Source organism: Burkholderia sp. RF4-BP95 (assembly GCF_001521985.1).
Taxonomy (GTDB): domain Bacteria; phylum Pseudomonadota; class Gammaproteobacteria; order Burkholderiales; family Burkholderiaceae; genus Burkholderia; species Burkholderia diffusa.
Genome location: NZ_LOSX01000080.1, coordinates 114656 through 209593 on the forward strand (window position 1 = coordinate 114656; position 94938 = coordinate 209593).

Below are 94938 nucleotides of genomic sequence, written 5' to 3' on the forward strand. Positions count from 1 at the left end.
TCGCCCGCGCCGAGCTCGGCCATCTTGCGCGCCCATTCGATCGCGTCGATGCCCGTGCCCTTGCGGCCGCCGTGCGTGAAGACTTCCCAGCGCGGCGCCTCGCCGTCGGCCGACACGCGCTTCGCGTCGATCGCGACGACGATGCACTGGGAGCCGTACTTGTCGGCCGCGTCGCGCACGAGCTGCGGGTTCGCGACCGCCGACGAATTCATGCTGACCTTGTCCGCGCCGGCGTTCAACAGGCGCCGAACGTCCTCGACGGCGCGCACGCCGCCGCCGACGGTCAGCGGAATGAAGACCTGCGACGCGACTGCCTCGATGATCGGCAGGATCAGGTCGCGCTGGTCGGAGGTCGCGGTGATGTCGAGGAACGTCAGTTCGTCGGCGCCCTGGTCGTCGTAGCGGCGGGCGATTTCGACGGGATCGCCGGCATCGCGCAGTTCGACGAAGTTGACGCCTTTGACGACACGCCCGGCGGTCACGTCCAGGCAGGGGATGATGCGTTTAGCTAGAGCCATGATGTTGCGCCAAATGCCGCGATGGGACGGCCGGTTACGGACGCCTCGCGCGAGGCGTCCGGTCGGGGCCGCCTGCTGGCGACCCCGGCGAACGGAACGACCGCGCTCAGGCGTCGTCGAGTTCGCCGTTCAGTTCGTCCGCGCGTTTTTGCGCGGCCGCGAAATCGAGATCGCCGGAGTAGATCGCACGTCCGCAGATCACGCCTTCGACGCCGTGTTCCTCCACTTCGCAGAGGTTCTCGATGTCGGTGAGGTTCGACAGGCCGCCGCTTGCGATCACCGGAATGCCGACCGCCTGGGCGAGCTTCACGGTTGCTTCGATGTTGATGCCCTGCAGCATCCCGTCGCGGCCGATGTCCGTGTAGACGATCGATTCGACGCCGTAGTCCTCGAACTTGCGCGCGAGATCGATCACCTCGTGGCCCGTCAGCTTGCTCCAGCCGTCGGTCGCGACCTTGCCGTCCTTCGCGTCCAGCCCGACGATGATGTTGCCCGCGAACGCGGTGCACGCGTCCTGCAGGAAGCCCGGGTCCTTCACGGCCGCGGTGCCGATGATCACGTAGGAGAGGCCGGCGTCGAGATACTTCTCGATCGTCTCGAGGCTGCGGATGCCGCCGCCGAGCTGCACGGGGATTTCGTCGCCGACTTCGTCGAGGATCGCTTCGATCGCTTCGAGATTCTTCGGCTTGCCGGCGAACGCGCCGTTCAGGTCGACCAGATGCAGCCGCCGGGCGCCGAGATCGACCCACTTGCGGGCCATCGCCGCCGGGTCCTCGGAGAAAATCGTGGCCTGGTCCATATCGCCCTGTTTGAGGCGCACACACTGACCGTCTTTGAGATCGATGGCCGGAATCAGCAACATAGCAATCGGGTGTCGTCGTGGAAAATGAAAAGAATCCGGCGCGTACCGGCCAAACCGGTGCCGCGCCGTCTCGCTAGTTTAGTACAACTCTTTCGGCGCATAGGGCCTGTTCCCGCCAATAGCGGGCTTGCGAACGGGCCTTTCCGGCCCGCCGACTGTGGCACGCACACGACGTTCACGGTTTCCAGTGTACGAAGTTGCGATACAGACGCAACCCGACCTCCGCGCTTTTCTCGGGGTGGAATTGGGTCGCGAAGAGGTTGTCCCGCGCGACCGCGGACGTAAACGGCGCGCCGTATGCCGTTTCGCCGACCGTGTGCGCCGGGTTGTCCGGGCGCACGTAATAGCTGTGCACGAAGTAGAAATACGCGTCGTCGGGCACGCCGTCCCACAGCGGGTGCGGCTGCGACTGGTGCACGCGGTTCCAGCCCATCTGCGGCACCTTGAAGCGCGAGCCGTCGTCCTGCAGCCGGCCGTCGAGCTCGAAGCGCACGACCTTGCCGGGCAACAGGCCCAGACCCTTCGTGTCGCCTTCCGCGCTCCAGTCGAACAGCATCTGCTCGCCGACGCACACGCCCAGCAGCGGCTTCGTGCGCGACGCCTCGATCACCGCTTCCTGCAGCCCCGATTCGCCGAGGCAGCGCATGCAGTCGGGCATCGCGCCCTGGCCGGGCAGCACGACGCGGTCGGCCGCGCGAATCGCGGCCGGCGTATCGACGATCGCCACGTCGGCGGCCGGTTCGGCCTTCTTGAGCGCCTGCGCGACCGAGCGCAGGTTGCCCATCCCATAATCCACAATCGCAATCGAAGTTTTCATCTCAGTGCAGGCAGTAGCGCCCTCAGTCCATTGACGATGAATTCCACCGCCAGCGCCGACAGCATCAAACCCATCAGCCGCGTGGCGATGTTGATGCCGGTGCGGCCGATCCAGTTCGCGATCGGCTCGGCAAGCCGCATCGCGAAGAAACACAGCAGAGCCAGGACCGCGCCGATCGCGACGAGCCCGGCTCGCTCATACCAGTGATGCGAGTTCGCCGCATAGATGATCACCGTGCTGATCGAGCCGGGGCCCGTGAGCAGCGGAATCGCCAGCGGCACGACCGCGATGTTGTCCTTCAGCTCGGCCTCGTGGCGCTCCTCCGGCGTCGATCGCGTGTTGCCGATCTGCGCGTTCAGCATGTTGATCGCCATCAGCAACATGATGATGCCGCCGCCCACTTCAAGGGAGCCGACCGAAATGCCGAAGAAATCGATGATCTGCTGCCCGAGCAGCGTCGTCACCGTCATCACGCAGAACACCGACACCGACGCGATCCGGATCGTGCGGCGCCGCTCGATGTCCGACTGCTGCGCCGTCAGGCTCAGGAAGAACGGCACCGCGCCGATCGGGTTGATCAGCGCCAGCAGCGAAATGAACGATTTGAGCAGATCCATCGCAAGCCGGCGCGCCGCGCCGAAGCCGTGAGGTTGTCGTTGGCGTCCTGTCGTTCGGAAGTTAGAGGCTGCCCTTCGTCGACGGAATCTGTCCCGCCGCGCGCTCGTCGAGCTCCACCGCCGCACGCAGCGCCCGGCCGAAGGCCTTGAACACCGTTTCGAGCTGGTGATGCGCGTTGATGCCGCGCAGGTTGTCGATGTGCAGCGTGACGCCCGCGTGGTTCACGAACCCGCGGAAGAATTCGATGGAGAGATCGACGTCGAACGTGCCGATCCGCGCACGCGTGAACGGCACGTGGAATTCAAGACCGGGCCGGCCCGAGAAGTCGATCACGACGCGCGACAGCGCCTCGTCGAGCGGCACGTACGAATGGCCGTAGCGGCGGATGCCCTTCTTGTCGCCGATCGCCTTCGCGACGGCCTGACCGAGCGTGATGCCGACATCCTCGACCGTGTGGTGGTCGTCGATATGGGTATCGCCATGCGCTTCGACCTCGAGATCGATCAGACCATGTCGCGCGATCTGGTCGAGCATATGGTCGAGAAACGGCACGCCGGTGGCCAGCTTCTGCCGGCCCGTCCCGTCGAGATCGAGCTTCACACGGATCTGCGTTTCGCTGGTATTGCGAACGACTTCCGCCACACGCATGGCAATTCCTTGATTGAGTCTGATGTAAATGGGGATTGATCGTCACGCGCCGCCGCGCCGTGGGCTCAACCGGGCAGTGCGAGTTTCAAAGCAGCCAGCAGGCGCGCGTTTTCGTCGGGAGAACCGACGGTCAGCCGCACGCATTCGGACAGCAACGGATGCATTTTACTCACGTTTTTGACCAGCACCCGCTCCGTGAGCAGCGCATCGAACACGGCGGCTGCGTCCGGCACGCGCACCAGCAGGAAATTGCCGGCGCTCGGGAACACCGTCGTGCCCGGCAGCGCGGCCACGGCCTGCGCGAGGCGCGTGCGTTCCGCACGCAGTTCGGCCGCCTGCGCGTCGAGCACGTCGAGGTGGTCGAGCAGGAAATCGGCGGTTGCCTGGGTCAGCACGTTGATGTTGTACGGCGGGCGCACCTTGTCGAACTCGGTCAGCCACGCCGGCAGCCCGGCGAGATAACCAAGGCGGATCCCCGCGAGGCCGAGCTTCGACACCGTGCGCATCACGACGACGTTGTCGAACTCGGCGGCGCGCGGCAGCCACGAGCGCTCCGCGAACGGCTGGTACGCCTCGTCGATCACGATCAGGCTGTGCGGCGCGGCCGCGATGATCCGCTCGACGTCGGCCTCGTCGTACAGCGTGCCGGTCGGGTTGTTCGGGTAAGCGAGATAGACGAGCGCGGGCCGGTGCTCGGCGATCGCCGCGATCATCGCGTCGGCGTCGAGCGTCAGGTCGGCCTTGAGCGGCACGCCGACGAATTCGAGCTGCGCGAACTTCGCCGACAACTCGTACATCACGAAACCCGGCACCGGTGCGAGCACCTTCGCGCCCGGTTTCGCACACGCCACCGACATCATGCTGATGATTTCGTCCGAGCCGTTGCCGAGCAGCACGTCGCATGCGGCCGGCACGCCCATCGCGCGGCGCAGCTTGTCGAGCAGCGCGCCCGGGCGCGGCGCCGGGTAGCGGTTCAGCGCGACCTGCGCGAGGCGTTCGCCGAGCGCCGTCGCGAGCGGTGCCGGCAGCGAATACGGGTTCTCCATCGCGTCGAGCTTCACGAAGCCGCTCGCGTCGGGCACCGGGTAGCTCGTCATCGCGAGCACGTCGCGGCGGATGATGTCTTGTGGCGTCGTCATGGTCTCAAGCCGGCGTGCGTCGCGTCGGCGTCAAATGGTCGGCAAGGCGGCGGCTGCCGCCCTGCGCCGGGCCTCCTCGTCGACCGGAACCGCTGCGTCGGCAGCGGCTCCGGCGCGCGTCATCCCTTCATCCGGAGCTCGGCGCTGCGCGCGTGCGCCTGCAGCCCTTCGCCGTATGCAAGCTCCGAGGCGATCTCGCCCAGCGTCTGCGCACCTTCGGCGCTGACTTCGATCAGGCTCGAACGCTTGATGAAGTCGTACACGCCGAGCGGCGACGAGAAGCGCGCGGTGCGCGACGTCGGCAGCACGTGATTCGGGCCCGCGCAGTAGTCGCCGAGGCTTTCGCTCGTGTAGCGGCCGAGGAAGATCGCGCCGGCGTGGCGGATTTGCTGGCCCCATTGCTGCGGCTCCAGCGCGGAAATCTCGAGGTGCTCCGGCGCGATGTCGTTCGCGATCCGGCACGCTTCGGCCATGTCGCGCACCTTGATCAGCGCGCCGCGGCCTTCCAGCGACGCGCGGATCACGTCCTGGCGCGGCATCGTCGGCAGCAGCTCGTCGATCGCCTTCTCGACGCGCTCGAGGAACGCGGCGTCCGGGCACAGCAGGATCGACTGCGCGAGCTCGTCGTGTTCGGCCTGCGAGAACAGGTCCATCGCGACCCAGCTCGGATCGGTCGTGCCGTCGCACAGCACGAGGATTTCCGACGGGCCGGCGATCATGTCGATGCCGACCGTGCCGAACACGCGGCGCTTCGCCGACGCGACGTATGCATTGCCCGGCCCGCAGATCTTGTCGACCGGCGGCACCGTCGCCGTACCGTATGCGAGCGCGCCGACCGCCTGCGCGCCGCCGATCGTGAACACGCGATCGACGCCGCCGAGCAGCGCCGCGGCGAGCACGAGGTCGTTCTTCACGCCGTCCGGGGTCGGCACGACCATCACGATCTCGCCGACGCCCGCGACGCGCGCGGGAATCGCGTTCATCAGCACCGACGACGGATACGCGGCCTTGCCGCCCGGCACATACAGGCCGACGCGGTCGAGCGGCGTGATCTTCTGGCCGAGCACCGTGCCGTCGCTTTCCGTGTACTGCCAGCTATGGGTGCCGCACTCGATCTTCTGTTTCTCGTGGTACGCACGCACGCGCGCGGCAGCGGCTTCCAGCGCCGCGCGCGCCTTCGGCGCGAGGCCGTCGAGCGCCGTCTGCAGCGCGTCCTGCGGCAGTTCGAGCGCGGCGACGCTGCTGGCGTCCAGCCGGTCGAAGCGGTTCGTGTACTCGAGCACCGCGGCGTCGCCGCGCGACTTCACATCGGCGAGAATTTTCGCGACCGACTGCTCGATCGCTTCGTCCTCGCTCGCCTCGAACGCGAGCACCGCACGCAGCGCGGCGTCGAAGCCGTCGCTCGTCGAATCGAGTTTGCGGATGGTGATGGCCATGGGAATTCCGTTACGGTGATGCGCTCAATTGCCATTCTGCGACGCGCGTTCGAACGCGTCGAGAATCGGCTTGAGCGCCGCGCGCTTCAACTTCAGCGCAGCCTGGTTCACGACGAGGCGCGACGAGATCGCCATGATCTCCTCGACCTCGACCAGATTGTTCGCCTTCAGCGTGCCGCCCGAGCTGACGAGGTCGACGATCGCGTCGGCCAGCCCGACCAGCGGCGCCAGTTCCATCGAGCCGTACAGCTTGATCAGGTCGACGTGCACGCCTTTCGCGGCGAAATGCTCGCGTGCCGTTTCGACGTATTTGGTCGCGACCCGCAGGCGCGCGCCCTGGCGCACCGCGTTCGCATAGTCGAAACCGGCCGGCACCGCCACCGACATCCGGCAGCGCGCAATGTTCAGGTCAATCGGCTGGTACAGGCCCGAGCCGCCGTGCTCGACCAGCACGTCCTTGCCGGCCACGCCGAAATCGGCCGCGCCGTATTCGACGTAGGTCGGCACGTCGCTCGCGCGCACGATGATCACGCGCAGGTTCGGATCGGTCGTCGGCAGGATCAGCTTGCGCGACGTTTCCGGATCCTCGGCCACCTGCACGCCGGCGGCCGCCAGCAGCGGCAGGGTTTCCTCGAAAATCCGGCCCTTCGACAGGGCGAGGGTCAGCGGCGCGGTCATGCTTGGCTCCCGGAGAGGCGGCGCACGTTCGCGCCGACGGCGGTCAGTTTGGTTTCCATGCGGTCGTAGCCGCGGTCCAGGTGATAGATGCGGTCGACGAGCGTTTCGCCTTCGGCGCGCAGCCCGGCGATCACGAGGCTCGCCGACGCGCGCAGGTCGGTCGCCATCACGTTCGCGCCGGACAGCTTGTCGACGCCGGTCACGAGCGCCGTGTTGCCGTCGATCGTGATGTTCGCGCCGAGCCGGTTCAGCTCCTGCACGTGCATGAAACGGTTCTCGAAAATGGTCTCGACGACCTGCGCGGTGCCCGTCGCGACCGAATTGAGGGCCATGAACTGCGCCTGCATGTCGGTCGGAAACGCCGGGTATTCCGACGTGCGGATCGTCACCGCCGACGGGCGGCGGTCCATCTTCACGCGCAGCCAGCTGTCGCCTTCCTCGATCGACACACCGGCCTCGCGCAGCTTGTCGATCACCGCGTCGAGGATGTGCGGGCGCACGCCCGTCAGCATCACGTCGCCGCCCGCCGCCGCGACCGCGCACAGGAACGTGCCGGCCTCGATGCGGTCGGGAATCACCGAATGGCGTGCGCCATGCAGCCGCTCGACGCCCTGGATCACGAGGCGGTCGGTGCCGATGCCGTCGATTTTCGCGCCCATCGCGACCAGCAGGTGCGCGAGATCGCTCACTTCCGGCTCGCGCGCCGCGTTCTCGATCACCGTCTCGCCATCGGCCAGCGTCGCGGCCATCAGCAGGTTTTCCGTGCCCGTCACCGTGATCATGTCGGTCACGATGCGCGCGCCCTTCAGGCGCTTCGCGCGCGCCTCGATGAAGCCGTGCTCGATGCTGATCTCGGCGCCCATCGCCTGCAGGCCCTTGATGTGCTGGTCGACCGGCCGCGCGCCGATCGCGCAGCCGCCCGGCAGCGACACCTTCGCCTCGCCGAAGCGCGCGAGCAGCGGCCCGAGCACGAGGATCGACGCGCGCATCGTCTTGACGAGCTCGTACGGCGCGACGAGGTTGTCGACGCGCGACGCGTCGAGCTGCACGCGGCAGCCGTCCGTCTCGCTCTTCACGCCCATCTGGTTCAGCACCTTCAGCGTGGTGCGCACGTCCTTCAGGTTCGGCACGTTGTCGAGTTCGACCGGCTCGGCGCTGAGCAGCCCCGCGCACAGGATCGGCAGCGCGGCGTTCTTCGCGCCCGACACGACGATCTCGCCCGACAACCGGCGACCGCCTTCGATCACCAGCTTGTCCATCCCAAGTCCCTGCGATTCCCCGTTGGCGGCCGGGTGTGCCGTGGCGACGCTCTGGACGGCGTCGCGCTCGTTGACGGTGACTTGCACTCAGTGGTTCCGGTTATGCGTTCTGCCATTCGGCGGGCGTCAGCGTCTTCATGCTGAGCGCGTGAATTTCCTGCTTCATGCGATCGCCGAGCGCCGCATAAACGAGCTGGTGCCGCTGGATCGGCCGCTTGCCTTCGAAGGCCGCCGACACGATCGTCGCGAAGAAATGCTGGCCGTCGCCTTCGACTTCCAGATGAGTGCAGGCGAGACCGCCGGCGATGTATTGCTTGACCTGTTCGGGAGTCGGCAACATGAGGGGCTCCTGTCGGCGCGCGCCGCCCGTGGCGGCCGCCGCCGTCGATATCAATGACGCAGTTTGTAGCCGGTCGCGAGCAGCCGCATCGCGAACATCGCGAGCAGCACGAAGAAACCGGTGACGATCGCGAGGCTCGTGAGCGGGTTGATGTCGGACGCGCCGAAGAACCCGTAACGGAAGCCGTCGATCATGTAGAAAAACGGGTTGAGACGCGAGATCTCGCGCCACACGGGCGGCAGCGAATGCGTCGAATAGAACACGCCGGACAGGAACGTCAGCGGCATGATCAGGAAGTTCTGGAACGCGGCGAGCTGGTCGAACTTCTCGGCCCAGATGCCGGCGATCAGCCCGAGCGTGCCGAGGATCGCCGAGCCGAGCAGCGCGAACGCGATGATGAACAACGGCGCCGCGAAATGCATCGGGATAAACCAGATCGTCACGACGAACACGCCCGTGCCGACCGCGAGCCCGCGCACGACGGACGCAAGGACGTACGCGCCGAAGATGTCCCTGTAAGACAACGGCGGCAGCAGCACGAACACGAGGTTGCCGGTGATCTTCGACTGGATCAGCGACGACGAGCTGTTCGCGAACGCGTTCTGCAGCACGCTCATCATCACGAGGCCCGGCACGAGAAAACTCACGTACTCGACGCCCGGATACACCTCGACGCGGCCCGACAGCGCATGGCCGAAGATCGTCAGGTACAGCAGCGCCGTCACGATCGGCGCGCACACCGTCTGGAACGACACTTTCCAGAAGCGCAGGAGTTCCTTGTAGAACAGCGTTTGAAAACCGCTCATGCCAGACCCTCGATGACCTCGGCCCCGTTCATCACCTGGACGAACACATCCTCGAGGTCGGCCTTGCGGACCTCGATCTCGTCGAACGTGCAGCCGGCCGCGCGACACTGCGCGAGGATGCGCTCGACATCGTCGTAGCTCGTGAGACGCAGCAGATGCTCGCCCGGCGCGCGCGCGGCCGGATCGGTCTCCAGCCCGCGCAGCTCGGCGGGCAGCGCGCCGGTCGAGAACCGCAGGTACAGCTGCAGGCCCGCGAAGCGGCGCAGCAGCGCGTCGGTGCGATCGAGCGCGACGACTTCACCGCGACGCAGCATCGCGATGCGGTCGCACAGCGACTCGGCTTCTTCCAGGTAATGGGTGGTCAGGACGATCGTGTGGCCCTCGCGGTTCAGCCGCGAGATGAACTGCCACAGCGTCTGGCGCAGTTCGACGTCGACGCCGGCGGTCGGCTCGTCGAGCACGATCACGGGCGGCCGGTGCACGAGCGCCTGCGCGACCAGCACGCGGCGCTTCATCCCGCCCGACAGCGCGCGCATGTTCGCGTCGGCCTTCTCGGTGAGGTCGAGATTGGCCATCACTTCGTCGATCCAGTCGTCGTTGTGGCGCAGCCCGAAATAGCCGGACTGGATCCGCAGCGTTTCGCGGACGGTGAAGAACGGGTCGAACACGAGTTCCTGCGGCACGACGCCGAGCGCGCGGCGCGCATCGCGGAAGTCCTTGACGACGTCGTGGCCGCGCACCGAGATACTGCCTTCATCGGCCCGGGCAAGCCCGGCGAGGATACTGATGAGCGTGGTCTTGCCTGCGCCGTTCGGGCCGAGCAGACCGAAAAACTCGCCTTCCTCGACCGACAGGCTGACGCCCTTGAGCGCCTGAAGCGATTTGTAGCGCTTCTTGACGTGACGGATTTCTATGGCTGACATGACTGTGCGCGGCGCAAGGGCCGCGACGCCTATTCTGTGCTTGCTGCGAAAGAAAATGGGGGCGGACGCCGATTGGCTGCCCCGCAAAACGCTTGATTATAGGGCAAACCGACTGGTGGGGCCGGCGCAGGCGGCGCGCGGACTGAAGCGTGCGCGCGCCGGCTGGCGCGGCAGGCTTCGGTCGGACAGGGTCAATGTCGCCCGGTGCCGTCGATGAGCGCGTCGACGCCGTAGGCGCGCGCGAGGCTGGCGAGCTTCTGCGGGAGATTGAGGAGGTCGAGGGTCGCGCCGCGCGCTTTGGCGGCACGTTGCCATGCGAGCAGCACGGCGAGCGCGGACGAGTCGAACTGCGTCAGCGCCGCGCAATCGACGGCGGTCGCGCCGGCGCCGATGCGCGCAAGACCGTCCGCGAGCGCGGACTTCGCGCTCGCAACGGTCAGCGATGAGCCTGCTTTGAAGGCGCTCACGACGCCTGCTTGCCGGCGGCAAGTTGCTGGTTGCGCTGCGTCAGGAACTGGATCAGGCCGTCCACGCCGCTTTGCTGGATCTTCTCGTTGAACTGCTGCTGGTACGTCTGGATCAGCCACGCGCCGAGCACGTTCAGGTCATACACCTTCCAGCCATTCGCCGACTTGTACAGGCGATAGTCGATCTGTACCGGCTGACCGTTGTTCATCGCGACCGTCTTCACGACCACGTCGGTGTCGGCCGGATCGGCGCGGAACGGCGGGTACTGGATCTGCTGGTCCGGCTTCAACTGCGCGAGCGCGCCCGAATACGTGCGGATCAGCAGCAGCTTGAACTGCTCCTGAACCTGTTGCTGCTGCTCGGCCGACGCCGTGCGCCAGTTGCGACCCATCGCGAGCTGCGTGGTGCGGCGGAAATCGGTGTACGGCAGGATGTCCTTGTTGACGATCGTAATGATGCGGTTGGTATCGCCCTGCTTGATCGTCTGCTGCTTGACCTCGTCGAGGACCTGCTGCGTCGCCGTCTTGATCAGCGCCTGCGGGTTCGACTGGTCGACTTGCGCGTGAGCTGCGCTGCCGAACGAGAACAGCGCCGCGAAAACGGGGATCAGGAACAGTTTTTTCATCATAGTGACCTGCATGAAGAGTCGATGCGTAGGTTGGAGCCGGTAGCTTACGCGCAAGTTCGCGTGCGCCACCGACTCAATCGTTTCCGGCTGTAACGAATGTAAATGGGTCAGTGCAGCTTGATGCTCGGGAAACGGATCCCGCCCGGAGCGGGCGGCGTCATCTGCATTGCCGGCACGTTCGTCGCGCTGGCCGGGTTCGGTGCTTCGGCACTGCCCGACGCCGGTGCGGCGACGGCCGCGCCCGATGCGCCGGCCGGCGCCGTCGCGCCGCCGACCGCGGCCGCACCCGCCGTTCCCGCCGCGCCGGCTGCCGCCGGTGCCGCGCCGTCGTCCGGCAGGTCGTACTTCGGCAGCGCGTCGTTGCTCGACGCCGTCGAGGCCTCGCCGCGCGCGTTGTCGATCAGCATCTGGCGGCGCTGCAGGTACGCGTTGCGCACGAACGAATACTTGTCGAGCGCCGCGGCATCCAGCACGTCGCCCGCGCCGAGCAGGTTCGCACGCGTGTTGACGAGGTTCACGCCGAACAGGCCCCAGCTCAGGCTGTCCGGCTTCACGTAGGTGAGCGGATTGCCCACGTAGTCGACGCCGAGGCCTGCCGTGTCGCGCAGCGTGCTCGGACCGAGCAGCGGCAGCACGAGATACGGGCCCGACGGCATGCCGTAGCGGCCCATCGTGATCCCGAAGTCGGCCGTGTGCTTCGGCAGTTTCGCGATCGTCGCGACGTCGAACAGGCCGCCGACGCCGAACACCGTGTTGATCACGACGCGCATGATGTCGCCGACGCCGTCCGCGATTCGCAGCTGCACGATGTTGTTCGCGGCGATGTAGACATCGCCGATGTTCGAGAAGAAGTTCGTCACGCTGTCGCGCACCGGCTGCGGCACCACGTACTGGTAGCCCTTCGCGACCGGTTTCAGCGCGTACGTGTCGACCGTGTCGTTGAACTTGTACATCGACCGGTTGAAGCCTTCGAGCGGATCGCCCTTGGTCGGCGTCTGCACGGTCGCGCAACCGCTCAACGCGGCGACTGCCGCCACCGCGAGCGCGGCGTGCCTGATGCGGATCGTCTGCATGGTCATTACCCTCTTGTCTTTCTCTCGTGTGGTTATTGGGCGGTCGAACCGGACACCGCGGAGGCCGGCACCGCGACCGGCGCGGGTGCGGCCGGCGCGGCCGCAGCCCCCGATGCCGGCTTCGCGCCACCCGCGTCGGCTGCCTTGCTGTACAGGAACTGGCCGATCAGGTTCTCGAGCACGATCGCCGACTGCGTCATCGTGATCGTATCGCCCGCCTTCAGCATTTCGGTGTCGCCGCCCGGATCGAGGCCGATGTACTGCTCGCCGAGCAGGCCCGACGTCAGGATCTTCGCCGACGAATCCTTCGGGAACGGATACTGGCCGTCGATATCGATCGTCACCAGCGCCTGGTAGGTGTTGGTGTCGAAGGCGATCGACTTCACGCGGCCGACCACGACGCCCGAGCTCTTCACGGCGGCGCGCGGCTTCAGCCCGCCGATGTTGTCGAATTTCATCCTCACCGAGTAGGTCGGCTGAAACGACAGCGAGCTCATGTTGCCGACCTTGAGCGCCAGGAACAGCACCGCAAGGAAGCCCACCACCACGAACAGGCCGACCCAGAAGTCGAGAGCAGTCTTTTTCATCGTCATCCCAAAATTTGGCTTGGCTGAGGCTTAGCTGAACATCAGCGCGGTCAGCAGGAAATCGAGGCCGAGTACGGCGAGCGACGCGAACACGACCGTCTTGGTCGTCGCGCGCGACACGCCCTCGGGCGTGGGCTTCGCTTCATACCCCTGAAACAGTGCAATGAAGGTCACGGCGAACCCGAACACGATGCTCTTGATCACGCCGTTGCCGACGTCGGCCCACACCTCGACCCCGCCCTGCATCTGTGACCAGAACGCGCCCGGATCGACGCCGATCAGCACGACCCCGACGAAATAACCGCCGAGCACGCCGACCGCGTTGAAGATCGCGGTGAGCAGCGGCATCGCGATGATGCCGGCCCACAGGCGCGGTGCGATCACCGTCTTGAGCGGATCGACGGCCATCATCTCGAGTGCGGTGAGCTGCTCGCCGGCCTTCATCAGGCCGATCTCGGCCGTGAGCGACGTGCCCGCGCGGCCCGCGAACAGCAGCGCGGTCACGACCGGGCCGAGCTCGCGCACCAGCGACAGCGCGACCAGCAGGCCGAGCGCCTGCTCGGACCCGTAGCGATTCAGCGTGTAATAGCCCTGCAGGCCGAGCACGAAGCCGACGAACAGGCCCGACACGGCAATGATCACGAACGAATAGTTGCCGAGGAAGTGGATCTGCTTCGTGACCAGCCGCGGCCGGCGCAGCAGCGGGAAGAATTCCAGCACGAGGCGCACGAACAGCCGCGTGCCATAGCCCGCGCGCTCGAGGCCGCCGATGACGTAACGTCCGATCGCGCTGATCATGCGCGCCCTCCGCCGAGCCCGAAATCCGCGGCCAGGGGCGGGCTCGTGTAATGAAATTTGAACGGGCCGTCCGGCGCGCCGTCGATGAACTGGCGCACGCTCGGGTCGGTCGACGCGCGCAGCTCGTCGGGCGTGCCCTGCGCGAGCACGCCGCCATTGGCCAGAAAATACACGTAGTCGGCGATCGCGAACGATTCCGGCACGTCGTGCGTGACGAGGATCGACGTTGCGCCGAGCGCCTCGTTCAGCGTGCGGATCAGGTTCGCCGTGATGCCGAGCGAGATCGGATCGAGGCCCGCGAACGGTTCGTCGTACATGATGAGCTGGGGGTCGAGCGCAATCGCGCGCGCGAGCGCGATGCGGCGCGCCATCCCGCCGGACACCTCGGACGGCATCAGGTCGCGCGCGCCGCGCAGGCCGACCGCATTGAGCTTCATCAGCACCAGGTCGCGGATCAGGTCTTCGGGCAGGTCGGTGTGTTCGCGCAGCGCGAACGCGACGTTCTCGAACACCGACATGTCGGTGAACAGCGCGCCGAACTGGAACAGCATGCCCATCTTGCGGCGCAGCGCGTACAGGCCGTCGCGCGTCTGCGCGCCGACGTCGGCGCCGTCGAACAGCACCTGGCCGCGGCGTGCGCGCACCAGGCCGCCGATCAGGCGCAGCACGGTCGTCTTGCCGCAACCCGACCCGCCCATGACGGCGACGACCTGGCCGCGCCCGAAGCGCATGTTCAGGTTCGACAGGACGAGGCGGTCGCCGTAGCCAAAGTCGACGTCGCGAAGTTCCAGCAGTGTCTCGGTAGGAGTGGGGCTCACGGAGCTGACAGTCCTTTTACGCAGAACGCCGAATTATAGGGCCTGCATTGGAATGATGTCGTGACGCCGTTCCGAGCCCTGCGGTCAATGATTGTCAAATTGTCGGGCAAAACATTGCTGCAACGCAACAATCGCCGCCCGATAATCGTCTGCGCCCGTGACCGCGCTGACCACCGCGACGCTGCCGACGCCCGTCGCCAGCACGTCCGGCAACGCGTCGAGCCCCACGCCGCCGATCGCGACGAGCGGCGCCCGCGCGCCCGCGAAGCGCGCATAGCGGGCAATCCGCGCGAGGCCTTGCGGCGGCGCCGCGACGGCCTTGGTCGCGGTCGCGTACACGGGGCCGAGCGCCAGATAGCTCGGGTGCTCGTGCAACGCGCGCAACATCTCGTAATAACCGTGACTCGACAGCCCGAGCCGCAGGCCGGCGCGCGCGATTGAGGCCAGATCGGCCGTTTCCAGGTCCTCCTGACCCAGATGTACGCCGTACGCGCCCTCTTCTATCGCGATCTGCCAGTGATCGTTGATGAACACGCGCGCATCGGGATAACGGCGCCCCGCCGCGACCGCCCGTGCGACTTCCCGGCGCAACGCGTCCGGATCCGCGCCTTTCACGCGCAGTTGCACGGTTCGCACGCCGCACTCGAGCACGCGTTCGACCCATTCGGCGTCGGGGACGACCGGATAAAGGCCAAGTTGCGCGGGGCACGGCGGGAATGCGGGCTCGGGTGCCGAGGCCAGGCCGGCGACGCGCGGGAACCGCGCGGCATCGACCGGCCACGCATCGGCCCCGCGCGCTTCGTCGCCGTCGCGCCACGCGAGCGCGAGCACCAGCGCGTCGATCGGCGCGAAGCCGCAATCGAGGAACGCCGCGAGCGCCGCGATCCAGTCGTCGGCGAGCGGATGCGCGGCTTCCAGCGCGTGGCGCACGCCCGCGGCATGCAGCACCGCGCCGTGTTCGTCGAACTCGATCGCGGCCGCGTCCGGCGACGCGGGGCGCGACGCAGCCGACGCGCGCGCCTGCGCGGCACGATCGCCGGCCGACACGATCAGCACGTCGCCGTCGGCCGGCACGTCGGGCGCCGCGACGCACAGCCGCCACGGCGTCGTGCCGGTCGGCCAGTCGCCCAGGCGGGCGCGAATCCGCTCGGCCGCTTCGGCCAGCTCGTCGGCCGGCGGCCAGAATGCATCGGCGAAGCGCACGCTCATGCGCCGCCCCCGTCCTGGTGCCAGAACGGCATCCCGACGACCGGCGTGCTCGCGTGCGCGGTCTCGCGCGCATCCATCGGCCCGGCGAGATAGGCCGCCCGGCCGGCCTCGACGCCTTGCGCGAACGCACGCGCCATGATTTCCGGATGCGTGGCCTGCGACACGGCCGTGTTCAGCAGCACGCCGTCGAAGCCCCACTCCATCACCTGGCATGCGTGCGACGGCACGCCGAGCCCGGCGTCGACGATCAGCGGCACGTCCGGCAGCCGCTCGCGCAGCACGCGCAGCCCGTACGGATTCACGACGCCCTTGCCGGTGCCGATCGGCGCGCCCCACGGCATCAGCGCCTCGCAGCCGACGTCGAGCAGACGCCGGCCGATCACGAGATCCTCGGTGCAATACGGCAGCACCTTGAAGCCGTCCTTGACCAGTTGCGCGGCCGCCTCGATCAGCCCGACCGGATCGGGCTGCAGCGTGTAGTCGTCGCCGATCAGCTCGAGCTTGATCCAGTCGGTATCGAAGACCTCGCGCGCCATGTGCGCGGTCGTCACCGCTTCGGCGACAGTCTGGCAGCCCGCCGTGTTCGGCAACAGCGGCACCGCGTGACGCTTGAGCAGATCGAAGAAGCCGGCCTCGGCGGTGCCGCCGGTCATCTGGCGGCGCAGCGCGACCGTCACCATCCCGGGGCGCGACGCGGCAATCGAATCGGACAGCGACTGCAGCGACGGGTAGCGCGACGTGCCGAGCAGCACGCGGCTTGCGAAGGTTTCGCCGTACAGCGTCAGCGCGTCGGCGGAAGTGAGGGACGTCATGTCGTTTTCCTGGAAGAGCGGAGGGCGAACCGGCGGCGCTCAGCCGCCCGCGACGGGGTGCACCACGTCGAGCTTGTCGCCCGTCGCGAGCGCGCGCGCCGCATGCTGCGTGCGCGCGACGAAATTGCCGTTCAGCGCGACCGCGTACGGCGGACGCGCGCCGTACGCGGCGAGCGCGTCGGCCACCGTCGCGCCGTCGGGCAGCGTCAGCGTCTGTTGGTTGATCTGGATATCCATGAGGCTTGATCGAATTCGGTCGGCGGCGCGCGTCAGGCCGGCTGGCGCGCGTCGTCGCGGTGATGAAGGAGCGTCTGCCAGCGCGCGGCATCGCGCCACGCGGCGAACGCGTCGGCATCGGCGAATGCGCCGCCGAGCGCGGCTTGCGCCAACGCGACCGCCGCGTGCGCGACTTCCGGCGCGATCATGAAGCCGTGCCGGTACAGGCCGTTGACGGCCAGCGTCGTCGCGCCGTCCCAGATCACCGCCGGGCGGTGATCGGGCAACGTCGGGCGGCATTGCGCGTTCAGTTCGAGGATGCGCGCCTCGCCGAACGCCGGGTGCACGGAAAACGCCGCGCTCAGCAGTTCGAGCGCCGAGCGCACGCTGACGGGCGACATGTCCTCGCCCTCCACTTCGGTCGCGCCGATCACGTACAGGTCGTCCTGTTTCGGCGCGATGTACAACGGATAGCGCGGATGCAGCAGCCGCACGGGCCGCGTGAGCCCGATGCCCGGCGCGTGCACGCGCGCGACTTCGCCGCGGATGCCGCGCAGCGCGGGCAGCGCGGATTTCGCGCCGAGCCCGCGGCAATCGATCGTGAAATGCGCGTCGGGCCGGTTCGCGTCGTCGATCGTCGCGTGCCAGTGCAGCTCGACGCCGCGTTGCGCGAGGCCCGCCGCGAGTGCGCGCAGCGCCTGCCGGTTGTCGAGCTGCCCCTCGCGCGGCAGCATCAGGCCGCGCGCGAAGCGCCCCGCGAGCGCGGGCTCGGCCGCGTCGACCTGCGCGCCGGCCAGCGCGACGAAGCCACCGTCGAACAGCTCGGCCGGCGCGTTCGCGCGCACGCGCCGCTCGAACAGCGGCGCCTCGGCGCGATCCGCCTGATGCCAGACGACGAGCGTGCCGTGCTGCTGGAAGAACACCGGTTCGGGCAGTTCCGGGAGCCATTGCGGCCAGCGCGCGAGCGATGCCGCGCCGAGCTCGGTGATCAGCAGTTCGGCGCTCGCCGCCTCGGCGAGCGGCGCGAGCATCGCGGCCGCGACCCACGCGGCCGACTGCTCGCCGTCCGGGCCGCCGCGCTCGTACAGCGCGACGCGATGCCCGTCGCCCGCAAGCCGCCACGCGATCAGACGGCCGACGAGGCCGCCGCCGAGTACCGCGAAATCGGGCCGGGAAGCGTGGAGGTTCATCACGCGGCCTCCTCGCGAACCGCGCGGGCGCGTGCGACGAACGTCGACGCGCGCGCACCGTCCCGTGCGGACGCACGCGACAGCGGATCGGGAACAGCGCAAAAGACTGAAGATTGAGCGGTCATCATTCCTTCCGTAACGCGCAACGCGCGTACCCAAAAGGACGAAACCGGCAGCAAAGGCCGGCCGGGCGGGACTCGGGCGCTGACCATGTGGGATGGCAGCCAGCGCGGCCCGGCGGGATCAGAAACTTCCCTCGCCGGTATTACCCGGATCGGGTGCGAAGGGTCTTTCTCAGCCTCGCCGCGTCGCCCGGAACTGTCCGTCGGCCGCGCTCGAAGCACCCCTGTTTCGTCGTCGGCCATTAGACCATAAAAGCGGAAAGCGCCGCAAACTGTCCCCCTTGCGGCAAATTCGCCGTCGCGTCGCGCCGCTCTGGCACAATGCCCGCAGGCCGGCCGCGCGAGCGGCCGGTTGCCGCGTCACCGCCGGCCTTAAGTGCCGTTTAAGACGCGCGGGTCACCATCCGGACGCCCGCCGTCAGTCGGCACTCCGTCCCGGCATACCGTATCGCGGCGCGCGTCCGGCTCCGCCCGGCACGCGCGCCGGCTACTCATCAGGAAGCACATGACCCAATCGATCGATCCCGTCCGCTCCGCCTCCGACGCGCCGCAGGACGAGCGCCCGGTATCCGCGTGGAGCCTCATCAAGCCCTACTGGGTGTCGTCCGAATGGAAAATCGCGTGGGGGCTGCTGGTCACGATCATCGCGATCAACCTCTGCGTGGTCTGGATCAACGTCAAGCTGAACAAGTGGAACGTGGGGTTCTACAACGCGCTGCAGTCGAAGAACGTTCAAGACTTCCCCGGTCTGCTGATGCAGTTCTCGGCATTCGCGTTCGCATTCATCATCCTTGCCGTCTACGGCCGCTATCTGCGCCAGATGCTCGGGTTCCGCTGGCGCCAGTGGCTCACCGACCGCTTCCTCGGCCAATGGCTCGGCGATCGCGCGTTCTATCGGATCGAGCGCGACCGCCTCGCCGACAACCCCGACCAGCGGATCACCGACGATCTCCAGTCGTTCGCGACGGCCACGCTCACGTTGTCGCTCGACCTGCTGTCGACGGTCGTCACGCTCGTGTCGTTCATCACGATCCTGTGGTCGCTCGCGGGCGCGCTGACGATCACGCTCGGCGCGACGCCTGTCGCGATTCCCGGGTACATGGTTTGGGCGGCCGCACTGTATGCGGTGGTCGGCTCGCTGATCATCCAGAAGGTCGGCCACCCGCTCGTGTCGATCAACTACCAGCAACAGCGCGTCGAGGCGGACTTCCGCTTCGGCTTGATCCGCGTGCGCGAGAACGCCGAGCAGATCGCGTTCTACGACGGCGAGAAAACCGAGATCGGCACCGCGCAGACGCTGTTCACGCGCATTCGCGACAACTGGTGGCGCGTGATGAAGTACACGAAGCGCCTCACGTTCGTCACGGCCTTCTACAGTCAGATCGCGATCATCTTTCCGCTCGTCGTCGCGGCGCCGCGCTATTTCGCGGGCGCGTTCTCGTTCGGCGTGCTGATGCAGATTGCGTCCGCGTTCGGCACCGTCAGCGATTCGTTCTCGTGGTTCATCAACAGTTACTCGACCCTCGTCGAATGGCGCGCGACCGTCAACCGTCTGCGTGAATTCAAGCGCGTGATGGGTACGTCGCACCTGAAGGAAAGCCTGTCACCCGCGACCGAGCACGGCGGCATCAACCTGCACTACGTCGATGCCGCGAAGCTGTCGACGTCGTCGCTGAAGCTCGCGCTGCCGAACGGCAACGCGCTCGCGAACATCGGCAACGTGACGATCGAGCCCGGCTCGCGCTGGCTCGTGGTCGGCAAGTCGGGTTCCGGCAAGAGCACGTTCATGCGCGCGCTCGCGGGCCTGTGGCCGTTCGGCGACGGGGCGATCGACGCGCCGGTCGGCGCGCGGATGATGTTCGTGCCGCAAACCAGCTACTTGCCGATCGGCACGCTGAAGGCCGCGCTCACCTATCCGGCCGCGCCCGACGCATTCACCGACGACGCGTGCCGCGACGCGCTGCGCGCGTGCCGCCTGGAAGACTACGTCGGCCGCCTCGACGAGACCGGCCACTGGACGCGCGTGCTGTCGCCGGGCGAACAGCAGCGTCTGGCCGGCGCGCGCGTGCTGCTGCACAAGCCCGACTTCCTGTTCCTCGACGAAGCGACGAGCGCGCTCGACGCCGACAACGAAGCGCGGCTCTATCACCTGCTCGCCGAACGGCTGCCGAAAGCCGCGATCGTCAGCATCGCGCATCGCGAATCACTGGCCGCGTTCCACGTCGGCACGATCAACGTCGAACGCGTGTACGACAGCGACAAGGTCGCCGCGTAACCGAAACAAAAAGGCCGGCGCATACCGCGCCGGCCTTGTTCTCTTCCTCGTCCCGCCCGCCTTCCCGCTACACCCGCCCGACGGGCACCGACACGATCGGCACATGCGACACGCCGTCGTGCGACAGCCGGCTTTCAAACAACGTCAGCGCGACGAAACGCAGCGCGACCGGCCGCCCGGTCGCACCGCCGTGCGCGGGCTGCCCGTCCGCGTCGCGCGGCAGCCGCGCGAGCGTGACGTGCGGCCTGAACGGCCGGCGGTCGGCCGGCACGCCCAGTTCGAGCAGCAGCGCGGACAAGTCGGCATTCAACGCCGCACAGGCGGGATCGGGCGCGAGTTCCGCGACGATCAGTCTCGCGCGCGGCAGGCTCGGCCACCACGCAATCCGCTCGACCGGCTGCATCGGCAGCGCATGCGCGGCCGCGAGCGCCGGCAGGCGTGTGGCCAGCGCGTCGCAACGCGCGCGTTCGATCGCGCCGATGAACGCGAGCGTCACGTGCAGTTGCGCGGGCAGCGTGCGCCGCGCGCCTCGGGTGACCGGCAGCGCGTGCAGCGCGTCGCGCGATGCCGCATCGGGCATCAGCGCGACGAACGCACGGAGCCGGTCGCCGTTCATGACTCGCGCACCGCCACGCGCGCCTCGGCCACCGCATCGGCCGACACCGGACGCTGCGGCAACGGGCCGTGCTCGCCCCACACGTCGGCCGGCAGCACGCGCGCGAGCTCGGGAATCGTGTTGCGCGTGAACACCGGATCGGCAATACCCTCCGCGCGCTGGCGGCGATAGTCGCGCCACGCGGCATGCGCATACTTGCCGAGCGCGAGGATCGCGACCAGGTTGATGATCGCCATCAGCCCCATGCTCGTATCGGCCATCGCCCATACGAGCGGCAGTTGCCCGACGCTGCCGAACATCACCATGCCGAGCACCGCGATGCGGAACAGCGGCAGCACGCCGCGCCGCTTCGTGATGAAGTCGACGTTGCCTTCCGCGTAGGCGTAATTGCCGATCACCGACGAGTACGCGAAGAAGAAGATCGCAATGGCCATGTAGATGCCGCCCCAGTCACCGACGTGGCTCGCGATCGCGCGCTGCGTGAGCGCCGCGCCCTCCATGCCTGCGCCGAGTTCGTACTGGCCCGACAGCAGGATCACGAACGCGGTCGCGCTGCAGATCACGATCGTGTCGACGAACACGCCGAGCATCTGGATCAGCCCCTGCACGACCGGATGCCGCACGCTCGCGGTCGCGGCCGCGTTCGGCGCGCTGCCCATGCCGGCCTCGTTCGAGAACAACCCGCGCTTCACGCCCATCGCGACCGCCTGGCTGACCGCGTAGCCGGTCAGGCCGCCCGCCGCCTGCTCGAGCCCGAACGCGCTCTTCACGATCAGCGCGATCACGCCCGGCACCAGCGCGACGTGCGTCGCGACCGCGTAGACGGCCAGCGCGAGGTAGCCGATCGCCATCACCGGCACGATCACCTGCGCGACCGACGCGATGCGGCGAATCCCGCCGAAGATGAGCGGCGCGGTGAGCAGCACGAGGCCGAGGCCGACCGTCTCGCGGCTCCAGCCGAACGACGTATGGAACGCATCGGCGATCGCGTTGGCCTGCACCGCGTTGAACACGAAGCCGAACGCGAGGATCAGCGACAGCGAAAACAGCACGCCGAAGCCGCGCGAGCGCAGGCCCGTCTGGATGTAGTACGCGGGGCCGCCGCGATAGCTGCCGTCCGGATGCGACACCTTGAAGATCTGCGCGAGCGTCGCCTCGACGAACGCCGACGACATCCCGACGAGCGCCGTCATCCACATCCAGAAGATCGCGCCCGGCCCGCCGACCGTCAGCGCGACCGCGACACCGGCGATGTTGCCGGTGCCCACGCGGCTCGCGAGCCCGGTCGCGAACGCCTGGAACGACGAGATGCTGCCCGGCTCGCCCTTGCTGCCGACCAGCTTGATGCTGAGGAGCAGCGCCTTCAGCTGGATCATCCGGAACCGCAACGTGAACCACGCGCCGGCGCCGAGCAGCAGCGCGATCAGCACGTAATTCCACAGCACGCCGTTGACGGCGTCGATCAGCCCATGCACGAATGCTTCCATTCAGAGTCCTTGTAAATGGGGTCAGTCAAATGCGGCGGCCGCGCGAACGCGGCCGGTCGGGCGACATGATATGACAATTTCCAAGGATTATTACAAAACGAAAGGTTTCCGGATCGCGGAACATCGACACCTGGTGTGATCAGGTTAGGCGACGCTTCGGAAAGATGCGGGGCGCGCGGCGAGGCGACAGCGGACGACGGATGCCTGCCTGCGGACGATTGATTACCGACGGTACGCCGCACCATAAAAAAACCGGGCGCCCATTCGGACGCCCGGTTTTCCTCGAAAACCGCTCGCGCGCTTCAGCTCAGCGCGGCAGTTCCGAATGCCCCATCAGGTACGCGTCGACCGAGCGCGCGCACTGGCGGCCTTCGCGGATCGCCCAGACGACGAGCGACTGGCCGCGGCGCATGTCGCCTGCCGCGAACACCTTGTCGACCGACGTGTAGTACGAGCGATCGCCCTCGGTCGCCGCGCGCGCGTTGCCGCGTGCGTCCTTCGCGACACCGAACGCCTCGAGCACGGTGGCTGCCGGCTGCGTGAAGCCCATCGCGAGCAGCACCAGGTCGGCCTTCATCTCGAACTCGGAGCCCGGCACTTCCTGCATCTTGCCGTCCTTCCACTCGACGCGCACCGCGATCAGCTTCTCGACCTTGCCGTTCTTGCCTTCGAGACGCTTCGTCGCGACCGCCCAGTCACGCTCGCAGCCTTCCTCGTGCGACGACGACGTGCGCAGCTTGATCGGCCAGTACGGCCACACGAGCGGCTTGTTTTCCTCTTCCGGCGGCTGCGGCAGCAGTTCGAACTGCGTGACCTGCTTCGCGCCGTGACGGTTCGACGTGCCGACGCAGTCCGAACCCGTATCGCCGCCGCCGATCACGATCACGTGCTTGCCCTTCGCGAGCAGCTGGTCGACGAGCTTGTCGCCCGCGTTCACGCGGTTCTGCTGCGGCAGGAAGTCCATCGCGAAATGCACGCCGGCGAGCTCGCGGCCCGGCACCGGCAAATCGCGCGGCGTTTCCGAACCGCCCGCGATCACGACCGCGTCGAATTCTTCCTTCAGCGTCTCCGGCGAAATGGTTTCCTTCGCCATGTTGCCGATCGAGTCCGGCAGCGCGTCCTTGCCGATGAACACGCTGGTGCGGAACGTCACGCCTTCCGCTTCCATCTGGCGCATGCGGCGATCGATCAGCCACTTCTCGAGCTTGAAGTCGGGGATCCCGTAACGCAGCAGGCCGCCGATGCGGTCGTTCTTCTCGAACACCGTCACGTCGTGGCCGGCGCGCGCGAGCTGCTGCGCGGCCGCGAGACCCGCGGGGCCGGAACCGACGACCGCGACCTTCTTGCCCGTCTTGTGCTCGGCCGGCAGCGGCTTCACCCAGCCTTCCGCCCAGGCCTTGTCGATGATCGCGTGCTCGATCGACTTGATGCCGACCGGATCGTCGTTGATCCCGAGCGTGCAGGCTGCCTCGCACGGCGCCGGGCAGATGCGGCCCGTGAACTCGGGGAAGTTGTTGGTCGAATGCAGGACTTCGATCGCCTGCTGCCAGTCCTGGCGGTAAACGAGATCGTTGAAGTCCGGGATGATGTTGTTGACCGGGCAGCCGTTGTTGCAGAACGGGATGCCGCAGTCCATGCAGCGCGCGCCCTGGACCTTCGCGTCCGCGTCGGTCAGTGCCGCGACGAATTCCTTGTAGTGCTTCACGCGCGTGAGCGGTGCTTCGTACGCCTCGTGGCGGCGTTCGAACTCCAGAAAACCGGTTGCCTTGCCCATAAGGTGCTCTTCTGTTCGGTGTATCGGGTGGGGGTGCCGCGCGCGGCAATCATGCGCGCGCGGCATTCGCTATGTCGTTCGTCGTTCAGGCGGCCAGCACTTCCTTCGCCGCCTTCTTCGCGCCGATCTCGCCCAGCGCGCGCTTGTATTCGTGCGGGAACACCTTCACGAACTGGCGGCGCGCCGCGTCCCAGTTTTCCAGCAGCGACTTCGCGCGCGGCGAACCCGTGAACTGGAAATGACGCTCGACGAGCCCCTTGAGCAACGCTTCGTCCGTCGTGCCCTCATGCCAGAGCGCGCGGTCGACCGTGCGCTCCTGCTCGGCCTGCTGCAGCACCGGCTCGAGCGCGACCATCGACTTGTTGCACTTCGCCGCGAACGTGCCTTCCGGATCGTAGATGTACGCGAGACCGCCCGACATGCCGGCCGCGAAGTTGCGCCCGGTTTCGCCGAGCACGACGACCGTGCCGCCCGTCATGTATTCGCAACCGTGGTCGCCCGTGCCTTCGACGACCGCCGTCGCGCCCGAGTTACGCACGCAGAAGCGCTCGCCCGCGACGCCGCGGAAGAACGATTCGCCTTCGATCGCGCCGTACATCACCGTGTTGCCGCAGATGATGTTTTCCTCGGACTTGCCGCGGAAGTCGTTGGTCGGACGGATGATGATCCGGCCGCCCGACAGGCCCTTGCCGACGTAGTCGTTGCCGTCGCCGACGAGGTCGAGCGTCACGCCCTTCGCGAGGAACGCGCCGAAACTCTGGCCGGCCGTGCCCTTCAGCTGGATGTGCACCGCGTCGTCGGCCAGGCCGTCGTGGCCGTGCTTCTTCGCGATCACGCCCGACAGCATCGCGCCGACCGTGCGGTTCACGTTGCGCACCGGCTGGATGAACGACACGTGCTCGCCGTTCTCGATCGCGGCCTTCGCCTTTTCGATCAGCACGTGGTCGAGCGCGCGCTCGAGGCCGTGATCCTGCACGTCGACGTGACGCGGCGCGACGTCCTCGCATTCTTCCGGCTGGTAGAACACGCGCGAGAAGTCGAGGCCCTTCGCCTTCCAGTGCTCGATGCCCTTGCGGGTGTCGAGCAGGTCGGCGCGGCCGATCAGGTCGTCGAACTTCGCGATGCCGAACTGCGCCATGATCTCGCGCACTTCCTCTGCGACGAAGAAGAAGTAGTTCACGACGTGCTCGGGCTGGCCCTTGAACTTCGCACGCAGCACCGGATCCTGCGTCGCGACGCCGACCGGGCACGTGTTCAGGTGGCACTTGCGCATCATGATGCAGCCCTCGACGACGAGCGGCGCCGTCGCGAAGCCGAATTCGTCCGCGCCGAGCAGCGCGCCGATCACGACGTCGCGGCCCGTCTTCATCTGGCCGTCGGCCTGCACGCGGATGCGGCCGCGCAGGCGGTTCAGCACCAGCGTCTGCTGCGTTTCGGCGAGGCCGAGTTCCCACGGCGTGCCCGCATGCTTGACCGACGACAGCGGCGATGCGCCCGTCCCGCCGTCATGGCCGGCGATCACGACGTGGTCGGCCTTCGCCTTCGCGACACCGGCCGCGACCGTGCCGACGCCGACTTCCGACACCAGCTTCACCGAGATGCTCGAGCTCGGGTTCACGTTCTTCAGGTCGTGGATCAGCTGCGCCAGATCCTCGATCGAGTAGATGTCGTGGTGCGGCGGCGGCGAGATCAGGCCGACGCCCGGCACCGAGTAACGCAGCTTGCCGATGTATTCCGACACCTTGTGGCCCGGCAACTGGCCGCCTTCGCCCGGCTTCGCGCCCTGCGCCATCTTGATCTGGATCTGGTCGGCCGATGCCAGGTATTCGGCGGTGACGCCGAAGCGGCCCGACGCGACCTGCTTGATCTTCGAGCGCAGCGAATCGCCGTCCTTCAGCGGAATGTCGCTGACGATCTCGTCGCCGATCACCGACTTCAGCGTCTCGCCCGACTTGATCGGAATGCCGCGCAGTTCGTTGCGGTAGCGCTTCTCGTCCTCGCCGCCTTCGCCGGTGTTCGACTTGCCGCCGATCCGGTTCATCGCGATCGCGAGCGTCGCGTGCGCTTCGGTGCTGATCGAACCGAGCGACATCGCGCCCGTCGCAAAGCGCTTGACGATGTCCTTCGCCGGCTCGACGTCGTCGATCGGGATCGCCTTGGTCGGCTCGACCTTGAACTCGAACAGGCCGCGGAACGTCATGTGACGCTTGGTCTGGTCGTTGATCAGGTGCGCGTATTCCTTGTACGTCTGGTACGAGTTGCTGCGCGTCGCGTGCTGGAGCTTCGCGATCGAGTCCGGCGTCCACATGTGATCTTCGCCGCGCACGCGGTACGCGTACTCGCCGCCCGCGTCGAGCATGTCGCGCAGGACCGGGTTGTCGCCGAACGCATCGCGGTGCAGGCGGATCGCCTCTTCCGCGACTTCGAACAGGCCGATGCCGCCGACCTTCGAGGCCGTGCCCTTGAAGTACTTCTCGACGAGGTCGCTCGACAGGCCGAGCGCTTCGAAGATCTGCGCGCCCGTGTACGACATGTACGTCGAGATGCCCATCTTCGACATCACCTTCTGCAGGCCCTTGCCGACCGCCTTCGTGAAGTTGTAGACGGCCTTCTCCGGCGACAGGTCGCCCGGCAGGCCTTCCGCCATCTTCGCGAGCGTTTCCATCGCGAGGTACGGGTGCACGGCTTCCGCGCCATAGCCCGCGAGCAGCGCGAAGTGGTGCGTCTCACGCGCCGAGCCCGTCTCGACGACGAGGCCCGTGCTCGTGCGCAGCCCTTGCTGGACGAGGTGCGTGTGGATCGCCGACGTGGCGAGCAGCGCCGGAATCGCGACGTGCTCGGCGTCCGTCTTGCGGTCCGACACGATCAGCATGTTGTAGCCCGACTTGACCGCGTCGACGGCTTCCGCGCACAGCGACGCGAGGCGTGCCTCGATGCCTTCCTTGCCCCATGCGACCGGATAGCAGATGTTCAGTTCGTATGCGCTGAACTTGCCGCCCGTGTACTGGTCGATCGCGCGGATCTTCGCGATGTCCTTGAAGTCGAGCACCGGCTGCGACACTTCGAGACGCATCGGCGGGTTGATGTTGTTCGTGTCGAGCAGGTTCGGCTTCGGGCCGATGAACGACACGAGCGACATGACCATGTTCTCGCGGATCGGATCGATCGGCGGGTTCGTGACCTGCGCGAACAGCTGCTTGAAGTAGTGATAGAGCGTCTTGTTCTTGTTCGACATCACCGCGAGCGGCGAGTCGTTGCCCATCGAGCCGACGGCTTCCTCGCCCTGCTGCGCCATCGGCGCCATCAGGAACTTCAGGTCTTCCTGCGTGTAGCCGAACGCCTGCTGGCGATCGAGCAGCGCCGCGCCCTGCGTGCGACCGGCCGCGACGTCCTCGGCCTTCGGCTCGATCTCGTCGAGCTTGATGCGCACGGCGTCGATCCAGCTCTTGTACGGCTTCGCGTTCGCGAGGTTGTCCTTGAGTTCCTTGTCGTCGATGATGCGACCGTGTTCCATGTCGATCAGGAACATCTTGCCCGGCTGCAGACGCCACTTCTTGACGATCTTCGATTCGGGGATCGGCAGCGTGCCGGCTTCCGACGCCATGATCACGAGGTCGTCGTCGGTCACGATGTAGCGCGCCGGGCGCAGGCCGTTGCGGTCGAGCGTCGCGCCGATCTGGCGGCCGTCCGTGAACGCGATCGCGGCGGGGCCGTCCCACGGCTCCATCATCGCGGCGTGGTATTCGTAGAACGCGCGGCGGTTCTCATCCATCAGCGTGTGCTGTTCCCAGGCTTCCGGGATCATCATCATCACCGCGTGCACGAGCGGGTAGCCGGCCATCACCAGCAGTTCGAGACAGTTGTCGAACGACGCGGTGTCCGACTGGCCCGGGTAGATCAGCGGCCACAGCTTCGGCAGGTCGTCCGCGAGCACGTGCGACGCGATCGCGCCGGTACGCGCGTTCAGCCAGTTCACGTTGCCCTTCACGGTGTTGATCTCGCCGTTGTGCGCGATCATCCGGTACGGGTGAGCCAGCTCCCATGCCGGGAACGTGTTGGTCGAGAAGCGCTGGTGCACGAGCGCGAGCGCCGACACGACGCGCCCGTCCTGCAGGTCGCGGTAGTACACGCCGACCTGGCCCGCCAGCAGCAGCCCCTTGTAGACGATCGTGCGCGCCGACATCGACGGCACGAAGTATTCCTTGCCGTGCTTGAGCTTCAGCGCCTGGATGCGGTGGCTCGCCGTCTTGCGGATCACGTACAGCTTCCGCTCGAGCGCGTCCGTCACCATGATGTCCTTGCCGCGCCCGATGAAGATCTGGCGGATCAGCGGCTCGCTCGCCTTCACTGTCGGCGAGATCGGCATCGCATGGTCGACCGGCACGTCGCGCCAGCCGAGCACGACCTGACCTTCTGCCCGCACCGTCCGCTCGAGCTCCTGCTCGCACGCGAGACGCGACGCGTTTTCCTTCGGCAGGAAGATCATCCCGACCCCGTATTCGCCGGCCGGCGGCAGCGTCACGCCCTGCTTCGACATTTCCTCGCGATAGAACGCGTCCGGAATCTGGATCAGGATGCCGGCGCCGTCGCCCATCAGCGGATCGGCACCGACCGCGCCGCGGTGATCGAGGTTCTCCAGGATCTTCAGACCCTGCTGAATGATCTCGTGGCTCTTCTTGCCCTTGATGTGAGCGACGAAGCCGACGCCGCAGGCGTCGTGTTCGTTTTGCGGGTCGTACAGACCTTGTGCGGCGGGCACCGCGGCGAGCGGCTGCTGGTGGTCGTTCATGGGGACACCGTCGTAAAGGGGCCGCGAGGGCCGTTGAACCATTTTTTTGTTGCCGTCGATCCCGCTCCCGACGGGAGACGGCACGGCCGACAGTGGTTGGGCGAGCTTCACCCGGGCCACCGGAATTCGGAATATACGCGACGAATCAAAGGAATAGCAACAAAAACCGCTTGATCGAACCCCAATTAAACGCATGCTCTGATCTGGTGCTGTTTTATTGGGGCCGCATCGTTTTGGTGCAAAAAGAAGCGGCGCCCGCGGCGCCGCCTCGTGATCCGCCTTTCCCGCGTTACTGCTGGATCGGCGGGGTATTTTCACGCACCTTTCTGGGGCGTCCGCGCGGCAGCGGCGACACGCGGCGGTTCGCGGTGCGCGCCGCCCACTCGCGGTAGTTCTCGCCGCCGAGCACCCAGCCCTTCAGCGTCGCCTGCTGGAGCTGGTCGGCCTGCCGCTCGTCGAGCGGCTGCTCGCAAAGCTCCTTGTACGCACGCTGACGATCGAATGGCGTGTTGCCGAGTGCCCAGTAGAGCGGATGGTCGGTGATCAGGCTGTCGACGGTGAGCCCGACGTGGTGCCGATAGCTCGACCAGCGATAGGCGTCGGCCGTCGCGACCAGCTGCGAGCGCACCGGGCTCATCTCGACCACGCGGCTCGCGAGCAGGAAATAGCGCTCGCCTTCGATCACGGTCGCGCGATAGCGGCCTTCCCACAAGGTGCCGCGACGCGAATAACGTCGGTTGAAATGCGCGACGTAGCGGCGACCGACCGCCTGCATTGCCTTCGGCAGGCTTGCCTCGTCGCTCGGCGTCACGAGGAGCTGCACCTGACGCGGAAGCAGCACGTAGGCATGCACCGAAAGGTGATGATCGCGTGCCGCGGCCTTCAGACAATCGATGAAGAGTTCGTAGTCCTGGTCGTCGACGAACGCGGGTTGCTGATCCAGGCCGCGCAGTATCACGTGCTGCGGCTGGTCGGGAACGTAGAGTCGTGCTAACCGTGCCATGCTGAATGTCCGTTTGAACGCGTTAGGAAATACCCGAAGGTCCGAAATTGCGCACCTGCGTAGAATGCCAATCCCGGCGGGGCGCGGAAGCGTACGGTCGTACTAATCCTAGGGTGAAAACTCTAACTTACGAGCTTGTTTGGTTTTAAACGCAGTCGTCATAATGAGCACGCCTTAGATCGGAGGAGACACAATGAAACGAAAACTGGCCATTACGGGGGCTGCAGCGCTCGCATTCACGTTTGCGAGCGGTGCGGCACAAGCACAATCCGCAGGTGATTTCTACGTCAGCACCGGCTGGTTCCACCTGTCGCCGCAGGACAGCAGCGATCCGCTGTTCCTGTACCGCGTCGGCGGCACGCCCATCAACCAATCGATTCCCAACACCGGCGCAGGCATCAACGACGCCGATACGCTCGGGCTCGCCGCCGGCTACTTCGTCACCGACCACATCTCCACCGAGCTCGTCATGGGGATACCGCCGAAGTTCGACATTACCGGCAAGGGTCAGTTCGAAAAGTTCGGCGTACTCGGCCGTGCGTACCAGTGGAGCCCCGCCGTCCTGCTTCGCTATCACTTCAACGACGCCAACGCGAAGTTCCGTCCGTATCTCGGCGTCGGCGCGACGTATGTCTGGTTCACCGGCGCAAAGATCACGAACAGCAGCTTCGAGAACGGCGTGCTCGGCGGCCCGACCAGCGCCACGACCAGCAACCAGTGGGCGCCCGTGCTCAACGCCGGCTTCACGTACAACTTCACGAAGCACTGGTTCGGGGGCCTGTCGATCTCGTACATCCCGGTCAGCGTGACCGCGACCTTCACGACCGCCCGCCGGACGCCGGTCGGCACCCTGACCGAAACGTCGAAAGCGAAGATCTCGCTCAACCCGATCGTCACGTACCTGAACGTCGGCTACCGCTTCTAAGCGTAGTCGAATATTTGGGGAATGGTTAATCCTGCTGCAATTTGTAGCGGATTTTTCGTGACGTAACGTCTCCTCGACGCAAAACGCCCCGACGGAAATCCCGCCGGGGCGTCGTTTTTTTGTCTCAGGGTTTTCCCGCATCCATCATCGCGCGGGACCGCTCGCTACGTGATGTCGTCCAGTGCCTCGGGGCCGATCAGGTCGATGCGGTCCGTGCAGACCGCATCGACGCCCCAGCGCACGAGTTCGCGCGCCCGGGCGAGGTCGTTGACCGTGTAGACCAGGATGCGCAGCCCGGCCGCCTTGATCGCGCGCACGAGCGGTTCGTCGAGCGTCTTGTGGTTCGCATGCAACGATACGCAGCCGAGCGCGCCGACGACCTGCGCGTGCCAGTCGTCCGGCACCGCCTCGTACAGCATCCCGCGCGGCAGCGCCGGTGCGCTTGCGCGCGCCTGTTGCAGCGCGTCGAACGAGAACGACGACAGCAGCGGCGGCACGGCGGCGCCGTGCCAGTACGCGGCCGCATCGGCCGCCACCCGCTGCCCGGTGTCGCGCTCGCGGCCCGGGCACGGCTTGATCTCGACGTTCGCCGCCAGCCCGTGCGCGATGCAGCGCGCCGCCGCCGCCTCGAGCGTCGGCATCCGCTCGCCCGCGAAACGCGCGTCGAACCAGGCGCCGGCGTCGAGCGCGGCCAGCGCCGCGTAGCGCATGCCCGCTGCCGGCCCGCTGCCGTTCGACGTGCGGTCGACCGTGTCGTCGTGCAGCAGGAAGCTCACGTCGTCGGCGGACAGCTTCGCGTCGAACTCGACCATCCGGTGACCGCGTCGCGCGCCTTCGTCGAACGCGGCGAGCGTGTTCTCCGGCGCGAGCGTGCCGCCGCCGCGATGGGCGACGACGCGCGGATAAGGCCAGTCGGAACGGAAAGTCATCGTGCGCCTCTCAGCGGGTGCGTCAGGGTCAGCCGGCACGCTTGCCGGTCTCGGGATCGAAGAAGTGCAGCCGATGCGCGGGCAGCGCGGCGGCCAGCGCCGTGCCGCGCGCGGGACGATCCGCGTGCGGCAGGCGCACCGCGACGTCGTGGTTGCCCCAGCGTCCGTGCGCGAGGTTGTCCGCGCCGAGCAGCTCGCACGAGTCGACCGGCAGCGTCGCCTGCGCGACACCCGGCTGCGGCGTCATGTGCTCCGGCCGCACGCCGAGCACCCAGTCGCGCCCCGTGGCGATCGCGGTGCCGATGCCGGGCGCGCAGGCAACCGGCAGCGCCGGGCCGCCGCCCGCGACCGTGAAGGTCGCGCCATCCTCGGACAGCCGGCCGTGCATCAGGTTCATCGCCGGCGAGCCGATGAAGCCCGCGACGAACACCGTCGCCGGCTTCTCGTACACGTCGACCGGCGCGCCGATCTGCTCCGCATAGCCGCGGTTCATCACGATCACGCGCTGCGCGAGCGTCATCGCCTCGATCTGGTCGTGCGTCACGTACACGCTCGTCGTCGCGAGCCGCGCATGCAGCCGCTGGATCTCCAGCCGCATCTGCACGCGCAGCTTCGCGTCGAGGTTCGACAGCGGCTCGTCGAACAGGAACACCGACGGCTCGCGCACGATCGCGCGCCCCATCGCGACGCGCTGCCGCTGGCCGCCCGACAGCTCGCGCGGCCGCCGCGCGAGCAGCGGCTCGAGTTCGAGGATCTTCGCGGCCGCGGCCACCCGCGCGTCGATCGTCGCGCGCTCGATGCCGCGGATCTTCAGCCCGTAGCCCATGTTCTGCGCGACCGTCATGTGCGGATACAGCGCGTAATTCTGGAACACCATCGCGATGTCGCGATCCTTCGGCTCCAGCGCGTTGACCACGCGCTCGCCGATCGCGATCTCGCCGTCCGTCACCGTCTCGAGCCCCGCGATCATCCGCAGCAGCGTCGACTTGCCGCAGCCCGACGGGCCGACCAGCACGATGAATTCGCCGTCGGCGATCTCCACGTCGATGCCGTGCAGCACGTGCTGCTTGCCGTCGTAGGATTTCCTGACACCCTTCAAGCTCAGCGCAGCCATACCTGGTCCTTCTCCCGGTTACCGTCCGTGGTTCATTTCTCGGAATCGACGAGGCCGCGCACGAACCAGCGCTGCATCGCCAGCACGACGACGAGCGGCGGAATCATCGCCAGCAGCGTCGCCGCCATTACGTATTGCCACTCGGTCGCGGCGTCGCCGCTCGCGATCATCGTCTTGATGCCCACCACCGCCGTCGACAGCGACGCCTCCGTCGTGATCAGGATCGGCCACAGATACTGGTTCCAGCCGTAGATGAACGTGATCACGAACAGCGACGCGATGCTCGTCTTCGACAGCGGCAGCACCACGTCCCAGAAAAAGCGCAGCGGCCCCGCGCCGTCGATGCGCGCGGCGTCCATCAGCTCGTCGGGCAGCGTCATGAAGAACTGGCGGAACAGGAACGTCGCGGTCGCCGACGCGATCAGCGGCAGCGAAAGCCCCGCGTACGTGTTCGTCAAGTGCAGCGTCGACACGACCTGCACGGTCGGGAAGATCCGCACCTCGACCGGCAGCATCAGCGTGATGAAGATCAGCCAGAACGCGGTGTTGCGAAACGGAAAGCGGAAATAGACGATCGCGTACGCGGACAGGATCGACACCGCGATCTTGCCGACCGCGATCCCGAGCGCCATCACGAAGCTGTTGACGAGCAGCCGGCCGAACGGTGCCGTCGTGCCGCCGCTGCCGTGCCCCCAGATGTAAGCGATGTTCTCCAGCAGGTGCGTGCTCGGCACCAGCGACAGCGGGATCGTGAACACTTCCTGCGCGTTCATCGTCGCCGCGCAGAACGCGACGTACACCGGGAACACGATCAGCACGACGCCCGCGATCAACACCGCGTGGCAGAACAGGTCGAAGCCCTTGCGATTTTCGATCATGCGTATTGCACCCTGCGTTCGACGAAGCGGAACTGGATCACCGTCAGGCCGACGACGATGATCATCAGCACGACCGACTGCGCGCCCGAACTGCCGATGTCGAGGCCCTGGAAACCCTCCGTGAAGATCTTGTAGATCAGCGTTTTCGTGCTTTGGGCGGGGCCGCCGGCGGTGGCCGCGTCGATCACCGGGAACGTGTCGAAGAACGCGTAGACGAGATTCACGACCAGCAGGAAGAAGCTCGTCGGCGACAGCAGCGGCAGCACGATGTTGAAGAAGCGCCGCACCGGGCCGGCGCCGTCGATCGCCGCCGCCTCGATCAGCGAGCGCGGGATCGCCTGCAGCCCCGCGTAGAAGAACAGGAAGTTGTAGCTCACCTGCTTCCACACCGACGCGAGCACGACGAGGAACATCGCCTGGTCGCCGTTCAGCGCGTGATTCCACACGATGCCGCCCTTCGCGAGCGCATAGGTGACGAGCCCGATGCTCGGGTTGAACAGGAACGCCCACAGCACGGCCGCGATCGTCGGCGCGACCGCGTACGGCCAGATCAGCAGCGTGCGGTACACGCGCGCGCCGCGGATCACGCGGTCGGCGCACGCGGCGAGCAGCAGCGACACGACGAGCCCGCTGACCGTGACGAGCGAGCTGAACACCAGCGTCGTGCGGAACGAGTCGAGGTACAGCGGATCGGCGAACAGGTGCGTGAAGTTCGCGAAGCCGACGAATTCACTCGACGTGCCGAATGCATCCTGCATCTGCGTCGACTGCCACAGCGCGACGCCGGCCGGCCACAGGAAGAATACGGCGGTGATCGCGAGCTGCGGCGCGATGAGCAGGTACGGCAGCAGGCTCGCGCCGAAACGGGAACGGGATTGCATCGCGGGCATCCGGTCAGGCGAAACGGGAAAGGAACCGCGCCGCCGGCCGCCCGCTCGCATATGCGATGCGGCGGCCGGCGGCACGAGCGCGATGCGGGATCAGCCGCCCGACTTCTCGAAGCGGCGCAGCAGCTCGTCGCCGCGCGAGGCCGCCGAATCGAGCGCGTCCTTCGGCGACTTCTTCTGCGCCCAGACCTGCTCCAGTTCCTCGTCGACGACCGTGCGAATCTGCGGCATGTTGCCGAGACGCAGCCCCTTCGTATAAGGTAGCGGCGGCTTGTTCATCATCTGCTTGATCGCGGTTTCCGCGCTCGGGTTCTTCGCATAGAAGCCCTGCTGGCGCGTGAGGTCGTACGCGGCCGTCGTGACCGGCAGGTAGCCCGTTTCCTGGTGCCACTTCGCGGCGATCGGCGGCGAGGCCAGGAACGCGAGGAATTTCGCGACGCCCTTGTAGGTCGCCGGATCCTTGCCGGCCAGCACCCACAGGCTCGCGCCGCCGATGATCGCGTTCTGCGGCGCGCCCTTCACGTTCGCGTCGTACGGCATCATGCCGGTGCCGTAGCTGAACTTCGCGAACTTCTGCACGTTCGCGAGCGCGCCCGACGACGTCGTCAGGATCCCGCAGTCGCCGCTGTAGAACTTCGCGGACGCTTCGTCCTTGCGGCCCGCATACGTGAACGTGCCGTCCTTCTGCATCTGCTGCAGGAACGCGATGTGCGCGATCTGCTGCGGCTTGTTGAATTCGAGCGCCGCATCGGTGCCGTCGAAGCCGTTGTTGCGGCTCGCGAACGGCAGCGCATGCCACGCGCTGTAGTTCTCGAGCTGGATCCAGCCTTGCCAGCCGGTCGTGAAGCCGCACGTCATCCCGGACTTGCGCAGCTTCTCCGCGGCGGCCTGCACGTCGGCCCACGTCTTCGGCGGCTGGTTCGGATCGAGCCCGGCCTTCTTGAACGCATCCTTGTTGTAGTACAGCACCGGCGTCGAGCTGTTGAACGGCATCGACATGAGATGGCCCGTCTTCGCATCGCTGTAGTAGCTCGCGATGGTCGGCACGAACGCCTTTTCGTCGAGCGGCACGCCGGCCTGCTTGAACACGTCGTACACCGGCACGACGGCCTTCTTCGCCTGCATCATCGTCGCGGTGCCGACTTCGTAGACCTGGAGGATCGCCGGCGCGTTGCCGCTGCGATAGGCGGCGATGCCCGCCGCGAGTGCCTGGTCGTAAGTGCCCTTGAAGACCGGCACGATCTTGTAGTCGCTCTGCGATGCGTTGAACTGCGTGGCGAGTTCATTCACGCGCTCGCCCAGCGCCGACTCCATCGCATGCCAGAACTGGATCTCCGTCACGGCGAACGCCGCATGCTGCACACCGAACATCAACGCGCCGCCCAGCGCGATCGAGCGAATCATGGTCCCCGCGGGCTTCTTCTTCATCGACCTCTCTCCTATGAAAACGTTACCAACAGCGTGTGCAACATTCCCGTCGCCATTGAACCGGCGAAGTCTAGTGATCGTTTGTGACAGTCAGTTGTCGTTGACGACGAACAGGCGCTGATATTCCTTCAGCGCAAAGCGGTCGGTCATGCCGGCGATGTAGTGCGCGACGAGGCGCGGCTGGTGCGCGTCGTCGTCCGACTGGTACGGCGGCGGCAGCAGGCGCGGATCGTCGATGAACGCGTCGAACAGCCCGGTGACGACGCGCTGCGCCTTGTTCGCCATGCGCATCACCTTGTAGTGGCGATACAGGTTCTTGAACAGGAAACGCTTGAGGGCGGCCGCCTGCGCGGCGATCGCCTCGCTGTGCGCGACGAGCTGCGGCGCGGCGCGCACGTCGTCGAGCGACGCGGGCGCGACGCGCGCGAGATTGCGCGTGGTCTCGTCGATCAGGTCGACGATCAGCGTGTTGATGATGCGGCGCACCGTCTCGTGGACGAGGCGGCGGCCTTCCAGATGCGGGAATTCGGCGAGCGCGGCGTCGTAGTGGCGTTGCCACAGCTCGACTTCGGCGAGTTGCTCGATCGTGATCAGGCCGGAGCGCAGGCCGTCGTCGACGTCGTGGTTGTTGTACGCGATTTCGTCCGCGATGTTCGCGAGCTGCGCTTCCAGCGACGGCTGGCGGCCTTGCAGAAAGCGCTCGCCGAGCGCGCCGAGCTTGCGCGCGTTCTCGCGCGAGCAGTGCTTGAGGATGCCTTCGCGCGTCTCGAAGCACAGGTTCAGGCCGTTGAACGCGCCGTAATGCTCCTCGAGTTCATCGACCACGGCCAGGCTCTGCAGGTTGTGCTCGAAGCCGCCGTGCTCGCGCATGCACGCGTTCAGCGCATCCTGCCCGGCATGGCCGAACGGCGTATGACCGAGATCGTGCGCGAGCGAGATCGCTTCGACGAGATCCTCGTTGAGCCGCAGGTTGCGCGCGACCGAACGCGCGATCTGCGCGACTTCGAGGCTGTGCGTGAGGCGGGTACGAAACAGGTCGCCTTCGTGATTGACGAAGACCTGCGTCTTGTATTCGAGCCGGCGGAACGCGGTGGAATGAACGATGCGGTCGCGGTCGCGCTGGAATTCGGTGCGCGCCGCCGGCGGTGTTTCGTGATGGCGGCGGCCGCGCGACTGCGACGCATGGGCGGCATACGGAGCGAGATGGGCTTCCAGCGCCGCCAGCGTCGGCGGCTCGGCCAGCGCCGCGACGGATGCGCGGCCGGCTTTGGACGGTTTGCTGCTGGATGTCTCGCTCACGTCTCCTCCATGTCAGGGGCGCCGGGGCATCCGGGGCGCCGTTACCGGGTCGTCTGCGCCAGCGTGGCGAACACGGCTTCGTCGGGCGCCTGGGTGATCAGCGTATCGCCGAATCGCTTCAGCAGGATGAACTTGATCGCACCGGCTTCGGCCTTCTTGTCGACGCGCATCAGGTCCATATAGCGCGCATCGCCGAGCGCCGGCCCGCGGACCGGCAGGTGCGCGGCGGCGATCACCGCATCGAGCCGCTGCCGCGACGCTTCGTCGAGGAGGCCGAGCCGCACCGACAGGTCGCCCGCCATCACCATCCCGCAGCCGACCGCTTCGCCGTGCAGCCACTCGCCGTACCCGAGCCCGGCCTCGATCGCATGGCCGAACGTATGGCCGAAATTCAGGATCGCGCGCAGCCCGCCTTCGCGTTCGTCGGCCGCGACCACGCTCGCCTTGATCTCGCACGAGCGCTTCACCGCATGCGCGAGCGCGGCGGGCTCGCGGCGGTTCAGCGCATCGACGTTCGCCTCGATCCAGTCGAAGAATGCCGCATCGGCGATCGCGCCCGTCTTGATGACCTCGGCCACGCCGGCCGCCAGCTCGCGATCGGGCAGCGTGGTCAGCGCGCCGATATCGGCGATCACGGCCTGCGGCTGGTAGAACGCGCCGATCATGTTCTTGCCGAGCGGGTGGTTGATGCCCGTCTTGCCGCCGACCGACGAATCGACCTGCGACAGCAGCGTCGTCGGCACCTGGATGAACGGCACGCCGCGCATATAGCACGCGGCGGCGAAGCCGGTCATGTCGCCGATCACGCCGCCGCCGAGTGCGACGAGCGTCGTCTTGCGGTCGGCGCGCTCGGTCAGCAGGCCGTCGAAGATCAGGTTCAGCGTTTCCCAGTTCTTGTAGGCTTCACCGTCCGGCAGCACGACCGTCGAGACGCGCTTGCCGAGCGGCGCGAGCGCCGCGCGCAGCGCGTCGCCGTAGAGCGGATCGACCGTCGTGTTCGTGACGATCGTGACCGACGAACCGGTGATGTGAGGGGCGAACAGCTCGGTGCGGCCGATCAGGCCGGCACCAATGTGAATCGGGTAGGCGCGGTCGCCCAGATCGACGTTGACGGTAATCATGCTTGTAGCGGCTTGGCGACGACGCCTGCCAGTTCGAGTTGCATCAGCACCATGTTGACGAGGCCGTTGACCGACGGACGGCCGGTCTCGATGATGAAGTCCGCGCATTCGCGGTACAGCGGGTCGCGGACTTCGTAGAGCGCTTCGAGACGCGCCTTCGGATCGTCGGTCTGCAACAGCGGGCGGTTCTTGTCCTTGCGCGTGCGCAGCCACAGATCGTGCGGATTGGCGCGCAGATAGATGACGATGCCGTTGGCTTTCAGGCAATCGCGATTTTCGGGGCGCAGCACCGCGCCGCCGCCCGTCGCGAGCACGATGTTCTCGCGCTGCGTCAGATCGGCGATCACCTGCGATTCGCGATCGCGAAACCCGGCCTCGCCCTCCATCTCGAAGATCACCGGAATGCGCGCACCCGTGCGGGCCTCGATTTCGTGGTCGGAGTCGAAGAACGTCCTGTCGAGCCGGCGCGCGACCGCACGGCCCACGGTGGTCTTACCCGCTCCCATAAGGCCGACGAAAAATACGTTTGCGTGTGGGTCCCGCGCTTGCAACGGCTTCCTCTGCTTGAATCTTGCTGGTGTGTGGCGCAGCTTACTGGCAAAGCGGCTGCCTTGTCGAGCCTGCGCCACCGGCTTCCGGCCCCGTTTTTCCCGCATCCGCGTCGCCCGCGCCGGCCGTTTCGCAACGCGCGCCGACGACCGTCGGCGTGATGAAGACGACCAGTTCGTTGCGCTGGTCGCGCCGCGCGCGGTGTCGGAAAAGCGCGCCCAGAACCGGTATTTTGCCCAAGAGCGGCACCCGCGTCACATCGTCCCGGTTCAACTGCTCGTAAATCCCGCCGATGGCGACCGTTCCGCCGTCCTCGACCTCGACGCGCGTCTGGACGTGCTTCGTATGAATCGCCGGGCCGGCCGCCGTCGGCTCGCCGATGCTGTCCTTCGTCACGTCCAGGTCGAGCACGACGCGCCCGTCGGGCGTGATCTGCGGCTCGACCTCGAGCTTCAGCGTCGCGCGGCGGAACTGCACGCCGCTCACGCCGTTGCCGACTTTCGCCTGGTACGGCAGCTCCGAGCCCTGTTCGACGATTGCCTTCACGCGGTCGGCCGTCACCACGCGCGGGCTCGAAACGATCTGGCCCCGGCCCTGCGCCTCGAGCGCGCTCAATTCGACGTCGAGCACGCGGCTGAGCGGCGCGGCGAACAATGTGAAGCCGGCCGTCGCCGCCTCGAAGCCGCCGAGCGGTCGCGCGGCCAGGTCGAGCGCGTTGCGAGTGTCCGTCACGGTCGCCGCCCCGTCTGCAGCGGGAGCCCGCCCCTGGGCGCGCAGCGCGACGCGCGCGCCGAGGTTGCGCGAGAACCCCTGCTCGCCCTCGACGATGCGCGCCTCGATCCGGACCTGTCGGGACGGCCGGTCGATCGCGTCGATCAGGCCCGCGATCTGCTCGATGCGCGGCGCCAGATCGGTGACGAACAACAAGTTCATGCGCGGATCGGCCGCCGCGGCGCCGCGCTTCGACAGCAGGCGCTGGCCGGTCGCCCCGGCCAGCAACCGCTGCACGTCCTGCGCACGCGGGTAATGCAGCACGAAGGTTCGGCTCGCGAGCGGCTCCAGCTCGGCCGCGCGTGCGTGCGTTTCGAAGCGCTCGCGCTCCCGCGCGGCGACTTCGGCCGCCGGCGTGACCCAGATCACGTTGCCGCGCCGGGACATCGCCAGCCCGTGCGTGTCGAGCAACGTATCGAACGCATCGCGCCAGCGGACATTGTTCAGACGTAATGTCACCGTGCCGCGCACCTGCTCGCCGACGACGATGTTCAGCCCGGTGAATCGCGCGAGCGCGTCGAATGCGGCCGCGAGGCCGGCGCCCTGCAGATTCAGCGAGATTCGCCGCGCGTCGTCCGCATCGCCGGGGTGCCGCGCCGCGGCGTCGCTCATGCGCGTCGGCGGAGGCAATGGAATCGGCGGCCCTTCCAGCTGGGGCGCGGGTGCCGGAGTGTTCGCCTGAAGCGCTGCGCGCGCCGCCTGGTCGAACGGCAGTGGACCATCGTGCGCGGGCGCGTTACCGCTCACGCCGTCCAGGCCGTCGGGCACGCCCTGCGGCAGCGGCGTGTCCTCGGCATACGCCCGTATCGCCCCGATCGGCCAGCCGGCCGGCGGCAAAGGCGATCGCGCCGCGTCCACGGCGGCCACGCTCGATCCAGCCCAGAATGCGATCACCCACCATCCGTACTTCGTCATGAGTGGCCTCCGTCGTCCACGACGAGCCGGCGTGCGCCATCGGCCGTCGCGACCGTCACGGCACCGGTATCGACGCTCACCACACGCGATACCCCGAACGCCTCGCCCGGCGCAACGGTCGCGAATGCGCCATCGCCGGCGTCGAACAGCGCAAGCCCGGTGCGTCCGTCGCGAATGGTGCCGGCCAGGCGCGGCGTCATATCGTCAGCCACCGTCGGCGAACCGGCTCCGCCGAATGGATCGTCGCTCCGCGCGCCGGCAAGCACCGCCTTCGCGCCGTCCGGAACCCGGGCTCCCGACAGCGCCGGAAACACGTCGATCGTCATGTCCACCCGCGACGCGGGCGGTTTGCTCTCGATATGCAGCCCGGACGGCACCACCAGCACCGGGAAACTCGCCAGCCCGCCCATCAGGCGCAGCAGCGCCGGAAAACCGCCTTCCGCGACGATCCGCACCGTGCGCCGGCCATCCGGCGCCGCATCGTCAGTGTGCCGCGGTTCGATCGACACAACCCGCAGTCCGCTTCCTCGGACCACGTCGGCCAGCTCCAGCATCAACGCGGGCCACCCCGGCGCAGGCGGCGAGCTGGCGTCGCGCGCGGCAGCCGGGCCCATATCGCGCCGCGGCGCGGCGGCCGCGAGCAGCCGTTGTGCGTCGGCGGCCCGTATCTGCGCCGTTGCCAGCAATGCACGGCTGCGTGCGAGTCCGCTTCCATCGACGGCATTCATCAGATAAACGCCCACCCCCATCACGAACGCGAATGCGAGCGCACAACCAACGGCGTGCACGGCGGCCGGCGACATTCGCGTCACGCGGCCGAGCCACTCGGCGCCGTCAGGCATGGACTGATGCATGATCGCCGTCATGCGCCGCCTCCCGTCGTCGTCTGTCGCGGCGGCGCGTCGTGCCAGCGCACCTGCACGGAGAAACGGAACGGCACGGCCGAACCCGCGACCGGCTTGGCCGAAGCCGGTGTCAGCGCACCGATGTCGAAGCGCCAGTCGCGCTGCTCGGCCGCGATGCGTGCGAGCCATCGCGCGGCCGTCCGGTAACTCGTCGCGCGCGCGTCGAGCTCGGCACCGGACGATGTCGTACGCAATGCGTCGAGCCGAACCGTGTCGTCGCGCACCTGCGCCAGCGTCGCCAGCAGTCCGGCAACGCGCCGATACGGCGCGGCAAGCACGGCCGCTCGCGCATCGCGTTGCGCGACATCGGCTGCCGCGCCGGCGGTGCGCCGTGCGGCATCGACCTGCGGCTGCAATTGCCGCAGCCGCGCCTCCACTCGCGTGCGCTCGGCATCCACGCGCCATCGCCACGCTGTCGCCACCCCTGTCCAGAGACCGGCCCCGAGTGCGCCGAGCACGATCGCCGCCCCGCATTGCGCGGCACGGCGGCGCCGCAGCGCCTGCGCCAGCCGCTCACGGTACGGCAGCAAATTGAAGCCCCCGAGCGCGGCATGGCCGGCGGCAGCCCGCCCGAACCCCATATCGACGATCATTCCCACACCCCGCGCAGCGCCAGCCCGACCGCGAGGGCAAACGCCGGACCGCCCGGCGCGCCGGCGGGTACGCCCGGCAGACCGTCCCATCCGGTGCAGTCGAACGGCACCACGGCCGCCCCGAGCGCATCGCCGATATCGGCGGCCGACGTGCCGCAGCGGGCGATGCAGCGCTCGTCGCCGGCCACGAGCACGCAGCGCACTGGCTCGAACTCGCACTGGCGCAATGCGTCCGGCAACGCCGCACGCACGTCGCCGGACAGCGCGAGCACCGGTGCGGCGATCGCGCCGTCAATCCGCCAGCCGCGCACGCCCGTGTCGTTGAACCAGAATGCGGCATACGGGCCGTGCGCGTCGGGCTCGAACTGCGCGGCATAGCGCAACGCGCGCAGCGCGGCAGCCGACTCGCCGTCGACGGCCGTCAGATCGATGCCGGCCTGCGCGGCCACGTCGATCCGCCGCTCGAGCAATGCCTGCGGCGCCACGGCGACCGCAATCTCGCCCCGGCACGCGTCGTCGTCCTGCCGCCAGTCGAACGCGAGGTCGTCAGGTGCCAGCCCCGAAATCCGTTCGGCCGCCTGCCGGGCGGCGTCCGCGATGTCGTCGCGCCCGGCCAGATCGAGCGTCGCGGTCTGCATCTCGTCATCGCGCAGCGCCATCACGCCGCGCGCGTCGCAGCGCACGCCCGCCGCCGACAGCCGCGACACCGCCGCCGCCAACGCACGTGCGACCGCAGCCCAGCGCGCGTCCTCCGGCCCGCCCGCCAGTCCGACCGGCTCCCGCTCGAGTCCTTCGACCCGCACGTCCGCAGCCCGGCCGCGCCGGCTCAGCACGGCCACCCTCACCTCGTCCGCCCCGACGTCGATGCCCGTCGAGCGGTGCCTGCCCGGCGCGAACCGCGCCGCCCATCGTCCTGCCATCCCAGCCTCCCGCGATCGTTGCGGCCCACGCCGCGTTTCCGAGGCCTGATTCTGCAAAGCGGCGCGCGCGCCAGACAGTCGGCCGAACGGCCAGTCGTGGCACGGAGCGGCCGCGCGGACCCCATACTGACGGCACCGCGATCAGCCGCGTGCCGGCGGACGTCCCCCGCGCCAGGGACCGTCTTACCGGGCAGCTATAATCGCGGGACTGTTTTCCAGTATGCCTATGCAATCCACGTCTCCTACGTCCCCGCCTCCCGCGCCCGAGCCGAAGAAGCGGTCCTGGTGGCTGAAAGTCCTGATCGGCCTCGCCGCGATGTGCGTGGCCCTCGTCGTGGCCGGCGGCCTCGTGCTCGGCTACGCGCTCGTCGTCGCGTGGCCGAACATGCCGTCGCTCGACGCGCTGACCGACTATCGTCCGAAGGTACCGCTGCGGATCTACACGTCGGATCACGTGCTGATCGGCGAATTCGGTGAGGAGCGCCGCGACATCGTCCATTTCAAGGACGTACCCGACTCGCTCAAGAAGGCGATCCTCGCGATCGAGGACGCGCGCTTCTACGATCACGGCGGCGTCGACCTCACCGGCATCGCCCGCGCCGGCTTCGTCGCGCTGACGAACGGCCATGCGTCGCAGGGCGCGAGCACGATCACGATGCAGGTCGCGCGCAATTTCTTCCTGTCGAGCGAAAAGACCTACACGCGCAAGATCTACGAGATGCTGCTCGCGTACCGGATCGAGCGCGCGCTGACGAAGGATCAGATTCTCGAGGTCTACATGAATCAGATCTATCTCGGCCAGCGTGCGTATGGCTTCGCGAGCGCCGCGCGGGTCTACTTCGGCAAGGACCTGAAGGACATCACGCTCGCGGAAGCGGCAATGCTCGCGGGGCTGCCGAAGGCGCCGTCCGCATACAACCCGGTCGTCAATCCGAAGCGCGCGAAGGTGCGCCAGGAATACATCCTGCAACGGATGCTCGAGCTGAACTTCATCACGCGCGAGCAGTACGACGAAGCCGTCGCGCAGCCGCTCGTCGTCAAGGGCGCCGGCCGCGAATTCAGCGTGCACGCCGAGTACGTCGCGGAAATGGTCCGCCAGATGATGTACGCGCAGTACCGCGAGGAAACCTACACGCGCGGCTTCAACGTCGTCACGACGATCGACTCCGCCGACCAGCAGGTCGCATACACCGCGCTGCGCAAGGGCATCATGGATTACGAGCGCCGCCACGGCTATCGCGGGCCGGAAGGCTTCATCGAGCTGCCGGCCGGCGCCGACGACCGCGAACAGGCGATCGACGACGCGCTGCTCGAGCACCCCGATAACGGCGAACTCGTCGCGGCGGTCGTCACGGCCGCAACCCCGCGCCAGATCACCGTCGCCTTCATCGACGGCAGCAGCGCGACAATCGAAGGCGACAACCTGCGCTTCGCGTCGGGCGCGCTGTCGGCCAGCGCGCAACCAAACCGCCGCATCCGGCCGGGCGCGATCGTCCGGGTCGTGAAGAACGACGCAGGCAAGTGGGCGATCACGCAGTTGCCGCAGGTCGAAGGCGCGTTCATCTCGATCGTCCCGCAGGACGGCGCGATCCGCTCGCTCGTCGGCGGCTTCGACTACAACAAGAACAAGTTCAACCACGTCACGCAGGCGTGGCGGCAACCGGGTTCGTCGTTCAAGCCGTTCATCTACTCGGCGTCGCTCGACAAGGGCCTCGGGCCGGCCACGGTGATCAACGACGGCCCGCTGTATTTCAGCGCCGCGGAAACCGGCGGCCAGCCGTGGGAGCCGAAGAACTACGGCGGCGGCTTCGAAGGCCCGATGTCGATGCGCACCGCGCTGCAGCGCTCGCGCAACCTCGTGTCGATCCGGATCCTGAACCACATCGGCACGAAGTACGCGCAGCAGTACATCACGCGCTTCGGCTTCGACGCCGAGCGCCATCCGGCCTATCTGCCGATGGCGCTCGGCGCGGGCCAGGTCACGCCGTTGCAGATGGCCGGCGCGTACTCGGTGTTCGCGAACGGCGGCTTCCGCGTGAATCCGTACCTGATCGCCGAAGTGACCGATCCGAATGGCGCGATCGTCGCCCGCGCGCAGCCGCTCATCGCCGAGCAGAACGCACCGCGCGCAATCGACGCGCGCAACGCGTACGTGATGAACAGCCTGCTGCAGAGCGTCGCGCAGCGCGGCACGGGCGCGCGCACGAACGTGCTGAAGCGCACCGACCTCGCCGGCAAGACCGGTACGACGAACGATTCGCACGACGCATGGTTCGCCGGCTACCAGCACACGCTCGCGGCGATCGCGTGGATCGGCTACGACAATCCGCGCAGCCTCGGCGATCGCGAAACCGGCGGCGGCCTGTCGCTGCCGGTCTGGATCGACTACATGGGCGCGGCGCTGAAGGGCACGCCGGAGTTCAAGCCGACGATGCCGGACGACGTCCAGGCGCTCGGCAGCGAGCTTTACTTCACCGAGTTCACGCCGGGGCACGGCTTCGTGTCGACGGTCGGCGTGCCGCAGGCGCCGGCGGTGCAGAACACCGACGAACCCGTGCCGCACGTCGACGAGCAGGAGAAGCAGGACATCATGAACCTGTTCCGCGGCCATTGACACGAACGGCCCGAGCATGAAAAAAGCGCCCCGCAGGGCGCTTTTTTCTTGTGCTTCGATCCGGCGTATCGGGCGCCCGGTCGGGCGAGCGCCGAACGTTACGCGCCGAACGTGATCGGCTGGCCGGCCTGCTGCGTCGCGTAGTCGGTGAGCGCCGCGAAGAACTCGGAGCCGGTGCGCGTATCGCGCCATTCGCCGTCGACGAAACGGTAATGGAATCCGCCCGCCTTCGCGGCGATCCACAGTTCCTTCATCGGCGGCTGGAGATTGATGATGATCTTCGAGCCGTTCTCGAACGTCAGCGTCAGCACGCTGCCGTTGCGCTCCAGATCGATGTCGTGGTCGCCGTCGTTCGCGGCATCCACGGTACGCTCGACGGCCGCCAGCACGGCCTCGGCACGGGCCAGGTATTCAGTATCGGACATGCTAAACTCTATCGGTTAAATTGTTCAGGGACGATCATGCGAGTCGTTTTCCGGATGAGCGCGATTGTAGCGGCTTTGGCGATACTTGCCGGCTGCGGTCAACGCGGCCCGCTCTATCTGCCCACCGTGCCGCCGTTGCCGGCGAAGCCCATCCAGCAACAGGACACGCCGCCGTCGGACGTCACGCCGACCGATGAAAACGCATCGACCGAGAGCATTCCCGATTCTTCCGGCACGCCGCTCACGCTGTCGCCGGAGCTGTCGAGCGATGCGTCGAGGGCCGCGACGCCCGCATCCGGCCCGGTTGTCGCGCAATAATCGCACCCCGCGGCCCGCGCGGTTTCGTTCGCAACAAAGGCGATGACTTCCCGTCATCGCCTTTTGTTTTTTTCAGGCCCGCATCGTCAAGCACGGATGCGCCGCCAGCCCCATTCAAGCAGCCGCCAGCCGAGCAGCACCGCGACGATCGTCGCGTAGAGCTTCGGCTGCGCGAGATTGTGCTTGCCTGCCCTCATCCACCAGAAATGCAGCACGCCGAACAGCGCAATCGCATAGATTGCGCGATGCAGCGTCGCCCAGTGACGGCCGAGCCGGCGCACCATCGCGCGCGGCGACGTCGCGGCCAGCGGAATCAGCAACACGAACGCGGCGAAGCCGACCGTGATGAACGGACGCTTCCCGACGTCCTTCAGGATCGCGAGCACGTCGAACCACTTGTCGAACCACAGATACGTCGTGAAATGCAGCGTCGCGTAAAAGAACGCGAACAGGCCGATCATCCGGCGAAAGCGCAGCAATGCGGGAACGCCCGTCACGCGCCGAAGCGGCGTGACGGCGAGCGTGATGCAGAGCATCACCAGCGTCCAGAGGCCCGTCGAACGCGTGATGAACTCGATCGGGTTCGCGCCGAGCCGGTCGGTCAGCCCGAACAGCACGAGACGCGCGAGCGGATAGAGACCGGCCGCGAACACCAGCACCTTGGCGGAGGCAAGCCAGCGCGGCGAGGCGGTACGCGCCGCCCCGGCCCCGGCACCACCGGCGGCAGCCGTGCGCATGCCGGACGCGCGCGCGGGCGTCAGCGTGGAGGAAGGGATGTCGTTTCTCACCGGCAAGCTCAGAAGTTCTTTTTCAGGTCCATGCCCTGATACATCGACGCCACGAGATCGCTATAGCCGTTGAACATCAGCGTCTTGCGCTTCGGCGTGAAGAAGCCGTCCTCGCCGATCCGGCGCTCGGTCGCCTGGCTCCAGCGCGGGTGATCGACGTTCGGGTTCACGTTCGAATAGAAGCCGTATTCGTTCGACGCATACGTGTTCCAGCTCGTCTTCGGCTGCTTGTCGACGAAGCGGATCTTCACCAGCGACTTCGCGCTCTTGAAGCCGTACTTCCACGGCACGACGATCCGCACCGGCGCGCCGTTCTGGTTCGGCAGCACCTGGCCGTACACGCCCATCGTCAGCAGCGTCAGCGGATTCATCGCCTCGTCCATCCGCAGCCCTTCCGAATACGGCCAATCGAGCACCGGCGCCGACAGCCCAGGCATCTGCGACGGATCGGCCAGCGTGATGAACTGCACGTATTTCGCGTTGCCGGTCGGCTGCACGCGTTTGATCAGCTCGGACAGCGGCACGCCGATCCACGGAATCACCATCGACCATCCTTCGACGCAACGCAGCCGGTACACGCGCTCCTCGAGCGGCGCGAGCTTCAGCAGTTCGTCGAGATCGAACACCTTCGGGTGCAGCACCTCGCCCTCGACGCTCACACGCCACGGGCGCGGCCGCAGCGTGCCCGCGTTCTGGGCCGGGTCGCTCTTGTCGGTGCCGAATTCGTAGAAGTTGTTGTAGGACGTGATGTCCTTGAACGGCGTCACCTTGTCGGCCGCGACGAACCTCGGGTTGGTTTTCGCCGCAAGCTTCGCGGCCCGCGCGTCCGGCGACGCATAGGCCGCGAACGCCGCGCCGCTGCCGCCGAGCAATCCGCCCGCCGCCGCCAGGCCGGCGGCCTGCAATACGCGCCGCCGGTTCTCGAATACCGCGCGCGGCGTAATCTGGCTCTGCGCGATATCACCGCCGGTCAGTACGGTGCGCAAAGAGTGTTTGATCCACATCGTGCTGCTCCTCCTGCATGCGCGGCGCGCACGCTTCATGAGCGTTCGACCCGACCCGAGCTGCGCCGTTCGACGCCCGGACCGCCCGCCCGTTACAAAAGAAAACCGCCGGGCACGCAGTGCGCCGGCGGTCTTTTGTCGGACCAACGTCGGAAATCTTACAGCTTGCCGTAGCTATGCAGCCCGGACAGGAACATGTTGACGCCGAGGAACGCGAACGTCGTCACGAGCAGGCCCGTGAGCGCCCACCAGGCGGCGACCGCGCCGCGCAGGCCCTTCATCAGCCGCATGTGCAGCCAGGCCGCGTAGTTGAGCCACACGATCAGCGCCCAGGTTTCCTTCGGATCCCAGCTCCAGTAACCGCCCCATGCTTCAGCGGCCCACAGCGCGCCGAGGATCGTCGCGATCGTGAAGAACGCGAAGCCGACCGCGATCGACTTGTACATCACGTCGTCGAGCACCTCGAGCGTCGGCAGGCGATCGGCGAGCACGCCGCGCTCCTTCATCAGGTACGCGACCGACACCATCGCCGACAGCGCGAAGCTGCCGTAGCCGATGAAGTTCGCCGGCACGTGAATCTTCATCCACCAGCTCTGCAGCGCCGGCACGAGCGGCTGGATCTGCTGTGCGTCGCGCGCGACCGAGTACCACATCAGGAAGCCGACGGCCGCGCTGATGACCAGCAGCACGAACGCGCCGAGCGAGCGCGTGCCGTAGTGGCCTTCGTAATACAGATAAAGCAGCGCGGTGATCAGGCTGAACAGCACGAAGACTTCATACAGATTCGACACCGGGATATGCCCGACGTCGGCACCGATCAGGTAGGACTCGTACCAGCGCACCATCAGGCCGGTGAAACCCATCAGCACCGCGACCCACGTCAGTTTCTGGCCGATCGCGGAGCCCGATTCGGAGCGCGCGAGCAGGCCGATCCAGTAGAAGATCGTCGCGAGCACGAACAGCGCGCTCATCCACAGGATCGCGGACTGGCTCGACAGGAAGTACTTGAGGAAGAACGCCGAATCTGCGCGCGCGAGATCGCCCTGGTAGATCTGGATCGACAGCAGCGACAACACCGCGATCGACGCCATCATCAGCCGCGCAGGCTTCCAGCGCCAGCCGAGCACGACAAGCGCCGGCACCGTGCCGATCATCACCGCCTTGTCGTAGTAATTCATGTGTTCGTTGTAATGCACGAACGCATAGCCCGCGCCGACGACGAGTGCCAGGGCGAACAGCCAGTCGATGATCGACAGGCGCGCGAGGAACGGACGGTCGTCGAACAACGGCGCCGGATTCGGGGCCTGGACCGGCCCCGAACGGGAAGAGGAAACTTGAGTGAGATCCATGATGTTACCGGGTGGAATTCTCGGAATCGGAACCGTCGCCGGCGGGCGGACGGGCAGTCGCTGCCGCACCGGCGGGTGCGGCGTCGCGCGGCGTGGCGCGCAAGGCGGCGCCGGCCGCGTCGCGCGTCTGCACGAATTCTTTCTCGAAATCGAAGGTCTTGCGGGCCGTGGACATCGCCATCACCACATCGACGCCCGAACCGGCGTCCTTGAGCCAGAACCAGAGTCGCCGCTCGCGCACGTAGAACATCGAGAAGATGCCGGCGACCAACAGCAGGCTGCCAAGATACACCAGATTCTTGCCGGGTGCGCGCGTCAGCTGAAATACCGAAGCTTGCACCTGCTTGAAGGAGTCGAGCTGCAAATAGACCGGCGATCCGTACAAGAAGCTGTCGGATAGCGCATTGATCGCGTTCTGCACGAAGCGGATCGTGTCGGCGCCCTGCTGGGCGGCCGGCTCGCCGGCACGCTCGCGTGCGATCTGCCAGACCTCCCACATCGACCCCTCGAGCATGCGCAGCAGCAGGCTGGCCGCCTTTTCCTGCTCGGCCTTCGGCACCGAGCGGTCGATGAACGTCGCCACCGCCTGGAAGCCACCGATCGGCTGGCCGTCGGCGCCACGGCCGACGCTGTCGTCGCTCGCCGCAAAAAGGGTCAGCACCTTGAACGCGCTGTCCTGCAGGCGGCCGCGCAGCGACGCTTCGGTCGTCGGCAGCGAACGCTGCGCGAAACGTGCGGCGGCGTCGGCACGCACGGCCGGATCCTCGAGTGCGGCGCGCAGGCGCATCCATTCGCCGATCGAATCCTGGCTGTCGGCCGGAATCCGCATGTAGCGGAACGGATCGTTCGGGCTCGCGCGCACGCCGGCGAGGAACACGCGCGTGCCGCCCATGTCGACGGGCAGCATGTAGTTGTTGAATTCGCGCGCCTGGCCGTCCTTGCCGCGAATCTTGTACTGCACCGACGGGCCGATGTTGTGGAGCTGCATCGGCTTCGACGTCTTCGCGCCCGAACCGAGCCGCTCGTCGAATGCTTCCTTGAGCGACTCCGTCTTCGCGACGCCGCGCACGTCCGGCTTGCCGTTCGCGTCCGCCATGTTCTCGACGTTGATCGCGCGGAAGTCGGAGAATTCGATCGTGTCGCCATCGCGGCCCGGCATCTGCAGCGGCGCCGTGCTGCCGATCGTGCCCTTCACCGCGAAGGTCTTCGCGTTGCCGCCCGTCATCGGGTAGGCCGTCATCTCCATCTGCGAACCGCCGTCCTGGAAGCTCGACTGGTAGATGGACACGCCCTTGTACGTGAACGGCTTGTTGACCTCGACGCGCGCCGGGATCTTCTGGCCCGTCTCGCGATCGATCACGACGATGTCGCTCGCGAACAGCTTCGGCATCCCCGTCGTGTAGTAATCGACGATGAACTTGTTGAGTTGGATCGAGAACGGCAGGTCCTGGATCAGCGAACCGCTCGGCTGGTTCAGGATCGCGGTGGACACGAACTGGCCTTCCGGCACCCACGCGTAGCCGCGGAACGTCGGGTTCGACGCCGACAACCGATGGTCGGGCGAGATTTCGCTGATCGTCGCGCTCGTGTTGACCGGGCTCTTGCCGAACATCCACATCTGGAATTTGATCGGCAGGTTGCTGTCCAGCAGGCCGCCGATACAGATCACGACGATCGCAAGGTGCGCGGAGATGTAGCCCCACTTCGTCAGCGCGCCGCGTTTCGCGGAAATCAGCGTTGCACCGTCGGTTTCACGCACGACGTGCTTGTAGCCGGCCTTGGTGACGAACGTGGCAAGCGAGGCCGCGACGGTCGCGCGCGTGCCGGACGCCGAGTATTCGGCCTTGTGGTGGAAGGCGCGCAGGCTGCCTTCGCGCACCTTGTCCTTCCAGCTCTTCGCGTCGGCAAGCATCTTCGGCGCGTTGCGGATCACGCACAGCGAGATCGACACGACGAGGAAGATCAGGATCAGCATGAACCACCACGCGCTGTACACGTTGTACAGGCCCAGCGAGCGGAAGATGTCCGCCCAGAATGGCCCGAACTGGTTCACGTAGTTCGGATACGGGTCATCCTGGGTCAGGACCGTCCCGACGATGCTCGCGATCGACAGCACCACCAACAGTGCGATCGCGAAGCGCATCGAGCTCAGCAACTCGACCGCGCGCCTGGACGCACTTTGACCCGACTTCGACTGCAACCCCGACGTGGTAACGCTCATTCAAACTCCGACTAAGGGGAAACAGCCCCCACGCTCACTATGTCCGCTGCCCCCGAGGGGGCGGTCAGCACTCTTGGGACGGCCCGGCGAGTGCCGACAAAAAAGGGCGAGGCAACCGCAACGGTGCCCCACCCTTTTCTTGTTCTGACTCCGGCCGCCCTTCGGGCACCCGGTCATTCCATTCGCGACCGTCCGTTCAACGCAGGCCCGCGATGTAATCCGCGACGGCCTTGATCTCGTTGTCCGACAGACGCGATGCGATCTGATGCATCGCCTCGTTGTTGTTGCGCGCGCCGACACCCTGCTGGAACGCGGTCAACTGGGCCACCGTGTAATCGGCCCACTGCCCCGACAAACGCGGGTACTGGACCGGAATCCCCTGCCCCGTCGGCCCGTGGCAGCTCGCGCAGGCGGGCACACCCTTTTCCGCGATGCCGCCGCGATAGATCTTCTGGCCGATCGGCACGGTCGCCGCATCGCGTGCGGTGCCGAGCTTCGTGGACTGCGATCCGTAATACGCGGCGACGTTGCGCATGTCGTCCGCGCTCAACGCGCTCGCAAACCCGACCATCACCGGATTGGTCCGCGCCGGCCCCTTCGCGCCCGGCTGGGCCTTGAAGTCGTTCAACTGCTTGACCAGATATTCGGGATGCTGGCCGGCGAGCTTCGGGAAACTGCCCGATGCGCTGTTGCCGTCGGCGCCGTGACACGACGCGCAGACTTGCCCGGCAATCGCCTTGCCGCGGTCCAGATCCGGCTTTGCCGCATCCGCCGCGTTTGCCTCCGCTACGAAACCTACGAACCCTGCTGCAACCTGAAGCACCATCAGAGACTTGCACAGTCGATTCATTCGCACACCCTGTTTCGTCTTGTGGGAATTTGAGGTTCTGCAAAAAACGACGTCGACCAGTCTACCGCAGAAGCTGCATAAAAGCGCGAGGCAGGCGCCCGCAGCCCTTCGGCAAAACCGGCGTATTGTACAATATCGCGCTGAAAGCTCCCGCGCCTATCGGGGCTACCCCGCCTCCACCAAGCGGCTCGCGCCGCCCCGTCCCTCCGGTTTCCCCCATGGCCTTTTTGCTCCATCAAGCCCGCTTCTACACGACCGTCAACCATCTGCGCGACCTGCCGCCGACGGTGCAACCGGAAATCGCGTTCGCGGGCCGCTCGAATGCCGGCAAATCGACGGCGATCAACGTGCTGTGCAATCAGAAGCGGCTCGCGTTCGCGTCGAAGACGCCCGGTCGCACGCAGCACATCAACTACTTCTCCGTCGGCCCGGCCGCCGAGCCCGTCGCGAACCTCGTCGACCTGCCCGGCTACGGTTACGCGGAAGTGCCGGGGGCCGCGAAGGCCCACTGGGAAATGTTGCTGTCGTCCTATCTCGCGACGCGTTCGCAGCTGTGCGGCCTGATCCTGATGATGGATTCGCGCCGCCCGCTGACCGACCTCGATCGCCGGATGATCGAGTGGTTCGCGCCGACCGGCAAGCCGATCCACACGCTGCTGACGAAGTGCGACAAATTGACGCGCCAGGAAAGCATCAACGCGCTGCGGAACACGCAGAAGGGACTCGACGCGTATCGCGACCAGGGCGTGAAGGGCAAGCTGACCGTCCAGCTGTTCTCGGCGCTGAAGCGCACGGGGCTCGACGAGGCGCACGAGCTGATCGAGAGCTGGGTGCGGCCGTCCGCCGCCGACGAAAAAGGCGAGCCTGTAGCACAATAAGCGGGCAACGCGCGGCCGGGATCGGCCGTGCGCACCTGACGGCACCTGCGAATTCGGCCGGCTCATAAAAAAACCCGCCGTTGAACGGCGGGTCAAACAGCCTAATCGAAAAACGACAGGCACCCGCTCAGGGAGGAGAAGCGGGGAGCTGCACGCGACGCGTGCCGCTCGATCGCTATCATATACCAACGATCTCGAAAATGACCTAAGGGTTCCGTAAGGTCCTTCTTGCCCTGATTTCTACCAAATCGCCATGAGCTTCCATCCGCTTCATCGTCCGCGCCGGATGCGCCGCGACGACTTCTCCCGGCGCCTGATGCGCGAAAACCGCCTGACCACCGACGACCTGATCTACCCGGTGTTCGTCGTCGACGGCACCAACGAACGCCAGGCCGTCCCGTCGATGCCCGGCGTCGAGCGCGTGTCGGTCGATCTGCTGATGCATGTCGCCGAGCAGTGCGTCGAACTCGGCGTGCCCGTGCTGTCGCTGTTCCCGGCCATCGAGCCGTCGCTGAAAACGCCCGACGGCCGCGAAGCGGCCAATCCGGAAGGCCTGATCCCGCGCGCGGTGCGCGAGCTGAAGAAGCGTTTCCCCGAGCTCGGCGTGCTGACCGACGTCGCGCTCGATCCGTACACGAGCCACGGCCAGGACGGCGTGCTCGACGAAAACGGCTACGTGATCAACGACGACACGATCGAGATCCTGGTCGACCAGGCACGCGCGCAGGCGGAAGCCGGCGTCGACATCGTCGCGCCGTCGGACATGATGGACGGGCGCATCGGCGCAGTCCGCGAGATGCTGGAAAGCGACGGCCATATCCATACGCGCATCATGGCCTATTCGGCCAAGTTCGCGTCGGCGTTCTACGGCCCGTTCCGCGATGCGGTCGGCTCGGCGTCCAATCTGGGCAAGGGCAACAAGATGACCTACCAGATGGATCCGGCGAACAGCGACGAAGCGCTGCGCGAAGTGCGCCTCGACATCGACGAAGGCGCCGACATGGTGATGGTCAAGCCCGGCATGCCGTATCTCGACATCGTGCGCCGCGTGAAGGACGAGTTCCGCTTCCCGACCTACGTGTACCAGGTGAGCGGCGAATACGCGATGCTGAAGGCCGCCGCAATGAACGGCTGGCTCGACCATGACAAGGTCGTGCTCGAATCGCTGCTCGCATTCAAGCGCGCAGGCGCCGACGGTGTCCTCACGTACTTCGCGCTCGACGCTGCCCGTCTGCTGAAAGCGCAGCGCTGAGCCGCACGACGGCGCGTATCAAGAAAAACGGCGGGACACTTCATCGGTGTCCCGCCGTTTTGTATTTGTCGTCCGGTCGGCGTAGCAGGCGCCCATATGCGCGGAGGCGCGCGCCTTACACCGTCGGCACCGCCGCGCGATCGAGGCTGCGCAGGAACGTCTCGGCCGCCTGATAGCCGACCACGCGGCCGATTTCATTGCCGTTGCGATCGAAGAAAATGATGCCCGGCGGCCCGAACAGGTTGAAGCGCTTGAGGAGCGCCTGGTCGGCCGGATTGTTCGCGGTGACGTCCGCGCGCACCAGGTGAAGCTGCGCGAGCCGCGCCTGCACCCGCGAATCGGTGAACGTCAGATGCTCCATTTCCTTGCAGCTCACACACCAGTCGGCATAGAAGTCGAGCATCACGGGCCGGCCCGACGTCTTCAGCAGCGCGTCGAGCTCGCCGCTGGAGCGCACCGACGCGAACGCGGGGCCCGCCTGCCCGGCCGCCGCGCCGGCGGCCGACGCATCGCCCGACGCAACCGTGCGCGCCGCGAGTACGGCCAGCGGCTTCACGGGGTCGTTGGAGCCCGCCGCGAGCCCGACGAGCAGCGTCGCGGCCCAGATCGCGAGCGCCGCACCGAGGCCGCGACCGAGACGGCGCCAGATCGACGCGGCGCCGGCATGCGGCGTGAACAGGCCGAGCGCCGCCGCCGCGACGAGCAGCCACAGCGCGGCGAGCACCATCTTCAGCCCGCCCGCGAGCACCGGCCACACGATCCACAGCGCGGCGGCGAGCAGCACGATGCCGAAGAACACCTTCACGCCATCCATCCATGCGCCCGCGCGCGGCAGCACCGTGCCGGCACCGACGCCGACGACGAGCAGCGGCACGCCGAGCCCCAGCCCCATTGCGAACAGCGCGGCACCGCCGAGCCATGCATTGCCGGTGTGCGCGATGAACGCGAGCACCGCGAACAGCGGCGCCGTCATGCACGCGCCGACGACCAGCGCCGACAACGCACCCATCGCGGCGACCGCGACGAAGTGGCCGCCCTGCCGCGCGCGCGAGGCTTCGGCCGCGCCGTTCTGCCAGCGCTCGGGCAACGCGATGTCCTTGCCGGAAATCAGCGATACCGCGAATGCCGTGAGCAGCACGCCGAACGCGCCGAGCACCCACGGGTTCTGCAACCACGCGCCAAGGCTCTGGCCGACCAGCGCCGCCGCGATGCCCAGCACCGTATAGACGAGCGCCATGCCGACCACGTACGTCAGCGACAGCGCAAAGCCGCGCGCATGCGTCGCCCGCGTGCCCTGGCCGATGATGATCGCCGACACGATCGGAATCATCGGATACGAACAGGGCAGGAGACTCAGCACGACGCCCGCGACGAAATACAGCGCGACGATCGTGAAGAAGCCGTGCCCCTCGAGCAGCGACTGCGCGAAATCCGCGCTCGTGACCTTGTCGAACCAGTTGCCCGAGGCCGGTGCGCCGTCGGCCGGCGCGGCCGCGCCCAGCGCCGCGCCGTCGATCTTCACGACGTGCTCCGCGGGCGGATAGCAGATCCCTTCGTCGGCGCACCCCTGCGACGTCACCGCGAGCTCGAACGGCCCCGCCGCCTGCTTGACCGGCACATGAATCACGACCTCGTCGCGATATGTCTCGACTTCCTTCTGGAACGTCTGGTCGAACTTCACATGACCGGCCGGGAACAGTGGATCGCCGAGCGTCGCCTGCCCGCCCTTCACCGCGAAAGCGAACCGCTCTCGGTACAGGTAATAGCCATTGGCCACCTTGAAGCGGACGTCCACCTGCCCTGGCGCTTCGCTCGCGCTGAACTTGAATGCGACCGACGGATCGAGAAAATCGTCGGCCGCGCGCGCGACCGACAGGCCGCCCAGCATGAACATGAACGACAACAGGACTGCGAGGACCCGCAGCGCGCGCACGCGCACGGAAAGCGCCATACCGTTAAACATGAAATAGACGTTGAGTTTCGCTGGTCACCCACTGGCCGTATGCGGCCGAAGCCGTCGCCTGCCACGAGACGATTTCCGGCGTCTCGTACGGATGATGCGCGAGAATAAATCGCTCCAGTTCGAGCGAGCGCACGGGGCTCGTCTTGAACAGCAACTGGATCTCGTCGGCCGTCTCGACCTTGCCCTGCCAGTGGTAGCGCGACTTGATCGCACCGAGTTCCGATACGCACGCGGCAAGCCGCGCATCGAGCGCGCCGTCGGCGAGCGCTGCGGCCGTCGCCGCGTCCGGCACCGTCGTCAGCATCAACACCACCACCATACGCGCCCTCCTGGCTGGTTTTTACCGGCTTCCGCCGCCACGATCGGCCCATCGAAGGCCCGAGCCGACAGTTCCGTATCGTAGCGCAGCCCGCGCGACGCTGCCGGCCGCGGGCTGCGACAATCGATCGCAGCCCGCGGCGCCACAAAAACAAAAAGGGCCAAGCAATTGCCCGGCCCTTTTCAGATACTGCTGCGTACTGGAAGCTTACTCGGCTTCTTGCACGTTTTCCGTTTCGTCGACTTCCGGACGATCGAGCAGCTCGACCAGTGCCATCGGTGCGTTGTCGCCGACGCGGAAGCCGAACTTCAGCACGCGCAGGTAGCCGCCCGGACGGTTCGCGAAACGCGGACCGAGCACGTCGAACAGCTTCGCCACCGAGTCACGATCGCGCAGGCGGTTGAACGCCAGGCGACGGTTTGCCAGCGACGGCTTCTTGCCGAGCGTGATCAGCGGCTCGACGACTTTACGGAGTTCCTTCGCCTTCGGCAGCGTCGTCTTGATGACTTCGTGCTCGATCAGCGAGTTGGACATGTTACGGAGCATAGCCAGACGGTGGCTGCTCGTGCGGTTCAGTTTCCGCAGACCATGACGATGGCGCATTTCAGTTTCCTTGATTCAAAGTTTTGATCCAGCTCTTCTATCGCACCGCTGGGGTGCACGGGCCGGTAACGAAAAAAGCAAGATGCGGATTTTAAAGGAAAATCCGCATCTTTGCCAACTACAGCAACAACCGGGCTTACTTGTCGAGACCAGCCGGCGGCCAGTTTTCGAGCTTCATGCCCAGCGTGAGACCGCGCGAAGCGAGCACTTCCTTGATCTCGTTGAGCGACTTGCGACCGAGGTTCGGTGTCTTCAGCAGCTCGTTTTCCGTGCGCTGGATCAGGTCGCCGATGTAGTAGATGTTCTCGGCCTTCAGGCAGTTCGCCGAACGAACCGTCAGCTCGAGATCGTCCACCGGACGCAGCAGGATCGGATCGATCTGCGGTGCGCGCGACGGTGCCTCTGCAGCCGTTTCCGTGCCTTCCAGAGCCGCGAACACGGACAGCTGGTCGACCAGGATGCGGGCCGATTGACGGATCGCCTCTTCCGGGGTGATCACGCCGCTCGTCTCGATGTTCATCACGAGCTTGTCGAGGTCGGTACGCTGCTCGACACGTGCGCTTTCAACTGCGTAGCTCACGCGGCGAACCGGCGAGAACGACGCGTCGAGAACGATGCGGCCGATGATCTTGGCCGTGTCTTCGCCATAGCGACGGACGTTGCCGGGCACGTAGCCGCGACCCTTTTCGATCTTGATCTGAACGTCGAGCTTGCCGCCCTTCGACAGGTGTGCGATCACGTGATTCGGGTTGATGACTTCGCAATCGTGAGCCAGCTCGATATCGCCGGCCGTGACGACGCCTTCGCCTTCCTTGCGCAGGGTCACCGTCACTTCGTCACGGTTGTGCAGCTTGAACACCACACCCTTCAGGTTCAGCAGCAGGTTGACGACGTCTTCTTGCACGCCATCAAGCGTCGAATACTCGTGCACCACGCCGGCGATCGTGACTTCGGTCGGCGCGTAGCCAACCATCGACGACAGCAGCACGCGGCGAAGCGCATTGCCCAAGGTGTGGCCGTAACCGCGTTCGAACGGTTCCATGACCACCCTCGCGTGGTTCTCGCCCAGCGATTCCACGGCGATGATCTTGGGTTTCAGCAAACTGGTTTGCATGGGCTTTCCTTTTCAATACCCTCGGCTCGTTACACCGATAAGGCTGACCGGTAACAACCAGAAAATAAACAGCCGAGGCCCCTCCTTGCGTAACGCAATCGGGGTACCTCGGCCGTCAATCGGATTAACGCGAATACAATTCGACGATCAGGCTTTCGTTGATGTCGCCTGCGATGTCAGCGCGTTCCGGCATTTGCTTGAACGTGCCTTCGAACTTCTTCGCATCGACTGCAACCCAGCTCGGCATGCCGCCTTGCTCGGCCAGCGACAGCGCTTCGACGATACGCGCCTGCTTCTTTGCCTTTTCGCGGATCGCGACGACGTCACCCGCCTTCACTTGCTGCGACGGCACGTTCGCGACGACGCCGTTCACGGTGATCGACTTGTGGCTCACCAGCTGACGCGCTTCAGCGCGGGTCGAGCCGAAGCCCATGCGATACACGACGTTGTCGAGACGCGACTCGAGCAGTTGCAGCAGGTTTTCACCCGTGTTGCCCTTGCGACGGTCGGCTTCAGCGAAGTAGCGGCGGAACTGACGCTCCAGGACGCCGTAAATGCGCTTGACCTTTTGCTTTTCACGCAGCTGCGTACCATAGTCGGACGTACGTGCGCCCGAGGTACGGCCGTGCTGACCCGGCTTGCTGTCGAGCTTGCACTTGTCGGCGAGCGAGCGGCGCGCGCTCTTCAGGAACAGGTCGGTGCCTTCACGGCGGGACAGCTTGGCCTTAGGGCCGATATAACGTGCCACTTTGCATTCCTTTATCAATCAGTCACGCGGATCGAAATCCGCGCTAGTTCGCGCCCTTTGGGGCGAACGGTGGGCTTAGTCAATCAAAAAAGCAACGCCCGTCGACGCTACGCGGCGACAGGCAAATGTGCCAGCACGAACGTGCCAGCACATTCTTAGATACGACGGCGCTTCGGCGGACGGCAGCCGTTGTGCGGAATCGGGGTGACGTCCGAAATCGCGGTGATCTTGATGCCGAGGCCATGCAGTGCGCGCACTGCCGACTCACGACCCGGGCCCGGGCCCTTGATCCGCACTTCCAGATTCTTCACGCCATATTCCATCGCCACGCGACCGGCCGACTCAGCAGCAACCTGAGCAGCGAACGGCGTCGACTTGCGCGAGCCCTTGAAGCCCTGGCCGCCCGACGTCGCCCATGCCAGTGCATTGCCCTGGCGATCGGTGATCGTGATGATCGTGTTGTTGAACGACGCGTGAACGTGAACCACGCCTTCAGCGACGTTCTTCTTAACCTTCTTGCGAACGCGTTGCGCCGCGGTGTTCGAAGCCTTAGCCATTACGTTTTCCTGTAACTGTCAGTTCCGCTTACTTCTTCAGCGCTTGCGCTGCACGACGCGGACCCTTGCGGGTACGTGCGTTCGTACGCGTACGCTGACCGCGCATCGGCAGGCCCTTGCGATGACGAACACCACGGTAGCAACCGAGGTCCATCAGGCGCTTGATGTTCATCGTCACTTCACGGCGCAGATCGCCTTCGACGATGAACTTGCCCACTTCTTCACGCAGCTTTTCGAGGTCTGCGTCGGTCAGGTCCTTGACCTTCTTCGAGAATTCCACGCCAGCTGCCGTGCAGATGCTGCGCGAGCGCGTGCGGCCGATACCGAAGATTGCCGTCAGGCCGATCTCGGTATGCTGGTGATTCGGGATGTTAACCCCTGCGATACGAGCCATTGTTTTTCCTCAAACAAAAAGCGCAAACAAACGCGCGGTCAGCCTTGGCGCTGCTTGTGGCGCGGATCCGAGCTGCAGATCACGCGAACGACGCCTTTGCGCTTGATGATCTTGCAATTGCGGCAAATGCGCTTAACCGATGCCATCACTTTCATGATAATACCCTTTTTTCAAATCACTTCGCCCGGAACACGATCCGCGCACGAGACAGATCGTAAGGCGTCAATTCAACCGTCACCTTGTCGCCCGGCAGGATGCGGATGTAGTGCATCCGCATCTTCCCGGAGATATGCCCCAACACGACATGGCCGTTTTCCAGCTTCACACGGAAGGTCGCATTCGGGAGGTTTTCGATCACCTCACCTTGCATCTGGATTACATCGTCTTTGGCCATAGTCCTTAATTAACGCATTGGGATGTTGCCGCCCTTGAAGTTTGCCTTCTTGAGCAGCGACTCATACTGTTGCGACATAACGTACGACTGCACCTGCGCCATGAAGTCCATCGTGACGACGACAATGATCAGCAGCGACGTTCCACCAAAATAAAACGGCACGTTCCAGCGCAGCACCAGGAATTCCGGCAGCAGACACACGAAGACGATGTAGATCGCACCGGCCAGCGTCAGACGCGTCAGGATGCGGTCGATATATCGTGCGGTCTGATCGCCCGGACGAATGCCCGGAACAAACGCGCCGCTCTTCTTCAGGTTGTCCGCGGTTTCCCTGCTGTTGAACACCAGTGCGGTGTAGAAGAAGCAGAAAAACACGATTGCCAGCGTGTACAGCAGCACATAGACCGGCTGACCCGGCTTCAGCGCCTCCGCGACGTTATGCAACGTGTTGGAGATCCAGCTTCCCGACGGCTGACCCGTGCTGAACCAGCCGAGAATCGTGGCCGGAAACAGGATGATCGACGACGCGAAGATCGGCGGAATCACGCCCGACATGTTCAGCTTCAGCGGCAAGTGCGACGACTGGCCACCGTAGATCTTGTTGCCGACCTGGCGCTTCGCGTAGTTCACGAGGATCTTGCGCTGACCGCGTTCGATGAACACGACCAGGTAAGTCACCGCGGCAATCAGAACGACGATGATGATCGCCGAAATGATGCTCATCGAACCCGTGCGCACCAGCTCGAACAGCCCACCGACGGCATTCGGGAACCCTGCTGCGATCCCGCCGAAGATGATGATCGAGATGCCGTTGCCCAGACCACGCTCGGTGATCTGCTCACCCAGCCACATCAGGAACATCGTGCCGGTAACCAGCGTCACGACCGTCGTCAGCCGGAACAGCATGCCGGGGTCGATCACGAGGCCCGGCTGGTTTTCCAGCGCAGCCGCGATACCGAACGCCTGGAAGGTCGCGAGCACCACGGTGAAATACCGCGTGTACTGCGTGATCTTCCGTTGCCCTGCCTGCCCTTCCTTCTTCAGCGCCTCGAGCTGCGGCGAGACGATCGCCAGCAACTGCATGATGATCGACGCCGAGATGTACGGCATGATCCCCAGCGCAAAGATCGTGAAGCGGGAAAGCGCGCCACCCGAGAACATGTTGAACATGCCCAGGATGCCGCCCGCCTGACTCTGGAACAGCTTCGCCAGTTGATCCGGATCGATGCCCGGCACGGGGATGTGCGCGCCGATGCGATAGACGATCAGCGCCAGGAGCAGGAACATCGCTCGCCGACGCAGATCGCCGAATTTCGCCGTGCTTCGACCGGGTTTTGCAAGACTCGGGCTGTTAGCCAAGTACCTTCTCCGATGAATGCAAGTAACGACGCGCTACGCGTGTCACTCGGCGAACGAACCGCCAGCCGCTTCGATCGCAGCGCGCGCACCCTTGGTGGCACCGAGACCCTTCACGACGATCTTGCGCTTCAGTTCGCCCGTCGCGATGATCTTTGCGCTCTTCGTCAACTCGCCGACCAGGCCGGCTTGCTTCAGTGCGAGCAGATCGATTTCATCGACCGGCAGCTTCTCGAGGTCGCCCAGGCGCACTTCACCGACGAATTCCTTCGTCAGCGACGTGAAGCCGCGCTTCGGCAGACGACGTTGCAGCGGCATCTGACCGCCTTCGAAACCGACTTTGTGGAAGCCGCCCGAACGCGATTTCTGACCCTTGTGACCACGGCCAGCCGTCTTGCCGAGGCCCGAACCGATGCCGCGGCCGACGCGACGCTTGGCGTGCTTGGCGCCAGCGGCCGGCTTCAGGTTATTCAATTCCATATCAACTCCTTGATCCGTAGGGCCGCTTACGCGATGACCTTAACGAGGTACGAGACCTTGTTGATCATGCCGCGGACCGCCGGCGTGTCCTGCAGCTCGCTAACCGAGTTGAGTCGGCGCAGGCCCAGGCCACGCACGGTCGCGCGGTGCGATTCGCGGGTCCCGATCAGGCTCTTAACGAGCTGAACCTTGACAGTTTTTTCAGACATGGTGACCACCCGGGCTTAGCCCAAAATATCTTCGACGGACTTGCCGCGCTTCGCCGCGATGTCTGCCGGGGTCGACTGCTTGCGCAGACCGTCCAGCGTGGCGCGAACGAGGTTGTACGGGTTCGTCGAACCGTGGCTCTTTGCCACGACGTTCTGAACGCCCATCACGTCGAACACTGCGCGCATCGGGCCGCCGGCGATCACGCCCGTACCTGCCTTCGCCGGAGCGAGGAGGACAGCGGATGCGCCATGCTTGCCGTGCACTTCGTGCTGCAGCGTGCCGTTCTTGAGCGGCACCTTGAACATGTTGCGGCGAGCTTGTTCCATTGCCTTCTGGACAGCGACCGGCACTTCCTTCGCCTTGCCCTTGCCCATACCGATGCGGCCATCACCGTCGCCGACCACGGTCAGTGCGGCGAAGCCGAGAATACGGCCACCCTTCACGACCTTGGTCACGCGGTTGACCGAAATCATCTTTTCGCGAAGGCCGTCGTCGCGCTCGTCAGCCTGAACTTTCGCTTGCATCTTTGCCATGACGAATTCCTTCCTTAGAACTTGAGCCCAGCTTCGCGAGCTGCCTCAGCCAGCGCCTTGACGCGGCCATGGTAGCGGAAGCCCGAGCGGTCGAAGGCGACGGATTCGATGCCGGCGGCCTTTGCCTTCTCGGCAATACGCTTGCCGATCAGCGTCGCAGCATTAACGTTGCCGCCCTTGCCCGACTTGTCGGCCAGTTCGGCGCGCACTTCTGCTTCGAGCGTCGACGCGCTGGCGAGCACCTTGGTGCCGCAGGGCGAGAACACTTGAGCGTAGATGTGCGTGTTCGTGCGATGCACGGCGAGACGCGCGACCTGCAGCTCAGCGATCTTGATACGCGTCTGGCGAGCGCGGCGCAGGCGAGATTGAGTCTTATCCATGATTGCGCACCCTTACTTCTTCTTCGTTTCTTTGAGGATCACAACCTCGTCGGAATAGCGCACGCCCTTGCCCTTGTAGGGCTCCGGCGGACGGTAACCGCGGACTTCCGCAGCCACTTGACCGACTTGTTGCTTGTTGATCCCCTTGATCACGATTTCGGTTTGCGTCGGGGTTTCAGCCTTGACGCCTTCCGGCATCTGGTGCACCACCGGGTGCGAGAAACCCAGCGACAGGTTCAGCTTGTCGCCTTGCGCTTGCGCACGATAACCGACGCCAACCAGCGTCAGCTTGCGCTCGAAACCCTTGGTCACGCCGTGCACGGCATTCGCGATGATCGCGCGCATCGTGCCCGACAGTGCGTTTGCTTCGCGGCTTTCGTCGACCGGCGACAGATTCAGCGTGCCGTCGTTGTTCGCCACGTTCACGAGCGGATTGATCGCTTGCGTGATGGTGCCCAGCGGGCCCTTGACGGTGATAGCACCGTCGGCCAGCTTGACTTCCGCGCCTTGCAGCGCGATCGGGCTCTTACCTACTCGAGACATGTTTCTCTCTCCTCGGCTTTAAGCGACGTAGCAGATGACTTCGCCGCCGACGCCGGTAGCGCGCGCCTTGCGGTCGGTCATCACGCCCTTCGGCGTCGACACGATTGCCACGCCCAGGCCATTCATGACCTGCGGAATGTCGTTACGGCCGCGGTACACGCGCAGACCAGGCTTCGACACGCGCTCGAGGCGTTCGATGACCGGGCGACCTGCGTAGTACTTCAGCGCGATATTCAGTTCGGACTTCGCACCTTCCGCCTTGACGGCGAAATCGTCGATATAACCTTCGTCCTTCAGGACTTGCGCGATTGCAACCTTGACCTTCGACGAGGGCATCGCGACCGATACCTTCTCGACCATCTGCGCGTTGCGGATGCGAGTCAGCATATCGGCGATAGGATCACTCATGCTCATTTACGTTTCTCCTATTACCAGCTCGCCTTGGTCAGGCCAGGAATCTCGCCACGGAATGCGATTTCACGAATCTTGTTACGCGCGAGGCCGAATTTACGGAACGTGCCACGCGGACGGCCCGTGATCGCGCAGCGGTTACGCTGGCGGGTCGGGTTTGCGTTGCGGGGCAGTTGCTGCAGCTCAAGGCGTGCTTCGTAGCGCTCTTCTTCCGACTTGCTTTGGTCTTCGACGATCGCCTTCAGCGCTTCGCGCTTTGCTGCGAACTTCGCGACCAGGCGGGCGCGCTTCTTTTCACGTTCGATCAGTGCCAGTTTAGCCACGGTAACCTCAGTTTCTGAACGGGAACTTGAAGCTGGCGAGCAGTGCCTTTGCTTCGTCGTCGGTCTTCGCAGTCGTCGTGATGCTGATGTTCAGCCCACGCAGTGCGTCGATCTTGTCGTAGTCGATTTCGGGGAAAATGATCTGCTCTTTCACACCGATGTTGTAGTTGCCGCGGCCATCGAAAGCACGGCCCGACACACCGCGGAAGTCACGCACGCGGGGCAGGGCAACGGTCACGAAACGGTCGAGGAATTCGTACATCGCACGACCACGCAGCGTCACCATCGCGCCGATCGGGTAGCCCTGGCGGATCTTGAAGCCTGCGATTGCCTTGCGCGCCTTCGTGACGACCGGCTTCTGACCAGCGATCTTCGTGAGGTCGCCAACGGCGTTCTCGATGATCTTCTTGTCAGCGATCGCTTCGCCAAGACCCATGTTCAGCGTGATCTTGGTGATGCGCGGCACTTCCATGACCGACTTGTAACCGAACTTCTCGATCAGGCCGGGCACAACCTTTTCTTTGTAAAACTCTTGAAAACGAGCCATTTTTTACTCCGCTGCGTCAGGCGCTCAGTACGGCACCGGTCGTCTTCAGGAAGCGAACCTTCTTGCCTTCCTCGACCTTGATGCCAACACGCGACGCCTTGCCATTCGCGTCGACCAGTGCGACGTTCGAAATATGCAGGGGCATCGTCTTCGCTTCCACGCCGCCCGTCGTACCCTTCATCGGGTTCGGCTTCACATGCTTCTTGACGAGGTTGATACCTTCAACCGTCACATGTTCAGCACCGACAGCCAGCACGACGCCGCGCTTGCCCTTGTCCTTGCCAGTGACGACGATAACTTCGTCACCTTTGCGAATCTTGTTCATCGCGACTCCTTACAGCACTTCCGGCGCCAGCGAAACGATCTTCATGAATCGTTCGCTACGCAGCTCACGCGTCACCGGCCCGAAGATACGGGTGCCGATCGGCTCAAGCTTGTTATTCAAAAGCACAGCGGCGTTGCCGTCGAACTTGATCAGCGAGCCGTCTTGACGGCGAACACCCTTGGCGGTGCGGACCACCACGGCGTTGTAGATTTCGCCTTTCTTCACGCGCCCGCGCGGCGTTGCTTCTTTGACGGTCACCTTGATGATGTCGCCAATGCCGGCATAACGACGCTTCGAGCCGCCGAGCACCTTGATGCACATGACTTCACGCGCACCCGTGTTGTCGGCTACTTCGAGCCGAGATTCGGTCTGGATCATGGTTTGTCTTTCCCAACTTAATCCGGATGCACCACCATGATGCATTCGGTCAGTCTTGGTCCCGTCAGCCAATCGGCTGCTTGGGTTGGAACAGCAGCGACGGCAAACGAAACCCGCCATCGCAATTCGGTGAATCTTTCGGACAGGCTGGCGCCAGTCCGCTTCCCCCACCAACTTCGCCCGCGACGGGGCTCCCATAAAGAGGGAAGACCGGGATTATAACAAATAATCCCGGTCACGCAAGCAAAAACTTTGCGATTTCAAGCACTTCTTGGCGAAGTGCCTGTTACTGCCTACTGCTCTGCCCGCTTAGATGACGCGAGCTGCTTCGACGAGGCGCGACACCGTCCAGGCCTTCGTCTTCGAAACAGGACGAGTTTCCTGGATTTCGACGAGATCGCCTTCGTTGCAGGTGTTCGCTTCATCATGCGCGTGGTACTTCTTCGAGCGCACGACATACTTGCCGTAGATCGGGTGCTTGACGCGGTGCTCGATCAGCACGGTGACGGTCTTGTCCATCTTGTTGCTGACGACCCGACCGACCAGCGTCCGCTTCAGCGAGGTTTTCACGCTATCGTTCATTTCTGGTTCGCCTTCTGAGTCATGACGGTCCGCACACGTGCGATGTCGCGACGAACCTTCTTCAGCTGGCTCGTGTTCGTGAGCTGCTGGGTCGCGAGTTGCATGCGCAGGCCGAATTGCGCCTTCAGCAGGTCCGCCAGCTCCTTGTTGAGCGCGGCCTGGTCTTTCTGGAGAAGTTCGGAAGCCTTCATGTTTTCTCCTTAGGCGCCGAGCTGGCGCACGATGAACGTCGTCTTCAGCGGCAGCTTCGCTGCGGCCAGACGGAACGCTTCGCGTGCCAGTTCTTCGGTTACGCCGTCCATTTCATAGAGCATCTTGCCCGGCTGGATTTCGGCGACGTAGTACTCCGGGTTACCCTTACCGTTACCCATACGCACTTCTGCCGGCTTTTGCGAAATCGGCTTGTCCGGGAAGATCCGGATCCAGATGCGGCCGCCACGCTTGATGTGACGCGTCATTGCACGACGCGCCGCTTCAATTTGACGTGCGGTCAAACGACCGCGACCGATCGCCTTCAGACCGAATTCACCGAACGACACTGCGTTGCCGCGCGTCGCCTTGCCGGTGTTACGACCCTTCTGTTCTTTACGATACTTCCTGCGTTTCGGTTGCAGCATCGTTATTCTCCCGTCTTGCCGTCTTCGGGCTTGCCGGCGCCACGGCGCGGTGCGCCACGACGAGCACCCGGAGCGCCGCCTTCGCCGTCACGGCGCGGACGACGGTCGCCCGGACGCGCATTGCGACGCGGACGCTTGTCTTCGGCTACTTCTTCGACCACCGGCGCGTCATTGCGGCCGAGCGTGTCGCCCTTGTACACCCATACCTTGACGCCGATGATGCCGTAGGTCGTCTTCGCTTCCGAGGTCGCGTAGTCGATGTCGGCACGCAGCGTGTGAAGGGGCACGCGACCTTCGCGATACCACTCCGTACGAGCGATTTCGATACCGTTCAGACGGCCTGCGCTCATGATCTTGATGCCTTGGGCACCCAGACGCATCGCGTTCTGCATCGCACGCTTCATCGCGCGACGGAACATGATCCGGCGCTCGAGCTGTTGCGTGATCGAGTCAGCGATCAGTTGCGCATCGGTTTCCGGCTTGCGGATTTCTTCGATGTTGACGTGAACCGGCACGCCCATGCGGCGTTGCAGTTCCGTCTTCAGCTGTTCGATATCCTCGCCCTTCTTGCCGATGACGACGCCCGGACGCGAGCTGTAAATCGTGATGCGCGCGTTCTTTGCCGGACGCTCGATGACGACCCGACCGACCGAAGCGTTCTTCAGCTTCTTCTTCAGGTATTCACGAACACCGATGTCTTCCTGCAGCATCGCCGCGAAATTGTTGTTGTTCGCGTACCAACGCGAAGCCCAATTGCGGCTGACAGCCAGGCGGAAGCCAGTCGGATGAATTTTCTGTCCCATCGTATGGCTCCTTAATTCCCGACCGTCACAGTGATGTGACAGGATTGCTTCTCGATGCGGTTACCGCGGCCCTTGGCGCGCGCGGTGAAACGCTTGAGCGATGCAGCCTTGTCGACGTAGATGCTCTTGATCTTGAGCTCGTCGATATCAGCGCCTTCGTTGTGCTCCGCATTCGCGATTGCCGACAGCACAACCTTCTTCACGATGCCAGCCGCCTTCTTCGGCGAGAACGTCAAAACGTTCAGCGCCTTGTCGACCGGCAAACCGCGGATCTGGTCAGCCACAAGGCGCGTTTTTTGCGCCGAGATGCGGGCACCGCGATGAATTGCTTTCACTTCCATCTTGATTGCCCCTTATTTCTTGGCCTTCTTGTCGGCCGCGTGACCCTTGAACGTACGGGTCAGTGCGAACTCGCCAAGCTTGTGGCCGACCATGTTTTCCGAGATGTACACCGGAACGTGTTGACGGCCGTTGTGAACAGCGATCGTCAGGCCGATGAAATCCGGCAGAATCGTCGAGCGACGCGACCAGGTCTTGATCGGCTTTTTGTCGCGCGAAGCTGCAGCCGCCTCAACTTTCTTCAGCAAATGGGCGTCGCAGAACGGACCTTTTTTTACAGAACGTGCCATTGCCTACTCCTTAACGCTTGTGACGGCGCTGGACGATCATCGTCGTCGTGCGCTTGTTGCTGCGGGTGCGGTAACCCTTAGCCGGCGTACCCCACGGGCTCACCGGGTCGCGACCTGCAGCCGTCTTGCCCTCACCACCACCGTGCGGGTGATCAACCGGGTTCATCGCAACGCCACGCACCGTCGGGCGGATACCGCGCCAGCGGTTCGCGCCAGCCTTGCCGATTTGGCGCAGGCTATGCTCTTCGTTGCCGACTTCACCGATCGTTGCACGGCACTCGATGTGCACGCGGCGGATTTCGCCCGAACGCAGACGAACCTGCGCGTAGACGCCTTCACGTGCCAGCAGCATGGCCGACGTGCCAGCCGAACGCGCCATTTGCGCGCCCTTGCCCGGCAGCATCTCGATGCAGTGGATCGTCGTACCGACCGGAATGTTGCGGATCGGCAGCGTGTTGCCTGCACGGATCGGCGCTTCCGAACCCGACATCAGCTGTTGGCCGACGGTCAGGCCCTTCGGGGCGATGATGTAGCGACGCTCGCCGTCTGCGTAGAGCACCAGCGCGATGTTCGCGCTACGGTTCGGGTCGTACTCGAGACGCTCGACCTTTGCCGGGATGCCGTCCTTCGTGCGACGGAAATCGACGATACGGTAATGCTGCTTGTGACCACCACCCTTGTGACGCGTGGTGATGCGGCCGTTGTTGTTACGGCCGGCGGTCGAGCTCTGCGAGTCGAGCAGTGCCGCGAACGGCTTGCCCTGGTGCAGATTCTTGTTGACCACCTTGACCATCGCGCGGCGACCCGGCGAAGTCGGTTTAACTTTCACGATTGCCATGATTACTTGGCCTCCGCTTCAAAGTTGATTTCCTGGCCGGGCTTCAGGCAAACGTACGCCTTCTTCACGTCCTTACGGCGGCCCATCGAACGGCCGAAGCGCTTTTGCTTGCCCTTCTGAACCAGCACGTTGACCGAATCAACTTCAACCTTGAACAGCAGCTCGACAGCCGCCTTCACTTCCTGCTTCGTGGCATCCGGTGCGACTTCGAACACGACTTGCTCGTTCTTGTCGGCAACCAGCGTCGCCTTTTCCGAGATCACCGGTGCGAGCAGGACCTGCATCAAACGATGATCGTTCTTGCGAATCTCGCTCATGACAGCAACTCCTCGATCTGGGCGACCGCAGCCTTCGTGACCAGCACTTTCTTGAAGTAGATCAGCGACAGCGGGTCAGCGTAGCGCGGCTCGACAATCGCCACGTGCGGCAGGTTGCGCGAAGCCAGGTACAGGTTCTCGTCGACCGTGTCCGTAATGATCAGCACGGAGTCGAGACCCATGGTCTTGAATTTGTCAGCCAGCAGCTTGGTCTTCGGCGCTTCGAGGATGATGTCCTCGACGACCGACAGACGGCCTTCACGGGCCAGCTGCGAGAAGATCGAGCAGAGACCTGCGCGATGCATCTTCTTGTTGACCTTGTGCGAGAAGTTCTCTTCCGGCGAGTTCGGGAAGATGCGACCACCGCCACGCCACAGCGGGCTCGACGACATACCGGCACGAGCGCGGCCCGTACCCTTCTGACGCCACGGCTTCTTGGTGGTGTGCTTGACTTGCTCACGGTCCTTCTGTGCGCGGTTACCCTGGCGAGCATTCGCCTGGTACGCGACGACGACCTGGTGGATCAGCGCTTCGTTGTAGTCACGACCGAACACGACGTCCGACGCGTTGACCACTGCACCTTCCTGACCATTTTCGTTCAGGAGCTTGAGTTCCATTATTTCGCCCCCTTGGTCTTGACGGCCGGCGTCACGAAAACCTTGCCGCCCTTCGCACCCGGAATCGCACCCTTGACGAGCAGCAGCTTGCGCTCTGCGTCGATACGAGCGATTTCGAGGTTCTGCACCGTCACCGTAACGTCACCGAGGTGACCCGTCATGCGCTTACCCGGGAAAACGCGACCCGGATCCTGCGCCATACCGATCGAGCCCGGCACGTTGTGCGAGCGCGAGTTACCGTGGGTAGCACGGCCGGAGGAGAAGTTGTAACGCTTGATCGTACCGGCGTAGCCCTTACCGATCGACACGCCTTGCACGTCGACCTTCTGGCCCACTTCGAAAAGATCAGCACCGACCACGGCGCCATTCGACAGCTCAGCTGCCTTGGCCGCGTCAATGCGGAATTCCTTGAGGATTTCACCGGCTTCGACACCGGCTTTGGCGAGATGACCTGCCAGCGGCTTCGTCACGCGCGATGCGCGGCGGGAGCCGAATGCAACCTGCACGGCCGTGTAGCCGTCGGTTTCAACAGTCTTGATCTGCGTCACGCGGTTGTCCGACACGTCCAGCACGGTGACGGGAATCGAATCCCCTTCAGCCGTGAAGATACGGGTCATGCCAACCTTGCGACCTACGAGTCCAAGGCTCATCATTTTCTCCATTCCCGACTGCGATTGGTCGGGGCTGATTTACAAAATGCCAGGCACGCAAGGCCCAACTTTTTTACGCGAATACGCGAAAAGCCAAGCAGTATAGCCCGACTTATCGATTTCCGCAAGCAATACAAAGACTTAGCACCGCCCGGCACGCCGGATGGCGCCGAAAGCCTTACTGCAGCTTGATTTCCACGTCGACGCCAGCCGGCAGGTCGAGCTTCATCAGCGCGTCAACCGTCTTGTCGGTCGGATCGACGATGTCCATCAGGCGCTGGTGGGTACGGATTTCGAGCTGATCGCGCGACGTCTTGTTGACGTGCGGCGAACGCAGGATGTCAAAACGCTGGATGCGCGTCGGCAGCGGCACCGGGCCACGGACGATTGCGCCAGTCCGCTTCGCGGTATCGACGATTTCGGCAGCCGATTGATCGATCAGACGATAGTCGAAAGCCTTCAGGCGAATGCGGATTTTCTGTTGCTGCATGACGATTCCTTGAAAAGAGCGAGGCGATGTTGCATCGCCGGACACTAAAAGAACGCGAAACCTGTTACCTGCGGGGAGCGAGGCGCCAGCTTCCGAACGGTACTTCCACTGCTAAGCCCGCGATTCTACACGAAAAATCGGAATGGTGGTGTGCGTTTGTCAAGACGGCAACGCGCACGCCACAAAGACAAAACCGGGTGCCAGATCAAACTGGACACCCGGTTTCGACGGTACGACTGCCTACCGTGGAATCGCGGACCCCGGAGGGACCCGCGGATCGTCGATGTTACTCGATGATCTTGGCGACGACGCCGGCGCCGACGGTACGGCCGCCTTCGCGGATTGCGAAGCGCAGACCTTCTTCCATCGCGATCGGAGCGATCAGCTTCACCGTGATCGACACGTTGTCGCCCGGCATCACCATTTCCTTGTCCTTCGGCAGCTCGATCGAGCCCGTCACGTCCGTCGTACGGAAGTAGAACTGCGGACGGTAGTTGTTGAAGAACGGCGTGTGACGGCCGCCTTCGTCCTTGCTCAGCACGTACACTTCAGCCGTGAAGTGCGTGTGCGGCGTGATCGAACCCGGCTTCGCCAGAACCTGGCCACGCTCCACGTCTTCACGCTTCGTGCCGCGCAGCAGGATACCGACGTTGTCGCCTGCCTGACCTTGGTCCAGCAGCTTGCGGAACATTTCGACGCCCGTGCAGGTCGTCTTCACCGTCGGCTTGATACCGACGATTTCGATTTCCTCGCCGACCTTCACGATGCCGCGCTCGACACGACCCGTCACCACCGTACCGCGGCCCGAGATCGAGAACACGTCTTCCACCGGCATCAGGAACGCGCCGTCAACCGCACGCTCCGGCGTCGGGATGTACGTGTCCAGTGCGTCTGCCAGGCTCATGATCGCCACTTCGCCCAGCTCGCCCGTGTCGCCTTCCAGCGCCAGCTTCGCCGAACCCTTCACGATCGGCGTGTCGTCGCCCGGGAAGTCGTACTTCGACAGCAGTTCGCGAACTTCCATCTCGACCAGCTCGAGCAGTTCAGCGTCGTCCACCATGTCGCACTTGTTCAGGAACACGATGATGTACGGAACGCCAACCTGACGCGCCAGCAGGATGTGCTCGCGCGTTTGCGGCATCGGACCGTCTGCTGCCGAGCAAACCAGGATCGCGCCGTCCATCTGCGCTGCGCCCGTGATCATGTTCTTCACATAGTCAGCGTGGCCCGGGCAGTCGACGTGTGCGTAGTGGCGGTTTGCCGTTTCGTACTCGACGTGTGCCGTGTTGATCGTGATGCCGCGCGCCTTTTCTTCCGGTGCCGCGTCGATCTGGTCGTAGGCCTTCGCTTCGCCGCCGAACTTCTTCGTCAGAACCGTCGTGATCGCTGCCGTCAGCGTCGTCTTGCCGTGGTCAACGTGACCAATCGTACCAACGTTGACGTGCGGCTTGGTCCGCTCAAACTTTTCTTTTGCCATGATTCTCTTCTTTCAAAAAATATCGGTTGGTAGCTTCAGATTTACTTCGACTTCGCGCTGATGATCGCCTCAGCAACGTTGCGCGGAGCTTCAGCGTAGTGCTTGAACTCCATCGTGTACGTTGCACGACCTTGCGTCAGCGAACGCAGCGACGTCGAGTAACCGAACATTTCCGACAGCGGCACTTCGGCGCGAACGATCTTGCCGCCGCCAACCATGTCTTCCATGCCCTGGACGATACCGCGACGGCCCGACAGGTCGCCCATCACGTTGCCCATGTAGTCTTCCGGCGTCTCGACTTCGACAGCCATCATCGGCTCGAGGACGACCGGGTTCGCCTTGCGCATCGCTTCCTTGAACGCCATCGAACCGGCCATGCGGAACGCGTTTTCATTCGAGTCAACGTCGTGGTACGAACCGAACGTCAGGTGAACCTTCACGTCGACGACCGGGAAGCCAGCCAGCACGCCCGACTTCAGCGTGTCCTGGATACCCTTGTCGACCGCCGGGATGTATTCACGCGGAATCACACCACCCTTGATCTCGTCGAAGAACTCGTAGCCCTTGCCCTGTTCGTTCGGCTCGAGCGTGATGACCGCGTGACCGTACTGACCGCGACCACCCGACTGCTTGACGAACTTGCCGTCGACGTCCTTCGCCGTCGAACGGATCGTTTCGCGGTATGCAACCTGCGGCTTGCCGACGGTCGCTTCCACGCCGAATTCACGCTTCATCCGGTCGACCAGAATTTCGAGGTGGAGCTCGCCCATGCCCGAAATGATGGTCTGGCCCGATTCTTCGTCGGTCTGCACGCGGAACGACGGGTCTTCCTGCGCCAGACGGTTCAGCGCGAGGCCCATCTTTTCCTGGTCAGCCTTGGTCTTCGGCTCGACAGCCTGCGAAATCACCGGCTCCGGGAACACCATGCGCTCGAGAACGATCGGGTTCGCCGGGTCGCACAGCGTGTCGCCCGTGGTCGCTTCCTTCAGGCCGACCGCAGCAGCGATGTCGCCTGCACGGACTTCCTTGATTTCTTCACGCTGGTTCGCGTGCATCTGCAGAATACGACCGAGGCGTTCCTTCTTGCCCTTGGTCGAGTTCAGCAGCGTGTCGCCCGAGTTGACGACGCCCGAGTACACACGGAAGAAGATCAGCTGGCCGACGAACGGGTCGGTCATGATCTTGAACGCGAGCGACGAGAACTTCTCGTCGTCCGACGCCTTGCGCTCTGCTTCTTCACCGTTTTCGAGCTCGCCCTTGACCGGCGGGATGTCGACCGGCGACGGCAGGAAGTCGATCACGGCGTCGAGCATACGCTGCACGCCCTTGTTCTTGAACGCGGTACCGCACAGCATCGGCTGGATTTCGCACGCGATCGTACGGTCGCGCAGCGCCTTGACGATGTCGGCTTCCGGCAGATCGCCTTCTTCCAGGTACTTGTTCATCAGGTCTTCGCTGGCTTCAGCAGCCACTTCGACCATCTTTTCGCGCCATTCCTTGCAGGTCTCGGCGAGCTCGGCCGGGATGTCGACGTAGTCGAACTTCGTGCCTTGCGACGCTTCGTCCCAAATGATCGCCTTCATCTTGATCAGGTCGACCACGCCCTTGAAGTTTTCTTCCGAGCCGATCGGCACCACGACCGGAACCGGGTTCGCCTTCAGGCGCAGACGGAGCTGGTCGTAGACCTTGAAGAAGTTCGCGCCGGTACGGTCCATCTTGTTGACGAACGCGAGACGGGGCACCTTGTACTTGTTAGCCTGGCGCCACACCGTTTCCGACTGCGGCTGCACGCCGCCCACTGCGCAGTACACCATGCACGCGCCGTCGAGCACGCGCATCGAACGCTCCACTTCGATCGTGAAGTCGACGTGGCCCGGGGTGTCGATGATGTTGATGCGGTGTTCCGGATAGTTGCCGCCCATGCCCTTCCAGAAGGCCGTGGTAGCAGCGGACGTGATCGTGATGCCACGCTCCTGTTCCTGCTCCATCCAGTCCATCGTTGCTGCGCCGTCGTGGACTTCACCGATCTTGTGGTTCACACCGGTGTAAAACAGAATGCGCTCGGTCGTCGTCGTCTTGCCGGCGTCGATGTGAGCGCTAATACCGATATTGCGGTAGCGCTCGATAGGAGTCTTGCGAGCCACTTTGATCCTCTACTGGGATAACACGATGCAGCCCTGCTGCATCATGCTTCAACACAAACGGGCGAGGCGCCTGAAAAGCGCACCCGCCCGGAATTTATTTCCGCAAACAGCCCAGCCAGGCGCTTAGAAACGGAAATGCGAGAACGCGCGGTTGGCTTCTGCCATGCGGTGAACTTCATCGCGCTTCTTCATCGCGCCGCCACGGCCTTCGGCCGCTTCGGTGAGTTCGCCTGCCAGACGCAGAGCCATCGACTTCTCGCTGCGCTTCTTCGCAGCCTCACGCAGCCAGCGCATCGCCAATGCCATACGACGCGACGGGCGCACTTCGACCGGAACCTGATAGTTGGCACCACCAACGCGACGGCTCTTCACTTCGACCACCGGCTTCACGTTGTTGAGCGCAACGGTGAACACTTCCAGCGGGTCCTTGCCACCCTTGGTCTGGATTTGTTCGAATGCGCCATAAACGATGCGCTCTGCGACCGACTTCTTGCCGGACAGCATCAGCATGTTCATGAACTTGGCTACATCAACGTTGCCGAACTTCGGATCCGGCAACACTTCCCGCTTGGGGACTTCGCGACGACGCGGCATGATTCTTCCTTTACCTGTTCAGTTGGAGCTGCATCCAGCCCCGCGGCCACCAACAAACCCGATCACATCTTCACGACTAACCAGCTTGGCCGGGTGACCACTTACTCGACAGCACCGGCAATCCGGCACTCCCGCCTTGACCGCCCTGCGGCGATCCCTGATCAAAAACTGCTTACTTGGCAGCCTTTGCACGCTTCGCGCCGTACTTCGAGCGCGCTTGCTTACGGTCCTTGACGCCCTGGGTATCCAGCGAGCCGCGAACCATGTGGTAACGCACACCCGGCAAGTCCTTCACACGGCCGCCGCGGATCAGCACAACCGAGTGTTCCTGCAGGTTGTGGCCTTCACCGCCGATGTACGAAATCACTTCGAAGCCGTTCGTCAGACGAACCTTGGCGACCTTACGGAGTGCCGAGTTCGGCTTCTTCGGCGTCGTCGTGTACACACGGGTGCACACGCCGCGACGCTGGGGGCAGTCCTGCAGGGCCGGGCTCTTGCTCTTCGTCGTTTCCGACTGACGGCCTTTGCGAACCAGTTGGTTGATGGTTGGCATTGTTTATTCCTGAAATTGAACAAAATCTGCACATCGATTTCGGGCAAAGCGAGAATCGACGCACAGTTGACTTCCGAACCGGCGATACGGACACGAACCTTCGAACGCGACTCGGCCCACCGAATACCGGAACCCAGCATGATATTCCGGAAATACCAACTAAGTCAACGGCTTGCGTGATTTGCCAGCCGCGCGGGCGGTTTACCGGAAGGGTCGGAACACCTGTGTCATGCCGATTCGACGACGTCGATGATCTCGTCGCCGAAGCGTTCCAGCTTGCGCACCCCCATGCCGGGGATGTGGCGCAGGTCGTCGATCGTCTCCGGCGCGTTGCGCGCGATTTCGGCCAGCGTCGCGTCGTGGAAAATCACGTAGGCCGGCACGCCGTCTGACTTCGCGGTTTCCGCGCGCCACGCACGCAGCGCATCCCAGCGTGCGCGCTCGCGCGTGCCCATGCCGGCCGTCGGGTCGACCCGCGTGCCGCTGCGGCTCGACGACTGGCGCGTGCGCTGTGGCTTCACGTAGCGGCGCAGCGTGACCTTCTCTTCGTTCTTCAGCACCGGCTTCGCGGCCTCGGTCAGCATCAGCGCGCCGAAGCCGCCATGGTCGACCGCCAGATAGCCGTACGCCACGAGCTGCCGGAAAATCGCGCGCCACTCGGGCTCGGACAGCGACGCGCCGATCCCGAACGTACTGAGCTGGTCGTGGCCGCGCTGCAGCACCTTCTCGGTGCGGCCGCCGCGCAGGATCTCGATCAGATGGCTCGAACCGAAATTGAAGCCGCTCGCGCGCTGCGCGCGGAATACGCACGACAGCGCCATCTGCGCCTCGCGCGTCGCGTCCCACGAATCAGGCGGCTCGAGGCACGTGTCGCAGTTTCCGCACGGCTGGCTCGCCTCGCCGAAGTAGTTCAGAAGCCGCACACGCCGGCACGAGATCGTCTCGCACAGCCCGAGCAGCGCATCGAGCTTCGACGTCTGCACGCGCTTGTGGGCGTCGTCCGCATCGGACTCGTCGATCATCTTGCGCTGCTGGACGACGTCGCCGAGCCCATACGCCATCCACGCGTTCGCCGGCATCCCGTCGCGGCCCGCACGGCCGGTTTCCTGGTAGTAGCCTTCGACGCTCTTCGGCAAATCGAGATGGGCGACGAAGCGCACGTCCGGTTTGTCGATGCCCATGCCGAACGCGATGGTCGCGCACATCACGATGCCTTCCTCGCGCTGGAACATTTCCTGGTGCTTCTGCCGCACCTCGAACTCCATCCCCGCGTGATACGGCAGCGCGCGCACGCCCTGTGCCTTCAGCCATTCGGCCGTTTCCTCGACCTTGCGGCGCGACAGGCAGTAGACAACGCCCGCGTCGGTCGTGCCGTCCGCGTTCGTGTGCTCCGCGCGGATGAAGTCGAGCAGCTGCGCGCGCGCGTTGTCCTTCTCGACGATCCGGTAGCGGATGTTCGGCCGGTCGAAGCTCGACACGAACACGCGCGCATCGTCGAGCGCGAGGCGATGGATGATCTCGTCTCGCGTGATCGCGTCGGCGGTGGCCGTCAGCGCGATGCGCGGCACCGACGGGAAACGCTCGTGCAGCACCGACAGCTGGATGTATTCGGGACGGAAGTCATGCCCCCACTGCGACACGCAGTGCGCCTCGTCGATCGCGAACAGGCCGATCTTCGCGCGCTCGAGCAGGTCGAGGAAGCGCCCGGTCATCAAACGCTCCGGCGCGACGTACAGCAGGTCGATCTCGCCCTCGCGCAGCGCGCGCTCGGTCGCCGCGGCCTCGGCGCCCGACAGCGTCGAGTTCAGGTAGGCCGCGCGCACGCCGACTTCGCTGAGCGCGGCGACCTGGTCCTGCATCAGCGCGATCAGCGGCGATACCACGATGCCGGCGCCCTGCCCGGCTTCGCGACGCAGCAGCGCCGGAATCTGGTAGCACAGCGACTTGCCGCCGCCCGTCGGCATCAGCACGAGGCAATCGCCGCCGCCGGCGACATGTTCGACGATCTCGCCCTGCTGGCCGCGAAATGCGGAATAACCAAAGACTTCGTCGAGAATTTCGAGGGCGCGGGACATGAATGATGAGAACGAGGACGGCGGAACGATGACCGCGATTTTAACAACCCGCTCGCGCAGCGCGCGGCGAATCGTGCAACGTTGGCCAATCGACAGAGCTCGTTCGCGCGCATGACGGGCCTGCGCAAGCGTGCGGCAAGCCCGTCATGCACGTGAACGACGGATAAAAAAAACCGCCCGGCGGACCGGGCGGTTTCGACGACAGCGAATACGCAACGTGAGGCGGCTCGCGCCGCCCGTGCTTATTCGGCTGCCGGGTGTTGCGGCTCTTCCGCAGGCGCGCTCGGCGTGCCGAAGTCGAATGCCTCTTCCGCTGCGATCTGATCGAAACGCTCGCGGTCGGACATCTCCTTCGCCTTGCGTGCCTTGTGGAACGCGAGACCCGTACCGGCCGGGATCAGACGGCCGACGATCACGTTTTCCTTCAGACCGCGCAGATCGTCGCGCTTGCCCATGATCGCCGCTTCGGTCAGCACGCGGGTCGTTTCCTGGAACGATGCCGCCGAGATAAACGAGTCGGTCGACAGCGACGCCTTCGTGATACCGAGGAGCACGTTGTCGTACGACGCCGGACGCTTGTTCTCGGCGATCATGCGATCGTTCTCGTCCAGCATGTCGGAACGCTCGACCTGTTCGCCCGGGATGAAGCGCGTATCACCGTTGTCGGTGATCTGCACACGACGCAGCATCTGGCGAACGATCACCTCGATGTGCTTGTCGTTGATCTTCACGCCCTGCAGACGATACACGTCCTGCACTTCGTCGACGATGTAGCGCGACAGCGCCTCGATGCCCTGCAGACGCAGGATGTCGTGCGGATCGGCCGGGCCGTCCACGATCATTTCGCCCTTGTTGACGACCTGAGCATCGTGGACCAGCACCTGCTTTTCCTTCGCGATCAGGAACTCGTGCTGATTGCCTTCGAGGTCCGTGATGACGAGACGCTGCTTGCCCTTCGTGTCCTTGCCGAACGACGTCGTGCCGGTGACTTCCGCGAGAATGCCGGCATCCTTCGGCGAACGCGCTTCGAACAGTTCCGCCACCCGCGGCAGACCGCCGGTAATGTCACGCGTCTTCTGCGCTTCGGTCGGGATACGTGCGAGCACTTCACCCACCTGCACTTGCTGGCCGTCCTTCACGGTGATCAGTGCGCCGACCTGGAAGCCGATCTGCACCGCGTGTTCCGTGCCCGGGATCTTCACTTCGTCGCCGTTCGCGTCGAGCAGCTTCACCTGCGGACGCACGCTCTTCGAAGCTTGCGAACCGCGACGCTTCACGTCGATCACGACCAGCGTCGACAGGCCGGTCACGTCGTCGATCTGTTTCGCGACGGTCACGCCTTCCTCGACGTTCTCGAACTTCACCGTACCACCGTACTCGGTGATGATCGGACGCGTCATCGGATCCCACGTCGCCAGCTGCGTACCGGCCTTGATCGCCGCGCCGTCGAGCTGCAGCAGCGTCGCGCCGTACGGGATCTTGTGACGTTCGCGCTCGCGGCCGATATCGTCGGTGATCAGCGCCTCGCCCGAACGCGAGATGACGATCTGCTCGCCCTTCGCGTTGGTGACGTAACGCATCGTCGCCGTGAAACGCACGATACCGTTGCTCTTCGCTTCGACCGACGACGCCACTGCCGCACGCGATGCCGCACCACCGATGTGGAACGTACGCATCGTCAGCTGCGTGCCCGGTTCACCGATCGACTGTGCCGCGATCACGCCGACTGCTTCGCCGACGTTCACGAGCGAGCCGCGGCCGAGGTCACGGCCGTAGCAGGCCGCGCACAGACCGTAACGCGTTTCGCAGGTCAGCGGCGTGCGCACGCGCACTTCGTCGATGCCGAGGCGTTCGATTTCCTCGACCGCCGTTTCGTCGAGCAGCGTGCCCGATTCGTACAGCGTTTCCTGCGTTTCCGGGTTCACGACGTCCGCGACCGCGACGCGGCCGAGGATACGGTCGCGCAGTGCCTCGACGACTTCACCGCCTTCGACCAGCGCCTTCATCGCCACGCCGTTCGACGTGCCGCAATCGTCCTCGACCACCACCAGATCCTGCGTGACGTCGACGAGACGACGGGTCAGGTAACCCGAGTTTGCCGTCTTCAGTGCCGTATCAGCCAGACCCTTACGTGCACCGTGGGTCGAGATGAAGTACTGCAACACGTTCAGGCCTTCGCGGAAGTTCGCGGTAATCGGCGTCTCGATAATCGAGCCGTCCGGCTTCGCCATCAGGCCGCGCATACCGGCCAGCTGACGAATCTGCACCGCCGAACCCCGGGCGCCCGAGTCGGCCATCATGTAGATCGAGTTGAACGACTCCTGGCGCGTCTCGTTGCCGTCGCGGTCCGTCACCGGCTCCGTCGACAGCTGCTCCATCATCGCCTTGCCGACCGCTTCCGACGTCGCCGACCAGATGTCGACCACGTTGTTGTAGCGTTCCTGCGCGGTGACGAGACCCGACATGTACTGGCGGTCGTACTCCTTCACCTTCTTCGCGGCGTCGCCGACGATCGTTTCCTTCTGCGGCGGCACGAGCATGTCGTCCACGCAGATCGAAATGCCGGCGCGCGTCGCGAGGCGGAAACCCGACTGCATCAGCTGGTCGGCGAACACGACCGTCGCACGCAGACCGCACTTGCGGAACGCGGTGTTGATCAGGCGCGAGATTTCCTTCTTCTTCAGCGGCTTGTTCAGCACCGAGAACGGCAGGCCGTGCGGCAGGATCTCCGACAGGATCGCGCGACCGACGGTCGTCGCGTACAGCGAGATCTTCGGCACGAATTGCGGCGCGCCTTCCGACGTGTCTTCGTTGCGGACCATTTCGGTGATCCGCACGTTGACGCGCGATGCCAGCTCGACTTCCTTGTTCTCGTACGCGCGGATCACTTCCGACACGCCGGTGAACGACAGGCCTTCGCCCTTGCCGTTGATCGCTTCGCGGGTCGCGTAGTACAGACCCAGCACGATATCCTGCGACGGCACGATCGACGGATCACCGTTGGCCGGGAACAGCACGTTGTTCGACGCCAGCATCAGCGTGCGCGCTTCCATCTGCGCTTCGAGCGACAGCGGCACGTGAACGGCCATCTGGTCACCGTCGAAGTCGGCGTTGAACGCCGCGCAGACGAGCGGGTGCAGCTGGATCGCCTTGCCTTCGATCAGCACGGGCTCGAACGCCTGGATACCGAGACGGTGCAGCGTCGGCGCACGGTTCAGCATCACCGGGTGCTCGCGGATCACCTCTTCGAGGATGTCCCACACCACCGGCGTCTGGTTCTCGACTTCCTTCTTCGCAGCCTTGATGGTCGTCGCGACGCCCATCACTTCCAGCTTGTTGAAGATGAACGGCTTGAACAGTTCGAGCGCCATCAGCTTCGGCAGACCGCACTGGTGCAGCTTCAGCGTCGGGCCGACCACGATGACCGAACGGCCCGAGTAGTCGACGCGCTTGCCCAGCAGGTTCTGACGGAAACGACCGCCCTTGCCCTTGATCATGTCGGCGAGCGACTTCAGCGGACGCTTGTTCGCGCCCGTCATCGCCTTGCCGCGACGACCGTTGTCGAGCAGCGAGTCGACGGCTTCCTGCAGCATCCGCTTTTCGTTGCGGACGATGATTTCAGGGGCCTTCAGCTCGAGCAGACGCTTCAACCGGTTGTTACGGTTGATCACGCGGCGATACAGGTCGTTCAGGTCCGACGTCGCGAAACGGCCGCCGTCCAGCGGCACGAGCGGACGCAGTTCCGGCGGCAGCACCGGCAGCACTTCGAGGATCATCCACTCGGGCTTGATGCCCGAGCGCTGGAATGCCTCGAGGACCTTCAGGCGCTTCGCGTACTTCTTGATCTTCGCTTCCGAGCCGGTGTTCTTCAGCTCGGTGCGCAGCGTTTCGACCTGCTCGTCGATGTTGATCGCGCGCAGCAGTTCACGCACGCCTTCCGCGCCCATTTCGGCACGGAATTCGTCGCCGTATTCCTCGACCTTGTTGTAGTAATCCTCTTCGGTCATGATCTGCCGCGCCTTCAGCGGCGTCATGCCCGGTTCGATCACCACGTATGCTTCGAAGTACAGCACGCGTTCGATGTCGCGCAGCGTCATGTCGAGCACCATGCCCAGACGCGACGGCAGCGACTTCAGGAACCAGATGTGCGCGACCGGCGAGGCCAGCTCGATGTGGCCCATCCGTTCACGACGCACCTTCGCCAGCGTCACTTCGACGCCGCACTTCTCGCAGATCACGCCGCGGTGCTTCAGACGCTTGTACTTGCCGCACAGGCACTCGTAGTCCTTGATCGGCCCGAAGATCTTCGCGCAGAAGAGACCATCGCGTTCCGGCTTGAACGTACGGTAGTTGATGGTCTCCGGCTTCTTCACTTCACCGAACGACCACGAACGGATCTTGTCCGGCGAGGCCAGACCGATCTTGATCGCGTCGAAAACTTCTTCCTGTTGGACTTGCTTGAATAGATCGAGCAGAGCTTTCATTGCTTTCTCTCCGTAGTCCGATTAATTGCGGTCGAGATCGATGTCGATACCGAGCGAGCGGATTTCCTTCACGAGCACGTTGAAGGATTCCGGCATGCCTGCATCGATCACGTGATCGCCCTTCACGAGGTTCTCGTAAACCTTCGTCCGGCCGGTCACGTCGTCCGACTTCACCGTCAGCATTTCCTGCAGCACGTAGGACGCGCCGTACGCTTCGAGTGCCCACACTTCCATTTCACCGAAACGCTGGCCACCGAACTGCGCCTTACCACCCAGCGGCTGCTGCGTGACGAGCGAGTACGGGCCGGTCGAACGCGCATGCATCTTGTCGTCGACCAAGTGGTGCAGCTTCAGGTAGTGCATGTAACCCAGCGTCACGCGACGTTCGAACATCTCGCCCGTGCGGCCGTCGTACAGGCGGACCTGGTTCTTCGACGGGTTCATGCCGAGCTGCTCCGCGATGTCGTCCGGGAACGCGAGGTCGAGCATCTTGCCCATTTCTTCCTCGGTCGCACCGTCGAACACCGGCGTTGCGAACGGCACGCCTTCGCGCAGGTTCTTCGCGAGTTCGAGGATCTCGTCGTCGGTGAAGCTTTCCAGGTCTTCCTGGCGGCCCGACTCGTTGTAGATCTTCGTCAGGAACACGCGCAGTTCCTCGATCTTCGCCTGACGCTGCAGCATTTCGCCGATACGCCAGCCGAGGCCCTTCGCGGCCCAGCCAAGGTGCACTTCCAGAACCTGACCCACGTTCATCCGCGACGGCACGCCGAGCGGGTTCAGCACGACGTCTGCCGGACGGCCATCGGCCATGTACGGCATGTCTTCGATCGGGACGATCTTCGACACGACACCCTTGTTACCGTGGCGGCCTGCCATCTTGTCGCCAGGCTGCAGGCGGCGCTTCACCGCGAGGTACACCTTGACCATCTTCAGCACGCCCGGCGGCAGTTCGTCGCCTTGCGTGAGCTTCTTGCGCTTCTCTTCGAACGCGAGATCGAACTGGTGACGCTTTTCTTCGATCGAGTTCTTGATCGCTTCGAGCGATGCCGCTGCTTCGTCGTCCGCGAGGCGGATGTCGAACCAGTGGTAGTGGTCGAGATCTTCCAGGTAAGCCTGGTCGATCTTCGTGCCCTTCGCGAGCTTCTTCGGACCGCCGTTCGCGACCTTGCCCACCAGCATCCGTGCGAGACGCTGGAACGCGTCGCCTTCCACGATGCGCAGCTGGTCGTTCAGGTCGAGACGGTAGCGCTTCAGTTCGTCGTCGATGATCTGTTGCGCACGCTTGTCGCGCTGGATGCCTTCACGCGTGAACACCTGGACGTCGATCACGGTGCCGCTCATGCCCGACGGCACGCGCAGCGACGTGTCCTTCACGTCCGAAGCCTTCTCGCCGAAGATCGCGCGCAGCAGCTTCTCTTCCGGCGTCAGCTGGGTCTCGCCCTTCGGCGTGACCTTGCCGACCAGCACGTCGCCCGCTTCGACTTCCGCACCGATGTACACGATGCCCGATTCGTCGAGACGGCCGAGCTGGACTTCCGCCAGGTTCGAGATGTCGCGCGTGATTTCTTCCGGCCCGAGCTTCGTGTCGCGTGCAACGACGTTCAGCTCTTCGATGTGGATCGACGTATAGCGATCGTCGGCCACGACCTTCTCCGAGATCAGGATCGAGTCCTCGAAGTTGTAGCCGTTCCACGGCATGAACGCGATCAGCATGTTCTGGCCGAGCGCGAGCTCGCCCAGGTCCGTCGAGGCGCCGTCGGCCAGCACGTCGCCGCGCGAGACCTTGTCGCCCATCTTCACGATCGGACGCTGGTTGATGTTCGTGTTCTGGTTCGAACGCGTGTACTTGATCAGGTTGTAGATGTCGACGCCGACTTCACCTGCGACCGCTTCGTCGTCGTTCACGCGAATCACGATACGGCCTGCGTCGACATAGTCGACGACGCCGCCGCGGAACGCCTGAACCGTCGTGCCCGAGTCGACCGCGCAGGTGCGCTCGATGCCCGTACCGACGACCGGCTTTTCCGGACGCAGACACGGCACGGCCTGACGCTGCATGTTCGAACCCATCAGTGCACGGTTCGCGTCGTCGTGCTCGAGGAACGGGATCAGCGAAGCGGCAACCGACACGATCTGCGACGGCGCGACGTCCATGTACTGGATGCGGTCCGGCGTGACCATCATCGTTTCGCCGGCTTCACGCGACGACACGAGTTCGTCGACCAGCGTGCCGTTCTCGTCGATCGCGGCGTTCGCCTGCGCGATCATGTAGCGGCCTTCCTCGATCGCCGACAGGTAGTCGATCTGGTCGGTCACCTTGCTGTCCACGACCTTGCGGTACGGCGTCTCGAGGAAGCCGTACTCGTTCAGGTGCGCGTACAGTGCGAGCGAGTTGATCAGACCGATGTTCGGACCTTCCGGCGTTTCGATCGGGCACACGCGGCCATAGTGGGTCGGGTGCACGTCACGAACTTCGAAGCCTGCGCGTTCGCGCGTCAGACCGCCCGGGCCCAGTGCGGAAACACGGCGCTTGTGCGTGATTTCCGACAGCGGGTTGGTCTGGTCCATGAACTGCGACAGCTGCGACGAACCGAAGAACTCGCGGATCGCCGACGAAATCGGCTTCGAGTTGATCAGGTCGTGCGGCATCAGGTTTTCGCTTTCGGCCTGGCCGAGGCGCTCCTTGACCGCGCGCTCGACACGCACGAGACCCGCGCGGAACTGGTTTTCCGCCAGTTCGCCGACGCAACGCACGCGACGGTTGCCGAGGTGGTCGATATCGTCCACTTCGCCCTTGCCGTTGCGCAATTCGACGAGGATCTTGATCGTCGCGAGGATGTCGTCGTCCTGCAGCGTCATCGGGCCGGTGATCTCGTCACGGCTGACGCGGCGGTTGAACTTCATACGGCCGACCTTCGACAGGTCGTACGCTTCTTCGCTGTAGAACAGACGGTTGAACAGCGCCTCGACCGCTTCTTCGGTCGGCGGCTCGCCCGGACGCATCATGCGGTAGATCGCGATACGCGCGGCCGTCTTGTCGGTCGTTTCGTCGACACGCAGCGTCGACGAGATGTACGGACCCTGGTCCAGATCGTTCGTGTAGAGCGTCTGGATATCCTTGATGCCCGCTTCGCGCAGCTTCTCGAGCACGCTTTCCGTGACTTCGTCGTTCGCGGTCGCGATCACTTCGCCGGTATCGCCGTCGACGACGTTCTTCGCCAGCACGCGGCCGAGCAGATAGTCTTCCGGCACCGAGATGTACTTGGTCTTCGCGGCTTCGAGGTCGCGAATGTGCTTCGCGTTGATCCGCTTGTCCTTCTGGACGATGACCTTGCCGTCGCGATCCGTGATGTCGAAGCGCGCGACTTCACCACGCAGGCGCTCGGGCACGAACTCGAGTTGCGCGCCTTCGTCCATCAGCGTGAAGTTGTCGAACACGAAGAAGTTCGCGAGGATCTGTTCCGGCGTGAGGCCGATCGCCTTCAGCAGGATCGTGACCGGCATCTTGCGGCGACGGTCGACGCGGAAGTACAGGATGTCCTTCGGATCGAATTCGAAGTCGAGCCACGAGCCGCGGTACGGAATGATCCGTGCCGAGAACAGCAGCTTGCCCGAGCTGTGCGTCTTGCCCTTGTCGTGTTCGAAGAACACGCCCGGCGAACGGTGCAGCTGCGAGACGATGACACGCTCGGTGCCGTTGATGACGAACGAGCCCGTCGGCGTCATGAGCGGAATTTCGCCCATGTACACTTCCTGCTCCTTCACTTCCTTGACGACCGGCTTGTTCGGCGATTCCTTATCGAGGATGACGAGGCGGACCTTCGCGCGCAGCGCGGAGCAGTACGTCAGGCCACGCTGCTGGCATTCCTTGATGTTGAATGCCGGCGCGGACAACGCATAGCTCACGAACTCGAGGCGCGCGAAGCCGTTGTGCGAAACAATGGGAAATACCGATGTGAATGCGGCTTGCAAACCTTCAGGCTTGCGTTGCGTGCCAGGCACATCAGCTTGCAGAAACGTGCTGAATGATTCAAGCTGGGTGGCCAGCAAGAACGGAACTTGGTGAACGATGGGGCGCTTCGCGAAACTCTTGCGAATGCGCTTCTTCTCGGTGAAGGAATATTGCATACGATCTCCGAATCACGGCGGGTGCTGTCGAGGCGGGATACCTGGACGTTTCGAACCCGAGTGTTCACCGACTGAGACCCGATGGCCGCCCGATGGCTTGAACGAGCCGAGAAGCTTGGTGGTTGGCCGCTACCAACCGCTGGCTGACGGCAGCGGATGCCTGTGTTGCCCGCTACCCGACCAAACTTGCCTTCTGCAGTCGCTTCAGAAGACAAAGAGAAACGCCGATCGCGACCGTTGCCTACGATTCGGCGGTTTTCTTTGGCTTCTGGGGCCGATTATTCGGGCTCCCTAATGAGTGCCAGAATAACGTCCCCACAAAGCACAAAAAGGCCGGCGGTGAAAATACCGCCAGCCTTCGCACAGCGCGTCGAAACTTACTTGACTTCGACCTTTGCGCCTGCTTCTTCCAGCTTCTTCTTGGCTTCTTCAGCAGCAGCCTTGTCGACGCCTTCCTTGACAGCCTTCGGTGCGCCGTCAACGACGTCCTTCGCTTCCTTCAGGCCCAGGCCCGTCAGTTCGCGAACTGCCTTGATGACTGCAACCTTGTTGCTGCCTGCTTCAGCCAGGACGACCGTGAATTCGGTCTTCTCTTCTGCAGCAGCAGCAGCGCCGCCGCCTGCCGGGCCAGCGACTGCCACTGCAGCTGCCGACACGCCAAACTTCTCTTCGAATGCCTTGACCAGTTCGTTCAGTTCCAGAACGGTCATCCCTTCGACTGCTGCCAGGATGTCTTCTTTTGCGATTGCCATTTGAAATACTCCTAAATTGAATTCGGATACAGCCAGCGATCAGTGACGCTGATGCACGCTCGATTACGCAGCTTCCGCTTGCTTCTTCTCGGCCAGCGCGGCAAGAGCACGCGCGAAGCCCGAAACAGGCGATTGCATAACGAACAGCAGCTTCGAGAGCAGTTCTTCACGGCTCGGGATGCTTGCCAGCGCTTGCACGCCAGCCTTGTCCATCACCTTGCCATCGAACGAACCAGCCTTGATGACCAACTTGTCATTGCTCTTGCTGAAGTCGTTGACGACCTTAGCAGCAGCAATTGCATCTTCCGAGATGCCGTAGATCAGGGGGCCAGTCATCTGCTCTGCCAGCGGAGCAAAAGGCGTACCTTCAACAGCGCGACGCGCCAGCGTGTTCTTCAACACGCGCAGGTAAACCTGTTGCTCACGCGCTTTCGCGCGCAGCTTGGTCAGATCGCCAACCGCAATTCCACGATACTCAGCCAGCACAACGGTCTGGGCCTTCGCGACTTGCGCGGCAACCTCAGCGACGACGGCTTGCTTGTCTTCTCTATTAAGCGGCACGGTTAGCCTCCAGAAACGATACGTTCGGCGCGGCCGGCATGGCCGAAACCTCACGTACCTCGTTCAACAACGGCGTCCGACCTCGTTAGGAGTATTTCCACCTCACGCCGTGAATCGCTTCACGACCTGCGGCTTCACCACTGCAAAACTTTTTCGGGTTCGCCATCTGCGTTGGCTTGAATTAAGGGATCGCCTGCCTGCTGCGCCCCACCAACGGTCTTTGATAACCGGTTGCCCGCCCTGCTGCACGAACAACCGCCCAAAGCCCATGTAGGCCGCTTCGCGAACGAAGCGGCCCGAATACTTGCTTACTGTGCTGCCAGCGTAGCCTGGTCGACACGCACGCCGACACCCATCGTGCTCGACAGTGCGATCTTGCGCAGGTAGACGCCCTTGCTCGTTGCCGGCTTGGCCTTCTGCAGCGCTTCGATCAGTGCCGACAGGTTCGAACGCAGTGCGGTCGATTCGAACGATGCACGGCCGATGGTCGCGTGGATGATACCGGCCTTGTCGACACGGAATTGCACCTGACCAGCCTTCGCGTTCTTGACTGCAGTCGCGACGTCCGGCGTGACCGTGCCGACCTTCGGGTTCGGCATCAGGCCGCGCGGGCCGAGGATCTGACCGAGCGTACCGACGATACGCATCGTGTCCGGCGAAGCGATCACGATGTCGAAGTCCATCTGGCCAGCCTTGATCTGCTCAGCCAGGTCTTCCATACCGACGATTTCCGCGCCTGCCGCACGAGCCTGCTCGGCCTTGTCACCTTGTGCGAACACGGCAACGCGAACCGACTTGCCCGTACCTGCCGGCAGAACGACCGAACCACGAACGACTTGGTCCGACTTCTTCGCGTCGATACCGAGCTGGACTGCGACGTCGATCGATTCGTTGAACTTCGCGCTCGCGCATTCCTTCACGAGTGCCAGTGCGTCTTCGATCGCGTACAGCTTCTGACGGTCGACCTTGGCGGCAAATGCCTGACGGCGCTTGGAGATCTTAGCCATTTACACGCCCTCCACAGTGATGCCCATCGAGCGTGCGCTACCAGCGATGGTGCGAACGGCTGCGTCCAGATCAGCTGCCGTAAGGTCCGGCATCTTGGTCTTCGCGATTTCTTCGGCTTGAGCGCGCGTGATCGAACCGACCTTGTCGGTGTGCGGCTTGCTCGAGCCCTTGTCCACCTTCGCCGCCTTCTTGATCAGGACGGTCGCCGGCGGCGTCTTCATCACGAACGTGAAGCTCTTGTCAGCGTATGCCGTGATGACCACCGGCACCGGCAGACCCGGCTCCATGCCCTGAGTCTGCGCGTTGAACGCCTTGCAGAACTCCATGATGTTCAGGCCGCGCTGGCCCAGTGCCGGACCGACCGGCGGCGACGGGTTGGCTTTACCTGCAGGAATCTGCAGCTTGATAAAGCCGACAATCTTCTTTGCCATTTGTAAACCTCGTTGGAACGCCGGACGGCGTTCGGTGAGTGATAACGCGCGTTCGCCGTTGGCTACTGACGCTCCTCAACGGCCATAACGCGAGCCGTAAGCGCGAAGGTGGGCAGCCGAGGCTGCCCACCGAATCGGGATCAAACTTTTTCGACCTGGCCGAACTCGAGTTCGACCGGGGTAGAGCGGCCAAAGATGGTGACCGACACACGCACGCGCGATTTTTCGTAGTTGACTTCCTCGACAGTGCCGTTGAAGTCCGTGAACGGGCCTTCCTTGACACGCACCATCTCGCCAACTTCGAACAGGGTCTTCGGGCGCGGCTTCTCGACGCCTTCCTGCATCTGCGACATGATCTTTTCGACTTCCTTCGGGGAAATCGGGGTCGGGCGGTTACGCGCACCGCCGACGAAACCCGTGACCTTCGCCGTGTTCTTCACGAGGTGCCACGTTTCGTCCGTCATCTCCATTTCCACCAGCACGTAGCCGGGGAAGAAACGACGCTCGGTTACAGCCTTGTGGCCGCCTTTGACTTCGACCACTTCTTCGGTCGGAACCAGGATCTGACCGAATTTATCCTGCATGCCAGCACGTTCAATGCGCTCCTGAAGCGCGCGCTGCACGCTCTTCTCCATACCGGAGTAGGCGTGCACGACGTACCAACGCTTTCCGCTCGGGGATGCCGGAGTATCGCTCATATCATTTCCAACCCAGAATCGCCGAGAAAATCACCCATTCGATCGATTTGTCACTCAACCAGAGGAAAATCGCCATCACGAGCACGAAACCGAACACGACAAGCGTGGTTTGCGTTGCTTCCTTGCGGGTGGGCCAAACGACCTTGCGGACTTCCTTGTACGAATCCTTGGCAAATGCGATGAGGCTCTTGCCAGGCACGGACATCAGACTGACGGCCACGCCGGCGATGATACCTACCGCCAATGCGGCGCCGCGGACATACCACTGCTGGTTGGCCAGCCAGAAGAAGCCCACGAATCCGGCCAAGACCAACAATACACCCAGGGCCAGCATCAGCTTATCGCCGGAGGTATTTACAGTTTCGACGGATGGATTCGCCATAACACCTTAAAACAAATGCCACGTGGGACACGTGGCGATTTTTGGCAGGGGCAGAGGGAATCGAACCCCCAACCTTCGGTTTTGGAGACCGACGCTCTGCCAGTTGAGCTATACCCCTAAACCATGTTGGGGCCGGCTGCTGCCAGCCCCAAAACTGTCGATCAACGAATAACTGGCTTACTCGATGATCTTGGCGACGACGCCGGCGCCGACGGTACGGCCGCCTTCGCGGATTGCGAAGCGCAGACCTTCTTCCATCGCGATCGGAGCGATCAGCTTCACCGTGATCGACACGTTGTCGCCCGGCATCACCATTTCCTTGTCCTTCGGCAGCTCGATCGAGCCCGTCACGTCCGTCGTACGGAAGTAGAACTGCGGACGGTAGTTGTTGAAGAACGGCGTGTGACGGCCGCCTTCGTCCTTGCTCAGCACGTACACTTCAGCCGTGAAGTGCGTGTGCGGCGTGATCGAACCCGGCTTCGCCAGAACCTGGCCACGCTCCACGTCTTCACGCTTCGTGCCGCGCAGCAGGATACCGACGTTGTCGCCTGCCTGACCTTGGTCCAGCAGCTTGCGGAACATTTCGACGCCCGTGCAGGTCGTCTTCACCGTCGGCTTGATACCGACGATTTCGATTTCCTCGCCGACCTTCACGATGCCGCGCTCGACACGACCCGTCACCACCGTACCGCGGCCCGAGATCGAGAACACGTCTTCCACCGGCATCAGGAACGCGCCGTCAACCGCACGCTCCGGCGTCGGGATGTACGTGTCCAGTGCGTCTGCCAGGCTCATGATCGCCACTTCGCCCAGCTCGCCCGTGTCGCCTTCCAGCGCCAGCTTCGCCGAACCCTTCACGATCGGCGTGTCGTCGCCCGGGAAGTCGTACTTCGACAGCAGTTCGCGAACTTCCATCTCGACCAGCTCGAGCAGTTCAGCGTCGTCCACCATGTCGCACTTGTTCAGGAACACGATGATGTACGGAACGCCAACCTGACGCGCCAGCAGGATGTGCTCGCGCGTTTGCGGCATCGGACCGTCTGCTGCCGAGCAAACCAGGATCGCGCCGTCCATCTGCGCTGCGCCCGTGATCATGTTCTTCACATAGTCAGCGTGGCCCGGGCAGTCGACGTGTGCGTAGTGGCGGTTTGCCGTTTCGTACTCGACGTGTGCCGTGTTGATCGTGATGCCGCGCGCCTTTTCTTCCGGTGCCGCGTCGATCTGGTCGTAGGCCTTCGCTTCGCCGCCGAACTTCTTCGTCAGAACCGTCGTGATCGCTGCCGTCAGCGTCGTCTTGCCGTGGTCAACGTGACCAATCGTACCAACGTTGACGTGCGGCTTGGTCCGCTCAAACTTTTCCTTGGCCATTTTCAACTCCCGAAAGGAATTTCACATGTTGCGCCGCGCGCAAACAGACACTGACTTTTTACTGCTGGTGCCCATGGGCAGGATCGAACTGCCGACCTCTCCCTTACCAAGGGAGTGCTCTACCACTGAGCCACATGGGCGTTATTACGCTTCAACTACACGGACTGGAGCGGGTGAAGGGAATCGAACCCTCGTCGTAAGCTTGGAAGGCTTCTGCTCTACCATTGAGCTACACCCGCACGGGCCACTAACGATTCCCTACCGCTCTCTGCGCTGATGTTCTGGTGGAGGAGGTTGGATTCGAACCAACGTAGGCGTAAGCCAACAGATTTACAGTCTGCCCCCTTTAGCCACTCGGGCACCCCTCCGTAGAGAACTGACGATTATGGGGGTGCATCGCACTCTTGTCAAGCACATCCGGAAGATTATTTTCATTCTCTTCCAGCCCACTTGCGCGACTCACCCGACACCCATGCTCGCCCGACTGAGGCAAACACGAGAGGATCGCCGATCGGCGCCCACATCTTCGTCAGACCTCCGTCTTCAGCATCGATTTGCATCTTCGCTAAAAACGAAAGACCGCTATCATAAGGCCTTCCGCGCATAATGCCAAGCGGGTAGATGCAAAAAATCCGCAATTTCCATGCCGGCGGGATTTGCAAAGGCATCCTGCAAACGCCAGGACCAATCTGAAGCCGTTTAACGGTGGCGCGTCAGCACATCGTCCGGCCGGGGTCAGCCGGGCTATCCGCAGAGGCTCCGACACATCGGACATCGGGTTCCGGATATAGTGCCTGCTCGCATCCTCCGCTGCGACATGCAGGAATCGAACCGCCAGAACAGGGACCACCATTGGCCCACGTTTTCCGTTCTGGCGACAGAATAGAGGCGCGATACCGTCCCGCTTTCATGCGATCGAGCCCCCACTCTCCCCCGCCTCATTCAAATTCCGGACTTCTCTCGTGCCTTCGCGCGATCTTCGGTGCCTCCATGTCGCACTCCGGCGGCACCACGATGCCGCAAGCAGGACGCGCAAACGAGGCGCGCCAGCTCGCACGGCACATAACAACGTTGAAGTCCGTGGTCAGCGGGCCGAGTGTCGTATCGGATATCGGACGTATAGCGCGGCTTCGCTGCGATAGTCCGACTCATGTGTTGATCCGCTGCGCGAAGGTCCGGCGCGATACTTGCCGCACCGCGGCGCGTTCGCTGCGACGGTGACGCGTGGCCGACATGATGGGCAGAGGTGTGGGTGCAAATCGTCGCGTATCAGCGGCACCAGGACGTCCGGGCAGGTCGAGCTTCCGGACCGCTCCGGGCGGTGTCATCGTCGCCGCGAGCCGCAATCAGGTGGGTCGAAGGGATCTTCAACATCATGCGTCCGCGACTGCCTCCGGGGCCGCGCTCGCTGGCATCGCCGCGTTGTAGGTGGCGGCGAAGTATCCGGCGTCGACCGGCGGTTCTTCCGCGTCGACTTTGATCGAGATGCCTATGCGACGCCTCCTGCGGACTACGCGCGCCAGAGAAGCTAACGTCCGACACGAGCACCTCAACGTCGGCTGCTCGCCGCCCCGGCGATGCTCACGCCGTGCCGAGATCAGGGCAAAAATTGGATCCGCGACTTGTACCGGGCGAGCATTCCGCGCTGGGTGATCCGAGCGCCGCGTGCACCTCATGTGCCGACCAGCGTCGACGCGAGCGGTATGCATTTCGCGTTGATGGCTAAGATCGTGGCTTTTTCGGTGGCGCAGCTCGTTCGCTCGTTGACGAAGCCTATGCCCTTCGAATCTGGTAGCTCGCTCTCGTCAGAAGCAACACGGGGACGTCTGACGGGATCGAGCAGGCAAACCGACGTCACCTCCCGACACTGAGCGGCGGCGGAGGGCTCCGTGGGAATTTCGGTCGTCATTCGGATGCTAACGGTATGCTCTCGCGGCCTCGAGCTGCCGCGGATTTGCCATGAAACGCGCCAGCCATACACCGGCCCCCCCCCCCGCGCCTCGAACATAATCACCTACATTGGCCGGAAAAATGCGTTGCCGGAGGCGTCGCCGAACCGGCAAGAGTCGTCTCCCTGGCTGGAGATTACAGCGAATCGGCGGGTGATTGGTCCCGGGTGATGGAAAGCGGTGGATTGCGGCGACGCGCTTGGGCCGCAAACGGAGAGGTTCGATTGCCTGCACTCGCGTTTCCGTCGCCCCAATGCAAAAACCCCCGCCTTGTCGGGCGGGGGTTCTTGGCTTAGGGAGCCTGACGATTACCTACTTTCACACGGGAATCCGCACTATCATCGGCGTAGAGTCGTTTCACGGTCCTGTTC

Annotated in this window: 96 protein-coding genes, 4 tRNA genes and 1 riboswitch (1 of these 101 running past the window's edge); of the genes, 6 read left to right on the top strand and 94 right to left on the bottom strand. The window is 64.6% G+C overall.

What is annotated here, in order from left to right; translation table 11 throughout:
• From hisF to WS46_RS27430, 22 genes are all read right to left on the bottom strand, one after another.
• On the bottom strand, nt 1-518 hold the 5' portion of the coding sequence (gene hisF, locus WS46_RS27325; RefSeq protein ID WP_059535646.1) for an imidazole glycerol phosphate synthase subunit HisF. 256 nt of this gene lie to the left of the window's left edge; 518 of the gene's 774 nt are visible here — the first part of the coding sequence; it begins with the start codon at nt 516-518; its stop codon lies beyond the left edge, outside the window.
• A 106-nt stretch (nt 519-624) separates the two neighbouring features.
• Nucleotides 625-1380, bottom strand: coding sequence for a 1-(5-phosphoribosyl)-5-[(5-phosphoribosylamino)methylideneamino]imidazole-4-carboxamide isomerase (hisA, locus tag WS46_RS27330; RefSeq protein WP_059535644.1), 756 nt, complete (start codon nt 1378-1380; stop codon nt 625-627).
• Nucleotides 1381-1555: 175 nt separating this feature from the next.
• Nucleotides 1556-2197: an imidazole glycerol phosphate synthase subunit HisH gene (gene hisH / locus WS46_RS27335; protein WP_059535642.1), complete on the bottom strand. Its 642-nt coding sequence runs from the start codon at nt 2195-2197 to the stop codon at nt 1556-1558.
• Nucleotides 2194-2814 (bottom strand): MarC family protein, encoded by a 621-nt coding sequence (locus WS46_RS27340; RefSeq protein WP_059535640.1) that lies wholly within the window; start codon nt 2812-2814, stop codon nt 2194-2196. The genes hisH and WS46_RS27340 overlap by 4 nt, the downstream gene beginning before the upstream one ends.
• Before the next feature lie 61 nt (nt 2815-2875).
• Nucleotides 2876-3463 carry an imidazoleglycerol-phosphate dehydratase HisB gene (gene hisB / locus WS46_RS27345; protein ID WP_006751804.1) on the bottom strand — a complete coding sequence of 196 codons (588 nt, stop codon included), beginning with the start codon at nt 3461-3463 and terminating at the stop codon, nt 2876-2878.
• A gap of 65 nt (nt 3464-3528) precedes the next feature.
• The gene (hisC, locus tag WS46_RS27350) at nt 3529-4602 is read right to left on the bottom strand and encodes a histidinol-phosphate transaminase (RefSeq protein ID WP_059692365.1); all 1074 of its coding nucleotides are present in this window, start codon (nt 4600-4602) and stop codon (nt 3529-3531) included.
• 119 nt (nt 4603-4721) lie between these two features.
• Nucleotides 4722-6038 carry a histidinol dehydrogenase gene (gene hisD / locus WS46_RS27355; RefSeq protein ID WP_059692366.1) on the bottom strand — a complete coding sequence of 439 codons (1317 nt, stop codon included), beginning with the start codon at nt 6036-6038 and terminating at the stop codon, nt 4722-4724.
• Nucleotides 6039-6062: 24 nt separating this feature from the next.
• On the bottom strand, nt 6063-6716 hold the full coding sequence (gene hisG / locus WS46_RS27360) for an ATP phosphoribosyltransferase (RefSeq protein WP_006751807.1): 654 nt from the start codon (nt 6714-6716) through the stop codon (nt 6063-6065).
• A complete protein-coding gene (murA, locus tag WS46_RS27365; protein WP_059692367.1) occupies nt 6713-8062 on the bottom strand; it encodes a UDP-N-acetylglucosamine 1-carboxyvinyltransferase in 1350 nt (449 codons plus the stop codon). The genes hisG and murA overlap by 4 nt, the downstream gene beginning before the upstream one ends.
• Before the next feature lie 13 nt (nt 8063-8075).
• Nucleotides 8076-8315, bottom strand: a complete 240-nt coding sequence (locus tag WS46_RS27370) for a BolA family protein (protein WP_006477131.1) — start codon at nt 8313-8315, stop codon at nt 8076-8078.
• A gap of 50 nt (nt 8316-8365) precedes the next feature.
• Nucleotides 8366-9121 carry an ABC transporter permease gene (locus WS46_RS27375; RefSeq protein ID WP_059535633.1) on the bottom strand — a complete coding sequence of 252 codons (756 nt, stop codon included), beginning with the start codon at nt 9119-9121 and terminating at the stop codon, nt 8366-8368.
• Nucleotides 9118-10044, bottom strand: a complete 927-nt coding sequence (locus WS46_RS27380) for an ABC transporter ATP-binding protein (RefSeq protein WP_059535631.1) — start codon at nt 10042-10044, stop codon at nt 9118-9120. The genes WS46_RS27375 and WS46_RS27380 overlap by 4 nt, the downstream gene beginning before the upstream one ends.
• 191 nt (nt 10045-10235) lie before the next feature.
• Nucleotides 10236-10511, bottom strand: a complete 276-nt coding sequence (locus WS46_RS27385) for a lipid asymmetry maintenance protein MlaB (RefSeq protein ID WP_059692368.1) — start codon at nt 10509-10511, stop codon at nt 10236-10238.
• The gene (locus tag WS46_RS27390; protein WP_059535680.1) at nt 10508-11137 is read right to left on the bottom strand and encodes a phospholipid-binding protein MlaC; all 630 of its coding nucleotides are present in this window, start codon (nt 11135-11137) and stop codon (nt 10508-10510) included. The genes WS46_RS27385 and WS46_RS27390 overlap by 4 nt, the downstream gene beginning before the upstream one ends.
• A 110-nt stretch (nt 11138-11247) precedes the next feature.
• A complete protein-coding gene (locus WS46_RS27395; protein WP_059692369.1) occupies nt 11248-12213 on the bottom strand; it encodes a VacJ family lipoprotein in 966 nt (321 codons plus the stop codon).
• Between the two features lie 32 nt (nt 12214-12245).
• Entirely contained in the window at nt 12246-12806 is a 561-nt protein-coding gene (gene mlaD / locus WS46_RS27400) for an outer membrane lipid asymmetry maintenance protein MlaD (protein ID WP_059692370.1), read from the bottom strand.
• A gap of 24 nt (nt 12807-12830) precedes the next feature.
• The gene (gene mlaE, locus WS46_RS27405; protein WP_059535625.1) at nt 12831-13598 is read right to left on the bottom strand and encodes a lipid asymmetry maintenance ABC transporter permease subunit MlaE; all 768 of its coding nucleotides are present in this window, start codon (nt 13596-13598) and stop codon (nt 12831-12833) included.
• Nucleotides 13595-14416, bottom strand: a complete 822-nt coding sequence (locus WS46_RS27410; RefSeq protein WP_059535623.1) for an ABC transporter ATP-binding protein — start codon at nt 14414-14416, stop codon at nt 13595-13597. The genes mlaE and WS46_RS27410 overlap by 4 nt, the downstream gene beginning before the upstream one ends.
• An 84-nt stretch (nt 14417-14500) precedes the next feature.
• Nucleotides 14501-15625, bottom strand: coding sequence for a thiamine phosphate synthase (gene thiE / locus WS46_RS33060; RefSeq protein ID WP_063892213.1), 1125 nt, complete (start codon nt 15623-15625; stop codon nt 14501-14503).
• The gene (locus WS46_RS27420) at nt 15622-16437 is read right to left on the bottom strand and encodes a thiazole synthase (protein WP_039322226.1); all 816 of its coding nucleotides are present in this window, start codon (nt 16435-16437) and stop codon (nt 15622-15624) included. Before WS46_RS27420 ends, thiE begins: the two co-directional genes overlap by 4 nt.
• A 39-nt stretch (nt 16438-16476) precedes the next feature.
• A complete protein-coding gene (gene thiS, locus WS46_RS27425) occupies nt 16477-16674 on the bottom strand; it encodes a sulfur carrier protein ThiS (RefSeq protein WP_014898319.1) in 198 nt (65 codons plus the stop codon).
• Between the two features lie 32 nt (nt 16675-16706).
• Nucleotides 16707-17843 carry an FAD-dependent oxidoreductase gene (locus WS46_RS27430; protein ID WP_059692371.1) on the bottom strand — a complete coding sequence of 379 codons (1137 nt, stop codon included), beginning with the start codon at nt 17841-17843 and terminating at the stop codon, nt 16707-16709.
• A 234-nt stretch (nt 17844-18077) separates the two neighbouring features.
• Nucleotides 18078-18201: riboswitch (TPP riboswitch) on the bottom strand.
• A gap of 269 nt (nt 18202-18470) precedes the next feature.
• Between WS46_RS27430 and WS46_RS27435 the strand changes: the two genes are divergently transcribed.
• On the top strand, nt 18471-20240 hold the full coding sequence (locus WS46_RS27435) for an ABC transporter ATP-binding protein/permease (RefSeq protein ID WP_059692372.1): 1770 nt from the start codon (nt 18471-18473) through the stop codon (nt 20238-20240).
• 67 nt (nt 20241-20307) lie between these two features.
• On the opposite strand, the gene thpR is transcribed toward WS46_RS27435, so the two are convergent.
• From thpR to WS46_RS27460, 5 genes are all read right to left on the bottom strand, one after another.
• Nucleotides 20308-20856 (bottom strand): RNA 2',3'-cyclic phosphodiesterase, encoded by a 549-nt coding sequence (thpR, locus tag WS46_RS27440; RefSeq protein ID WP_059692373.1) that lies wholly within the window; start codon nt 20854-20856, stop codon nt 20308-20310.
• Nucleotides 20853-22343, bottom strand: coding sequence for a sodium:alanine symporter family protein (locus WS46_RS27445; protein ID WP_059692374.1), 1491 nt, complete (start codon nt 22341-22343; stop codon nt 20853-20855). The genes thpR and WS46_RS27445 overlap by 4 nt, the downstream gene beginning before the upstream one ends.
• Nucleotides 22344-22650: 307 nt before the next feature.
• On the bottom strand, nt 22651-24117 hold the full coding sequence (locus tag WS46_RS27450) for a glutamate synthase subunit beta (protein ID WP_059535614.1): 1467 nt from the start codon (nt 24115-24117) through the stop codon (nt 22651-22653).
• An 85-nt stretch (nt 24118-24202) separates the two neighbouring features.
• Entirely contained in the window at nt 24203-28906 is a 4704-nt protein-coding gene (locus WS46_RS27455; RefSeq protein ID WP_059692375.1) for a glutamate synthase-related protein, read from the bottom strand.
• 289 nt (nt 28907-29195) lie between these two features.
• Nucleotides 29196-29909: a transposase gene (locus WS46_RS27460; protein WP_059467849.1), complete on the bottom strand. Its 714-nt coding sequence runs from the start codon at nt 29907-29909 to the stop codon at nt 29196-29198.
• A 193-nt stretch (nt 29910-30102) separates the two neighbouring features.
• On the opposite strand from WS46_RS27460, the gene WS46_RS27465 reads away from it, so the two are divergent.
• A complete protein-coding gene (locus WS46_RS27465) occupies nt 30103-30834 on the top strand; it encodes an OmpW family protein (RefSeq protein WP_059692376.1) in 732 nt (243 codons plus the stop codon).
• 164 nt (nt 30835-30998) lie between these two features.
• Here WS46_RS27465 and ugpQ read toward each other — a convergent pair whose 3' ends face one another.
• The 12 genes from ugpQ to WS46_RS27525 all read right to left on the bottom strand — a co-directional run bounded on the left by ugpQ (nt 30999) and on the right by WS46_RS27525 (nt 43143).
• Complete coding sequence (gene ugpQ, locus WS46_RS27470; RefSeq protein ID WP_059692377.1) at nt 30999-31763, bottom strand: glycerophosphodiester phosphodiesterase; 765 nt, start codon at nt 31761-31763, stop codon at nt 30999-31001.
• Nucleotides 31764-31791: 28 nt separating this feature from the next.
• The gene (locus WS46_RS27475; RefSeq protein ID WP_059692378.1) at nt 31792-32877 is read right to left on the bottom strand and encodes a sn-glycerol-3-phosphate import ATP-binding protein UgpC; all 1086 of its coding nucleotides are present in this window, start codon (nt 32875-32877) and stop codon (nt 31792-31794) included.
• A gap of 32 nt (nt 32878-32909) precedes the next feature.
• On the bottom strand, nt 32910-33755 hold the full coding sequence (gene ugpE, locus WS46_RS27480; protein WP_059535604.1) for a sn-glycerol-3-phosphate ABC transporter permease UgpE: 846 nt from the start codon (nt 33753-33755) through the stop codon (nt 32910-32912).
• Complete coding sequence (gene ugpA / locus WS46_RS27485; RefSeq protein WP_059692395.1) at nt 33752-34636, bottom strand: sn-glycerol-3-phosphate ABC transporter permease UgpA; 885 nt, start codon at nt 34634-34636, stop codon at nt 33752-33754. The genes ugpE and ugpA overlap by 4 nt, the downstream gene beginning before the upstream one ends.
• 99 nt (nt 34637-34735) lie before the next feature.
• Nucleotides 34736-36070, bottom strand: a complete 1335-nt coding sequence (gene ugpB / locus WS46_RS27490) for a sn-glycerol-3-phosphate ABC transporter substrate-binding protein UgpB (protein WP_059692379.1) — start codon at nt 36068-36070, stop codon at nt 34736-34738.
• Nucleotides 36071-36160: 90 nt separating this feature from the next.
• Nucleotides 36161-37369 carry a deoxyguanosinetriphosphate triphosphohydrolase gene (locus WS46_RS27495; RefSeq protein WP_059692380.1) on the bottom strand — a complete coding sequence of 403 codons (1209 nt, stop codon included), beginning with the start codon at nt 37367-37369 and terminating at the stop codon, nt 36161-36163.
• 41 nt (nt 37370-37410) lie between these two features.
• Entirely contained in the window at nt 37411-38490 is a 1080-nt protein-coding gene (gene aroB, locus WS46_RS27500) for a 3-dehydroquinate synthase (protein WP_059692381.1), read from the bottom strand.
• The gene (gene aroK / locus WS46_RS27505) at nt 38487-39041 is read right to left on the bottom strand and encodes a shikimate kinase AroK (protein WP_059535597.1); all 555 of its coding nucleotides are present in this window, start codon (nt 39039-39041) and stop codon (nt 38487-38489) included. The genes aroB and aroK overlap by 4 nt, the downstream gene beginning before the upstream one ends.
• Nucleotides 39042-39081: 40 nt before the next feature.
• The gene (locus WS46_RS27510) at nt 39082-40725 is read right to left on the bottom strand and encodes a type IV pilus secretin PilQ (protein ID WP_059692382.1); all 1644 of its coding nucleotides are present in this window, start codon (nt 40723-40725) and stop codon (nt 39082-39084) included.
• A complete protein-coding gene (locus WS46_RS27515) occupies nt 40722-41591 on the bottom strand; it encodes a hypothetical protein (protein ID WP_059692383.1) in 870 nt (289 codons plus the stop codon). Before WS46_RS27515 ends, WS46_RS27510 begins: the two co-directional genes overlap by 4 nt.
• Nucleotides 41588-42223, bottom strand: a complete 636-nt coding sequence (locus WS46_RS27520; protein WP_179949189.1) for a fimbrial protein — start codon at nt 42221-42223, stop codon at nt 41588-41590. Before WS46_RS27520 ends, WS46_RS27515 begins: the two co-directional genes overlap by 4 nt.
• Nucleotides 42220-43143 (bottom strand): hypothetical protein, encoded by a 924-nt coding sequence (locus tag WS46_RS27525; RefSeq protein ID WP_059692385.1) that lies wholly within the window; start codon nt 43141-43143, stop codon nt 42220-42222. Before WS46_RS27525 ends, WS46_RS27520 begins: the two co-directional genes overlap by 4 nt.
• 226 nt (nt 43144-43369) lie before the next feature.
• Here WS46_RS27525 and WS46_RS27530 point away from each other — a divergent pair, with 226 nt between their 5' ends.
• Nucleotides 43370-45757: a penicillin-binding protein 1A gene (locus tag WS46_RS27530; RefSeq protein ID WP_156443196.1), complete on the top strand. Its 2388-nt coding sequence runs from the start codon at nt 43370-43372 to the stop codon at nt 45755-45757.
• 98 nt (nt 45758-45855) lie between these two features.
• Here WS46_RS27530 and cyaY read toward each other — a convergent pair whose 3' ends face one another.
• Nucleotides 45856-46182, bottom strand: a complete 327-nt coding sequence (gene cyaY, locus WS46_RS27535; protein ID WP_059692387.1) for an iron donor protein CyaY — start codon at nt 46180-46182, stop codon at nt 45856-45858.
• Nucleotides 46183-46218: 36 nt separating this feature from the next.
• Between cyaY and WS46_RS27540 the strand changes: the two genes are divergently transcribed.
• Nucleotides 46219-46500 (top strand): lipoprotein, encoded by a 282-nt coding sequence (locus WS46_RS27540; RefSeq protein ID WP_059535586.1) that lies wholly within the window; start codon nt 46219-46221, stop codon nt 46498-46500.
• An 86-nt stretch (nt 46501-46586) separates the two neighbouring features.
• On the opposite strand, the gene msrQ is transcribed toward WS46_RS27540, so the two are convergent.
• The 5 genes from msrQ to WS46_RS27565 form a co-directional block, all read right to left on the bottom strand.
• Nucleotides 46587-47276: a protein-methionine-sulfoxide reductase heme-binding subunit MsrQ gene (msrQ, locus tag WS46_RS27545; RefSeq protein WP_059692396.1), complete on the bottom strand. Its 690-nt coding sequence runs from the start codon at nt 47274-47276 to the stop codon at nt 46587-46589.
• Between the two features lie 20 nt (nt 47277-47296).
• Complete coding sequence (gene msrP, locus WS46_RS27550) at nt 47297-48292, bottom strand: protein-methionine-sulfoxide reductase catalytic subunit MsrP (protein WP_059692388.1); 996 nt, start codon at nt 48290-48292, stop codon at nt 47297-47299.
• Between the two features lie 158 nt (nt 48293-48450).
• Entirely contained in the window at nt 48451-49641 is a 1191-nt protein-coding gene (ccsB, locus tag WS46_RS27555; protein WP_059692389.1) for a c-type cytochrome biogenesis protein CcsB, read from the bottom strand.
• A 4-nt stretch (nt 49642-49645) separates the two neighbouring features.
• On the bottom strand, nt 49646-51862 hold the full coding sequence (locus WS46_RS27560) for a cytochrome c biogenesis protein ResB (protein WP_059692390.1): 2217 nt from the start codon (nt 51860-51862) through the stop codon (nt 49646-49648).
• Nucleotides 51863-52058: 196 nt separating this feature from the next.
• On the bottom strand, nt 52059-52712 hold the full coding sequence (locus WS46_RS27565; protein ID WP_059535578.1) for a cytochrome c: 654 nt from the start codon (nt 52710-52712) through the stop codon (nt 52059-52061).
• Nucleotides 52713-52930: 218 nt separating this feature from the next.
• On the opposite strand from WS46_RS27565, the gene yihA reads away from it, so the two are divergent.
• Both yihA and hemB read left to right on the top strand, forming a co-directional pair.
• On the top strand, nt 52931-53590 hold the full coding sequence (gene yihA, locus WS46_RS27570) for a ribosome biogenesis GTP-binding protein YihA/YsxC (RefSeq protein ID WP_059505749.1): 660 nt from the start codon (nt 52931-52933) through the stop codon (nt 53588-53590).
• Nucleotides 53591-53843: 253 nt separating this feature from the next.
• On the top strand, nt 53844-54842 hold the full coding sequence (hemB, locus tag WS46_RS27575) for a porphobilinogen synthase (protein WP_059686546.1): 999 nt from the start codon (nt 53844-53846) through the stop codon (nt 54840-54842).
• A gap of 115 nt (nt 54843-54957) precedes the next feature.
• Here the strand turns inward: hemB and dsbD are convergent, their stop codons facing one another.
• From dsbD to WS46_RS27820, 49 genes are all read right to left on the bottom strand, one after another.
• Nucleotides 54958-56805, bottom strand: coding sequence for a protein-disulfide reductase DsbD (gene dsbD / locus WS46_RS27580; protein WP_059692391.1), 1848 nt, complete (start codon nt 56803-56805; stop codon nt 54958-54960).
• The gene (gene cutA, locus WS46_RS27585) at nt 56798-57124 is read right to left on the bottom strand and encodes a divalent-cation tolerance protein CutA (RefSeq protein WP_057924809.1); all 327 of its coding nucleotides are present in this window, start codon (nt 57122-57124) and stop codon (nt 56798-56800) included. Before cutA ends, dsbD begins: the two co-directional genes overlap by 8 nt.
• A 207-nt stretch (nt 57125-57331) precedes the next feature.
• A complete protein-coding gene (gene rplQ / locus WS46_RS27590) occupies nt 57332-57727 on the bottom strand; it encodes a 50S ribosomal protein L17 (RefSeq protein WP_006477175.1) in 396 nt (131 codons plus the stop codon).
• 136 nt (nt 57728-57863) lie between these two features.
• Nucleotides 57864-58841 (bottom strand): DNA-directed RNA polymerase subunit alpha, encoded by a 978-nt coding sequence (locus WS46_RS27595; RefSeq protein ID WP_006477176.1) that lies wholly within the window; start codon nt 58839-58841, stop codon nt 57864-57866.
• 124 nt (nt 58842-58965) lie between these two features.
• Nucleotides 58966-59589, bottom strand: a complete 624-nt coding sequence (gene rpsD / locus WS46_RS27600) for a 30S ribosomal protein S4 (protein ID WP_012362893.1) — start codon at nt 59587-59589, stop codon at nt 58966-58968.
• A 155-nt stretch (nt 59590-59744) separates the two neighbouring features.
• Entirely contained in the window at nt 59745-60146 is a 402-nt protein-coding gene (gene rpsK, locus WS46_RS27605) for a 30S ribosomal protein S11 (protein WP_004197937.1), read from the bottom strand.
• A 28-nt stretch (nt 60147-60174) separates the two neighbouring features.
• The gene (gene rpsM / locus WS46_RS27610) at nt 60175-60540 is read right to left on the bottom strand and encodes a 30S ribosomal protein S13 (RefSeq protein WP_039323572.1); all 366 of its coding nucleotides are present in this window, start codon (nt 60538-60540) and stop codon (nt 60175-60177) included.
• A gap of 38 nt (nt 60541-60578) precedes the next feature.
• Nucleotides 60579-60695 carry a 50S ribosomal protein L36 gene (rpmJ, locus tag WS46_RS27615; RefSeq protein ID WP_004199844.1) on the bottom strand — a complete coding sequence of 39 codons (117 nt, stop codon included), beginning with the start codon at nt 60693-60695 and terminating at the stop codon, nt 60579-60581.
• A gap of 20 nt (nt 60696-60715) precedes the next feature.
• Entirely contained in the window at nt 60716-60934 is a 219-nt protein-coding gene (gene infA / locus WS46_RS27620; protein ID WP_004521905.1) for a translation initiation factor IF-1, read from the bottom strand.
• A 9-nt stretch (nt 60935-60943) separates the two neighbouring features.
• Complete coding sequence (gene secY, locus WS46_RS27625; protein ID WP_006400642.1) at nt 60944-62293, bottom strand: preprotein translocase subunit SecY; 1350 nt, start codon at nt 62291-62293, stop codon at nt 60944-60946.
• A 42-nt stretch (nt 62294-62335) separates the two neighbouring features.
• On the bottom strand, nt 62336-62770 hold the full coding sequence (rplO, locus tag WS46_RS27630; RefSeq protein WP_006482880.1) for a 50S ribosomal protein L15: 435 nt from the start codon (nt 62768-62770) through the stop codon (nt 62336-62338).
• A gap of 26 nt (nt 62771-62796) precedes the next feature.
• Nucleotides 62797-62979, bottom strand: a complete 183-nt coding sequence (gene rpmD, locus WS46_RS27635; protein WP_006400644.1) for a 50S ribosomal protein L30 — start codon at nt 62977-62979, stop codon at nt 62797-62799.
• A gap of 15 nt (nt 62980-62994) precedes the next feature.
• Nucleotides 62995-63513, bottom strand: coding sequence for a 30S ribosomal protein S5 (gene rpsE / locus WS46_RS27640; protein WP_006752931.1), 519 nt, complete (start codon nt 63511-63513; stop codon nt 62995-62997).
• Nucleotides 63514-63527: 14 nt separating this feature from the next.
• Complete coding sequence (gene rplR, locus WS46_RS27645; RefSeq protein WP_006477183.1) at nt 63528-63893, bottom strand: 50S ribosomal protein L18; 366 nt, start codon at nt 63891-63893, stop codon at nt 63528-63530.
• 12 nt (nt 63894-63905) lie between these two features.
• A complete protein-coding gene (gene rplF / locus WS46_RS27650; RefSeq protein ID WP_006758786.1) occupies nt 63906-64436 on the bottom strand; it encodes a 50S ribosomal protein L6 in 531 nt (176 codons plus the stop codon).
• 18 nt (nt 64437-64454) lie between these two features.
• Nucleotides 64455-64850 (bottom strand): 30S ribosomal protein S8, encoded by a 396-nt coding sequence (gene rpsH, locus WS46_RS27655; protein WP_006477185.1) that lies wholly within the window; start codon nt 64848-64850, stop codon nt 64455-64457.
• Nucleotides 64851-64864: 14 nt separating this feature from the next.
• The gene (rpsN, locus tag WS46_RS27660) at nt 64865-65170 is read right to left on the bottom strand and encodes a 30S ribosomal protein S14 (RefSeq protein WP_006482884.1); all 306 of its coding nucleotides are present in this window, start codon (nt 65168-65170) and stop codon (nt 64865-64867) included.
• Between the two features lie 7 nt (nt 65171-65177).
• Nucleotides 65178-65717: a 50S ribosomal protein L5 gene (gene rplE / locus WS46_RS27665; protein WP_006482882.1), complete on the bottom strand. Its 540-nt coding sequence runs from the start codon at nt 65715-65717 to the stop codon at nt 65178-65180.
• A 16-nt stretch (nt 65718-65733) separates the two neighbouring features.
• Nucleotides 65734-66042 carry a 50S ribosomal protein L24 gene (rplX, locus tag WS46_RS27670; RefSeq protein ID WP_006477187.1) on the bottom strand — a complete coding sequence of 103 codons (309 nt, stop codon included), beginning with the start codon at nt 66040-66042 and terminating at the stop codon, nt 65734-65736.
• A 9-nt stretch (nt 66043-66051) separates the two neighbouring features.
• Nucleotides 66052-66420 carry a 50S ribosomal protein L14 gene (rplN, locus tag WS46_RS27675; RefSeq protein WP_006752929.1) on the bottom strand — a complete coding sequence of 123 codons (369 nt, stop codon included), beginning with the start codon at nt 66418-66420 and terminating at the stop codon, nt 66052-66054.
• 309 nt (nt 66421-66729) lie between these two features.
• Nucleotides 66730-67002, bottom strand: a complete 273-nt coding sequence (gene rpsQ, locus WS46_RS27680; RefSeq protein WP_006752928.1) for a 30S ribosomal protein S17 — start codon at nt 67000-67002, stop codon at nt 66730-66732.
• Complete coding sequence (rpmC, locus tag WS46_RS27685; protein WP_006400652.1) at nt 66999-67193, bottom strand: 50S ribosomal protein L29; 195 nt, start codon at nt 67191-67193, stop codon at nt 66999-67001. Before rpmC ends, rpsQ begins: the two co-directional genes overlap by 4 nt.
• 9 nt (nt 67194-67202) lie before the next feature.
• A complete protein-coding gene (rplP, locus tag WS46_RS27690; protein ID WP_059468475.1) occupies nt 67203-67619 on the bottom strand; it encodes a 50S ribosomal protein L16 in 417 nt (138 codons plus the stop codon).
• 2 nt (nt 67620-67621) lie between these two features.
• Nucleotides 67622-68422, bottom strand: coding sequence for a 30S ribosomal protein S3 (gene rpsC, locus WS46_RS27695; RefSeq protein WP_006482899.1), 801 nt, complete (start codon nt 68420-68422; stop codon nt 67622-67624).
• An 11-nt stretch (nt 68423-68433) separates the two neighbouring features.
• Nucleotides 68434-68763 (bottom strand): 50S ribosomal protein L22, encoded by a 330-nt coding sequence (gene rplV, locus WS46_RS27700; RefSeq protein ID WP_004199272.1) that lies wholly within the window; start codon nt 68761-68763, stop codon nt 68434-68436.
• A 12-nt stretch (nt 68764-68775) separates the two neighbouring features.
• Complete coding sequence (gene rpsS, locus WS46_RS27705) at nt 68776-69051, bottom strand: 30S ribosomal protein S19 (protein WP_004199273.1); 276 nt, start codon at nt 69049-69051, stop codon at nt 68776-68778.
• Between the two features lie 10 nt (nt 69052-69061).
• Nucleotides 69062-69889, bottom strand: coding sequence for a 50S ribosomal protein L2 (rplB, locus tag WS46_RS27710; protein ID WP_006482900.1), 828 nt, complete (start codon nt 69887-69889; stop codon nt 69062-69064).
• 2 nt (nt 69890-69891) lie between these two features.
• On the bottom strand, nt 69892-70206 hold the full coding sequence (rplW, locus tag WS46_RS27715; RefSeq protein ID WP_004199275.1) for a 50S ribosomal protein L23: 315 nt from the start codon (nt 70204-70206) through the stop codon (nt 69892-69894).
• A complete protein-coding gene (gene rplD, locus WS46_RS27720) occupies nt 70203-70823 on the bottom strand; it encodes a 50S ribosomal protein L4 (RefSeq protein ID WP_006477192.1) in 621 nt (206 codons plus the stop codon). The genes rplW and rplD overlap by 4 nt, the downstream gene beginning before the upstream one ends.
• Complete coding sequence (rplC, locus tag WS46_RS27725) at nt 70823-71473, bottom strand: 50S ribosomal protein L3 (protein WP_006752926.1); 651 nt, start codon at nt 71471-71473, stop codon at nt 70823-70825. Before rplC ends, rplD begins: the two co-directional genes overlap by 1 nt.
• Before the next feature lie 178 nt (nt 71474-71651).
• Nucleotides 71652-71963: a 30S ribosomal protein S10 gene (rpsJ, locus tag WS46_RS27730; RefSeq protein WP_004199280.1), complete on the bottom strand. Its 312-nt coding sequence runs from the start codon at nt 71961-71963 to the stop codon at nt 71652-71654.
• A 286-nt stretch (nt 71964-72249) separates the two neighbouring features.
• Complete coding sequence (tuf, locus tag WS46_RS27735) at nt 72250-73440, bottom strand: elongation factor Tu (RefSeq protein ID WP_006482910.1); 1191 nt, start codon at nt 73438-73440, stop codon at nt 72250-72252.
• A gap of 41 nt (nt 73441-73481) precedes the next feature.
• Nucleotides 73482-75584, bottom strand: a complete 2103-nt coding sequence (fusA, locus tag WS46_RS27740) for an elongation factor G (RefSeq protein WP_059535572.1) — start codon at nt 75582-75584, stop codon at nt 73482-73484.
• 123 nt (nt 75585-75707) lie between these two features.
• A complete protein-coding gene (rpsG, locus tag WS46_RS27745; RefSeq protein WP_034209730.1) occupies nt 75708-76178 on the bottom strand; it encodes a 30S ribosomal protein S7 in 471 nt (156 codons plus the stop codon).
• Nucleotides 76179-76350: 172 nt separating this feature from the next.
• A complete protein-coding gene (gene rpsL / locus WS46_RS27750; RefSeq protein ID WP_006400662.1) occupies nt 76351-76731 on the bottom strand; it encodes a 30S ribosomal protein S12 in 381 nt (126 codons plus the stop codon).
• 227 nt (nt 76732-76958) lie between these two features.
• Nucleotides 76959-78806 carry a DNA helicase RecQ gene (recQ, locus tag WS46_RS27755; protein WP_059535570.1) on the bottom strand — a complete coding sequence of 616 codons (1848 nt, stop codon included), beginning with the start codon at nt 78804-78806 and terminating at the stop codon, nt 76959-76961.
• Nucleotides 78807-79048: 242 nt separating this feature from the next.
• The gene (rpoC, locus tag WS46_RS27760) at nt 79049-83290 is read right to left on the bottom strand and encodes a DNA-directed RNA polymerase subunit beta' (RefSeq protein ID WP_059535568.1); all 4242 of its coding nucleotides are present in this window, start codon (nt 83288-83290) and stop codon (nt 79049-79051) included.
• Nucleotides 83291-83311: 21 nt separating this feature from the next.
• Nucleotides 83312-87418: a DNA-directed RNA polymerase subunit beta gene (gene rpoB, locus WS46_RS27765; RefSeq protein WP_059535566.1), complete on the bottom strand. Its 4107-nt coding sequence runs from the start codon at nt 87416-87418 to the stop codon at nt 83312-83314.
• Nucleotides 87419-87795: 377 nt separating this feature from the next.
• The gene (gene rplL / locus WS46_RS27770) at nt 87796-88170 is read right to left on the bottom strand and encodes a 50S ribosomal protein L7/L12 (RefSeq protein ID WP_021161757.1); all 375 of its coding nucleotides are present in this window, start codon (nt 88168-88170) and stop codon (nt 87796-87798) included.
• Between the two features lie 63 nt (nt 88171-88233).
• Nucleotides 88234-88731, bottom strand: a complete 498-nt coding sequence (rplJ, locus tag WS46_RS27775) for a 50S ribosomal protein L10 (RefSeq protein WP_038715103.1) — start codon at nt 88729-88731, stop codon at nt 88234-88236.
• Nucleotides 88732-89039: 308 nt separating this feature from the next.
• Nucleotides 89040-89738, bottom strand: a complete 699-nt coding sequence (gene rplA / locus WS46_RS27780) for a 50S ribosomal protein L1 (RefSeq protein WP_059535563.1) — start codon at nt 89736-89738, stop codon at nt 89040-89042.
• Complete coding sequence (gene rplK / locus WS46_RS27785) at nt 89739-90170, bottom strand: 50S ribosomal protein L11 (RefSeq protein ID WP_006400671.1); 432 nt, start codon at nt 90168-90170, stop codon at nt 89739-89741.
• A gap of 140 nt (nt 90171-90310) precedes the next feature.
• Nucleotides 90311-90868 carry a transcription termination/antitermination protein NusG gene (gene nusG, locus WS46_RS27790; RefSeq protein ID WP_006400672.1) on the bottom strand — a complete coding sequence of 186 codons (558 nt, stop codon included), beginning with the start codon at nt 90866-90868 and terminating at the stop codon, nt 90311-90313.
• Nucleotide 90869: 1 nt separating this feature from the next.
• The gene (secE, locus tag WS46_RS27795) at nt 90870-91250 is read right to left on the bottom strand and encodes a preprotein translocase subunit SecE (RefSeq protein ID WP_059692392.1); all 381 of its coding nucleotides are present in this window, start codon (nt 91248-91250) and stop codon (nt 90870-90872) included.
• Between the two features lie 42 nt (nt 91251-91292).
• Nucleotides 91293-91368: transfer RNA gene (locus WS46_RS27800), tRNA-Trp, on the bottom strand.
• Between the two features lie 59 nt (nt 91369-91427).
• Nucleotides 91428-92618: an elongation factor Tu gene (tuf, locus tag WS46_RS27805; protein ID WP_006482910.1), complete on the bottom strand. Its 1191-nt coding sequence runs from the start codon at nt 92616-92618 to the stop codon at nt 91428-91430.
• Nucleotides 92619-92683: 65 nt separating this feature from the next.
• A tRNA-Thr gene (locus WS46_RS27810) sits at nt 92684-92758 on the bottom strand.
• A 25-nt stretch (nt 92759-92783) separates the two neighbouring features.
• A tRNA-Gly gene (locus WS46_RS27815) sits at nt 92784-92857 on the bottom strand.
• A 43-nt stretch (nt 92858-92900) separates the two neighbouring features.
• Nucleotides 92901-92986 (bottom strand) — tRNA-Tyr (locus WS46_RS27820).
• Between the last annotated feature and the right edge of the window lie 1952 nt (nt 92987-94938).

Coding starts and splice junctions, on each gene's coding strand:
- rpsM (WP_039323572.1), bottom strand. CDS start 60,540: ATGGCTCGTATCGCAGGGGTTAACATCCCGAATCACCAGCATACCGAG.
- secE (WP_059692392.1), bottom strand. CDS start 91,250: ATGGCGAATCCATCCGTCGAAACTGTAAATACCTCCGGCGATAAGCTG.
- rpoB (WP_059535566.1), bottom strand. CDS start 87,418: ATGCAATATTCCTTCACCGAGAAGAAGCGCATTCGCAAGAGTTTCGCG.
- ccsB (WP_059692389.1), bottom strand. CDS start 49,641: ATGGATCTCACTCAAGTTTCCTCTTCCCGTTCGGGGCCGGTCCAGGCC.
- rpsS (WP_004199273.1), bottom strand. CDS start 69,051: ATGGCACGTTCTGTAAAAAAAGGTCCGTTCTGCGACGCCCATTTGCTG.
- rpsJ (WP_004199280.1), bottom strand. CDS start 71,963: ATGCAGCAACAGAAAATCCGCATTCGCCTGAAGGCTTTCGACTATCGT.
- WS46_RS27380 (WP_059535631.1), bottom strand. CDS start 10,044: ATGTCAGCCATAGAAATCCGTCACGTCAAGAAGCGCTACAAATCGCTT.
- rplL (WP_021161757.1), bottom strand. CDS start 88,170: ATGGCAATCGCAAAAGAAGACATCCTGGCAGCAGTCGAAGGGATGACC.
- rpsK (WP_004197937.1), bottom strand. CDS start 60,146: ATGGCTAAGGCTTCGAACACCGCGGCGCAACGCGTTCGCAAGAAGGTT.
- thiE (WP_063892213.1), bottom strand. CDS start 15,625: ATGAGCGTGCGCTTCGCCGATGCATTCTGGCCGCCGGCCGACGAGCTG.
- WS46_RS27465 (WP_059692376.1), top strand. CDS start 30,103: ATGAAACGAAAACTGGCCATTACGGGGGCTGCAGCGCTCGCATTCACG.
- rpsE (WP_006752931.1), bottom strand. CDS start 63,513: ATGGCAAAGATGCAAGCGAAAGTTCAGGCTGACGAGCGCGACGACGGC.
- mlaE (WP_059535625.1), bottom strand. CDS start 13,598: ATGATCAGCGCGATCGGACGTTACGTCATCGGCGGCCTCGAGCGCGCG.
- rpmC (WP_006400652.1), bottom strand. CDS start 67,193: ATGAAGGCTTCCGAACTTCTCCAGAAAGACCAGGCCGCGCTCAACAAG.
- rplD (WP_006477192.1), bottom strand. CDS start 70,823: ATGGAACTCAAGCTCCTGAACGAAAATGGTCAGGAAGGTGCAGTGGTC.
- aroB (WP_059692381.1), bottom strand. CDS start 38,490: ATGATTACCGTCAACGTCGATCTGGGCGACCGCGCCTACCCGATTCAC.
- rplC (WP_006752926.1), bottom strand. CDS start 71,473: ATGAGCCTTGGACTCGTAGGTCGCAAGGTTGGCATGACCCGTATCTTC.
- msrP (WP_059692388.1), bottom strand. CDS start 48,292: ATGTGGATCAAACACTCTTTGCGCACCGTACTGACCGGCGGTGATATC.
- hisA (WP_059535644.1), bottom strand. CDS start 1,380: ATGTTGCTGATTCCGGCCATCGATCTCAAAGACGGTCAGTGTGTGCGC.
- WS46_RS27595 (WP_006477176.1), bottom strand. CDS start 58,841: ATGCAAACCAGTTTGCTGAAACCCAAGATCATCGCCGTGGAATCGCTG.
- rpsG (WP_034209730.1), bottom strand. CDS start 76,178: ATGCCGCGTCGTCGCGAAGTCCCCAAGCGGGAAGTGTTGCCGGATCCG.
- WS46_RS27340 (WP_059535640.1), bottom strand. CDS start 2,814: ATGGATCTGCTCAAATCGTTCATTTCGCTGCTGGCGCTGATCAACCCG.
- WS46_RS27375 (WP_059535633.1), bottom strand. CDS start 9,121: ATGAGCGGTTTTCAAACGCTGTTCTACAAGGAACTCCTGCGCTTCTGG.
- rpsC (WP_006482899.1), bottom strand. CDS start 68,422: ATGGGACAGAAAATTCATCCGACTGGCTTCCGCCTGGCTGTCAGCCGC.
- WS46_RS27525 (WP_059692385.1), bottom strand. CDS start 43,143: ATGGCAGGACGATGGGCGGCGCGGTTCGCGCCGGGCAGGCACCGCTCG.
- mlaD (WP_059692370.1), bottom strand. CDS start 12,806: ATGACGATGAAAAAGACTGCTCTCGACTTCTGGGTCGGCCTGTTCGTG.
- WS46_RS27395 (WP_059692369.1), bottom strand. CDS start 12,213: ATGCAGACGATCCGCATCAGGCACGCCGCGCTCGCGGTGGCGGCAGTC.
- WS46_RS27510 (WP_059692382.1), bottom strand. CDS start 40,725: ATGACGAAGTACGGATGGTGGGTGATCGCATTCTGGGCTGGATCGAGC.
- infA (WP_004521905.1), bottom strand. CDS start 60,934: ATGGCCAAAGACGATGTAATCCAGATGCAAGGTGAGGTGATCGAAAAC.
- hisD (WP_059692366.1), bottom strand. CDS start 6,038: ATGGCCATCACCATCCGCAAACTCGATTCGACGAGCGACGGCTTCGAC.
- ugpA (WP_059692395.1), bottom strand. CDS start 34,636: ATGCAATCCCGTTCCCGTTTCGGCGCGAGCCTGCTGCCGTACCTGCTC.
- hisG (WP_006751807.1), bottom strand. CDS start 6,716: ATGACCGCGCCGCTGACCCTCGCCCTGTCGAAGGGCCGGATTTTCGAG.
- rplQ (WP_006477175.1), bottom strand. CDS start 57,727: ATGCGCCATCGTCATGGTCTGCGGAAACTGAACCGCACGAGCAGCCAC.
- rpmD (WP_006400644.1), bottom strand. CDS start 62,979: ATGTCTGAAAAAACTGTCAAGGTTCAGCTCGTTAAGAGCCTGATCGGG.
- hemB (WP_059686546.1), top strand. CDS start 53,844: ATGAGCTTCCATCCGCTTCATCGTCCGCGCCGGATGCGCCGCGACGAC.
- nusG (WP_006400672.1), bottom strand. CDS start 90,868: ATGAGCGATACTCCGGCATCCCCGAGCGGAAAGCGTTGGTACGTCGTG.
- rplR (WP_006477183.1), bottom strand. CDS start 63,893: ATGGATAAGACTCAATCTCGCCTGCGCCGCGCTCGCCAGACGCGTATC.
- WS46_RS27475 (WP_059692378.1), bottom strand. CDS start 32,877: ATGGCTGCGCTGAGCTTGAAGGGTGTCAGGAAATCCTACGACGGCAAG.
- hisH (WP_059535642.1), bottom strand. CDS start 2,197: ATGAAAACTTCGATTGCGATTGTGGATTATGGGATGGGCAACCTGCGC.
- WS46_RS27530 (WP_156443196.1), top strand. CDS start 43,370: ATGCAATCCACGTCTCCTACGTCCCCGCCTCCCGCGCCCGAGCCGAAG.
- rpsH (WP_006477185.1), bottom strand. CDS start 64,850: ATGAGCATGAGTGATCCTATCGCCGATATGCTGACTCGCATCCGCAAC.
- WS46_RS27450 (WP_059535614.1), bottom strand. CDS start 24,117: ATGGGCAAGGCAACCGGTTTTCTGGAGTTCGAACGCCGCCACGAGGCG.
- WS46_RS27540 (WP_059535586.1), top strand. CDS start 46,219: ATGCGAGTCGTTTTCCGGATGAGCGCGATTGTAGCGGCTTTGGCGATA.
- WS46_RS27560 (WP_059692390.1), bottom strand. CDS start 51,862: ATGAGCGTTACCACGTCGGGGTTGCAGTCGAAGTCGGGTCAAAGTGCG.
- rplN (WP_006752929.1), bottom strand. CDS start 66,420: ATGATCCAGACCGAATCTCGGCTCGAAGTAGCCGACAACACGGGTGCG.
- rplF (WP_006758786.1), bottom strand. CDS start 64,436: ATGTCTCGAGTAGGTAAGAGCCCGATCGCGCTGCAAGGCGCGGAAGTC.
- WS46_RS27520 (WP_179949189.1), bottom strand. CDS start 42,223: ATGATCGTCGATATGGGGTTCGGGCGGGCTGCCGCCGGCCATGCCGCG.
- cutA (WP_057924809.1), bottom strand. CDS start 57,124: ATGGTGGTGGTGTTGATGCTGACGACGGTGCCGGACGCGGCGACGGCC.
- thpR (WP_059692373.1), bottom strand. CDS start 20,856: ATGAACGGCGACCGGCTCCGTGCGTTCGTCGCGCTGATGCCCGATGCG.
- dsbD (WP_059692391.1), bottom strand. CDS start 56,805: ATGTTTAACGGTATGGCGCTTTCCGTGCGCGTGCGCGCGCTGCGGGTC.
- tuf (WP_006482910.1), bottom strand. CDS start 73,440: ATGGCAAAAGAAAAGTTTGAGCGGACCAAGCCGCACGTCAACGTTGGT.
- ugpE (WP_059535604.1), bottom strand. CDS start 33,755: ATGATCGAAAATCGCAAGGGCTTCGACCTGTTCTGCCACGCGGTGTTG.
- WS46_RS27430 (WP_059692371.1), bottom strand. CDS start 17,843: ATGAACCTCCACGCTTCCCGGCCCGATTTCGCGGTACTCGGCGGCGGC.
- yihA (WP_059505749.1), top strand. CDS start 52,931: ATGGCCTTTTTGCTCCATCAAGCCCGCTTCTACACGACCGTCAACCAT.
- rplB (WP_006482900.1), bottom strand. CDS start 69,889: ATGGCAATCGTGAAAGTTAAACCGACTTCGCCGGGTCGCCGCGCGATG.
- ugpB (WP_059692379.1), bottom strand. CDS start 36,070: ATGAAGAAGAAGCCCGCGGGGACCATGATTCGCTCGATCGCGCTGGGC.
- rpoC (WP_059535568.1), bottom strand. CDS start 83,290: ATGAAAGCTCTGCTCGATCTATTCAAGCAAGTCCAACAGGAAGAAGTT.
- tuf (WP_006482910.1), bottom strand. CDS start 92,618: ATGGCCAAGGAAAAGTTTGAGCGGACCAAGCCGCACGTCAACGTTGGT.
- rpmJ (WP_004199844.1), bottom strand. CDS start 60,695: ATGAAAGTGATGGCATCGGTTAAGCGCATTTGCCGCAATTGCAAGATC.
- WS46_RS27455 (WP_059692375.1), bottom strand. CDS start 28,906: ATGAACGACCACCAGCAGCCGCTCGCCGCGGTGCCCGCCGCACAAGGT.
- rplV (WP_004199272.1), bottom strand. CDS start 68,763: ATGGAAGTGAAAGCAATTCATCGCGGTGCCCGCATCTCGGCGCAAAAA.
- WS46_RS27370 (WP_006477131.1), bottom strand. CDS start 8,315: ATGTTGCCGACTCCCGAACAGGTCAAGCAATACATCGCCGGCGGTCTC.
- WS46_RS27460 (WP_059467849.1), bottom strand. CDS start 29,909: ATGGCACGGTTAGCACGACTCTACGTTCCCGACCAGCCGCAGCACGTG.
- thiS (WP_014898319.1), bottom strand. CDS start 16,674: ATGGATATCCAGATCAACCAACAGACGCTGACGCTGCCCGACGGCGCG.
- hisB (WP_006751804.1), bottom strand. CDS start 3,463: ATGCGTGTGGCGGAAGTCGTTCGCAATACCAGCGAAACGCAGATCCGT.
- rplA (WP_059535563.1), bottom strand. CDS start 89,738: ATGGCTAAGATCTCCAAGCGCCGTCAGGCATTTGCCGCCAAGGTCGAC.
- WS46_RS27390 (WP_059535680.1), bottom strand. CDS start 11,137: ATGAAAAAACTGTTCCTGATCCCCGTTTTCGCGGCGCTGTTCTCGTTC.
- rplW (WP_004199275.1), bottom strand. CDS start 70,206: ATGAGCGAGATTCGCAAGAACGATCATCGTTTGATGCAGGTCCTGCTC.
- WS46_RS27420 (WP_039322226.1), bottom strand. CDS start 16,437: ATGACGTCCCTCACTTCCGCCGACGCGCTGACGCTGTACGGCGAAACC.
- cyaY (WP_059692387.1), bottom strand. CDS start 46,182: ATGTCCGATACTGAATACCTGGCCCGTGCCGAGGCCGTGCTGGCGGCC.
- WS46_RS27565 (WP_059535578.1), bottom strand. CDS start 52,712: ATGAATCGACTGTGCAAGTCTCTGATGGTGCTTCAGGTTGCAGCAGGG.
- ugpQ (WP_059692377.1), bottom strand. CDS start 31,763: ATGACTTTCCGTTCCGACTGGCCTTATCCGCGCGTCGTCGCCCATCGC.
- rplP (WP_059468475.1), bottom strand. CDS start 67,619: ATGCTGCAACCGAAACGCAGGAAGTATCGTAAAGAACAGAAGGGTCGT.
- recQ (WP_059535570.1), bottom strand. CDS start 78,806: ATGTCCCGCGCCCTCGAAATTCTCGACGAAGTCTTTGGTTATTCCGCA.
- WS46_RS27515 (WP_059692383.1), bottom strand. CDS start 41,591: ATGACGGCGATCATGCATCAGTCCATGCCTGACGGCGCCGAGTGGCTC.
- rplE (WP_006482882.1), bottom strand. CDS start 65,717: ATGGCTCGTTTTCAAGAGTTTTACAAAGAAAAGGTTGTGCCCGGCCTG.
- rpsL (WP_006400662.1), bottom strand. CDS start 76,731: ATGCCAACCATCAACCAACTGGTTCGCAAAGGCCGTCAGTCGGAAACG.
- WS46_RS27445 (WP_059692374.1), bottom strand. CDS start 22,343: ATGGAAGCATTCGTGCATGGGCTGATCGACGCCGTCAACGGCGTGCTG.
- rplX (WP_006477187.1), bottom strand. CDS start 66,042: ATGAACAAGATTCGCAAAGGTGACGAAGTTATCGTCGTCACTGGCAAG.
- rplK (WP_006400671.1), bottom strand. CDS start 90,170: ATGGCAAAGAAGATTGTCGGCTTTATCAAGCTGCAGATTCCTGCAGGT.
- rpsQ (WP_006752928.1), bottom strand. CDS start 67,002: ATGAACGATAGCGTGAAAACCTCGCTGAAGCGGACGCTGGTCGGTCGG.
- rplO (WP_006482880.1), bottom strand. CDS start 62,770: ATGGAATTGAATAACCTGAAGCCGGCCGCTGGCGCCAAGCACGCCAAG.
- WS46_RS27435 (WP_059692372.1), top strand. CDS start 18,471: ATGACCCAATCGATCGATCCCGTCCGCTCCGCCTCCGACGCGCCGCAG.
- hisC (WP_059692365.1), bottom strand. CDS start 4,602: ATGACGACGCCACAAGACATCATCCGCCGCGACGTGCTCGCGATGACG.